General features: G+C 35.4%; 93 protein-coding genes and 1 riboswitch (1 of these 94 cut by a window edge). Of the genes, 36 read left to right on the top strand and 57 right to left on the bottom strand.

Going from position 1 to position 102,090, the window contains the following annotated elements:
- A partial coding sequence (locus O0955_RS17720; RefSeq protein WP_269428899.1) for a collagen-like domain-containing protein occupies positions 1–1,926 on the bottom strand: 1,926 nt, incomplete at its 3' end.
- A gap of 640 nt (positions 1,927–2,566) precedes the next feature.
- Between O0955_RS17720 and O0955_RS17715 the strand changes: the two genes are divergently transcribed.
- A complete protein-coding gene (locus O0955_RS17715; RefSeq protein WP_269428898.1) occupies positions 2,567–4,588 on the top strand; it encodes a tetratricopeptide repeat-containing sensor histidine kinase in 2,022 nt (673 codons plus the stop codon).
- 7 nt (positions 4,589–4,595) lie between these two features.
- Here O0955_RS17715 and O0955_RS17710 read toward each other — a convergent pair whose 3' ends face one another.
- The 11 genes from O0955_RS17710 to O0955_RS17660 all read right to left on the bottom strand — a co-directional run bounded on the left by O0955_RS17710 (position 4,596) and on the right by O0955_RS17660 (position 17,218).
- A complete protein-coding gene (locus O0955_RS17710; protein ID WP_269428897.1) occupies positions 4,596–5,237 on the bottom strand; it encodes a response regulator in 642 nt (213 codons plus the stop codon).
- Positions 5,238–5,608: 371 nt separating this feature from the next.
- Positions 5,609–6,316, bottom strand: a complete 708-nt coding sequence (locus O0955_RS17705; RefSeq protein ID WP_269428896.1) for a LytR/AlgR family response regulator transcription factor — start codon at positions 6,314–6,316, stop codon at positions 5,609–5,611.
- Positions 6,316–7,485, bottom strand: a complete 1,170-nt coding sequence (locus tag O0955_RS17700) for a sensor histidine kinase (RefSeq protein ID WP_269428895.1) — start codon at positions 7,483–7,485, stop codon at positions 6,316–6,318. Before O0955_RS17700 ends, O0955_RS17705 begins: the two co-directional genes overlap by 1 nt.
- 60 nt (positions 7,486–7,545) lie before the next feature.
- Positions 7,546–8,283 carry a CPBP family intramembrane glutamic endopeptidase gene (locus tag O0955_RS17695; protein WP_269428894.1) on the bottom strand — a complete coding sequence of 246 codons (738 nt, stop codon included), beginning with the start codon at positions 8,281–8,283 and terminating at the stop codon, positions 7,546–7,548.
- Between the two features lie 538 nt (positions 8,284–8,821).
- Positions 8,822–8,977 carry a hypothetical protein gene (locus O0955_RS17690; RefSeq protein ID WP_269428893.1) on the bottom strand — a complete coding sequence of 52 codons (156 nt, stop codon included), beginning with the start codon at positions 8,975–8,977 and terminating at the stop codon, positions 8,822–8,824.
- 285 nt (positions 8,978–9,262) lie between these two features.
- Positions 9,263–9,907 (bottom strand): hypothetical protein, encoded by a 645-nt coding sequence (locus tag O0955_RS17685; protein ID WP_269428892.1) that lies wholly within the window; start codon positions 9,905–9,907, stop codon positions 9,263–9,265.
- 1 nt (position 9,908) lies between these two features.
- Positions 9,909–10,466, bottom strand: a complete 558-nt coding sequence (locus O0955_RS17680; protein WP_269428891.1) for a hypothetical protein — start codon at positions 10,464–10,466, stop codon at positions 9,909–9,911.
- Between the two features lie 604 nt (positions 10,467–11,070).
- Complete coding sequence (locus tag O0955_RS17675; RefSeq protein WP_269428890.1) at positions 11,071–12,369, bottom strand: HlyD family secretion protein; 1,299 nt, start codon at positions 12,367–12,369, stop codon at positions 11,071–11,073.
- The gene (locus tag O0955_RS17670; RefSeq protein WP_269428889.1) at positions 12,359–14,560 is read right to left on the bottom strand and encodes a peptidase domain-containing ABC transporter; all 2,202 of its coding nucleotides are present in this window, start codon (positions 14,558–14,560) and stop codon (positions 12,359–12,361) included. Before O0955_RS17670 ends, O0955_RS17675 begins: the two co-directional genes overlap by 11 nt.
- 675 nt (positions 14,561–15,235) lie before the next feature.
- Entirely contained in the window at positions 15,236–15,451 is a 216-nt protein-coding gene (locus O0955_RS17665) for a TIGR04139 family peptide modification target (protein WP_269428888.1), read from the bottom strand.
- A gap of 660 nt (positions 15,452–16,111) precedes the next feature.
- On the bottom strand, positions 16,112–17,218 hold the full coding sequence (locus tag O0955_RS17660; RefSeq protein ID WP_269428887.1) for a Fic family protein: 1,107 nt from the start codon (positions 17,216–17,218) through the stop codon (positions 16,112–16,114).
- Positions 17,219–17,371: 153 nt separating this feature from the next.
- Between O0955_RS17660 and O0955_RS17655 the strand changes: the two genes are divergently transcribed.
- On the top strand, positions 17,372–17,599 hold the full coding sequence (locus tag O0955_RS17655) for a hypothetical protein (protein ID WP_269428886.1): 228 nt from the start codon (positions 17,372–17,374) through the stop codon (positions 17,597–17,599).
- A gap of 88 nt (positions 17,600–17,687) precedes the next feature.
- On the opposite strand, the gene O0955_RS17650 is transcribed toward O0955_RS17655, so the two are convergent.
- From O0955_RS17650 to mnmE, 7 genes are all read right to left on the bottom strand, one after another.
- A complete protein-coding gene (locus O0955_RS17650) occupies positions 17,688–18,314 on the bottom strand; it encodes a DUF4391 domain-containing protein (protein ID WP_269428885.1) in 627 nt (208 codons plus the stop codon).
- Positions 18,315–18,487: 173 nt separating this feature from the next.
- On the bottom strand, positions 18,488–19,708 hold the full coding sequence (locus O0955_RS17645; RefSeq protein WP_269428884.1) for a primase-helicase family protein: 1,221 nt from the start codon (positions 19,706–19,708) through the stop codon (positions 18,488–18,490).
- Positions 19,709–19,870: 162 nt separating this feature from the next.
- Positions 19,871–20,215, bottom strand: coding sequence for a helix-turn-helix domain-containing protein (locus O0955_RS17640; protein ID WP_269428883.1), 345 nt, complete (start codon positions 20,213–20,215; stop codon positions 19,871–19,873).
- A gap of 86 nt (positions 20,216–20,301) precedes the next feature.
- On the bottom strand, positions 20,302–21,237 hold the full coding sequence (locus O0955_RS17635) for a hypothetical protein (RefSeq protein ID WP_269428882.1): 936 nt from the start codon (positions 21,235–21,237) through the stop codon (positions 20,302–20,304).
- 6 nt (positions 21,238–21,243) lie between these two features.
- A complete protein-coding gene (locus tag O0955_RS17630; RefSeq protein WP_269428881.1) occupies positions 21,244–22,371 on the bottom strand; it encodes a site-specific integrase in 1,128 nt (375 codons plus the stop codon).
- Positions 22,368–22,526: a helix-turn-helix domain-containing protein gene (locus O0955_RS18230; RefSeq protein ID WP_428982472.1), complete on the bottom strand. Its 159-nt coding sequence runs from the start codon at positions 22,524–22,526 to the stop codon at positions 22,368–22,370. Before O0955_RS18230 ends, O0955_RS17630 begins: the two co-directional genes overlap by 4 nt.
- A gap of 441 nt (positions 22,527–22,967) precedes the next feature.
- A complete protein-coding gene (gene mnmE / locus O0955_RS17625; protein ID WP_269428880.1) occupies positions 22,968–24,326 on the bottom strand; it encodes a tRNA uridine-5-carboxymethylaminomethyl(34) synthesis GTPase MnmE in 1,359 nt (452 codons plus the stop codon).
- Positions 24,327–24,533: 207 nt separating this feature from the next.
- Here mnmE and O0955_RS17620 point away from each other — a divergent pair, with 207 nt between their 5' ends.
- Complete coding sequence (locus O0955_RS17620; protein WP_269428879.1) at positions 24,534–25,661, top strand: AI-2E family transporter; 1,128 nt, start codon at positions 24,534–24,536, stop codon at positions 25,659–25,661.
- 145 nt (positions 25,662–25,806) lie between these two features.
- Here O0955_RS17620 and argS read toward each other — a convergent pair whose 3' ends face one another.
- Positions 25,807–27,579, bottom strand: a complete 1,773-nt coding sequence (gene argS, locus O0955_RS17615; protein WP_269428878.1) for an arginine--tRNA ligase — start codon at positions 27,577–27,579, stop codon at positions 25,807–25,809.
- Positions 27,580–27,884: 305 nt separating this feature from the next.
- Here argS and O0955_RS17610 point away from each other — a divergent pair, with 305 nt between their 5' ends.
- On the top strand, positions 27,885–29,336 hold the full coding sequence (locus tag O0955_RS17610; protein WP_269428877.1) for an arginine deiminase family protein: 1,452 nt from the start codon (positions 27,885–27,887) through the stop codon (positions 29,334–29,336).
- Between the two features lie 25 nt (positions 29,337–29,361).
- Entirely contained in the window at positions 29,362–30,273 is a 912-nt protein-coding gene (gene ctlX / locus O0955_RS17605; protein WP_269428876.1) for a citrulline utilization hydrolase CtlX, read from the top strand.
- A 197-nt stretch (positions 30,274–30,470) separates the two neighbouring features.
- On the opposite strand, the gene O0955_RS17600 is transcribed toward ctlX, so the two are convergent.
- Positions 30,471–30,704 (bottom strand): hypothetical protein, encoded by a 234-nt coding sequence (locus tag O0955_RS17600; RefSeq protein ID WP_269428875.1) that lies wholly within the window; start codon positions 30,702–30,704, stop codon positions 30,471–30,473.
- Between the two features lie 328 nt (positions 30,705–31,032).
- Here O0955_RS17600 and O0955_RS17595 point away from each other — a divergent pair, with 328 nt between their 5' ends.
- Positions 31,033–32,421, top strand: a complete 1,389-nt coding sequence (locus O0955_RS17595; RefSeq protein WP_269428874.1) for an arginine decarboxylase — start codon at positions 31,033–31,035, stop codon at positions 32,419–32,421.
- 48 nt (positions 32,422–32,469) lie between these two features.
- Here the strand turns inward: O0955_RS17595 and O0955_RS17590 are convergent, their stop codons facing one another.
- From O0955_RS17590 to O0955_RS17580, 3 genes are read right to left on the bottom strand one after another with little or no spacing between them, the layout of a single operon-like run.
- Positions 32,470–33,459, bottom strand: a complete 990-nt coding sequence (locus tag O0955_RS17590; RefSeq protein ID WP_269428873.1) for a TlpA disulfide reductase family protein — start codon at positions 33,457–33,459, stop codon at positions 32,470–32,472.
- A 16-nt stretch (positions 33,460–33,475) separates the two neighbouring features.
- A complete protein-coding gene (locus O0955_RS17585; protein WP_269428872.1) occupies positions 33,476–34,903 on the bottom strand; it encodes a SusD/RagB family nutrient-binding outer membrane lipoprotein in 1,428 nt (475 codons plus the stop codon).
- 10 nt (positions 34,904–34,913) lie between these two features.
- Positions 34,914–38,099, bottom strand: a complete 3,186-nt coding sequence (locus O0955_RS17580) for a SusC/RagA family TonB-linked outer membrane protein (RefSeq protein WP_269428871.1) — start codon at positions 38,097–38,099, stop codon at positions 34,914–34,916.
- Between the two features lie 284 nt (positions 38,100–38,383).
- Positions 38,384–38,483: riboswitch (SAM riboswitch) on the bottom strand.
- A gap of 219 nt (positions 38,484–38,702) precedes the next feature.
- On the opposite strand from O0955_RS17580, the gene O0955_RS17575 reads away from it, so the two are divergent.
- Positions 38,703–39,599: a DUF72 domain-containing protein gene (locus tag O0955_RS17575; protein ID WP_269428870.1), complete on the top strand. Its 897-nt coding sequence runs from the start codon at positions 38,703–38,705 to the stop codon at positions 39,597–39,599.
- Between the two features lie 51 nt (positions 39,600–39,650).
- Here the strand turns inward: O0955_RS17575 and O0955_RS17570 are convergent, their stop codons facing one another.
- Positions 39,651–40,151, bottom strand: coding sequence for a DUF1579 domain-containing protein (locus O0955_RS17570; protein WP_269428869.1), 501 nt, complete (start codon positions 40,149–40,151; stop codon positions 39,651–39,653).
- 81 nt (positions 40,152–40,232) lie between these two features.
- Between O0955_RS17570 and O0955_RS17565 the strand changes: the two genes are divergently transcribed.
- From O0955_RS17565 to O0955_RS17540, 6 genes are all read left to right on the top strand, one after another.
- Positions 40,233–40,946 (top strand): 3'-5' exonuclease, encoded by a 714-nt coding sequence (locus O0955_RS17565; RefSeq protein WP_269428868.1) that lies wholly within the window; start codon positions 40,233–40,235, stop codon positions 40,944–40,946.
- Positions 40,946–42,649 carry an ABC transporter ATP-binding protein gene (locus tag O0955_RS17560; protein WP_269428867.1) on the top strand — a complete coding sequence of 568 codons (1,704 nt, stop codon included), beginning with the start codon at positions 40,946–40,948 and terminating at the stop codon, positions 42,647–42,649. Before O0955_RS17565 ends, O0955_RS17560 begins: the two co-directional genes overlap by 1 nt.
- Before the next feature lie 117 nt (positions 42,650–42,766).
- Entirely contained in the window at positions 42,767–44,899 is a 2,133-nt protein-coding gene (gene rnr / locus O0955_RS17555; RefSeq protein ID WP_269428866.1) for a ribonuclease R, read from the top strand.
- 217 nt (positions 44,900–45,116) lie between these two features.
- Complete coding sequence (locus O0955_RS17550; protein ID WP_269428865.1) at positions 45,117–46,091, top strand: polyprenyl synthetase family protein; 975 nt, start codon at positions 45,117–45,119, stop codon at positions 46,089–46,091.
- A 149-nt stretch (positions 46,092–46,240) separates the two neighbouring features.
- Complete coding sequence (locus tag O0955_RS17545) at positions 46,241–47,020, top strand: hypothetical protein (protein ID WP_269428864.1); 780 nt, start codon at positions 46,241–46,243, stop codon at positions 47,018–47,020.
- A gap of 1 nt (position 47,021) precedes the next feature.
- Positions 47,022–47,741, top strand: a complete 720-nt coding sequence (locus O0955_RS17540) for a hypothetical protein (RefSeq protein WP_269428863.1) — start codon at positions 47,022–47,024, stop codon at positions 47,739–47,741.
- Between the two features lie 402 nt (positions 47,742–48,143).
- Here O0955_RS17540 and rpmA read toward each other — a convergent pair whose 3' ends face one another.
- Entirely contained in the window at positions 48,144–48,548 is a 405-nt protein-coding gene (gene rpmA / locus O0955_RS17535) for a 50S ribosomal protein L27 (protein ID WP_269428862.1), read from the bottom strand.
- 55 nt (positions 48,549–48,603) lie between these two features.
- Complete coding sequence (rplU, locus tag O0955_RS17530; protein ID WP_039476071.1) at positions 48,604–48,915, bottom strand: 50S ribosomal protein L21; 312 nt, start codon at positions 48,913–48,915, stop codon at positions 48,604–48,606.
- 354 nt (positions 48,916–49,269) lie between these two features.
- Here rplU and O0955_RS17525 point away from each other — a divergent pair, with 354 nt between their 5' ends.
- Both O0955_RS17525 and O0955_RS17520 read left to right on the top strand, forming a co-directional pair.
- Positions 49,270–50,193, top strand: coding sequence for a GLPGLI family protein (locus tag O0955_RS17525; protein ID WP_269428861.1), 924 nt, complete (start codon positions 49,270–49,272; stop codon positions 50,191–50,193).
- Complete coding sequence (locus O0955_RS17520; RefSeq protein WP_269428860.1) at positions 50,190–52,853, top strand: TonB-dependent receptor; 2,664 nt, start codon at positions 50,190–50,192, stop codon at positions 52,851–52,853. The genes O0955_RS17525 and O0955_RS17520 overlap by 4 nt, the downstream gene beginning before the upstream one ends.
- Positions 52,854–53,266: 413 nt before the next feature.
- Here O0955_RS17520 and O0955_RS17515 read toward each other — a convergent pair whose 3' ends face one another.
- From O0955_RS17515 to O0955_RS17495, 5 genes are all read right to left on the bottom strand, one after another.
- Complete coding sequence (locus tag O0955_RS17515) at positions 53,267–53,452, bottom strand: VOC family protein (protein WP_269428859.1); 186 nt, start codon at positions 53,450–53,452, stop codon at positions 53,267–53,269.
- A 12-nt stretch (positions 53,453–53,464) separates the two neighbouring features.
- A complete protein-coding gene (locus O0955_RS17510) occupies positions 53,465–54,913 on the bottom strand; it encodes a M56 family metallopeptidase (RefSeq protein WP_269428858.1) in 1,449 nt (482 codons plus the stop codon).
- Positions 54,914–54,917: 4 nt separating this feature from the next.
- Entirely contained in the window at positions 54,918–55,280 is a 363-nt protein-coding gene (locus tag O0955_RS17505) for a BlaI/MecI/CopY family transcriptional regulator (protein ID WP_269428857.1), read from the bottom strand.
- A gap of 120 nt (positions 55,281–55,400) precedes the next feature.
- Complete coding sequence (locus tag O0955_RS17500) at positions 55,401–55,901, bottom strand: hypothetical protein (RefSeq protein ID WP_269428856.1); 501 nt, start codon at positions 55,899–55,901, stop codon at positions 55,401–55,403.
- A gap of 53 nt (positions 55,902–55,954) precedes the next feature.
- Positions 55,955–57,346 (bottom strand): dicarboxylate/amino acid:cation symporter, encoded by a 1,392-nt coding sequence (locus O0955_RS17495; RefSeq protein ID WP_269428855.1) that lies wholly within the window; start codon positions 57,344–57,346, stop codon positions 55,955–55,957.
- A gap of 160 nt (positions 57,347–57,506) precedes the next feature.
- Between O0955_RS17495 and O0955_RS17490 the strand changes: the two genes are divergently transcribed.
- Genes O0955_RS17490 through O0955_RS17480 form a run of 3 tightly spaced genes read left to right on the top strand, consistent with a single transcriptional unit; the run spans position 57,507 to position 59,169 of the window.
- Positions 57,507–58,004, top strand: coding sequence for an RNA polymerase sigma factor (locus O0955_RS17490; protein ID WP_039476083.1), 498 nt, complete (start codon positions 57,507–57,509; stop codon positions 58,002–58,004).
- Positions 57,991–58,590 carry a hypothetical protein gene (locus tag O0955_RS17485; RefSeq protein WP_269428854.1) on the top strand — a complete coding sequence of 200 codons (600 nt, stop codon included), beginning with the start codon at positions 57,991–57,993 and terminating at the stop codon, positions 58,588–58,590. Before O0955_RS17490 ends, O0955_RS17485 begins: the two co-directional genes overlap by 14 nt.
- A 33-nt stretch (positions 58,591–58,623) precedes the next feature.
- The gene (locus tag O0955_RS17480; protein ID WP_269428853.1) at positions 58,624–59,169 is read left to right on the top strand and encodes a DUF922 domain-containing protein; all 546 of its coding nucleotides are present in this window, start codon (positions 58,624–58,626) and stop codon (positions 59,167–59,169) included.
- Positions 59,170–59,174: 5 nt separating this feature from the next.
- Here O0955_RS17480 and O0955_RS17475 read toward each other — a convergent pair whose 3' ends face one another.
- The 8 genes from O0955_RS17475 to O0955_RS17440 form a co-directional block, all read right to left on the bottom strand.
- Entirely contained in the window at positions 59,175–59,543 is a 369-nt protein-coding gene (locus O0955_RS17475) for a diacylglycerol kinase family protein (RefSeq protein WP_269428852.1), read from the bottom strand.
- A 34-nt stretch (positions 59,544–59,577) separates the two neighbouring features.
- Complete coding sequence (locus tag O0955_RS17470; protein ID WP_269428851.1) at positions 59,578–60,183, bottom strand: hypothetical protein; 606 nt, start codon at positions 60,181–60,183, stop codon at positions 59,578–59,580.
- Positions 60,184–60,243: 60 nt separating this feature from the next.
- Entirely contained in the window at positions 60,244–62,154 is a 1,911-nt protein-coding gene (locus tag O0955_RS17465; protein ID WP_269428850.1) for a beta-N-acetylhexosaminidase, read from the bottom strand.
- Positions 62,155–62,283: 129 nt separating this feature from the next.
- Complete coding sequence (locus O0955_RS17460) at positions 62,284–62,850, bottom strand: putative glycolipid-binding domain-containing protein (protein ID WP_269428849.1); 567 nt, start codon at positions 62,848–62,850, stop codon at positions 62,284–62,286.
- A 118-nt stretch (positions 62,851–62,968) separates the two neighbouring features.
- Positions 62,969–63,925, bottom strand: a complete 957-nt coding sequence (gene trxB, locus O0955_RS17455) for a thioredoxin-disulfide reductase (protein ID WP_131537387.1) — start codon at positions 63,923–63,925, stop codon at positions 62,969–62,971.
- Between the two features lie 117 nt (positions 63,926–64,042).
- The gene (locus O0955_RS17450; RefSeq protein WP_269428848.1) at positions 64,043–65,206 is read right to left on the bottom strand and encodes a dipeptidase; all 1,164 of its coding nucleotides are present in this window, start codon (positions 65,204–65,206) and stop codon (positions 64,043–64,045) included.
- Between the two features lie 76 nt (positions 65,207–65,282).
- On the bottom strand, positions 65,283–65,828 hold the full coding sequence (locus O0955_RS17445; protein WP_269428847.1) for a hypothetical protein: 546 nt from the start codon (positions 65,826–65,828) through the stop codon (positions 65,283–65,285).
- Between the two features lie 27 nt (positions 65,829–65,855).
- Positions 65,856–67,484, bottom strand: coding sequence for an acyl-CoA carboxylase subunit beta (locus tag O0955_RS17440; RefSeq protein WP_269428846.1), 1,629 nt, complete (start codon positions 67,482–67,484; stop codon positions 65,856–65,858).
- A gap of 152 nt (positions 67,485–67,636) precedes the next feature.
- On the opposite strand from O0955_RS17440, the gene O0955_RS17435 reads away from it, so the two are divergent.
- The gene (locus tag O0955_RS17435; protein ID WP_269428845.1) at positions 67,637–68,080 is read left to right on the top strand and encodes a DUF2721 domain-containing protein; all 444 of its coding nucleotides are present in this window, start codon (positions 67,637–67,639) and stop codon (positions 68,078–68,080) included.
- 2 nt (positions 68,081–68,082) lie between these two features.
- Complete coding sequence (locus O0955_RS17430) at positions 68,083–68,544, top strand: iron chaperone (RefSeq protein WP_269428844.1); 462 nt, start codon at positions 68,083–68,085, stop codon at positions 68,542–68,544.
- 251 nt (positions 68,545–68,795) lie between these two features.
- Here the strand turns inward: O0955_RS17430 and O0955_RS17425 are convergent, their stop codons facing one another.
- From O0955_RS17425 to guaB, 5 genes are all read right to left on the bottom strand, one after another.
- Positions 68,796–69,353, bottom strand: a complete 558-nt coding sequence (locus O0955_RS17425; RefSeq protein WP_269428843.1) for a hypothetical protein — start codon at positions 69,351–69,353, stop codon at positions 68,796–68,798.
- A 189-nt stretch (positions 69,354–69,542) separates the two neighbouring features.
- On the bottom strand, positions 69,543–70,004 hold the full coding sequence (locus O0955_RS17420) for a MaoC family dehydratase (protein ID WP_269428842.1): 462 nt from the start codon (positions 70,002–70,004) through the stop codon (positions 69,543–69,545).
- Positions 70,005–70,080: 76 nt separating this feature from the next.
- Positions 70,081–70,674, bottom strand: a complete 594-nt coding sequence (locus O0955_RS17415; RefSeq protein ID WP_269428841.1) for an LOG family protein — start codon at positions 70,672–70,674, stop codon at positions 70,081–70,083.
- Between the two features lie 300 nt (positions 70,675–70,974).
- A complete protein-coding gene (locus O0955_RS17410; RefSeq protein WP_269428840.1) occupies positions 70,975–73,554 on the bottom strand; it encodes a TonB-dependent receptor in 2,580 nt (859 codons plus the stop codon).
- Positions 73,555–73,969: 415 nt separating this feature from the next.
- Entirely contained in the window at positions 73,970–75,439 is a 1,470-nt protein-coding gene (guaB, locus tag O0955_RS17405; protein WP_269428839.1) for an IMP dehydrogenase, read from the bottom strand.
- A 199-nt stretch (positions 75,440–75,638) separates the two neighbouring features.
- Here guaB and ppnP point away from each other — a divergent pair, with 199 nt between their 5' ends.
- Positions 75,639–75,923 carry a pyrimidine/purine nucleoside phosphorylase gene (gene ppnP / locus O0955_RS17400; protein ID WP_269428838.1) on the top strand — a complete coding sequence of 95 codons (285 nt, stop codon included), beginning with the start codon at positions 75,639–75,641 and terminating at the stop codon, positions 75,921–75,923.
- 73 nt (positions 75,924–75,996) lie between these two features.
- On the opposite strand, the gene O0955_RS17395 is transcribed toward ppnP, so the two are convergent.
- Together O0955_RS17395 and O0955_RS17390 are read right to left on the bottom strand one after the other, a co-directional pair.
- The gene (locus tag O0955_RS17395; RefSeq protein ID WP_269428837.1) at positions 75,997–77,268 is read right to left on the bottom strand and encodes a M16 family metallopeptidase; all 1,272 of its coding nucleotides are present in this window, start codon (positions 77,266–77,268) and stop codon (positions 75,997–75,999) included.
- Entirely contained in the window at positions 77,261–78,505 is a 1,245-nt protein-coding gene (locus O0955_RS17390; RefSeq protein WP_269428836.1) for a M16 family metallopeptidase, read from the bottom strand. Before O0955_RS17390 ends, O0955_RS17395 begins: the two co-directional genes overlap by 8 nt.
- 177 nt (positions 78,506–78,682) lie before the next feature.
- Between O0955_RS17390 and O0955_RS17385 the strand changes: the two genes are divergently transcribed.
- The 4 genes from O0955_RS17385 to O0955_RS17370 all read left to right on the top strand — a co-directional run bounded on the left by O0955_RS17385 (position 78,683) and on the right by O0955_RS17370 (position 82,798).
- A complete protein-coding gene (locus O0955_RS17385) occupies positions 78,683–79,393 on the top strand; it encodes a hypothetical protein (protein WP_269428835.1) in 711 nt (236 codons plus the stop codon).
- A gap of 23 nt (positions 79,394–79,416) precedes the next feature.
- The gene (locus tag O0955_RS17380) at positions 79,417–80,526 is read left to right on the top strand and encodes a hypothetical protein (protein ID WP_269428834.1); all 1,110 of its coding nucleotides are present in this window, start codon (positions 79,417–79,419) and stop codon (positions 80,524–80,526) included.
- 27 nt (positions 80,527–80,553) lie between these two features.
- Complete coding sequence (locus O0955_RS17375) at positions 80,554–81,549, top strand: hypothetical protein (RefSeq protein ID WP_269428833.1); 996 nt, start codon at positions 80,554–80,556, stop codon at positions 81,547–81,549.
- Positions 81,550–81,673: 124 nt separating this feature from the next.
- Positions 81,674–82,798, top strand: coding sequence for a CofH family radical SAM protein (locus O0955_RS17370; RefSeq protein ID WP_269428832.1), 1,125 nt, complete (start codon positions 81,674–81,676; stop codon positions 82,796–82,798).
- 87 nt (positions 82,799–82,885) lie between these two features.
- Here the strand turns inward: O0955_RS17370 and O0955_RS17365 are convergent, their stop codons facing one another.
- Positions 82,886–83,755 carry a ferritin-like domain-containing protein gene (locus O0955_RS17365; protein ID WP_269428831.1) on the bottom strand — a complete coding sequence of 290 codons (870 nt, stop codon included), beginning with the start codon at positions 83,753–83,755 and terminating at the stop codon, positions 82,886–82,888.
- A 19-nt stretch (positions 83,756–83,774) separates the two neighbouring features.
- The gene (locus O0955_RS17360; RefSeq protein ID WP_269428830.1) at positions 83,775–84,500 is read right to left on the bottom strand and encodes a ferritin-like domain-containing protein; all 726 of its coding nucleotides are present in this window, start codon (positions 84,498–84,500) and stop codon (positions 83,775–83,777) included.
- Positions 84,501–84,703: 203 nt separating this feature from the next.
- Here O0955_RS17360 and O0955_RS17355 point away from each other — a divergent pair, with 203 nt between their 5' ends.
- The 5 genes from O0955_RS17355 to O0955_RS17335 all read left to right on the top strand — a co-directional run bounded on the left by O0955_RS17355 (position 84,704) and on the right by O0955_RS17335 (position 90,774).
- Entirely contained in the window at positions 84,704–85,486 is a 783-nt protein-coding gene (locus tag O0955_RS17355; protein ID WP_269428829.1) for a LytR/AlgR family response regulator transcription factor, read from the top strand.
- 11 nt (positions 85,487–85,497) lie between these two features.
- Positions 85,498–88,482 (top strand): ligand-binding sensor domain-containing protein, encoded by a 2,985-nt coding sequence (locus O0955_RS17350; protein ID WP_269428828.1) that lies wholly within the window; start codon positions 85,498–85,500, stop codon positions 88,480–88,482.
- Positions 88,483–88,733: 251 nt separating this feature from the next.
- Positions 88,734–89,300, top strand: a complete 567-nt coding sequence (gene scpB / locus O0955_RS17345; protein WP_269428827.1) for an SMC-Scp complex subunit ScpB — start codon at positions 88,734–88,736, stop codon at positions 89,298–89,300.
- 88 nt (positions 89,301–89,388) lie between these two features.
- Entirely contained in the window at positions 89,389–89,583 is a 195-nt protein-coding gene (locus O0955_RS17340) for a hypothetical protein (RefSeq protein ID WP_269428826.1), read from the top strand.
- 72 nt (positions 89,584–89,655) lie between these two features.
- Positions 89,656–90,774 carry a GNAT family N-acetyltransferase gene (locus O0955_RS17335; RefSeq protein WP_269428825.1) on the top strand — a complete coding sequence of 373 codons (1,119 nt, stop codon included), beginning with the start codon at positions 89,656–89,658 and terminating at the stop codon, positions 90,772–90,774.
- Positions 90,775–90,847: 73 nt separating this feature from the next.
- On the opposite strand, the gene O0955_RS17330 is transcribed toward O0955_RS17335, so the two are convergent.
- The 6 genes from O0955_RS17330 to O0955_RS17305 all read right to left on the bottom strand — a co-directional run bounded on the left by O0955_RS17330 (position 90,848) and on the right by O0955_RS17305 (position 95,764).
- On the bottom strand, positions 90,848–91,168 hold the full coding sequence (locus O0955_RS17330; protein WP_269428824.1) for a helix-turn-helix domain-containing protein: 321 nt from the start codon (positions 91,166–91,168) through the stop codon (positions 90,848–90,850).
- A 15-nt stretch (positions 91,169–91,183) separates the two neighbouring features.
- A complete protein-coding gene (locus tag O0955_RS17325) occupies positions 91,184–92,536 on the bottom strand; it encodes a UDP-N-acetylmuramate--L-alanine ligase (protein WP_269428823.1) in 1,353 nt (450 codons plus the stop codon).
- 86 nt (positions 92,537–92,622) lie between these two features.
- Positions 92,623–93,462, bottom strand: a complete 840-nt coding sequence (gene prmA / locus O0955_RS17320) for a 50S ribosomal protein L11 methyltransferase (RefSeq protein WP_269428822.1) — start codon at positions 93,460–93,462, stop codon at positions 92,623–92,625.
- Entirely contained in the window at positions 93,462–94,223 is a 762-nt protein-coding gene (gene tpiA / locus O0955_RS17315; RefSeq protein WP_269428821.1) for a triose-phosphate isomerase, read from the bottom strand. Before tpiA ends, prmA begins: the two co-directional genes overlap by 1 nt.
- Positions 94,224–94,267: 44 nt before the next feature.
- Positions 94,268–95,443, bottom strand: a complete 1,176-nt coding sequence (locus tag O0955_RS17310) for a GlmU family protein (protein WP_269428820.1) — start codon at positions 95,441–95,443, stop codon at positions 94,268–94,270.
- A gap of 72 nt (positions 95,444–95,515) precedes the next feature.
- On the bottom strand, positions 95,516–95,764 hold the full coding sequence (locus tag O0955_RS17305) for a type B 50S ribosomal protein L31 (RefSeq protein ID WP_269428819.1): 249 nt from the start codon (positions 95,762–95,764) through the stop codon (positions 95,516–95,518).
- A 251-nt stretch (positions 95,765–96,015) separates the two neighbouring features.
- Between O0955_RS17305 and O0955_RS17300 the strand changes: the two genes are divergently transcribed.
- The gene (locus O0955_RS17300; RefSeq protein WP_269428818.1) at positions 96,016–96,723 is read left to right on the top strand and encodes a DUF4377 domain-containing protein; all 708 of its coding nucleotides are present in this window, start codon (positions 96,016–96,018) and stop codon (positions 96,721–96,723) included.
- Positions 96,724–96,755: 32 nt separating this feature from the next.
- On the opposite strand, the gene O0955_RS17295 is transcribed toward O0955_RS17300, so the two are convergent.
- Together O0955_RS17295 and mce are read right to left on the bottom strand one after the other, a co-directional pair.
- Positions 96,756–97,049 (bottom strand): hypothetical protein, encoded by a 294-nt coding sequence (locus tag O0955_RS17295; RefSeq protein ID WP_269428817.1) that lies wholly within the window; start codon positions 97,047–97,049, stop codon positions 96,756–96,758.
- A 166-nt stretch (positions 97,050–97,215) separates the two neighbouring features.
- Entirely contained in the window at positions 97,216–97,623 is a 408-nt protein-coding gene (mce, locus tag O0955_RS17290; protein WP_269428816.1) for a methylmalonyl-CoA epimerase, read from the bottom strand.
- Positions 97,624–97,742: 119 nt separating this feature from the next.
- Here mce and O0955_RS17285 point away from each other — a divergent pair, with 119 nt between their 5' ends.
- From O0955_RS17285 to O0955_RS17265, 5 genes are all read left to right on the top strand, one after another.
- A complete protein-coding gene (locus O0955_RS17285) occupies positions 97,743–98,954 on the top strand; it encodes an IscS subfamily cysteine desulfurase (RefSeq protein ID WP_269428815.1) in 1,212 nt (403 codons plus the stop codon).
- A gap of 123 nt (positions 98,955–99,077) precedes the next feature.
- On the top strand, positions 99,078–99,491 hold the full coding sequence (iscU, locus tag O0955_RS17280; protein ID WP_131537350.1) for a Fe-S cluster assembly scaffold IscU: 414 nt from the start codon (positions 99,078–99,080) through the stop codon (positions 99,489–99,491).
- A 51-nt stretch (positions 99,492–99,542) separates the two neighbouring features.
- Positions 99,543–99,977: a cupin domain-containing protein gene (locus O0955_RS17275; RefSeq protein WP_269428814.1), complete on the top strand. Its 435-nt coding sequence runs from the start codon at positions 99,543–99,545 to the stop codon at positions 99,975–99,977.
- Between the two features lie 56 nt (positions 99,978–100,033).
- Positions 100,034–100,360, top strand: a complete 327-nt coding sequence (locus O0955_RS17270) for a HesB/IscA family protein (RefSeq protein WP_131537349.1) — start codon at positions 100,034–100,036, stop codon at positions 100,358–100,360.
- 246 nt (positions 100,361–100,606) lie between these two features.
- Positions 100,607–102,090, top strand: partial view of an AMP-dependent synthetase/ligase gene (locus O0955_RS17265; protein ID WP_269428813.1) — the 5' portion only. It continues 433 nt past the right edge of the window; only the first 1,484 of its 1,917 coding nucleotides appear in the window; its start codon is at positions 100,607–100,609; its stop codon lies beyond the right edge, outside the window.

Raw genomic sequence — 102,090 nt, 5'->3', positions numbered from 1 at the left:
ATTCGTCCAGGTATTGGTCGTTGGGTTATAAACCCAGGTACCACTGTCATTCGTTACAATCGTAACCCCTGTGCCAGGTGCACCAGGCGTACCTGATCCCGGAGTACCAGGTGTGCCGCTTGTACCAGGCATACCCTGAACTCCAACTACGCCTGCATCACCTTTATCTCCTTTTGGACCGTTTATATTCGTCCAGGTATTGGTCGTTGGGTTATACACCCAGGTACCACTGTCATTGGTCACAATCGTAACTCCTGTGCCAGGTGCACCAGGCGTACCGGAACCCGGAATACCAGGTGCTCCACTTGTGCCAGGCATTCCCTGAACGCCAACTACGCCTGCATCTCCTTTATCTCCTTTATCTCCTTTTGGACCATTGATGTTGGTCCAGGTATTAGTCGTTGGGTTATACACCCAGGTACCACTGTCATTCGTTACAATCGTAATCCCTGTGCCAGGTGCACCAGGCGTACCTGATCCCGGAGTACCAGGTGCTCCGCTTGTACCAGGCATTCCCTGAACGCCAACTACGCCTGCATCTCCTTTATCTCCTTTTGGACCATTGATATTCGTCCAGGTATTGGTCGTTGGGTTATAAACCCAGGTACCACTGTCATTCGTTACGATGGTAACACCCGTGCCAGGCGCACCAGCTGTACCTGATCCCGGTGTACCAGGTGCTCCGCTTGTGCCAGGCATTCCCTGAACACCAACTACGCCTGCATCACCTTTATCTCCTTTGTCTCCTTTTGGACCATTGATGTTGGTCCAGGTATTGGTGGTTGGGTTATACACCCAGGTACCACTGTCATTCGTTACAATCGTAACCCCTGTCCCAGGTGCTCCAGCTGTGCCGGATCCCGGAGTTCCAGGTGTACCGCTTGTGCCAGGCATACCCTGAACACCAACTATGCCTGCATCTCCTTTATCTCCTTTTGGACCGTTTATGTTTGTCCAGGTATTGGTTGTTGGGTTATAAACCCAGGTACCACTGTCATTCGTCACAATCGTAACCCCTGTCCCAGGTGCACCAGGCGTACCGGATCCCGGAGTACCAGGTGCTCCACTTGTGCCAGGCATTCCCTGAACGCCAACTATGCCTGCATCACCTTTATCTCCTTTTGGACCATTGATGTTCGTCCAGGTATTGGTTGTTGGGTTATACACCCAGGTACCACTGTCATTCGTTACAATCGTAACCCCTGTCCCAGGTGCACCAGGCGTACCTGATCCCGGTGTACCAGGTGCTCCGCTTGTGCCAGGCATACCCTGAACTCCAACTACGCCTGCATCGCCTTTTGGACCTTTGATATTACCACTTAATACCCAAACATTTCCTTCTTTTGTATAAACATCTCCAGTACTGGTATTGATATAAGTATCCCCATCAGAACCTGATCCGTTTCCAGGAGCATTTGGCCCGCCTGTTACAGAAGTACCATTCTTTCCATCGGCTCCCTTTCCTCCGCTAATATTTGTCCAGGTATTGGCCGTTGGGTTATAAACCCAGGTACCACTGTCATTGGTCACAATCGTAACGCCAGATCCTGGACCACCCGGTTGACCAGGGATACCAGGTGTACCTGTTTTACCAGGTTGACTTTCAACCAATATCGAACTGCTGCTTCTTACAAAAACCCATTTAGTACCATCATTGTAATAAATACCCGGCACAACATCGTTTTCCGTCGCTGTATTGTAAACCATCATCCCCGCAACATGTGCGCTCAGCGGAAAGGCATTTGTAGAAGCCTTTAAGGCAACACGGCTATGTAAAAAACCTTTATTGGAACTCTCCAACTCTAAAATTGCATCCTTATTCGGTAAATTACCTCCTGCAACTGTTCCATCTTTTACTTTTTGTTGTGCCATCGCTACAGCTGTACTCAACACAATTGCCAAACTAAAGATTAAGCGTTTATTCATATTATATTCTTATTATAAGTAGTCTTTACATTTATCCATAAAATCTCATAGACTTTTTTAAGTAGCACAATCAACGATCGTCCTACATCAAAATCCTGACATTTAGTTTATTTTAGGTTCTGTTTTTATATCAATTAATCAAAAACATTGTTTAATGGAGGTTTAAGGAAATTAAAAATCTCTTACAGATTTCACCTGATCCTTAAGAATCCACTATGTTTCATTAATCTAAATTCTGGTGATCGATAGGGATGCATCGAAAGGGATGTGGTTTCACCAGTGAAGAACAAATTATGTTCTATCTCTTTTCATTATTAAAAAGCCAGTAAACCTGTTCTGCTCATATAAAAAACAGGCGTTATCAATTTCTTTACACTATATTGTACTTTTAAATTCCGTTCTACTATTTTAATCTGGTTTTTATTGATTCTATCACTGGCTAAATGATTGACAATAATGAACGTGTCTAAAAATCATTTTCTTAAATAAGGGTTTATGATTTTTTGTTGGCAAATATAGATGTTAGCAAAAAGCGATAGTATGAGTACCTACACCTGATTTTTTTTATATGTATACCTTAATTTTTAGGTATCTGAAGTGTAGAATTTAAAATTTATATTCGATTCCTAAGATTATCTATATGAAGAATACTTTACTCCTTATAGTTTTTTGTATCATTTTCCAGGTTAATAAGGGGCTTTGCCAAATCAATAAAGAATTTTACAACGCATTACCGGACAGCTTAAAACCAAAAAATATTGATAAATTATCTGTTTTAGAGGCATCGTCTTTACTAAATCGTGCTTTATCTTTTAGCGAATCAAATTTCGCCCAGCTTGATATCATAGAAGCCGAATTGAGGAAAAATGTTGAACTAGCCCAAAACAGAGGCATTAAAATTAAAGGTTACTATGCCCTTGCCATGTACAATTTCAACATGTTTAAAGGGGATTCGATAAGTGCTGCTTACAATAAAAAACTCATTTCTCTTATTGGTAAAGATTTTACAGGGTTCGAAAAAGAAATTTTTAATGCCCACCTTTTAAACTCAAATTTCTTTATTTCAAGCGATAACTATGAAAGTGCAATTGATGAGATAAATGTTGCGTTAAAAATTGCGCCTAAGGTAAAAGACAAAAAAGTAATCCCCAGCGTATATAAAACGCTCGCTCACGTAAACCAGATTTTACATCTTTATCCTAGTGCAATTGATAACTTAAAGATGGCCGAAAAACTATCCGTGCACTCATCGGATAGCTATCAAAGCTTCGACTTTGCTTACCTACCAATTAGTATAAGTGATAATTATATCAGATTATATTTCCTTGAAAAAAATAAAAAATATCTTGACACGGCCTCTAAAATACTGACCAATTTAAAGAAAACGAAAGTATTAACCGGAAGATGGCTGGCCGATTGGTATGTCATCCAGGGTTATATTCTTTATGCCAATAACCATTACCCGGAGGCACTTGCTTATGCAGATTCAAGTTTAGCCATAAATTTCAAAAAAGAAGATCTGACTCCAATAAAAGCAAAAAAAATAGCCTTAAAGGGATTAATACTAACTAAGTTGGGTAAGAAAAAAGAAGCACTTGTACTTTTAAATGAAAGGAAAAATTTACCTGATAATTTTTTTCTAACGGAGTTAGTTTTAAAAGAACTTTATAATACAAACAAAAGCTTAGGAAATTTTAAAATAGCAAATGAGAATCTGGAAGAGTACCTCGATTTTGTTGATAAACAAAATACCATACATTATCGTGGAATTGTATTTTCTACCAACCAAAAATATAAAGTACAGGAAAATAAAGCCATAATTTCAAAAATGAAATTGGAATCTGAAGAAAAGAGGAGAAAAAACCGGACAATCTTTATTGTTTTAATGTCTGGTTTAACTTTATTTCTCTTATTTATATACTACAGGAATAAGATAAACAAAATAAAATTTGAACTAAAAGAGAAGGCATACAGTCAAAAAATATTTTTAATGAGTGATAAAATTGCTCAGCATGATGAACTCATTAAGACGGAAATTGCGAAGGCTGAACTTAAAGAAAGAATCCTGATTGCTCAGGATTTACACGATGATTTAAGTGGCAGTCTCGTGGCTCTGCAATACCTGATTCAGGATATGTCAGACCGCTCTCCTTCAAGTCATGAAAAAGAAGCGCTTAATATTGTAAGTGATGAAGTAAAAACCATTTACAATGAAACAAAAATTTTTACAAAAACACTATCCAACAATAAAAACACTTCCAATGCATCTCAGTATGACATTGATATCTATTTAAATAAAATCAGTAAATACTTCAATGACCTGGGGCTTATTAAAATTAATACAAGTTATGATCCTGTTCTTATCAAAAAGCACTTTACGCCCATCATATCTGAGAACATTTATTTCATTTTAAAGGAATGCCTGACAAATATTATTAAGCATGCTGCTGCAAGAAATGTATTTTTAAAACTTCGTTTCTTCGACACTTATATGACTCTAACGATCAATGATGATGGAAATGGTTATACTCCTGATAATAAAGAAGGTATGGGAATTAATAACTTGTCATCAAGAATTGCTGACCGATTAAATGGAACCTTAACAATTGCAGGCTCTGATGAGGGAACAGAAGTTAATGTTAATATTCCTTTAGTAAAATAATATCGTATTACAATTTGGCATCTACCAAAGAATATTTAATGGCCTTTAAAATGAGTTCAGGCGTACGGTTAACATTCATTTTTTTCATCAGCTGTCTTAAATAACTGTGTATTGTATTTAGGCTTAACTGCAAATCGTAGGCAATTTCTTTTACCGTATGACCTTTACAAAGTTGTTGTAATAATTGTTTTTCTCTAGGCGATAAATTAAATACTGGCTCAGGCTCTACAAAATAGTCTTTAACTAATATTTCCTTTAAATAAGTACCTAAATATGGTTCTTCATTTACAAAAACATATTTAATTGCATATAAAAGTTCTTTTAAAGAGGAACCTTTAGCTAAATAGGCATTGGCTCCAAGCTTAATGCATGTTTTTATCGTTAGAGCATCAGTGTTTTGAGAAAGCACGATAATCTTCATTTTGTCTTTCTGATATTTTTCTCTGCATTTCTCAATAATTCCAGTGCCTTTAATATCGGGCATAGATATATCCGTAATCAGAACATCTGGTGGGTTTATTGCCAGGCTTTCTAAGAAATCCAGCGACTTAGTATAAATCTTTACTACTTTAAATAGTGAGTCAGAAACGATTGTCGCTTTAAGTAAATCAGCGATCATTCTATGATCATCTAAAATTGCTACATACATTTGATTTCATTTAAACTCTAGCGGTCAAAATTACCATTAATATATCAAATATTTTACACAACAATCTTGTTTATTTCATAAAAACCCAAATTACAATCGTAAATATTTTTGCATCACAGTGAAAGTCCATAAATCATCTTTAAGAATATGAAACTAAAAAGTAAGATGCCAGCTGGAATGGCCCATAAACCACTGTTGTAATTAAGAGGTATAATTACAATCATTTTCTTCGATTTTTTTGTCTTTATCTAAGACTACCAAACATAAGCAACCGGATTTTTGGAGCTAACTGATACAACATCATTACTTAAGATATTTCATCTGATAAAGGCCGTTGTGCAATCAAACAGCCCCTTCATTGTAGAATGTGTTTAATTTATACCTAAAAGATTAAAAAACTCTTCTTTTTTATTTAAAGCAATTGAAATGGATTTTCCGTTAACCAGTTCAACCATATTACCATTAACACTTCTTACCGCTTCGAGGTTTAAAATAAATGAACGCTGAATTCTAAAAAAATTAGGTAATGAAAGCATTTCTTCCATAGATTTAAGTGTGGTTTGCGTTGTATAAGTTGCTGATGGAATAACAATTTTTAAGTAATCGCCCTGTGCTTCAATATATAAAATTTCGTTGAGTAAAATTTTAATCAGTTTTCCTTCTGATTTTATAAAAATTCTATCATTATTTACCTGTTGGATAGATAAAGATTTTTTCAGTTCTAAATAATCTTTAGCTTTATTAACGGCTTTCAAAAAACGATCGAATCTCACGGGTTTAACCAGATAATCCGTTGCCCCGGTCTCAAACCCATCTAATGCAAAATCTCTGTAGGCAGTAATAAAAATAGTAACAACAACATTTCCCAAAGCCCGGACAAACTCCAAACCATTCAGTTTAGGCATTTCTATATCGCTGAAAACAATGTCTACAGAATTATTCCTAATATATAAAAGTGCTTCTACAGGATCTTCAAATGTTGCTGAAATATTTAGGAAAGGAACAGATTTAGCAAAAGATTCTACAACATCTCTAGCCAAAGGTTCATCATCTATAATAACACAATTTAATTTTTCCATTAATTTTCTAAATCTAATTTTAATAATACTTTAAAACGATTTCCCTCCTCCTGAATTTGCAATTCATGTTTATCAGGATATAACAACTGAAGTCTTTTTTTAGAGTTTTCTAAGCCTATTCCTCCAAAATCAGCTTTTTTATAGACTTCGTCTATATCATTTTCAAGATGAAAATAAAAGCACCCTTCTTTAATTTTTACATCTAAAACGAGGAAAGAGTCTTTTTTAGATTTTAAACCGTATTTAAAAGCATTTTCAATAAAAGTAAAGGTTAAAAGTGGGGCAATATAAAATCCCGAACATTCTAATTCTGAAGGAAACTCGAATTGAATATTTTTATCGCCGGAATGTCTCATTTTCTCAAGCTGCACATAATTTTTAATAAATTCCACTTCTTTGTTTAGGGCTACTTTTTCGGTATTAGATTCATAAAGCGTATAACTCATGGTATCCGAAAGATTAAGAATAACCTCTGGTGCCAGATCATCCTTTTTGAGACTTAAGCTATAGAGATTATTTAAAGTGTTAAAAAGAAAATGTGGATTGAGCTGGGCTTTCAAAAAATCTTTTTCAATATTGATATTTTGAATTTCTAAAGTTGTCTTTTGCTTCTGAATATTTAAAGTTCTGTTATAAAGTCTGGATATCTCAAAAAGAATTTTAGCAAAAAAGAAAGGCGATAATATGGAAATAATAATGATGGCCTGCGATATTATTCTTTTTACTGAGATAGCTTCCAAAACCGTTTGGCTTGCACTTCCTTTAATTGCTCCTTTTAATTCTCCACTTAAAATTTCAAAACCCAACGAATAATATATTATGGAAAATGTATAGGTAACCAAAAGCCAGATGATAACAAATACCGGAAACGCAATAATTATATAGAGTATGGCCATTCCCACACTTCCTTTGAAAATTATTGGTAATGCAACATAGAAAAAAGAATAAAAAACAACCATATTAACTACAGCCATCCTTAATGTAAATATAAAACTGTTGAAGTAAGTTAGGTGATAAGCAATTTTATAACTCAAAAATAGAAGTGTTGCAAAGCTAAGCCACATCAGGCCGTGAAGCAAAATCCTTTTCTGTTTGGTATAGAATTTTTCAAAATCAATTTCCGCAATCCTATCCATAAAATAGCTAGAAAAAAGCTGTGTACTCTGCATTTGGTATCTTTTATAAGCGAACCAAAATTAACTTTTTTGGTTCGCCTGAACCTACTTAAATTATAAAATTCGAATGATGGCATTCAATACGTTGATGGTATTGTGGGCGAGAGCAGAATAAATCAGATTTCCAGACAACTTTCTAAGTATACCAACACTTAATGATGAAATTAAGGTTAGGTAAACAATAGTCATTATATCGAATTTAAAGGCATGATTTTCTGTAAGAAATACACCGTGAACAACTCCAAAAAGAAGGGTGACAATAATAAATCCCCAGCCAAATTTTACGCCCTTAAATGTCCATTTCGGGATAAATAATTTATCAAGCAACCATAAACTTATTCCTCTAAAAGCAATTTCCTCGGTTAAACCTGGCATCGTTGCCTGAAAAGTGAAAGTTTCCAAATCAAAATGCCCCCCTTTCGGAAATAAAATCATTTTGAAAATTAAATCGAAAAGTAAAAATCCAAAGAAAAATAAAAGACCAGTTTTTACTTGTTCTTTAGAATTGGTTTTTGTTGTAAAGCCAATTTCCTGACGATCGGATTTTGAAACAGAATAAATAATGATCAGGGATACGGCTAAGCTTAAAATCTTTCCAATCCATGTAAATTTAAGTCCTAAAAAATCCAGACTAAAATATGCTCTTGATAATTGCTGAATATAACAATCTGCTAGAAAATACAGTATAAAGAACGCCAGGTATTTAAGCTTGCCTTTTTCTGATTTGACAAGTGCAATAATGATAATTGGCAGAATAATGAGAATCCAAATAAGTGGTGTTAATAGTGACATATCTTTTATAATTTTTATCAAAACTATATACCACTTAGATGGAATAAAAAAGCTACCGACGAAAATCGGTTTTTTGCCGACGGAAGATTATTATTTAAGGATTAGCACCGTTTTTAAGGAATTTGTAGAAATTATTGAAAAAACTCTCATAGTTATTTGGCTATACTTATGTTTGTACTCTTAATAACTACGCAACGAACTTACCAAATACATAATGGCTCTTCCAGAAGTAATGGGTAACCACAATACTGTAAAAATTTCAGCTGTTTCGGCAAATGAAAAAAGATGGAATAGAAAAAGACAAATATCAAACAGCCGAAATTACTTGTGCAAAAGCGGCTTTTCTTATAGCTTTAGTTGCTTTATGTATTACAATTAATGCCTTAATGATTTATTTTAGATATCTTTTAATGTATAACATATTGTATCGGTTCGTCTTGATGATTTGATTATTACAGTTCCTTTTTCGTCCAAAAACAGTTGGAAAGAACCGCCATAAGTTTCGGGTTACCAACTGGTAACAAAATGCCCTTCTTTGTCATAAACCTGAATAACTTGAGAAGCCATCACCTATAATAATATTGCCCAAATCATCAACCACAAACCACTGAACATCAGACATTTGGTATTCTTTTCCCTGCTTATAAATAATCCCTACTACTACCCAACTTGCAATCTGCCAGATAATTAGCAATATCCCAATGCCTTTTAAGATTTAAATATTACATTTTTCATACGCAATTGCTTATTCTGCTATATCTATACGCTTTTAACAGCAAATATTTACCTTTACAATGACATTTTGCTTGTTTGTTTTCCTATTTTTCTTAGACAATTATTTTGAAAGTCAATCCCTAATTATTAAACTCTTTTAAAAAGGAAATTACATCTAGAAAAATCAATCTCTTTTTTTTCATATAAAAAACTGTTTGACTTATGTCTACATTTCTCTCTCATACAGCCATAAATGTTTCATAATTTATTGCAATTCAAATTCTATATAAACCAGCATTTTTCCGTCTGTAGAAACCATCCTTATTTCTTTGTTTTTTCTGGCTCCAAAACCAGCTCCTATATTCAAGCTTTCTTTTAAAACAAATGGCTTAAAACGGGAAAATACACTGTCTTTGTTCTTTAAAATCAGTTGCATTTTATCATTAATAATATCTCTTGGAAACGGCATTGTAAATTGTCCTGAACCAATAAATGTTGATGATGGTGCTTTGGTAGTAAACGGATTAAAACTCTTATCAATTTCTGCATAAATAATACTGTCTTTTAAGTTTACTATTTGCAGTTTATACTCTTCGTTGGCTTTTTCCAGGTAATAATCTCCAGCACCATTTGGCGAAAGCATATCATTCTTCTCCCTTTCTTTATACCATTTTTTCAATGAACGATTTTCCAAAGTATCGATGTCTGCCTGGTTGAAAAAATCGTTTTTATACAATCGGATGTTGGTTATTTTTGCAGATTGTAAATCTTCTCCTTTTTTATATTCATTCCATTCGTCCCAGATTACGGGCCAAATCTGAACAACGAGAAAAGTAAGTGCAACCAAGCCGAAAAATGCAATACCCGAAAGCAGGAAACCATTCAGTAATTTTTTAGTGAATTTTTCCATTTTAATTATATTCAAAATTTAAAACCAAATACACCATCATTTTACCGTCGGTTGAGATTTGTTTCACTTCAATTTGGTTTGATTTTAAAACATCATTTTTCATTTCTTTCGGAAGATAATCCTTAAATCGAAAAGCTGGAAAACGTGATAATTCTTGCTCAGTATCTTTTAAATAGCCGAGATAAAAAGCACTTTCATATTTTTCTGATGGAATTTTTGGGGTTTCATCCAAACCAAATTTTGATAAAAACGGAGCCGGTAAAATTCCGTTTGCTACGTTGGAACTGGCATAATTAATTTGGTCATCTTCAGCAATAAGCGAAAACCCATATTGATGTGAAACATCAAGATCGTCTTTTAAGAAATGTCCGTTTTTATACACCCTGATTTCTGAAATGCCATATTCCAATTTTCGAATTTCGTATTGTTGCGTTTCATCATTTTTAAATGCCGGAATGACTTCTTTTTTAAGAAGCATAAAGCCAAATCCACAAAAGAACAGAATGGAAAGCCCCAGGAAAATATGAAGAAGTCGTGTGGTAAATTTTGATATTTGCATATGTATGTTTGAGCTACAATAATAATCAAAAACTACATGCAATATAAACTTGTTTTGGTAGCACCACTTGATTTGGTAGATATGCTCTCCTCTTGTGGTTCAAAAATAAAATCAATCACTTCATTTACTTTCCCAATCGTATTTGGTGGAATGACTTAAAATGATTTTCATCATTTATTAAAGCTTTACCTGAATATCCTATGTTGAAAGAATATTGACTTTGTAATTCGAAATTAGTTACATATTTTAGATTCTTTCTTTTTACAAATTGTTTCAACCTTCAATCGCTTCTCTTTGTTTTGAGCCTTCTCTTAGATTTTAATGGTATTGCTTTCATTTTTAGTTCATAATGACAAGCTATAGCAGGACAAGACAGATGTTTGGATTTATGACTATCCTGGGATATACCAATAAATTTGCCCCCTGAAAAACCTGATTAAGTTGGACAGACTGCTGAAATAGAGAAAATCTTCAAAAGGGTAAATGCCAAAAATAAGTAGGTCTTGTTTTTGAAAAAATTAACAAGACTACAGATTCTCGCCCTTTGTAGGCACTATACTTTTTTTTGGGGGATGAATCTTGAGGCTAATTAAAAGTTCTACTCCTAATATCCTAAAAGTTTTCTGATCTGATAAAAAAATCTTTCAATTAATCGTAAATCTTGAGTAACTATCTCGGCATTTCCCTTTAATTCTTTATCAAATGGTAGTGTTTTTTTGTATGAGGTATTCAATCCGTTAGACAATAAAACATCAACATAATAATTGCCTCTATCATCAGGTGTAAAAGATATATTTTGAACTTTACCTGTTACAATACCATACTCCTGAAATCGATAATTATCCAATTTAATCAATACCTTTTCGCCCCGAGTGACTTTGCCTGAATTGGCAGCAGCTACAAACATCCTTCCTATCAATACTTTTTTATCATCAGGTAGAATAGATAATATTGGTTCGCCGTTTTTGACAAATTGATTTTCGCCCCAAAATTGCTGAAAACTAGCCACCCCATTTGTTGATGATATTAGCAAATAATTATGCTCCCATGCTCTTAACGATTTTCTTAATTGCTCAAATAGCTGCAAAGTTTGTGATGCAAAATTAATTTTATCTTTTTCTGTATTTATATTGGTGCCGCTTTTGGTTTTATTAAGATTAAAAATGGCTTCTTCAGTTTGAGATATAGAAATATCCAGGTTTTCTAAACTTTGTTGCGCTTGCAACGATTTAATCTTTTCGTTCTCAAATTCGTAAGTAGAAATTACTTTTTGATTAAAAAGTTGAATTGCTCGTTGATAATTCTTTTTTACCAATTCATACTTCTCAGTCTCTAACTTTTTTTGACTATTTAAGGTAACCATCCTGCTTTTATAAGTTGACAAATTCTGTGCTGTTGCTACATTTTCAGGGGCATATGGCCTAAGTGTTGTAAATAATTTCTCATCTTGAAAAGCCTTGGCAAAATTGTTATAATCGCTTTGCAGTTCTCCTAATTTATACTTTGAAATTTCGTTAACCGGAAAGTTAATCAATTCATCAGATGAAATTGTATCAATTATATTTTTTAGCTTTAAAATATCTATATAATTTGCTGTTGATTGCAGTACCATTAATACCTCATTTTTACTTACTTTTTGATGATCTTTGATGAATATTTTTTCAATTTTTGTTTCGATTCTAGCTTGTAATTTTTCCGGTGGATTTAGAGAAGTTACTATAATGGGTGCAGGTACAAATTCAGGATATTTGATGAAATAACTCATTAATAAAATCATAAAAATAATACCTAAAATAATAACACTTCCCCAACGAAACATCCAATGTGGTGGTTCTGCTAAAACTTCTTGAACAGCTTCTGATCTAAGTTCTATTTCATCTAATATATTACTTTTAGTTTCCAAGTTCTAGCTGATTTTTAATTAGTCTATAATATTCGCCTCTCTTTGCCACCAAATCTATATGAGTACCTTCTTCCACAACTATACCTTTATCTAACACTATAATTTTATCGGCATGTTTTACTGTTGAAAGCCTATGTGCGATTACCACCGCCGTTTTACCTTTAAAAAATTGTTTTAAATTTTCAATAATCACTTTTTCATTATTGGCATCTAAAGCACTTGTTGCCTCATCAAAAAAGATATAATCTGGAGATTTATAAACCGCTCTTGCAATAAACAATCTTTGTTTTTGTCCTCCACTAACCCCAACCCCCTCATTACCAATTTTGGTATTATAACTTAAGGGTAAATCTTCAATAAAGCTTTTTACGTTCGCAATTTCTACTGCTTTTTTTAATTTTTGCTTATCAATTATATCTTCACCAATGCCAATATTATTTGCGATAGTGTCATTAAATACATAGCTCTCTTGCATTACTACACCACAGTTCTCTCGCCAATGCCTAGGAGATATTGTTTTTAAATCTGTATTACCAATTTTTACATCACCTTCAATCGGGTCGTAAAATTTTGTAAGTAGTTTTAGTAAAGTAGTCTTACCGCTGCCGCTTGCTCCAACTATTGCTGTTGTTTTTTGATAAGGGATGGTTAGGTTTAAAGCCTTAAAAACAAAGGCATGAGATCCATTATACCGGTATGAAACATTATCTAAAACAATATCTTTTTTAGGGATATCTGTAGTATATTCTTCATCGTTAACTTCCTCGTTTTCTTTATTGTGTATTTCACCCAATCGCTCTAATGAAATTTTGGCATCTTGTGTTTGTTTAATAAAATCAATCAATTGTATTAAAGGATTATTGAGTTGCCCGATAATGTATTGTACCGATAACATCATACCTAAAGTCAGGTTGCCACTTATCACCAATTTTGCAGCAATAAAACTCACCAAAATATCTTTAACTTGATTAATGAAACCGCCACCTACTGATTGCCATTGCTCTAATGAAAGTGCTTTGATTTTTATTTTAAATAATTTTATTTGTAAAAACTCCCAGCCCCATCTTTTTTGCTTTTCGGCATTGTGCATTTTGATTTCTTGCATGCCGTTGATTAGCTCAATTACTGTACTCTGCTCCTGTGAAACTCGTGAGAACATTTTGTAATTTAAATCTTTCCTTTTTTTAAGGAAGAAGGTTATCCAAGCTATATATAAAATAGCTCCAACCATATACACTACAAATAAACGATAATCGTATAACAACAAAATAATGCTAAAAATGATCAAATTAATCATTGAAAACAGCGTATTAAGAGACGAATTGGTTAATAGTTGCTCAATTGTATGATGGTCGTTAATGCGTTGCATAATGTCACCCGTCATCCTGGTATCAAAAAAGCTTATGGGCAATTTCATTAATTTGATAAAAAAATCAGAAATGATGGAGATATTAATTCGGGCAGATAAATGTAACAAAATCCAGCTCCGGATAATTTCTATTCCCATTTTGCCAGTAAATAGCATTATTTGAGCTAACAAAACCAGATATATAAAGTTAATATCCTGGTTTTGAATACCAACATCTACAATACTTTGTGTCAGCAAGGGAAAAATAAGTGAAAGTAAACTGCCAGCCACTAAGCCAACTGCTAATTGCCAAACTAATGATTTATATTTTTTAAGATATTTGGTAAGAAAAGAAAAACTAGCTCTACTTTCCTTATCATCATATTCATTTTCGTAAAATGTAAGGGTAGTTTCTAAAACTAACGCAATGCCCTCTTCAGTAGTTTCGTTTGCATTTTCACCGATCCAATGTTTAATAAATTCCTCTTTAGTGTAGGTAAGTAAACCATAACTTGGGTCAGAGATATAAACTTTTTCAGCTTTATCAATATGATAAACAACTACATAATGGTTTTTATTCCAATGTACAATGCACGGCAAAGGCGCATCAGTAGCCAACGTATTAAAATCTATTTTTACACCTAATGTTTTAAAGCCTAAATGTTCTGCCGCATTACTAAGCCCCAGTAAACCACTTCCTTCTCTCGTCGTTTCAGATAGTGTTCTGATTTGCTGTAAACTAATATTTTTTTGATAGTGCTTTGCAATAATACGCAAGCAAGTTGGACCACAGTCTTTGGCATCAGGTTGTTTAAAGAAAGGGAAATTTTTAGACTTCTTCATTTTTTGTTATGTGCCGCATATTCTAATTGCAATGTGTAAGTAATGCATCCATCATAGTCTATAAGCATTAAGTGTAATCTTTCCAGTTATGGATTTAATAATTGTTTCATTTAAACCCACTTTCTTGGCTTTATCTAAAACTAATGGTTTATTTACATGTCTTTCTGTTTCCAAAGTTTTTATTACGTATCTGATGTTGGTGCTTTTGTATATGACTTGTTATAAAGAACTTCAAACTGAAATTTTTAAATTTTATACACCCTTATCTATATCATGTATTTTCAATTTCATCAATAAAAAACAATTACAGTGGCTTTAATATAAATTCTCTAATTGTTAAACTTTAATCTATAAAACCCCCTCTTCATTAACACCTATAAACTGTTTATCCATACCTACTAGCCATATAATTAAATCATTAGTGGTTATTTCTCGATTTTTAATAATATTTAATGTCATTTACTGATTTGGATTTTAAATTATTATAGATTTTAAAAAGCCCCATCATCGTGGGGCTTTTTATTTATAAAACTACATGATTTAGGAAAATTAAATCAACTATAGTTCGATGAGATCAATCTTCACCGCTAATAAAATTTAAGTCTGCAAGCTTTTCGTTTTTTAAAAAGAGAAGCTCTCCATTCCACTTAATTTTTTATTACATTGAATTGATTATTAGCAATATTGATTATTACAATCGCTAAATCTAGCGCACCATTTGCCATTATAATAGTAATCGACCAATTGACATCCGTTTTCGTCTCTAAGGTTAGACACGATATACTTAGGCCCCCCAGCTAAACCACCTAATACAGCTTTAGAACTTTCTAAATCTAGCTTCTTGTTTTCCAATGAAGACAGGCTTTTTTGCATCCCTTTTAAATTTATCATTTTTGTTAAAATTTAATATTTGATTGATAAGCGCCAACTTACCCTGGCGTTTGGGTTTTGGTTAAATTGCTATTTATAATAAAATCAGTTATACGTCTACAAAAAATATTAATATAAATTGCTAACTACCGCGGTATAAATTTAATTTGCTAGCACTACCGCCATAATTTATTTTAAAGTTGAGCATAAACACTTGGGGATGCAAAGCTCGTTTTATATTTGTTGGGTTTCAATAAATATTCGTAACGCTTACCAACAAATGTGCTTGCACAAACTAATTTGATTCACTTCATTCCGCCAATTTTAAAGCATAGAAAAATCAATTACAAACCAGTTGTTTGCTAACCACTTGTTTTTGATGAGATGGGTCAATGCTTTGTGGTTTTTAAGCGAAGTTATTTCTCTGAGTTTAAAAAAACTGTAAGAGTTCAGTTTTGAGGGACAAATGGGGGACAAATTTTACCAAAACAAATCAAAACTTGAAAAATAAAAATGAAATTAACTTCAATTAATCAGTTAATTATCAACAATTTAGTTTGTTTTAATTTGTTCTGTTTTGCGAATCTATTTCCAACGATACAGAAAGTGAAGTAGTTATGATTATCAACAAGTTAAATAGCTTAAGATACAAAATCGGTACAAATTTTAAATATTATCTTATTAATACCCATCCACAAGTATATAATTTGTACTCCTTCCACCTGCTAAATCTTTTACTAATATACCCTTATTTACAAGATCTTGAATATCCCTTGCAGCGGTATCTTGGGAACATTTTGCAATTTTTGCCCATTTCGACGAAGTTAATTTCCCTTCAAAACCATCTAAAAATTTGCCAAGCATTAATTTTTGTCTTTCATTAAATGTATCCGCTTCTACTTTTCCTAAAATCTTTGACTTTAGCATCACTGAATTTAGTGTGATAGCAGTTGCATCTATTGCGCTATTTAAACAGTTAAGAAACCAGCTTAACCATAATGTAATGTCTAGATTACCTGATTGGGTTTTCTCAAGTATATCATAATATTTTTTTCGTTCTAACCTAATCTGAGCTGACATACTATAAAACCTTCTGGCTGTCTGATCTGCCCTAGCAAGTTGCATATCGGCTATTGCTCTAGATATCCTTCCGTTTCCATCATCAAAAGGGTGAATTGTTAAAAACCAAAGGTGTGCAATGCCGGCTTTTATAATTGGATCTAAGCTCATTTCATTATTGAACCAATCCATAAATTGCTGCATTTCATTTGCTAATAATACCGAATCTGGTGCTTGGTAATGCACTTTTTCTTTCCCCATTGCACCCGAAATAACTTGCATTGGGTCATTTTTCTCATTTTCTCTCCATCTGCCAACTACAATTTTAACCATACCACTTCTACCTGCCGGGAACAAGGATGAATGCCATCCAAACAATCTATCAGTTGTTAGCTCTGCATTATAATTTTGCGTAGCATCAAGCATCATCTCCACAATACCATCTACATCTCTATCAGATGGTATTGAGCCGCCTATTTCAATTCCCAACCTCCTAGCAATAGAAGATTTCACTTGGTCATTATCTAGCTTTTCCCCTTCAATCTCACTAGTTTTTATTACATCTTTGGTAAGTGTTTGTAATACGGCTTCATTTTGCAGATCGAAACCTAACTTTTCCATTTGCCCCAACAATTTACCTTGTCTAAGATGTACTTCACTAAGTAGCAATGCTAAATTAGAGGCATCCCAAGTAAAATTAGGCCATTGTTTGAGTTGATGTATATACATAAATCAAATTTAAGCTATTCTCCGCAAAAAACAATTTATTCTCCGCATTTTTTTGCGGAGAATAAGAAATTAATCTCCGCATTATTTCGGATAAATCTTTAGAACTATTAATTTTAAAAACTTTATTTCATCTATAACGCACATCCAACCCTCATGGCAAGATCAATAAGAAAAACCAAAATCTTTCCGATTACTACTGCAGAATCAGAGAAACATGATAAGAGACGCTGGAATAAAACGTTTAGGAAAGTATCCAAAAACTTAATAGGTGAAGGAAAAGAAGCACCTCATAAAATTCAAAGCGTTTCCAGTGCTTGGGACGGTGCAAAAGACGGTAAACGATACCGTAAAAATGCGACAGTGAGAGATATGAGAAAGTAAAGCGAGAACGGAAATGTTATTTCATTTAACTGATCACCTTTACTTGAGCGAAGAATTTAATTGAAAGTATAAGATAAGATCATCTCAATTACAACCTATCTTTCAACTCTTTCAGTTTTAAATTTAACTCAACCTTTTTATTAAACTGTTTACTTCTAGCAATAGCCAACTTAACTTTTTCAATCTCTCTGTTCAAGCTATCAATTTCCTTTTGAGTTGCTACCAATTCTTTTAAACCCTTTACAGTAGCCTTGACCTTATAAAATTGTTCACAAAAGGTTTTGTAAACCCAATCGATATCGTTTTTAAGTTCAATTTGAAACTCATTGTCATTCTCAGCAAACCAGTCTGTTGAATAAGTATAATCGATTACTGCTAGATCTTCATTTTTGGGGTTATTATGTTTAGGAGAAGTGGAGAGATATACAGATTTTCCATTTCTCACTATAAATATTATTGGGTATGGAATTGCTTTGTCAATAATGTTTAAAATACTTTTAATTTGTACTTTGTCTTTAAGCTCAATATTAAAGATTTGAATTTCTAATATTTCTTTCGATTGCAGGTTCGTAGTGTCAACCGATAACTTATTTAACCAAGTTATTCTTGAAACGTTATCTGCAAGTTCTCTTTTTTGCTTTGTATTCGTATATGAATCAAAAGCATTTTTTGGAATTAACTTATTTAGTTTCGTAGTTTCTGGGAGATTAAACATATGGAATAGCTACTTTTTTTGTTGTTTTGTTGATAAAACATTTTAATCATTTGAAAAACAAATACTTAAGCCATCAACATTCCGTCAACAATCCATCATTTTTTGTTGATGTTTGTTGACAGTTTGTTGATTATATAAATTATTAAAAATCAAATACATACACCACCACGTCATCAAACCAACAATATTTTTGATATCTCCGAACTATTGATTGAAAAGTACCTTCCCTTTAGTGGCAATTGGAATACTACGCCAGAGCTATCATATTTATATGTTACATAGTTGTAGGCATTGTCTTGTATCCTTAAATTCCAGTTATCAAGCACCCGTTTAATCTCGCCTCGGTTAACTTTAATGTTATTACTCCGCAATAACTCTATCACATCCTTGTTGGTGAAATTGAACTCTTCCAATTCAAATACATCTATGATCTCGCTTATGATTTCGCTTATGATTTCTAAGAGCTCGGTTTCTATCTTATTCCGAAACCTTCTTTTTATGAGTTTCAGCGAATCGGTAGTCAGATCTTCGGGCGAAAACCACATTCTACTTTTCTTTTCACAAGCAATCTTTCTGTTTTTTAAGAAATAAACAAAGGCAGGTACTTCCGCTTTAAGCTTATCGAGCATTACTGGATCAGCATTAGGCAAAGGCTGAACTTTTCTAATCCAATAGCGTGTTTCCAATGGATCGATGAAAATAAAATCCTCTTCATTATTTGAACAGAGTATAAATTTACCAAAGAACTCTACCTCCATCCGGTCAACACCCTTTGATTCCATTTTATAGGATCTGGCAGTAGAAAGGTTCTTAATTTTTTCCGAATCTTCTTTTCGGTCTAACAACACTTCGTCAACGGCGATAATTAATTTGTTTACCCACGAGTCATTAAAATTTGATCTGAAATCTTCGTTGTTGTTGTATGTCATGTTTGCTCCGAAAATCTCTTTCAACAAATTTAAGAAGGTAGTTTTGCCGGTACCTCTCTCTTTACTTACCAAGCATAAAATCGGTAGTCGTTCAGTTGGTTTTTGAAAAAGAATAGTGAGATAGTCGATGGCTATATCTATCTGCTCCAGAAAAATATGTTTCAGAAAAACCATGATAAAATCAAATTTGCCTTCAACTGGAACTATGCTTAATGGCTCATATTGATTATAAAAACCTTTATAGGCTCGCATATAATTCAAATGGTCTGGCATATTGCAGAAACCATCATATTTTGGCATTTTCTCATACAATTCAATCCACTTTTTTCCATAATCTTGCCTTATCACGTCAAGTGACCAGAGAGATAGGCATTCTACAAAATCGCCCGATAATAGAGATTTTTGAATTTTTTTATATAGAACAGTCCTAACCCTTATGTAAGGGAATTCATTATTTTCATTCATAAAATTGGTGTTGTTACTTTTAAGAAATGAAAACCTTATCTTTGAACTTGTAACATCAAGGAAAAGATTTACAAAAGAAATTTAAAAGCAAATACCTGCAAGTATTTGCTTTTTCAGTAAAACGGATTTTGATTTATTAGCATAAAATGATAGTTCAATTGCTTAGACAGCATAAAATCTATTTTTAAGCACATAACTAGCCGCTTCTTCTTCAATCTCCTCTATTGTTTTCTTACGTCCTTTTTTCAACCAGTTCATTAATTCTTGCTTTGTAAAGTACAACCTTTTACCTTTTTTTATAACAGGTATTTTACCAGCTGATGTTAGTGTGTAAACAGTTGCTTTAGCAAGGTTTAAAAATTTTGAAGCTTCATCTATCGTTAGAAAATCAGGAGACGGATTTTCATTTGTAGAAGCAGGATTTTCAGAAAGAACCTTTCTTACACTATTTTCTATTAGTGCAGATAATTCCTCTTTTTTAATTGATGTTAACATTAATTCGTTCATAGGATTATGTTTATGTGATAAATAATAACTAATGATTATTATCGCTAAACTATCCTATAATTATACCCCTAATCGGTTTTCGGGGCTTATTTCTTTTTAACTATGTGATACTTTAAAAATTCTGGAAGTGTTGGCCTTTTCTTTTTAGTTACTACACCCTTACCTTTAAAGACTTCATCTAAAGTAGGCCTTAAAATATCAATCTTACCTTCGGATGCAATCCTAAATCTTGCATTTATCCAATACTTGTAAGTAACTATATTTTTAGCATCAACTTTTTCATTTTTATGTAACTGATAAAAAATATCGGCGATTTGATTTTTTTGTCCTCGTAAAGTTAGATAGTCTAAACGTGGTCTTCCTGAGAATATATTAGCTAGTTCTTCTTTAACTTCTGAATGTTGGCCATATAAAACTAATGTGGAAAAAAAATCTACAATCTGATTAAACTCATTTTCATTTAAATTATACAACTTAACGTCTTCAATTCTATCAGGGTCTTTTAAATGAATAAATTGATCATAACTATCAAGCCGTAAGACTTTTTCATAATACACAATTTTATCATGAAAAAATTTCAAAAAATCATTTAAACAGTCTTGAATAATTGTATTTGCTAAATTTGGATACTTTGTAATTGTTTCCTTTGTAGAAAGTTCGTAAGCATAAAGAAGACGTAAAATCTTGCTAGCTTTCATAAATTCTAAAAAGACATTTATAAAATCCATTAAATTAATTTTCATAACTCTTAAGAATGAAAGCAAATCATCTGCATCTTGAATTACGCCAACAAATTTTAAAGGGCTAATTTCTAAATTGCTAGAAATGAAAGTAATCTCATACTTGACAGCGTTGACACTCATATTCCTTGCATCAAAATATCTCCTTGAAAGCATATGATAGATTATATAAAATCTTTCTGCAATGTCTTTAAATGAATTAGAAAAATGAGCCTTGGCGATAAAACTATCAAGTGAGTTATTTACTTCAATGTAAGCTACGGGACTATTTAAATCTTCCATGTAAATTTATAGAACAATACGTTTAGATGCATCAACTTTCTTTTTATCTATAACCTTTGCATAAACTTCTGTGGTTTTTAAATGCCTATGTCCTAAGAGTTTTGATACTGTATAAATATCTGTCCCCATAGTTAACTGCAAAGTAGCATAAGTATGCCTAAAACAGTGGAAAGTAATCTTCTTAGTTATTCCTGCACTCATTACCCAACGTGCCAATTGAACATTGGTATAAGCAGAATATTTCAAACCTTTAAAAACTCTATCTTCTAAATTACCTCTTTCGCCTAACTGGTCATAAGCTTGGTCAGCAATTGGCAGTGTTTCATTAGAACTTGTTTTTTGCTGTGTAAAACGAATAAAGTATCCGTCTTGCTCGGAATGCTGAACCTCTCTCCAAGTTAGCTTAATCATATCAGACCATCTTAAACCTGTTAAAGCACAAAATATAGATGCTCGTTTCAAAATGTTTGGTTCACAGTCGGTATCAAAAAGTGCTTTCAATTCCTCAATTGTAAGATATTCCCTTTCACTTTCTCCTTGCGGAATACCTTTAACTCGAAGAATTGGATTAATAGAAAACAATCGCTCTTCAAAAGCCTCTTTCACACAAGCTCTAAACTTATTAAAATAACTGTACTGGGAGTTTTGTGCTAATCCAACGGTATCAGATTTGAGGGATTTTACGTTTTTTAAAAATTCCTTAAAACCCTCACAAAATCTTTCATCTACTTCCCCAAACGTACATCTGCCACCTGTAAAAAGCTTTAAATATTTAAATGAGCCAAGCCAGTTATCAGAATTGCCTTTTGAGGAGTTACGTTTCTTAACCTTTTGCTCGAAATAGGCAAGAAAATCCATTTTTGAGGATAAACGGTCTGTAAAATCAAAGCTTTTATTAATGAACTGCAAACTTCTTTCAGCACGAATACTTTCTGCCTTTGTTTTACAGACATGATTATGTTCTTTCTGAATTGCATTTGTAGGTTTTTCAAAAAGATAAATTTTTAAAAACTCCCTACGAGTTTCTTTGCCTGTTTCGGGAATATAAACTGGTGGGTAAAAATCTAAATAAAGGCTTAATCGCCCATCATTCAATTTCTTTTCCCTTAGTTTAACTGTGTGGCTCTGCTTCATTCGTTTACAAATAATTTGTTTAACTCTACTCTTTGAATAATTTTTCGACCTCTTAAATTATGAGACGTTATAACCTTTTGATTTAGCAACCGCCAAAGAGTAGTCCTACTTATATTCAATAATTTACATGTATCTTGAATTGTTAAGTATTGCATTTCGGCAAGCTCTTTCTTAGGTTGTTCTATTCTTTTTTCAGTTTCTTGATTACTAGACTGAATTTTTAAAAGCTTGATTTTGCCCTTAAGATTTTTACCATTACAAGACCTACTACAAAATCGTGTAACTGTAGTCTTTGCAACAAATAATGTGTTACACTCTTCGCAAAATCTATTCAGTCTGATATTCGAACTCATTTAAATTGTTTCTATTTGTTTCTGCGTGTTTCCTGATGTTTCAGAATGTTTCATAATTTCTCCCAACCTTTTCAAAAGCTGTATTTATTTGTACTTTTTTAAAAATATCCTAATAAAGGTACAAATATTAACGAAAGGTACAAAAAAATAAAAAATCATCAAGAAATAAAAAACCTCATAATCATTGATTATAAGGTTTTTAATAGGTTTTAATTAGCGATTATTATCGTTATTTATCGTTTATTACTTTCCGATACAAAACTTCGTAAATATATTTTCCAGTAAATCGTCTGTAGTAACCGTACCTGTTATTTCTCCTAAATAATGTAAAGCTTGCTTAATATCCATAGCCAGAAAGTCAGAAGTAACTGGATTATCAACATTATCTAGCACCCTTTGCAAGGCATTTTCAGTTTGTTTAAGGGCTTCTACATGGCGGATATTGGTTACCAATGTTTCACTGGTATTAATATGATGCAGGTTAACCTGTTCTAATAAGGTTTCTTTTAATTCATCGATACCTGATTTTTCTTTAGCAGAGATGAAGACTACATTGAGTTTTGCAAATGCTTCATGCTGTTGGGGGCTTAATAAATCGGCTTTGTTTAAAAGAATTAAATAAGGAATTTCCAATTTATTTAGGCCCTTGAGCTGTTCTTCTATTTCTGCCGGCGTTTGGGCAACATCGGCCATGTAAATAATGAGCTTAGCCTGTTTCATTTTTTCAAGGGTGCGCTCTACACCTAAGGCTTCAATAATATCAGCCGTATCACGGATTCCGGCCGTATCGATAAAACGGAAAACAATGCCACCAATGGTTAATTCGTCTTCTATGGTATCACGGGTAGTACCGGCAATATCAGACACAATGGCCCTTTCTTCGTTTAATAAAGCATTCAACAAGGTGGATTTACCTACATTGGGTTTACCCGCAATTACAATAGGTACTCCGTTTTTGATTACGTTACCCAATTCAAAAGAAGAGATCAGGCGACGCAAAACGTAATTAATTTTGGTAACTAGGTTACGCAACTGATCGCGGTTGGCAAATTCTACATCTTCTTCGGCAAAATCGAGCTCCAATTCAATCATGGAAGCAAAATGAATCAATTGTTCCCGAAGGGCTTTAAGCTCATTGGCAAAACCACCACGCATTTGCTGCATGGCTACATCATGAGAAGCTTTAGAGTTAGATGCAATTAAATCGGCTACGGCTTCGGCCTGACTTAAATCAAAGGCTCCATTTAAAAAAGCACGTAAAGTAAATTCACCTGGTTTAGCCGCCCTTGCTCCTTTGCTGATTAACAGGCTAATAATTTGCTGAATAATATAGTTTGAACCATGACAAGAAATTTCCACTACGTTTTCTTTGGTATAAGATTTTGGAGCAACGTATAAACCTGCCACTACTTCATCAATAATCTGATCGCCATCTTTAACCAAACCAAAATGTAAAGTATGTGTGGTTTGTTTTTCTAAATCTTTACCTGCAAAAACCGTATTGGTCAGGCTGATGGCTTGGGGGCCTGAAAGACGGATGACGCCAATGGCACCTGAACCCGGAGGTGTTGATAAAGCAATGATAGTATCCTGATGATTCATATTATTCTCTGAAAGCTGCAAAAATAGGGTTTATCTATGGCTTTATCATTTATGATGGCTACTTTTTTATCATTTACCGGTTATAATTTAACAGAAGGAAATTGAAATAAAAGACCTTATTATTTATAAATTGTGGTTTCCATTGTGAATTGGGAAAACATTTTTAAATTAATGGTGTTTAAACCTGAAAATCAAATAAGCGATATTATGACCAACAACTTTCCTTTAACGGTTAAGCGATCGATAGAATTACTTGGCCTGATGGCCGTCGTAGCAGTAATTGTAATTGGCCGCGACATTATAATGCCCATATTAATGGCCTTTTTCGTTAGCATTATGCTGCTACCTGTTTATCGTTTTTTAAGAAGAAAAAAAGTACCCGAAAGTTTATCTATTATTTTACCCATTGTATTGGTTGCCCTTTTTGTTGGCCTTATTGTTTGGTTTTTTTCCAACCAGATTGGCGCTTTGGTGAAAGATTTTCCTCAAATTAAAAAGAATGTTGCTCTGCACTTAAAATCGCTGAGCGAATGGGTGAGCCAGCTTACCCACTACTCTACCACAGAGCAATTAAAATTTATAGATGATAAGAGCAACGACTTGCTGAACATGGGAGGTAAACTTGCTGGTGGGGCTGCATTAACCCTGAGCGGGGTATTTGTTTTTATTGGTTTATTACCGATTTACATCTATTTAATGCTTTTTTATAAAGACATTTTATTGAAATTTATTTTCATGTGGTTTAAAACGGATCATCATCCTAAAGTAAAGGAAGCCATTTATGAAACTGAATCGATTATAAAAAGTTACCTGATTGGTTTATTGATCCAGATTTCTTACATGACCATTTTGCTGGGTGGTATTTTAATGTTGATTGGTATAAAACATGCCTTATTAATTGGGGTAATATTTGCCATGTTAAACCTGATTCCTTATGTGGGTGCTTTAATTGGAAATATTATTGGTGTGCTGCTTACTTTAACTTCTTCGCAAGAGTTATGGCCTGTAGTAACTGTTTTAGGGGTTATTGCTTTTGTTCAGTTTTTGGATAACAATATTTTAATGCCACGAATTGTAGGCTCTAAAGTAAAAATTAATGCTTTATTTGCCATTTTAGGGGTATTTATTGGTGGAAGCATCGCGGGGGTATCAGGCATGTTTCTGGCCCTGCCTATTGTAGCTGTATTGAAAATTATTTTCGATCGTACCGAAATGTTTAAACAATGGGGTGTTTTATTGGGCGATGAACGACCTGCTAAAAGCCCAATGTCTTTCTCTTCATTCAGAAAGAAAAAACCAGTACCTGTTAAACCGGGTATTGAAAAGGAACTTTAAGATTGTAAAACATTTTAAAAGAAAAATCCCCTGTCGCATTGACCGGGGATTTTTTTTATTTTAAAGTTTATTTAATTAACCATGAGATACATACATTTCTGCAGGTACTTGTTAAATTCTTCAAACAAACTAAGCAATAACCAATCTACATACGCTCAGGCGAAGCAATGCCCAAAATTAACATGCCCGATTTAATAATATCGGCTGTTTTTTTACAAAGGTTTAAACGAAATTGTTTCTCCTCTCCTTCTTCTGTTTTCACAATTGGAGGTACGTCATGGTAAAACTTATTAAATAATTTGGCCAGTTCAAAAAGGTAATTAGCCAAGCTTGCCGGGCTATGTGCTTTAGCAGCGGTTTCTAGTTCTTCAGGATATTTAGCCAACTGTATAATCATTTCCAGCTCTACAGGCATTATGTTTCCGAAGTCTTGATTTCCGGTTTTAAACACATAACCTGCTTTACTCAATAAGGATTTAATACGGGCATGGGTATATTGAATAAATGGCCCGGTGTGCCCCTGAAAGTCAATACTTTCATTCGGATCGAAAAGTAAACGTTTTTTAGGTTCTACTTTTAAAAGAAAATATTTTAAAGCACCTAATCCAATATTTTTATATAATTCGTCTTTCTCCACATCTGTAAAATCATTGGTTTTACCCAATTCTTCAGTTTTTTCACGAGCCGTAGTAATCATATCACTGATTAATTCATCGGCATCAACCACCGTTCCTTCACGGCTTTTCATTTTTCCGTTTGGTAAATCAACCATACCGTAAGATAAATGATAGAGACCTTTTGCCCAGGTTTTACCCAGTTTTTCTAAAATGAGGAATAAAACCTTAAAATGGTAATCCTGCTCATTTCCAACAACATAAATGGATTCATCCATACCGAAATCTTCAAATTTCTTTTCGGCAGTACCCAAATCCTGTGTAATGTAAACCGAAGTTCCATCGGCACGTAAAACCAGTTTCTGATCTAAACCATCAGCGGTTAAGTCTATCCATACCGAACCATCCTCTTTTTTAAAGAAAACACCTTTTTCAAGACCTTCGTTAATGGTATCTTTTCCTAACAAATAGGTGTCACTTTCGTAATAAAATTTATCAAAATCAACGCCCAGATTTTTATAAGTTACATCAAAACCCTGATACACCCAACCATTCATTTTTTCCCAAAGTGCAATTACTGCTGCATCACCAGCTTCCCATTGTTGCAACATTTGCTGTGCTTCTTTAATAAGCGGGGCATTCTTTTTGGCATCTTCTTCAGTGCTGCCTTCAGCTTTCAGGGCTTCTATTTCTTTTTTATACTCTTTATCAAAAATCACATAATATTTCCCTACCAAATGATCGCCTTTTAAGCCAGAGCTTTCAGGTGTTTCACCATTGCCCCATTTTTGCCAGGCCAGCATTGATTTACAAATGTGAATTCCTCTGTCGTTAACTAAATTTACCTTTACTACTTCATAACCGTAAGCTTTAAGCAATTCGGCTACCGAATAACCCAATAAATTATTACGTACGTGGCCTAAATGCAAAGGTTTATTGGTATTTGGCGAAGAATACTCAACCATTACTTTTTTACCGTTGGGTTGGTATACACCAAAATCAGGGCTTAAAATTTCCTTGTTAAACAGGTTAAGAAAATAACTTTCGGCTATGCTTAAATTTAGAAATCCTTTAACGACATTAAATTTTGTAACCTCAGCAACATTGGCTACCAAATACTCACCAAGCTCATTTGCAGTTTGCTCAGGCAATTTTTTAGAGTAGCGTATAATTGGAAAAGCAACAATTGTTACCTGCCCTTCAAATTCTTTACGGGTTTCTTGTATGTTGATTACACTTTCAGCTACTTCTTCGTTGTAAAGTTTTTTAATGGCCTGCTGTGCTTCGGAAATAATAAAATTCATGGCCAAAAATAATGAAAAAAGGTGGAAGCAGGAAAGCCTAAAATGGAAAGGTTTTAGGGTCAGTCTGTCAATTTTAACCAAGTATTGGAAAGCTGCCTTTGTGCTTAACAGTTCCCGTAGCCCTTCTTTCCGCTATAGTCCCTAATTCTGATGAAGAATTGGAACGGGAGCTGCCGCTTCTAAAAGGTTTATGTGCTCAGCGCTGTGCAATAAACAAAATTCCTTACATTAAGCTGTTCTCAAATCTTCGATATCAATTCTCATATCTGAATTTTTCTGATAGATTTGTAACAACTAATTTATTTATGAGCGAGCAGAATCAAAATTTTAAAGTAGGTGTTAACACAGAAATCGGCAGGTTACGCAAATTATTAGTCCACAGCCCCGATAGTGGTTTAGGCAAGGTAGTCCCATCAAAAGCGCAAGACTGGCTTTTTGAAGATATTGTACACCTGGATACCATTCGTAAAGATGAATATGATTACTACATCAAATTACTGATGTATTTTCTGGACCCCGAAAAAATTAAAGGAAAGCTGGTTCAAATTGATTCTGAAGAAGCTAACAGGAGTTTTTATAAGCCCAATCACCCTGATTTCCACAATTCTGATGCTGTAATTGAGGTTCAAAATCTTTTGAGCCAGGTGCTGGAAAATGAATCTATCCGGAAAAAATTAGTTGCGGCAGTATCTGCTATTGAAGGTTGCACGTATAAATTACAAATGCAGCTTACAGCAACACCGCCGCAGGAACTGGCCGAAATTTTTATTTCAGGAACATTGGCTGATGATACCATGATTTTTGCGCCAATTCCTAATTTAATCTTTACCAGAGATGTTGGAACGACGATAAACAATCATATTTTACTGAATAAACCTGCAAAAAAAGCACGCGTTCGTGAAACGCTTTTAATGCGTTATATCTTTTTTAACCACCCTATTTTTGAATCTTACCGTAATAATGTGCTGGAAATCCCTGATCCGACACAACACTTTTTAAGACCGGGTGATGAACCAGAGTTCCGCACCACTTTAGAAGGCGGTGATGTGATGATGGTGAGTCCAAACCATGTTTTAATTGGTTGCAGTGAAAGAACATCCGAAGAAGGTGCCAACGAAGCAATTAAATTATTATTTGATAATGACGTGGTAGAAAAGGTAACCGTGGTTAAAATTCCGAGTAAACGCGATTATATGCATTTAGATACCGTTTTTACACAAGTTAAACGGAATACCTGGGTAATTTTAAATTCGATTGCGCATTCTCCAAAATATAATCCGCATGAGCCGATTAACTTTTTAAAAGAACCTGAACGCCTTGAAGCGACTACAGCTATACAGTTTAGCAAAAAAAATCCTGGCGAACCAAAACATTTTGAACATGTGGAAGCTTTATTAAACGACATCAGTCAGAATGATTTAAAAAGTAAAGAACCTACTAAAATTATTTACAGCGGCAACAATCAGTTTCCTTACGACTCGAGAGAGCAATGGACAGATTCATGCAATCTTTTAGCGATAAAAGAAGGTGTTGTATTGGGTTACGATCGTAATGATAAAACAGTTGAAGCATTTAAGGCAAGTGGATTTAATGTGGTTAATGTTAAAGATTTAATCCAGGATTTAGAAAGTGGTAAGGTTGATGCAAATACCATTACGGATACTTTAATTTTAATGCCATCGGCAGAATTATCAAGAGCCAGAGGTGGTTTCCATTGTATGAGTTTACCTATTTTAAGAGATAATTTAGAAAATTAGTCTGATAAGCTACTAAACCAAAAACATGCAAAGTACCAATCATATATTAATGATCCGCCCTGTTGATTTTAAGTTCAATGAGCAAACAGCAGGAAACAATAAATTTCAGGAAGCAACCGCACAGGAAAACGTACAGGCCGAGGCATTAAAAGAATTTGATGGCTTTGTAGAATTACTCCGAAAAAATGAGGTTGATGTTACGGTGGTTAACGACACTTTAGAGCCTGAAAAACCGGATTCTATTTTTCCAAATAATTGGGTTTCTTTTCATGAGGATGGGTCGGTTTATCTATATCCGATGTTTTCCGAAAACCGCAGACTGGAAAGAAGAAAAGAAATACTGGAGCAGTTAAAAGCTAAGTTTGAAGTTAATCACGTTAGCGATTTAAGTTTTTACGAACAACAGCATCTTTTTTTAGAAGGTACCGGAAGCATGGTATTAGACCGGCCAAATAAAATTGCCTATGCCTGTTTAAGTGTGCGTACGGATGAAGAAGTGCTTAATAATTTCTGCATGTTAACAGGTTACCAGCCTGTAGCTTTTCAGGCGGTAGATGCGGAGCGTTTTCCAATTTATCATACCAATGTGATGATGTGTGTAGCTGACGATTTTGCCGTAGTTTGTTTAGAATCTATTCCGGATGTACAGGAAAAAGAAAAAGTTGCAATGCGCCTGATCGACAGTGGTAAAAAAATTATAGAAATCAGTTTGGAGCAAATGAACCACTTTGCGGGTAATATGTTGCAGGTTAAAAACAATAAGGGCGAAAACCTTTTGGTGATGTCTGAGCAGGCATACCTAGCTTTAAATCCAACACAAATCACTCATTTAGAGCAATATAACCAGATTATTTATGCTCCATTGTATACCATTGAAAAGAATGGTGGCGGCAGTGCAAGATGCATGCTTGCAGAAGTACATTTGCCAGCACTTTAACAAGACGAATTTATATGGAATTTGCTGTTAAAATTTAAATAGCAGCACCAAAAACTGCCTAATAAACCTGATGGCAGTGAACACGATTTCCAGTTTTCATCGGAAAAGTAAAACGGACAGCAGAAACAAATTAATAGGTTAATTAAGGGTTTTACTTTCCTAATTAAATACGGCTATTACTCCAATTGAAGTTGCGATTACCAAACTGGCGGTGCATAAAAATTTTGTAAACGTTCACAATTGAACCCTAGTCTGGAAAATAAAGAAACGGTATCGTCACTTTTATCAACAAAAGATTCTACTCTTAAAATTTTATCACAATCTGATAAATCGATACTCCAGGTAGCGCCATCGAGTAAATTGTTTAGATGGTTGGCAATTTTTCCTAGCTCTGCATCTGATTGAATATTGGTTTTAAAGATCGAGATCATAATAACAGCTTTTTATAGTTTGCTAATAATTTTGTTTGGGTTTATTTAATGAAGACGGATGAACTTCAGTATTACTTTAAAAAAATATTTTTTTTATTTCAGCTATATATTATTATTTCTTTCGCCTTCAAATTCCCTAAAGTTTTGCTATAACAAGTGTTTATTTCTTCTTAATCAAACTCCCTAATAATCTGAGTTTTACCCTTTGCCAATCTGCATTGTAAATTTGCAGGTAAATTAAACGTTTCTCCTGCGTAAAAATATTTCCAATAACGTTCAATTCTCAATTTAAAATTACATTTTTGCAAAAATTATTTTAAAACCATAAATGCAGAGTTACTCAGAATTTCTTGATCTAAGTGTTGGTTTTCCGCAAGAAGGCTTTGACGTTATAGACGATGAATTATATTTTCAGGATTTAAACCTGATGGAAATGATTGAAACTTACGGTACTCCCCTACGTTTCACCTACTTGCCTTTGGTGAGTAAGAAAATACAACAGGCAAAAATCCTTTTCCAGACTGCTATTTTAAAGAACAATTACCGTGGCGATTATAAATATTGCTACTGTACCAAAAGTTCGCACTTCAGGCACATTGTAGAAGAAGCCCTGAAGAACAATATTCACTTAGAAACTTCTTCAGCTTTTGATATGCCAATGGTTGATGCCCTGGAGAAAAAAGGACATTTAACTAAGGATACCACCATTATTTGTAATGGTTTTAAAACCTATCAGTACAAGCAGTATATTATTGATATGTTGCATGACGGGTATAAAAACATCATTCCGGTACTGGATAATAAAGAAGAGTTTAATCTTTATGATGACGAGGTAGAAATGGATACACCATGTAATCTGGGTATTCGTATTGCGGCAGAGGAACAACCTGATTCACAATTTTATACTTCACGTTTAGGTGTTAGAATGGAAGATGTAATTGAGTTTTACAACAATAAAATCGTTACCAATCCTAATTTTAAAGTTAAATTATTACACTTTTTTATCAACTCAGGCATTACCGATTCGCCATATTACTGGAATGAGTTGGAGAAATATGTAACCTTATATTGCAAATTCAAAAAAATTAATCCTGAGCTGGATACTTTGGATATTGGTGGCGGTATGCCATTTAAAGATTCATTGGTTTTTGATTTCGATTACGAGTATATGGTAAACGAAATTGTAAAAAGGATAAAAGAAATTTGTGCCATTCATGATGTAATGGAACCAGATATTATTACTGAGTTTGGAAAATATACCGTTGCAGAAGCATCGGGCATTTTATACAAAGTATTGGGCCGTAAACAACAAAATGACCGTGAAAGGTGGTTAATGCTGGATGGTTCTTTTATTACCAACCTGCCTGATGTTTGGGCTTTAAATCAAAAATATATCCTTTTACCAGTAAACAACTGGGATGCAGAATACGAACGTGTAAACTTAGGGGGTATTACCTGCGACGGGCAGGATTATTATAACCAGGAAGCACACATGAACAGTGTGTTTATGCCTAAAACACGTAAAGTACAGTATTTAGGTTTCTTCCACACGGGTGCATATCAGGAGGTTTTAAGTGGTTATGGTGGCATTCACCATTGTTTGCTACCAAGCCCTAAACATGTATTAATTCGAAGAAACCGGGATGAAAGTTTCAACTTTGAGGTTTTTGGAGAAGAACAAAACAGTAAACAGGTATTAAAAATTCTGGGTTACTAAACTCATTAAAATAAAAAACCGGGTGAATCGACCCGGTTTTTTTATGCTTTATTTTGCGCTGAAAATTTCTTCCAGTTTCTTTTCTAAATCTGCACCGTATAAATTTCGGGCTATAATTACACCATTCGGATCTATAAGTACATTAGCCGGAATGGCCATTACTCCATATATTTTTGCTCCGGCACTGTTCCAAAACTGAAGATCAGATACTTGTGTCCAGTCCAAATGATCATCTTTTATTGCTTTTAACCAATTTTCTTTGCTTTTATCCAGTGATACACCAAATACGTCAAAGCCCTTTGATTTATATTTTTGGAAAAGCTTAACCACATTTGGATTTTCTGCACGGCAAGGCGGGCACCAGGACGCCCAAAAATCAACCAGCAGGTATTTACCAAAATGATCGGAAAGTTTAACATTTTTGCCATTTGCATCAGGTAGTTCAAAATCCAGGGCACGGTTTCCGGGTTGAACTGATTTTAAAACAGGAACCAAACCTTTTAATACCTGAACGTAGGGCGTTTTATCCAAAGTTCTATCCAGATTTGCAATGTTTTGTTCAATTTCTGCAGGCGTTAAGCGATATGACCATTCGCGGTACAAAACATAAGCCGAAACAATTGATGAAGGATTTTCTTTTATAAAATCTTCTATTTTAACCGATTTTGTTTTACGGTACTGGTTAAATAAATCCTGTGCAACAGAACCTGAAACGGTACTGCTTCTATAATATTTTACCGAATCGAGATTAACGGTTGTAGCTTTATTATCTAAGAAAACATATAAAGGATTTTTGTTTTGATCAAACGTTAATCCATATAATTCAGGAAGTTCTACAGCGGTGGCAAAGCTAAATTTACCGTTATTAATTTGCGAAGAATCAATTGTGGTAAACATTTTATTGCTGAATTTCTGCAAATACACTTTTCCGGTTTCTGCATGTGCAACGATTCCAGTCAGATTTAATTTAGTTTGAGCTGAAACACTGCTAAGACCTCCAAGGCCGATAGCAGCAATTAATTTTAGGGATAATTTCATTGTTTCAATTTTGATTTTAATTAACATCGAACCATAATTTAGTGGTTAAAAGATCAGGACCTTGTTTGGCAACCGCTTCGGTATAACTGGCTTTATTTACAGATTGCTCTCCTCCGGGATAAATAAAACGGCTCGGAATTTTACCATCCAATACACCTTCTACTGCAGGCTGTAATTGAGGGTAATCCAATCTGCGCCATTCTGCAAAAGCTTCTAATCCCTGACCAAAAAGGGCAATCCATTTTTGCTCTCCAATAGATTTACGAAAATTTGAAGCATTATATTGTACTGCCGGCTGAGCCAGATAAGCTTGGATAGATGCCCCATCAATTCCATAATATTGAAAAGACGTGGTAATGGCTTGTTGATATAAAGCAGCCGCATTTTCGGTTGAGAATCCCCTCGAAGCGGCTTCTGCCCGGTCAAATAAAGATTCCGAATAACTTAAAATAACCGCTGGGGCCGATGCTTTTGTAAAGAAGTTTCCGGGTTTAGAGGTTAAATCAAAGCGGGAGCTGCTGGTTTTGGTTACCCCATTGGGCAAGCCTGCATAAATCTCGGGCGTTGCTGTAGCCGTTTTATTTGCATAAAAAGCCAAACGCGGATCATTTAAACCTATTAATTTATCAACCAGTGTTTTCGAAACACGATAATCATCACGGGTTTCGAAGATTTTAGCAATTGGGTTTTGATTTGGAGAACTTGCATAAACAAATTGCACCGATTCTGATTCTGTACTGATTAATCCAGCTGGATCTGCCAATACTTCAGTAATTGTTTGTTTAGCCAAGTCGGGTTCACGGTCTGCAATTCTTAATGCCAAACGAAAACGAAGCGCATTGGCAAATTTACGCCAGCTGTTAATATTTCCACCAAAAACCGGATCGCCTCCAATGGCATTTCCCGAAGGGTTATAAGTGGTTAAAGCTGTTTTTAAGTCTGCAATTAAACCGATATAAACAGTACGCTGATCATCGTATTTTGGCGTAATCTTAGAAATATCCAATGCTTCTTTGTATGGTATACTTCCATAAGCATCTGTAAGTACTGAAAATATCCAGCTGCGTAAAGTTAGTCCTACTGCGGTATAATTTGGATTATTTTGCTGTTGTCCCTGCTTAATCAGCACATTTAAATCGGCTAAACTCTGCGTGTAAAAACTCTTCCAGCCACTTTCAAAGCTACCGTTGGTAAAAATATAACGGTCCTGATCCGGGTATTGAATTTTAGCCCAATATTGTATAAATAATAAACTTGCATCCATAGTATTTGCCGTACTGTAATAATTATCAGCAGCGCTTTTTATTGCATTGGCTAATAAATAATCAGATTGTGCGGTTTCTGACTCATTTGGATTTTTATTGGTATCGAGCAGGTCTTTTTTGCAGGCGCCCAGGGTTAAAACAATTAAGCTCAGGGCAATGGTATATGTTTTTTTGATCATGATCATAGAATTAAAAAGTAAGATTTAAGCTAAAGCCATAACTTCTGGTTGTTGGCAGCTGTAAAGATTCTAAACCTTGTGCATTGTCTGTTGCAAAAGCGGTTTCAGGATCGATATTTGGAACGTTTTTATGAATAATCCATAAATTTCTGCCGATTAAAGTGAAACGGGCATTGGTTAAACCAACTTTAGAAATTAAATTTTTAGGTAAGTTATAACCCAGACTAACTTCACGTAAACGAATAGCTGTAGCACTAAACACATGTGCTTCATTTACATTGGCAATGGCTTTATAATATTGTTGCGCAGATAAAACGCTGGTGTTTTTTGAACCATCGGCTCTAACCCCATCAAAAATAACCCCATCATGATAAACTGTCGCGGCACCCGGTGCTGTACTGCTGTGCGAGCTTAGCTGTACTGCCGCCAGTGTTTTGTTATTACCCGGATAATAGTAAGGTAAACCGCCGTGTTCTTCATCTCTACCCGGCAAAGTCTCGGCTAAAACGCCGGTAGTAAAACCTGTTGCATGCGTACCTGAATAAATTAAACCTCCAACTTTGGCATCAACTAAAAAGCCGAGGGTAAAGCCTTTATAACTAAAATCGTTATTAATGCTTCCAATCCATTTTGGAGTATAAACACCTAACACATGTTTGGTTGGATCTACCTGCGCATAACCGCTTGAATTTACCAGGATATCACCATTTGCATTTCGCAGGTAAGTAGTTCCAAATAATGTTCCGTAAGGCTGACCAACTGAGGCCAGAACCTGTACACCACCTGAACCTAAAATTACATTCTGGAAATTACCTTCCGGATCCAGTTCTACTACTTTGCTTCTGTTGAGCGAATAATTAACATTTACATCCCACTGTAAGCCACCAGTTTGTTTTACTGGAGTAAGCCCTAATTGTACCTCTACCCCTTTGTTATTAATGCGGCCGGCGTTGATAAGCTTTTGACTAAATCCGGTTCCGGAACTTACATCGGCATTAAAAATCTGGTTGAAACTGTTGGTGTTATAGGCACTCACATCCAGGCGGATTCTACTTTTTAAAAAAGCCAGTTCAAATCCTATTTCGCTCGAATTGGTGTATTCAGGTTTTAAATCCGGATTTAGATAGCGGTCGGTAAGGCTTAATAAAGGATAACTGCCAAAAACAGGGTTGAATGAATAGGTATTAAGTAATTGATAAGGGTCGGTATCTTTACCAACTCTGGACCAACCTCCACGAAGCTTTGCAAAGGTAAGTACATCACTTTTCCAGTCAAATGCCTCGCTCAAAATAAGGCTTCCATTTACTGATGGGTAGAAATATGAATTATTTTTTGCGGGTAAGGTAGATGACCAGTCATTTCTGGCCGTAACATTTAAATAGGCATAATCTCTAAAACCCAGTTGTGCGGAAGAAAACACACTATAAACCTTTAGTTTGCCAAAGGAGTTTGAAGATATTAACGGGTCACGCGAATTTTTTAAAGTATAAATTCCGGCTACTGCCAAATTCTGAGCAGTTTGATTATTTTCTTCGTTAAACTTAGAACGTAAATTTCCTCCGGCTAAAACATCGAGATTGAAATCTTTATTTAAGTGTTTGTTAAAACTTAAACTCGCTTCCGTATTGTTCTCGTTAACCGTATATCCTACTTCCTGATAAGAGCCCAGAGGTGTACCATTAGTACCATAAGCTACCTTTAATTTACGTCTGTCATTGTAATAGTCATTTCCGGTATGAAAATTTGCTTTTAAAGTGCTGTTGATTTGATACGTTAAGCCCACTGTACCAATTAAACGGTCGCGGCGTTGTGCAACCGTATTCTCGTAGGCAATGAAATAAGGATTGCTATAATAACTGTTATTCCAGTTGAAGGGTTGCCCATCGGCACCAATATAATTTTTAAGTGCACCTACATCTACCTGACGGCCAAACCATAAAAACTGCAACATGGTACTGGTTGAACGTTTCCCTCCGGCACCCGGTAAATTATCAGAAGAAGTGCGTACATAATTTGCGCTTAAATCAAGCTTCAATTTTGGCAGCAAGTCAAAACTGGTATTTAATCCAAAACTGTTTTTGTTCAGCTCGGAATTAGGAATTACTCCTTTTTGGGCACTATTGTTATACGAGAAGCGGTAATTGTAAGCATCGCCTCCACCCGTAAATGATACACCGTTGTTTAAAGTATGACCGGTTTCAAAAAAATCACGTACGTTATTTGGATGTGGAACAAATGGAACGGCTACACCATTTGAATTGAACTGTGGAATTAAACGTCCGTCCATTTTAGGGCCCCAGCTTTCATCAACACCATCATTTACCCCTTTATCTTTACCGTTAACATAGCTAAACTCTCCGTTTGATCCCTGCCCAAAGACATCCTGATATTCAGGAAGAACCAACAAATCTTCAAACGTTGTACTTGAGTTTATAGAAATACTGCTTGCCTTACCTCTTTTCCCTGATTTTGTTTTGATGATAATAACCCCATTGGCAGCTCTTGAACCATATAAAGCCGCGGCATTTGGGCCTTTTAAAACGCTGATGGTTTCTATATCTTCCGAGTTAATGTCTGAAATGGCATTGGCAAAATCCCTTGAACCACCGGCGCCCAACTGAGAGTTATCCACGGGAACCCCATCTACCACAAATAAAGGTTGATTATTGCCTGATATTGAAGTTTCGCCACGGATAACAATGCGGGATGACCCCATGTTACCCTGACTATTGGTAATGTTTACACCGGCTACTTTTCCAGCCAGTGCATTAACCAGGTTACTTTCTTTCGCTTCGGCTAAATCTGATCCCTTAACTTCCTGAATGGCATAACCTAAAGATTTTTTCTCTTTGTTAATTCCTAAAGCCGTGATTACAACTTCCTGAAGATTATTTTTAGCCTGCTCTAAAGCAATCTGAATTTTACCGGCATTATTTATTTTAAAAGTTTGAGTTTGATAGCCAATATAACTGATGCTAAGTACATCACCACTGGCTGCCTGAATACTAAACTGACCGTTTGTATCTGTAATGGCACCTGTATTTTTACCTTCAACCCGAATACTAACACCCGGTATCGGCAATCCATCGGCCTTATCTGTTACCGAACCCGATAATTTACCTTGCCCCCGGGCAGAGAGACTAAAAATTGTAAATAGCCAGAAAAGGCCGAAAAGTAGAAGTCTGTTTTGAAACATTTGCGTGTGTGTTTTAATAATTTTTGAAACAATAGAATCCCTGCCCGTAAAAAACAGGTCATCTTTAAATATGAAATTTGGATAAGAAAACTGTAGGCTAGCTACAGCAACAGCACATGATTAAATCGTACTGATTGAAAGTTGAGTCATTAACAAATGACTTTGGGAGAACTCGGATACTTAAGGATAACTTCTTCATAAAAAATAAATAATCAATTAAAATCTGGCTCAATTGATACTTATGTAAATCAGATCATCCTTTAGAATAATTTGTGAAAACAAATTTATTATCTTTCTTCTTTGCAGAAGCAGGATTTAGCACCTACCATTTCTGGGGTTGCTAAGACTTCACAGGGCCTTTCCCTCCGTCTTTCTGGATAAATATCTAAAGAACTACCAATTTTTGGTTTGGCAAATGTAGATAATATCTACCTTTTTAATAGAATTTATTTTAAAATAAATCAATCCTTACATTAAAGTGATGAAATAAAGGTTTAAAATCCCGCTGAGCCGACTTAATGATATTTTATATTTTTAATCGGGTAAATTAGAATAAAGCCTTTTATATTTGAATATATTTCCAATACCTAAAAACTCAGCCACATGAAATTCGGTCAAGTAGAAGATCCTTCCATAATAGATTTTAAACTTCCTGCAGATGCTCCTGAAACATCAGCCATTTTAAAAGCAAATAAATCAAAACAGTCTTTTGAGGCTTATGTTGGCTGCGCTAAATGGAATAAAACGGATTTGAAAGGCTTTTATCCAAAGGGAACAAAAGATGAATTATCTTATTATTCTACCCAATTTAATTCAATTGAACTTAATGCTACTTTCTACGGCATGCCTTCAAGAGAACAAGTAACAACCTGGAAAGAAAAAACACCTGATGGATTTAAATTCTTCCCTAAACTAACCAACACAATCAGTCATTTTAAAAGATTGATTAACGTTAAAGAGCCTGTTGAGCAGTTTTGCGATGCAGTAAGCAATTTCGAGGAGAAATTTGGAATGGCCTTTTTGCAGTTACATGATAATTTTAAACCAAAGGATTTTAGCCGTTTAAAAACTGTTATAGAAGAATTTCCAAAAGTAATTCCTTTAGCTGTTGAAGTCAGAAATGAAGAATGGTTTTCAAACCCTGCCATTGCCAGTGAGTTTGCCCGGCTATTCCAGGATCATGGAGTAGCAAATATTATTGTTGATACTGCCGGAAGAAGAGATATGATGCACATGAGATTAACCTCTCCTACTGCTTTTGTTCGTTTTGTAGGGGCTAATGTAGACGACATTGATAAAAAACGTTTAGACAGCTGGATTGACAGAATTGTAGAATGGAAAAAAGAAGGCTTGCAAAATTTATACTTCTTTGTGCATCAAAATGTTGAACTTTCTTCACCCTTATTTTCTGCTTATTTCACTCAAAAACTAAATGATGCTATTGGAACAGATTTAAAAATTCCTGTAATGGCCAATCAAAGTCAGCCGAATTTATTTTAATTAGATGTCCTGAATATTCTTTCAGTAAAATATTCAGGACAAGACTATTTATTAACCAGCTCTTTTATAAACCGTTTCAGTTGCTTTAGCTTCTTCCCCTTCCGGCGAAACATTGTACGCAGTCAATATAATTTCATCTCCGTTGATGATTTCCAGCGTTGTTCTCCAGCCCCAAAGCTGCTCTCCATATTCTGGGCTGCCATATTCTCCAAAAATCGAAAAACCATTAGCTGTAGCTTTACCACTCGAAAGCATAATTTGTGTACCCATATGAAAGCTGTCTACCCAGCTTGCGGTAAAACGTTGATAAGGAATATCAAAACCAATTATCATTTTGCCCTCAAAGGGTTTACCCTCTAAACTTCCCTGATAATCGTAAGAAATAAATCGGCTGCCTAAAATCACCGTAATTTTAGCCTGCATCGGAGATTCATCTGCCAATACATCTTTTTCAAACCAGGTTTTTGTTGTCCCATGCCACTCACCAGCTAAATCCATCAGCTGTTTGTGCGAACCATTTTCTAAAGATTGTTCAAATTTGCTTGTTGCCATATCCAAACCTAAAAAAATATTCTCACAAATTAGCAGCTTTAAGGCCACCTCATTATTAGATTCTTATTGCTATATTGTTTTATGTTAAAAACGCTCGATCTTAATCAGGTAATGGTCATCGATATCGAAACCGTTCCGCAGTACCAGTCATTTAAAGAACTGCCCGAACATTTCCAGGATTTATGGGAGCAGAAAACCCATTTTCAACGAAAACCAGAACAAAGTGCAGAAGAATTTTATGAACGTGCAGGCATTTTAGCCGAGTTCGGGAAGATTATCTGCATCAGTTTAGGCATATTTAGTCTGCAAAATAAAGTACAATCGCTCCGTATTAAGTCTTTCTCTGGGCACAATGAATCTGAAATTTTGAATCAGTTCGCTGCCCTGCTGGAAAAACAAATTCCCACCCTGGTTTTATGTGCGCATAACGGAAAAGAATTTGATTATCCGTATTTGTGCAGGAGAATGATTGTTAATGGTATTGAAATTCCTAAAATATTACAAATTGCCGGTAAAAAACCATGGGAAGTAAATCATCTGGATACCATGGAACTTTGGAAATTCGGAGATCATAAACATTATACCTCTTTAAACCTCCTAGCAACTATTTTAAATATTCAAACGCCTAAAGATGATATTGACGGAAATATGGTGAGAACCGTTTATTACGAAGAACAAAATTTGGGGCGTATTGTAACCTATTGTCAAAAAGATGTGATTACTACGGCTCAGATCCTGCTAAAATTTAAAGGGATGAAAATAATTTCATCAGAAAACATTACAATTGTATCCTGATGTTAAATGTAGAAAACTTAAGTATCGATTTTTTTAATCAGGAAGAAAAAACCTGGTTCAAAGCTGTAAAACAAATTAACTTTAACGTAAAAAAAGGAACCGTTTTAGGCATTGTCGGCGAATCCGGTTCGGGCAAGTCTGTAACTTCATTTTCCATTATGCGTTTGCATGATGAACGTTCGGCCAAAATTACCGGCGATATCAGTTTTGAACAAATCAGTCTGCTTAATTTAAGTTCAAACGAGATCAGGCAATATCGTGGAAATCAGATTTCAATGATTTTTCAGGAACCCATGACCTCCTTAAATCCGGTTTTTACTTGCGGTTATCAGGTAGCCGAAGCAATTATTCTGCATCAAAAAGTAGATAAAGCCGAGGCCAAAAAACAAACCATTGCTTTATTTAATGAAGTACAATTACCAAGGCCAGAAAAAATATTCGACAGTTATCCACATCAAATTTCGGGTGGACAAAAGCAAAGAGTAATGATTGCAATGGCTTTAAGCTGTAATCCCAAATTGCTGATTGCCGATGAGCCCACAACTGCCTTAGATGTAACGGTTCAGAAAACTATTTTGCAGCTACTCCTTAAATTAAAGGAAGAGCGTAATATGGCTATGATTTTTATTTCGCATGATTTAGGCGTTGTAAATGAAATTGCTGACGAGGTTGCGGTGATGTACAAAGGAGAAATTGTGGAACAAGGCCCTGCCAAATCCATTTTCAGTAATCCACAACATCTTTATACCAAAGGTTTATTAGCTTGCCGGCCCTCACCGGCCTTGCAATTAAAGAAACTTCCAGTGGTTGCCGATTTTTTAACAGGCAAAATAGATGATGCTTCCGCACACCTGCAGGCTTCAAATCAATTAACGAATGCCGAAATTACGTTGAGAAGAGAACAGCTTTATGCTGCGCAGCCCTTATTAAAAGTTGAAAATTTATGTACCTGGTATCCAATCAATAGTGGTTTATTCAGTAAAAAAGTTGATTACGTTAAAGCGGTAGATCAGATTAATTTTGAGGTTTTTCCGGGCGAAACGTTAGGTTTGGTAGGCGAATCCGGTTGTGGCAAAACCACGCTTGGCCGTACCATTCTTCAATTAATTAAGCCAACATCCGGAAAAGTAATTTTTAACGGCCAGGACATTACCGCCATTAGTAAAGCCGAACTTAGAAAACTTAGAAAAGACATTCAGATCATTTTCCAGGATCCTTATGCCTCTCTCAACCCTAAATTAAGTGTGGGTCAGTCTATTTTAGAGCCTTTACAAGTACACAAACTGTACAATAACGAAGCCGAACGAAAACAAAGGGTTTTAGAGTTGATGACCAAAGTTGGTTTAAAGGAAGAGCATTTTAACCGTTATCCGCACGAGTTTAGCGGTGGACAAAGGCAGCGGATTGTAATTGCCCGTGCTTTAGCGCTGGAGCCTAAGTTCATTATTTGTGACGAGTCGGTTTCAGCCCTTGATGTTTCTGTACAGGCACAGGTTTTAAATTTAATTAAAGACCTTCAACGGGAGTTTGGATTAACCTATATTTTCATATCTCATGATTTAGCTGTGGTAAAACATATTTCTGACCGAATTTTGGTTATGAATAAGGGCAAAATTGAAGAGGAAGGTTTCCCTGAACAAATTTTCTATTCGCCAAAGGCAGCCTATACCAAAAAATTGATTGAGGCCATTCCGGGACAATAATTTTCAAAGAACGGTGCTTTCGAAATCCATTTCAAACATCATCTGTTTTACATATTAACTCCCATTTTACCCGCTTTTTCTATCTTTTCTGTATATTCGGTAAATTCAGTTTAGCGTATGGCAAAGAAAAAATCGGCAAATATAAAATTGGTTCTCAATCAGTTAATTAGTGATGTTTTTGAGAAAAATGGAAATCAACTGCTCAATTACAAACAAGTTTCGGCCAAATTAAACCTTACAGATCAGGAATCGAGAGAAACTATCTTAGAAATATTAAAAGAAGGTAAAGGAAACGGCAGCTTTTTAGAACCCGAAAAAGGAAAATATAAACTTAAAGAGCTTCAGAATTTTATTGTTGGTAAAGTAGATATGACCGCGGATGGGTCGGCTTATATTGTGCCTGATGATGAATTTGAGAAAGATGTTTTTGTAGCACCAAGAAAACTAAAAAATGCATTACACGGCGATACCGTTAAAGTATATGTCTTTGCCAAAAAGAATGGCCGCAAAAATGATGGTGAAGTTATTGAAATCATCAAAAGAGCCAAATCAGATTTTACAGGGGTTATAAAAATTTCAGATCGTTTTGCCTTTGTTATTGCCGATGATAAAAAGATGATGCATGATATTTTTGTGCCTCTTGCGGATATTTTGGGTGCAAAAAATGGTCAGCGGGTGTTGGTTTCTTTAACCGATTGGCCCGAAGGCGCTAAAAATCCAATCGGTGTGGTAAAACACGTACTTGGAGATCAGGGCGAAAACAATACAGAAATGAATGCCATACTTGCACAATATGGTTTTCCGCTTTCCTTCCCCCCATCTGTAGAAAAAGAAGCAAATGCAATTCCTGAAGAAATTGCAGCAGATGAAATTGCAAAGAGAAAAGATTTTAGAAAAATATTGACTTTCACCATCGACCCTGCAGATGCAAAGGATTTTGATGACGCCATTTCTTATCAAAAACTACCAAATGGAAACCACGAAATTGGAGTGCATATAGCAGATGTTTCACATTATGTAATTCAGGGAACCGAATTAGATAAGGAAGCTTACAGCAGGGCAACTTCTGTTTACCTGGTCGACCGCGTAATCCCTATGCTACCAGAACGATTGAGCAATGGAGTTTGTTCTTTACGTCCTCACGAAGATAAATTGTGTTTTGCTGCAGTGTTTGAGCTGGATGAACAAGCTAATATTCAGTCTGAGTGGTATGGTAAAACGGTTATTCACTCCGACAGGAGATTTAGTTACGAAGAAGCGCAGGAAGTTATTGAAAGCAAAACCGGAGATTATGCTGCCGAAATTCAAAAACTAAATGAACTGGCCTACATTTTACGCGATCGTAAGTTTAAAAATGGAGCGATTAGTTTCGAAAGTGCTGAAGTTAAGTTTAAACTTGATGAAGCCGGAAAACCGATTGGAGTGTATGTGAAAGAGCGGAAAGATGCCCATAAGCTGATTGAAGATTATATGTTGCTGGCCAACCGGAAAGTAGCTGAGTTTATTGCAAAAAAAGTTAAAGGAAAAGATAAATTAACATTTGTGTATCGTGTCCACGACTCTCCAAATATGGAAACTCTGAATACTTTTGCACAGTTTGCATCGCGATTTGGCTATAAAATCAATACGAAATCAGATAAGGAAATTGCAAAATCTTTAAACTACTTAATGACCGATGTTGAGGGTAAAAAAGAGCAAAATATTTTAACTTCGCTAGCAATCAGATCAATGGCTAAAGCCATTTATTCGACTAAAAAAACAAGTCATTACGGTTTAGCTTTCGATTACTACACACATTTCACTTCACCTATCCGGCGTTACCCTGATGTAATGGTGCACCGTTTATTGCAAAATTACCTGGAGAATGGAAAGTCGGCAGATGCTGAATTCTACGAAGTAGCCAGTGTACATTCTTCTGCGATGGAGAAAAGAGCGGCCGAAGCGGAAAGAGCTTCTATTAAATACAAACAGGCTGAGTATCTGGAAAATAATATAGGTACAGCGTATAAAGGCATCATTTCAGGAGTTACTGAATGGGGTATGTATGTCGAAATTGAAGAAAATAAATGTGAAGGCATGATTCGTTTACGGGATATTTCTGATGATTTTTATGTGCTTGACGAAAAAAATTATTGTATTGTGGGTCAGCGCAAGAAGAAAAAGTATCAGCTCGGTGATGAAGTCATGATTCGTGTTAAAAAAGTTGATCTTTCTAAACGCCAAATCGATTTTACTTTAATTCCTGAATAAAAACACCTTTGTTTTATATATTTTCCTTTTAATATCTTTGCCTGCTTTCCTGTAACAGAAAGCAGGCAAAGGTCAGTTTAAACTGATGATGTTAAAATGACTAAAAGTATCAGTTATAATCCCCAATTTTGGCGGAAGGATTAAACCTGTAAAAGGTATCGCTAAAGAAGAAAAGCGATCAAAATTTTAGAATAAGGCCGCAGGCTAAAAAGTAAAAATGCAAACTACAGAACAATTACAAAATATACTGGATCAAGCCATCCAAAATCTTACCTTTCCTGATCAGCCTAAACACCTTTACGAACCTATAAAATACATTATTAATCTTGGGGGCAAACGCGTACGGCCCCTACTCGTTTTATTGTCTACAGAACTTTTTGGTACCGACGCAAAAGAGGCTATCCACGCCGCCATGGCCATTGAAGTGTTTCATAACTTCACACTGGTACACGATGACATTATGGATAATGCTCCATTACGCAGAGGAAAAGCCACTGTACATGAAAAATGGAGTACCAACACCGCCATTTTAAGCGGTGATGTGATGATGGTTGAAGCCAACAAAAATCTGGCAAAAGTAAATCCTATCTTTTTAAAGGATGTGCTCGACACTTTTAATACAACTGCACAAGGTGTTTGCGAAGGTCAGCAACTGGATATGGAGTTTGAACAACGTGATGATGTGAGCATTGAAGAATACATTAACATGATCAGGTTAAAAACTGCTGTTTTATTAGGTGGAGCTCTAAAATTAGGTGCCATTATAGGTAAGGCAAGCGAAAAAGATGCCGATCTGATTTACCAGTTCGGAGAAAATATCGGTATTGCATTCCAGTTACACGATGATATTTTAGATGTGTATGCAGATCCTGACAAATTTGGAAAACAGGTGGGTGGAGATATCATTGCCAATAAAAAAACCTTTCTTTTACTAAAGGCCTTCGAGCAGGCCAAGGATGAAAACCTGGAGGCCCTGGAAAACTGGACCAGTTATAAAAAATTTGATGTTCGCGAAAAAGTAAATGCAGTTAAGCAGGTTTACGACACCCTGGATATTCAAAATATTGCCAAAGCCAGTATGGACGAATACTTAAATAAGGCGCTTGCCTTGTTTAAACAGATTAATGTAAGTGATGAAGCAAAATTCAATCTGCTTACCTTAACAACCCAGTTAATGGCCCGGGAATATTAAACAACCCTCTGGTTTCCATCCCATATCCGGCTGGGAACCAATTACATTCTTCTTTTCATTAATCAAACAGCGTTTTATTTAAGGCATAGCCCTAAATATTTTTTGATTATCTTCGTGCTTTTTATAATCAAATTAAACGCTACAACTTCATGAAACGCTTTCTATATACGATTTTATTAATCGCTTCTGCTTCAATCCTATTCACAAGTTGTAAAAGCACCTCCAGTAAAATGAACGCTTTTGTGCTTTCGTACAATGCCTCTGCTAAACCAAATGGAATTGTATATTCTACAAATGCCGAGGCACTTTATGATAAAAAAATCATAAAAATAAGGATTGTAACCAACTACGCCCTGGAAGATACAAAAAACGGCATCGTGGATAAATTTCTCCCAACATTATTTGTCCAGTTACTAGCGGGTGAAGACCTGGCCCGGGAATTAATCAATGAGGAGGGTGTTAATTTCGAAGTCACATTTTTTACCATCCGGTTATCCGAATTTTCATCCATCACGATTGATAAAAAGAAGCTTGCAGAACTTGAAAAAGAAGCAAAAGGTAAAATAAATGCGGATGATTTATTAAACAATACGGGCAATTCAAAAATTAAAAACATCTTGTCCATTTTAAATAAAAACCTGCCTGTAAAGGATAAAAACACAGGCTTAACCATTCTAAAAATAGATATTAATGATAAAAATGAGTTATTGTACGATATAAGTGTCCCAAACAGTATTGCAGAAAAAATTAAAGGAAAGGATGCCTCAGAGGTCCTAAAAGATGATATTTTAAGAAATGGCAATTCTAAGCAACTGTTTATGAATGTTAGAAGTCTTGGGATTACAACCTTAAAATACAAATACCGGGATGAAAAGGGGAACTATTTAAACGAGATTACTTTAACCCAGCAGGATTTTAATTTGCCATAATATGAGTGATGAAGAATATAACGAAAGACCTGTCTGGAGAAATGTACTCTCCATTTGCCTTATACTTTTTGCATTAATTAGATTTGGATTTTATTGTTCAAAAATGGACGATAGAAACCGAACCCGCAATATTTCACAGAATGTAAATGACCTGGCTATAGATCAGATTCGAAATCAGGTTACTCAGCAACGATATAATGCGGCTACAGGCATAGCAAACGGCGACATTAATGAAGTATTTTACTTTGGTTATCACTACCTGGATACCATCAGCGAATCGCAAAAACGATTTTATCATATAGTTAAGCTGGATAAAGATTCTTTAGTGAATATTGATTTCACAACTAAATTCAGGGCTTTAAAAGGTGCATATCTTCAAAATACTTATGATAATACCTTAAGATTCGCAATAAAAACACCTCAAAACCTAAGCATCTTCATTCATAGCTTAGAAACAAAAGGTACACTCGATAATAATTTCAAAACTTTAAAAGAAAACGATCACCTAAGCAACCTTCACGATGTCATTAAACTTGGTAAATCCTACAAACTTGTTTCTTATTCTATAAAAAAGAAGGAATCGACCTTTAGAGGTATTGCCTGTTTAATGGGAGATGAAGAATATAAACTATTTATAGAATTTGAAAGCAATAAACTTTCTCAGACAGAATTACAACGAAAAGCTTTGAATTACATGTCCAGTAATCTTGTAATAAAATAAAGCTCAAATAAAAAGCCGGTAGTTTTTATTCATACCGGCTTCAATTGTTAATTAAGGGAAGGGTTAAGATTTTACTAATAAATATTTGATCCAAAAATCTGATTTCTGATCGGTTGCATTTTCAGCATTGGCTCCATTCGTTTGAAATGCCATCTGCCTTAAAAGGCTTTAGCATTCGTATATTACTTTCGGTTTCCTGGGCACTTACACTAAAGCTCCGGATGAGCAGTGCAATGGAAAGAGATATTTTTACGAACTGCATTTTTATTTTGAATACACGAATGTAAAATACAAGCTTGTTAAAAAGTGTTATTTAACAGACTTTAACAATGTAAAATATTTAAAGCAAAAAAAAAGCTCCCGATTAGAACCGGGAGCTTTTGAATATATTTTTTTTACTGATTATTCTGCAGATGCAGCTTCTTCAGATGCTTCTGCTTTTTTAGCAGGTGCTTTTTTTGCTTTAGCCGGAGTAGCTTCAACTTCTTTAGCTACAACTTCTTTTTTAGCTGTTGCTTTTTTAGCTTTAGGCTCAGCAACAACTTCTTTAGCTACAGCAGGAAGAACAGAAACATAAGATTTGTTATCTTGTTTCTTTCTGAAAACTACTGTACCATCAATTAAAGCAAATAAAGTGTGGTCTTTTCCTAAACCAACATTTTTATCTGGATGGTGTTTTGTACCGCGTTGACGTACTAAAATGTTTCCAGCGATAGCTTCCTGACCACCGAAAATTTTAATACCTAAACGCTTACTATGCGATTCACGTCCGTTTTTCGAACTACCGGCTCCTTTTTTGTGTGCCATGATTTTATATTTTTTTCACTCTCCAACAAAAGAGAATGATTGGGTTAACAATTAATTATAGAGTGATGTCAGAGATCTGAATCTTAGTGAAAAACTGGCGGTGACCATTTTTCTTTTTATAACCTTTTCTACGTTTTTTGTGGAAAACGATTACTTTATCACCTTTTAAATGAGATACGATCTTAGCTGAAACTTTAGCACCTTTAACTGCAGGAGCTCCTACAGTGATTGCACCACCATTATCAACCAACAATACATTATCAAATTCAATACTAGCGCCTTCATCTCCTTGCAATCTGTGTACAAAAAGGTGCTGGTCTTTAGCAACTTTAAATTGCTGGCCTGCTATATTTACTATTGCGTACATTGTTTAAATATTTGTTTTTAATTTTTATTTAACGAGGTGCAAATATAGAACAAATACTATTAACACGCAAACAGATATTGAAAATATTTTTAGCTATGGTTTATAGTCTACGTAATTCCAACAAGCTTACAATTTAATTCTTTTAATTCATCTCTAAAATTAGTTACAGATCACCACTTTTCAGTTAAGGAGGCATCTATTTTCAAACCACATATTGAACATTCGCATTACTACTGTTTCACGGTTTAAGTGCACTTCACTCCTCTTTGTTAAAAATTGTTAAATTTTAGCTTTCTTATTACGAATATTTCGTAGTTTTACGAAAACTAAATAGACAACTTAAACTCAATAATTATGAAACGTATTTCTTTAAGCTGCTGCGCAGCAATGATTGCAATATCAACATTTGCACAAAACCCTGATAAAGCCCTGGCCAGGGTGAGGTACACATTTAGTCATATCGAAGACACCACCCAAAGAGATAAGCCCCGCACAGAAAACATGTTATTAATTACCGGAAATAATGCCTCGGTATACACCAGCTACGATAAGATTAACCAAAGTGCCAACATGCAAAAACAAATTCAGGAGCAAGTAAAAGCGCAGGCCGGAAGTGGCATGCAAAACATTAAAATAGAATCCAGATCGACCAAACCTATTTCGCAGGTTGACTACTTCTTTTTTGCCAATGAGCATAAAATGATTACTAAAGAACGTCTTTTCAACAATTATTTAGTAGAAGAACCAGCTGAAACCATAAACTGGAAAATAGCCAAAGATACTATGAGTTTTTCTGGTATACACTGCCAAAAAGCAACTGCATACTTTAAAGGCAGAAACTGGATTGCCTGGTTCGCTACTGAAATTCCTTTTCAAAGCGGTCCGTGGAAACTTAATGGTTTGCCTGGTCTGATTGTAGAAGCTTACGATGAAAAAAAAGAAGTTCAGTTTCAGTTTGCTGGTTTAGATAAAGTAACAGAAGCAGAGACGGTTAAAGATGAAAAGGGAGAACTTTCGGGCATGAGCATAAAAATTGTAGGTCTCGAAACTGATAATTATTTAGGTAGTGAAATTAAGCTCCCGGCTAATGCCATTAAAACCACCCGCAAAGAGCTGGACAAACTAAAAGAAGCCAGAGATAAAGATCCACAAGGTTTTATGCAGGCGCAAATGGCTGCAAACGGCATCAACGGTTCTTTTAAAAGCAGTACAGTAAGGGCTCCCGGTTCTGTTAAAATAGCGATTAACAATCCGATCGAATTACCTGAGAAAAAATGAGAAAGCTATATATTTTAATGGTTTTCTCACTTCTGAGCATGGCTACGGCCTCTGCTCAGAAGCAAATTAAAGGAAAAGTTAAAGATAGCAATGGTAAAGGTATTGAATCTGCGAATGTAAATCTGAAAGATCTTGAAGGCAACCTCATCAATTTTACAAGGAGCAATTCGAAAGGCGAATTTACCATCCAACTGAAAAGTGATGAGGTGATTGGTTATAGTATTGAAGCCTCCAGTATTGGGTATAAAAGATCGGCTTTTAAAATTACTGACCTCAATAACCTTCCTGAAATTGTATTGCAAGGCAGCGAAACCAACCTGGAAACGGTTACCGTCAAAAACAGGCCTTCATTATCCTCCAATGGTGATACTTTAAACTACAGACCTTCGGATTTTGCAGATAAACAAGATCGCAGTATTGGCGATGTGTTAAAGAAAATGCCGGGTGTTGAAGTGGCTGAAGATGGTAAAATAAGCTATAATGGAAAGTCGATTTCATCTTTATATGTAGATGGAGATAATTTGCTTGATGACAAATATAATATTGGCACTAAAAGCATCCCTAAAGACGCGGTAGATAAAGTGCAGGTTATTCAAAATGATCAGCCTGTTAAAATGCTTCGCAAAAACAATACAAGCGATGACGTTGCTTTAAATTTAGTTTTAAAAGATGAAGCTAAACTCAAAGTAATGGGTGATGCAACTGCAGGCGCAGGAACACCTGATCGGTTTGATGAAAATTTAACGGCCATGCTATTCAATAAAAAACTAAAATTCATCAATAATATAAAGGGAAATAATATTGGCGTTGATCCAGGTATTGATTTAACGTCTCATAATTTATCCGATTACCTTAAAAAGCTGGATAACGATAAACCGAATGGATTACTTTCAACCGGAGCAGCAGGCGTTCCTTCTTTACCGCAAAGCAGGTATCTTTTTAATAAAGCAGGGTTAATTAACCTCAATAATCTTTATAAATTTAATGCTGACCTTCAATTAAGGGCAAACCTTTACTATTTGTACGATGAAAGGAAGCAACAGTACAACAAGTTTTCAGAAACTTACCTGCCGGGACAAACGATCAGGTATACAGAATTTCAAAATAATGAAATTAATCCGCAAAAATTACGCGGTCAGTTTAACCTGAATGGTAATGCAGATAAATATTACCTAAATAATAATCTGGTTGTAGATTATATTCCTTTTAAAACCACATCAAGCGTTAACATTAATGGCACTCCAGCGAATCAATTGCTTAAACAACAAACACTGGATCTTTCCAATGAGTTTAATTTCCGCAGAAAGCTGAAGTCTGAAAATATAATCAACTTGTATTCTTATTTAAACAGAACTACGCAACCAGAAGAATTAAACATTATGCCGGGTTTAAATGCCGATATTCTGAATAATGGTATTCCGTATGCAGGATTAAATCAATACCTGAGTTTACCCACCTGGTACACCAACAACTATTTTTCTTTTGCATTGGTTAAAAACAGATTTACACAAACGTATAAGGCGGGTTTTAATGTACAAAGTCAGGAGTTGAATTCATCATTATACCGCATTCAGAACAATCAGGATAGAGAACTGGTTTCTGCAAATGCAGTTAATGACCTGACCTGGTTAAAAACAAAGTTTTATACTGAAGCATCTTATGATTATACAGGAGAGAAAATAAAAGCAGGTGTGAGTTTGCCTTTAAGTTACAACAGGATTAACTATGATGATCCTTCAAATGCCCTGAATAAAAATTTGAACAGGGTATTTCTTAACCCATCTTTTAATTTTAAGTACCAAACCGGAATAGAAAATTATGTGACGGCGAATTATTCTTTTAAAAATGATTTAGGTGGCATTGATGACGTTTACCGGGGTACCGTTTTGAAAAATTACCGTTCACTTTTTGCAAATGATGCCCCTATTTCCGAAAGCAAGTCGCATAGCATTAATGCGGGATTTAACTTCAGAAAAGCAATGCAGATGTTTTTCTTTAATTTAAATGCCAACTACACCAACACACAGCTCAATACCATTTCATCTTATACTTTAAATAATAACATTCAGCAAAGAGTGGTGTTGCCAATGGCTAACCGGATTAAAAGTTTGTTTTTTAATGCCAATGCAAGCAAATATCTTTTTGCTTTAAAAAGTACCGTAACTGCGGGCATCAGTTTTTCACAAAATGATTATCAGCAATTACAAAACAACGATCTTTTGCCCATCACTTCCCAAAGCATTTCTTATAAAGCAGGCATTGAAGCAAGACTGGCCAGTTTTATAACCTGGTCTTACAATGCAAGCTATGCGGTGACCGATAATAAAGCAAAAGTAGAGAACAGTATTAAAACCAATTTTCAGCAATTGAGACAACAGTCTACTTTATCTTTTACTACTTTTAAAAACGTCTTTGTTAATCTGTCAGCCGAACATTTGTTTACACACCAATCGTCACAGCCCAATTTAAAATATTTGTTTGCTGATGCGAATATTAAATACAAGCTGGAAAAAATGAAGACTGATTTAGAATTTGGTTTAACCAATTTAACAAACATCAAAACTTTCGATGCTGTTTACTTATCAGCCAATTCTTTAACTTCAGGAAGCTATTTAATTCCGGGGCGTGTAGCCATGCTGAAAGCAAGGTTTAACTTTTAATAAACCTAAAGCCATTTTAATTAAATCCTTATGTCAGCTTGTCGAAGACCTTTGCTTAAATACTTCGACAAGGATGACAAACTGTTAAACAATAAAATTTATTTGGAAAGCAGGGTTCCGGGCACATCGGTTATGCAAGTCCTGCCATACGCTTTACGCTCCCGGAAATCGGGATCGTGTTCGCTCCTGTCAGGTTTAATTTAATCAGGTTTACCGTTGTAAACTAAACCCGACAGCAACGATTCTGATTTTTCATCAGAAATAGTGAATGGCGGGACTATTTCTGCAAATAACCACCAACATTCATTTCCTGATCATAGTAAAAATAATTTATCTATAGTCCTTCGACAGGGTCAGGACGAAAAAATATTAAAGATTATTTAAATGAAATTTAAACAGTTTCTTAACCAATGTTATCTTTTTTCAAAAATAATCTCATATTTAATCCCTTCTAAATCTTTAAAGAAAAGTGCGTAATAGCTTTCCTTTGATTTACGATTAATATCAAAGCCCAAAATAGGCATAAGTTGATCGTAAAAAAGTTCTGCTATTTTTAAATCCTGTACAGTAATTTGAATATGGTCAATTATTGGAATCATCCTTAATAAGAATTAATTCTGTTTAGTCACAATTTTCACTTCGCCCTTTCCATTAAGAGATATCCCTGAAATTAAATCAGAAGATAATTTTTGCATTTCTTCTTTTGTTAATTTCCTGCCATTTAGAAAATAAGCCACATTTTTCGATGCGCCTAAGCTGTCCACTGAAACTTTAATTTCTCCTGTGGCCGTGTTGGAGAAAGTTTTAAATTCTCTGGACATTTCTTTTTGCTCACCTGTCCCTTTATGTTCTATGATGGTAATGTTTTTAATCTGAGCATTTTTAGTGTTACCATCCGAATCTGTAAAAGTAAAAGAGCTTAAAAAATTTGTTGTTTTAATCTTATTTTGAGGTAATTTTTCTGCTTTGCTACTATCACTTTTTAGAAAAATACGGAGAAATTTATTCGTAGAGTCATTTGTCCTAAAGGTTTGGTGCATCACCATTACGATCTTTTTCAAAGTATCCTTTTCTACCCGATTATTTGCAACAGGTTTCCTTTTTTGTACAGCTGTTCTTTGCGTTAAAACGACTTTCTCATTAGATGGTGTTTTTGTTTCTGGTAAAACCCGGTTAACCAATATGGAAAGTGGAGTTAGTTTCTTTTGAATATCCTTCTTATTTACTGTAAAAGCCAGTGTTATAGCCAGAATAGGTAAAGCAAGCAAATATCTGGTTAAATTTAACGATGAAGACTTTTTAGTGTTCATCATTTTAATTCTTTTTTTAAGATCAGATAGATTAAAGTTATTCACAATAGCTACTGATGGTTCTAAATTACCCACATCAAGTAGACTATACTGATAAGCCTTTTTATCAATTCCTCTTTTTAATATTTTAGCATCGGTTATAAACTCAATATTCTCTCTAACCGCTTTTTTCATTAGCCAAACGCCGGGGTTAAACCAGTAAAAAACCACACAAATTTCGGCTAAAATAATATCCAGCGTGTGCCATTCTTCAACATGCACTTTTTCATGCTCGAGGATATTACGCAGATCTTGTTTTTTATGAATCAGCGGATTAATATAAATCGTTTGCCAAAAACTGAACGGGCTTACCTCATCATTTAAAATCCTCACTTTGTGCTGTTCCAAATTTCCGGGCACTGAATTTTTGTGCATCCTGTGAAGAGATATAAATTGAATGGCGAGTCTTAGGGCCATAAACACAACACCAGCATAAAATAAAACACCTAATATTTGCCAATAAAAAGTCATGCCATCCTGTTGGATAAATTGGTTATTAAGTTTGGGTACAAACGCCTGAACCGATTGATGTCTGTTAAAAAATTCCGTTAAATTTATAAATGGATAAATGGATGAAAACAGGATGCCGAACATCAAAAACATCCGGTTTATAGAATAAAATGTTAAACGCCTTAAAACAAGATAATAGGTTGCTGCAAAAAGAATCAGAACCAGGTTTATTTTAAACAGCAGAATAAAGAAATGTGGCATGGCATTACTTTTCAGGGTTTTCGATCAGGTTAATAATCTCTTTTAATTCTTCGGCACTTATCTTTTTATCTTTCGCAAAAAATGCAACCAGTTCTTTGTAAGAGCTTTGGAAATAATTATTTACAAAACCACTCATAAAGCGTTTTTTATAGTCAACCTCTTTTACTTTGGCACTGTAGCGGTTTGCATTGGCAAACTTTTCACTTGCCAGGTACCCTTTTCGCTCCAGATTCTTTATTGTTGAGGCCAGTGTAGTGTAAGGCGGTTTTGGCTCAGGCAATACGTCCATAAAATCCTTAATAAAGCCCTTACCTATTTGCCAAACGGCAAGCATAGCTTCTTCTTCCTGCAATGTTAATTTCTCCATTTAATTACGAATATATCGTAAATATACGAAATTCCCTTAACAAGAAAAAGACTTTATTAAAATACTATAAGTTAGCATTTTAATAAAGTCTTTTGTATTTAAACAGTAAGTTTTTGGAAACTATTTTCCGCTTCTTTTTTCTGCCTGATTTATGGTTTCTTCTATCACTTTTCGCATTTGCATAGCAGCATCAAGCAATTTTGGATTACCGTTAAAATCACTATAAATAACAACGTGTTTAGACTTTTCTTTATAATTAAATTGCAAATCATAACGGGGTATCGACATTGATTTGGTGCTTTTAACTCCAATGGTATCCGGAAAATTCCAAAGACCTAATTCATTTGCTTTACTGTGAATGTAAAGAATATCATCACTTTTCAGAAAAATGGTCTTTTTAACTAAAGAATCATGATTGTTTACATATTGATAATGACCATCTTTAGAATTGTATTGATTTTCCAAAGTATCTTTAATTCCCCATTGGTATTGCATGGAAACAAAATCGGCCTTACGAAAAGGGGCATTTTGTATAATGGGCTTGTAATAAATATAACAGTAAATAATCATCGGAACGATGATGGAAAGCGCTAAAAATATCTTTTTTCCTTTATTTGACACTGGTTTAAATTATTGAATTTTAACTAATTAATTATTGAATTGTGAAGATCAGTTTAAGCTGCGCTTTCAGCTACCGGTTTAAGTTCTCCCTCCCATTTACTAACTACAGCGGTTGCAATGCTATTACCTACCACATTAGTTGCTGAACGGCCCATATCTAATAAAGGGTCTATACCGATTAACAAGGCCAAACCTGCTTCGGGAATATTAAATGAAGCAATAGTACCGGCAATAACCACTAAAGATGCTCTTGGAACCCCGGCAATACCCTTACTGGTTAACATTAAAATTAACAGCATTGAAATTTGTTGCTCAAAGCTTAAATGAATGCCGTAGGCTTGTGCAATAAACAAAGAAGCAAAGGTCATATACATCATTGAACCATCCAGGTTAAATGAATAACCTAAGGGCAATACAAAACTTACAATTTTATCTTTACAGCCAAAGCGCTCTAAAAGCATCATCGTTTTTGGATATGCGGCCTCGCTGCTTGCAGTACTAAAAGCCAAAATAGCAGGTTCTTTCATATCACTAACCAAGCCGAAAATCCGTTTCTTAAGGACTAAAAAGCCTAAGAAAATTAAGATGGCCCAAAGGATAGCTAGCCCTAAATAAAACTCACCAATAAAAATGGCATAGGTATTTAATACATTTAATCCTTGCTTGGCAATAATGGCTGTCATGGCTCCAAAAACAGCCAATGGAGCAAAATTCATTACATAACCTGTCATTTTTAAAATAACGTGGGCAATGGCATCAAAAGCTTTAATAACAATTGTTCCGGCAGGACCAATAGCAGCTGTAGCTACGCCAAAAAACAGGGAGAACACCACAATTTGCAAAATTTCATTGTTTGCCATCGATTCGGCAATACTTTTTGGAAATACGTGTGCTATAAAGTCTTTAACGCTCACAGCAGCCTTCTGGATTCCTGTATTTACTAAATGATCCGGTAGCGGTAATTTCATGTGTTTTCCCGGCTCAAACCAGTTCACTAAAATCATTCCTAAAACGAGAGACATTAAAGACATAGCCAAAAACCACCCCAGTGTTTTCATCCCGATACGGCCAACCGCTTTTATATCCCCTACTTTAGCCACACCTACAACCAGCGTTGTAAATACCAAAGGTGCAACGATCATTTTAATTAAACGAAGAAAAATATCACTTAAAAGCGTAAAGTATTCCAGCTTTTTTTCACGGATTTCTTCATTATCCTTTTTAATTTTTGCGTTTACTTTTCGTTCGGCTTTCAATTGCGCAAACTGCGTGCTTGTTGTATCGGTTGTTTTAGCGATACTAACTTCTATATTTTTAACTTTTGCATCTGCTGTAAGGATCTTCTGGTTATAAACATCAATAGAATTAACATTTAGAATATAGCCCAGCGCAATACCCGCGATCAATGCAATAAAAATAAATAACGTGAGTTTGTTTTTCTTCATTAATAAAATAGTATTTGGCTTTTTTAATTTGGTAAAACTACGATATTTACGGCGTGTAACAAATTTTGATTTATACAGCAGTTTAAATTGACTTAAATTTTTACGTAAGCTGTAACAAAAAGCCTTACTCAACATCTAAAAAGCAATTATTATCCCTTAAATGGAACAAAAAGACAAGTTATTTAAGCAAATCTTCGATTCGAATTCCAAAAAGATTTTCCATTTATGTTATGGTTACACAGGCGATACAGATGCTGCAAACGATCTCCTTCAAGAAACATTTTTAAAAGTTTGGCAAAATCTGGATAAGTTCAGAAACAAATCTTTAATCTCTACCTGGATTTACCGTATTGCAGTAAACACCTGTTTAACCTACCTCCGCTCGGAAAAAAGACAGGCGAAGGATGAATTAACTGATAATATAATAGAGAATAAAGTAGAAGAATTTTCAGAGAAAAATGAGCAGGTTGCATTACTTTACAAGTGCATTTCTAAACTGGAAGAAAACGATCGTTTAATTATTACCATGGTACTTGATGAGTTACCATACCATGAAATTGCAGACATTTCGGGAATCAGCGAAGGCAATTTAAGGGTTAAAATCCATCGTATTAAACAAAAATTAACAGAACTATATAGCCAGTATGCAAGCGTTTGATCAAATACAGGAGTTGTGGCAGAAGCACGAGGTAGAAGTTAAAGTTTCTGCTGATGAAATGCTGCAACAAGCTAAAAAAGAGGTAAATGGTTTAAAGTTAAAATCTGCTTTAAACATCATAGGAATGCTTGCATCATTTATTGCAATGGCTTCTTTATGGATTTTTATGCATTTCGAATCCTGGACCACACATGTCGGCATCACCATTATCATTTCAATTGTTGGCATTTACACCATGATCCTTTACCGCGATTACCGTTTAATTGCTAAAACTGATTTTACGGCACATCCACAGGAATATTTAAACAATCTAAAAACCTATCAATTAAACAGATACAAGCTTTACAACTCCCTTTATTGGTTCTATACCATTGCTTTATCCCTAGGTATTATATTTTATTTTATAGAAATTCTTAATTATTTAAGCACTTTACAAAAGGCAATGGCTATTCTTTTAACTTTTGGCTGGATTTTGTTTTGCTCAACTATTTTAAGAAAGGCTGTAATTAAAAGAGAAAAGGAAAGGATTTCATTACTGATCGAAAAGTTTGAACGCATCAGCGGACAAATTTCTACACCTGAATAAATTTCGGCATGGTTTTTTCATTGTACAAAATCAATGAAAAAACTACTTATTGCATTTTTTATTTTCGCTTTTCCAATCATTGCACTTTGCCAGAGTTTTACCCAACCTGTTCAACTCAACTGGGAAACTTATTATAAGGGCAAACCAACACCTGGCTCTCCGTTTTATGCCCTTACTGCGATGACCTGGCACTACAGCTACGAATCTACTGTTTACCGCAATAAAGTTGTTATTAAACTTAAAAATGAAGTTAATATTGATAAAGGCAGATCGTGGGTAAGGTGGGACAAAATTCAAAATGAAAGCATCAGAGCCAGTTTGCTTCACCATGAACAGGGCCATGTCAATATCCAGTTTATTTTATTAATGGAGGCTGATCGTGTTTTAAAAAACAGAACTTATTCTGTCCAAAATTATAAAGCCGAAATCGCTGAAATGGCTAACAGCATCAGTGATTTTTATGACACCATGCAAAAAAATTATGATGAAGAAACCGAGCATGGCAGTAATCATAAAATGCAGGCCAGATGGGATGATATTATTCAGGAGAAAATGGAGGAAGCAACGGCAAATCAGTAATACGTTTAAAAAAGCTTCGGAATAAAAATAAAACAACCCACCGCTAAAGCTAAAATTACCGCTATTAGAACAGCTGCTGCTGCTAAATCCTTAACGATTTTAATTTTAGGATGAATATCTGTTGAAACCAGATCTGCCAGTTTCTCAACGGAGGTATTCAGAATTTCGGCAATTAATACCGCAGCAATTACTGATAAAATGGCAATCCATTCAAATGTAGAAAGATGCAGGTAAAAAGATAGTGCTATAGCAACTACCGCAGCAACCAAATGAATACGACCGTTATGTTCTGAAATAAAAAACAGCCTTAAACCATTAAAAGCATAACTAAAGCTTTTGATTCTTTCCCTGATAGAAAAAGGCTTATTTTTCATCTGACAAACATAAGAATTTAGGAACTTAATTAACTTATTCCTTTATTTCAGTTGTAGAAAAACTATTTCCGCTTAATTTATATTGATAGGTTTTCGTAATCTTCTTTGTACTGTCTGCTCCATCAATTACCGGGAAAGACCGGAATAAATCGCCATTTTTGATGAAAAATTTGTCATTCCCCTCATAGCCTTTCTTTTGGTTTGAAGTTAAAGATGGAAAACTTATTTTGTTAAAATCTCCACCGGCGTATTCATAAACATTAAGATCGGAAACTGTTTTTTTGCTTAACAGTTGAACATAAAATTCGGGGTTTCCATCATTATCTAAGTCCATGTTCCAGAAATCCGTGAGTATACCTTTTCTTTCTACAGCAAGCGATTTATAATTATTTTTTACAGAATCCGACATTAAAATCTGATAACCACCAAGCGAGTCTGCTCCTTTCCCCCACGAAACAAGTTCAAAGTTCAGCCCCGGCTTTACCTCAATATCTTTATAAAATGGAAATGGATTTTTAACCGCTTTAGTAATTTCTTGTTTAACTTCTTTTACGGTTTCGTTTTCCTGCGTGCATGCAAAACAAAACAGCACCCCCGCCATAAGCAAAAGATGCTGTAAAGTATATTTTTTATAATTCATTCTTTTAGGGCAATTGTTTACACTAAAATACGAATTTTAGCTTTTTAAAGCAAGATATTTTTATTTCTTAGCTTCTGTTTTTACTTCAGGAGCACCGTTATTAAGTACTGTTTCTGTTACTACACTTCTTCTTCCGCTTGGTACAATAACAATCGTTTTTAACACTCTTTTTTCGCCTTGCGGAACGGTTAATTTAATTGGTGCATTGTAAAGGAGCGCATTCTCTGACGGTCTTGATTCATCAATTGAATAATAAATTTTACCGCCTTGAACAGGCACCTTTAAATCAACCGTAAAATCGCCACCGGTTAAAGTTTTATCACTTTGTCCGATTGGTGTTGGAACCCAGAAATTAACATTCATTTTATCTAAACGAGACAAATGAACAGGCAAACGATCTTCCTGGAAATTTTTTAAATCTTTACGGGCAACTGGTGTCCATGCAATTTCAGCCAAAGCCAATAATCTAGGGAAAGCATGGTTTTCAACTTTAGCTGTGGTTCTGATGTATTCAGACCATAAATTTGCCTGCACGCCTGTTACGAATTTTGCTTGCTCAGGGGTTAAAACCTTAGGAACCGGATCGTAAGCATAAATTTTTGTATAAGGGGCTAAACCACCAATAGTTACAGGCTCATCAGGTGAGTTTGATTGTTTATGATCAATGTATAAACCCATTGAACCCGGTGTCATAATTACATCGTGATTTTGCTGAGCCGCGGCAATACCACCTTCTTCACCTCTCCAGCTCATTACTGTAGCATTTGGAGCCAAACCACCTTCTAAAATTTCGTCCCACCCAATAATCGAACGGCCTTTTCCATTGATGTATTTTTCAATTGTGCTGATGAAATAGCTTTGAAGTTCGTGCTCGTCTTTTAATCCTTTTTCTTTCATTAAAGCCTGGCAGAATGAAGATTCTTTCCAGTAAGTTTTAGGACATTCATCACCACCGATGTGGATATATTTTGAAGGAAAAATAGCGATTACCTCATTCAAAACATTTTCTAAAAAGGTAAAGGTATTTTGATTCGGTACAAAAACGTCATCAAAAACGCCCCACGTTTGTTGTACTTGTTTACCATTTCTGCTACCAGACCACGGCGTATTCTTCGCAACATAAGTATCGCGATCAGGAAAACAGCTTAAATCAGGATAGGCGGCAATTGCTGCAGAGGCATGACCTGGCAATTCAATTTCAGGAATAACAGTAATGTATTTGTCCGCAGCGTATTTAACAACTTCTTTGGCTTCATCCTGAGTATAAAAACCTCTTTCTGTTTTCAGGTCGTTACCAATACCTGGATGGTGCCCGATAATCGTTCCATTTCTGGATGAACCAACTGAAGTTAATTTAGGATATTTCTTAATTTCAATTCTCCAGCCCTGATCATCAGTTAAGTGCCAGTGAAAAGTATTGATTTTATAGTAAGCTAACTGATCGATATATTTTTTAATGAATGATACCGGAAAAAAGTTTCTGGCTACATCCAGCATTGTTCCACGATATTTAAAACGGGGATAATCATTAATATCTACCGCAGGAATGGTTATTTTTTCGGCTACTTTATCAGGCATCATCTGCATAGCAGACTGCACTGCATAAAACAACCCTGCACCCTTACCGGTTAAAATAATCTGGTTAAGTGTAACTTTAATGGTATAACCTTCGGCGGGTAATTTATCAGCTCCTGCTGAAGTTAATAAAATTGATTTTTGCTTAGGCTGTGCTGTTTTAGCATCTCTCAATGAATAACCGGCTTTGGTTACAATAAAAGCATTTAATAAATCAGCCATTTTAGCTCCATCGGGGCCTTCGTTAATCAATACAACTGTTTTATCTAATGTAAAACTGCCGGTGTTTTTAGTAATGGAAACCGGGGCTGGAATAATACCGAAATTGGGATCGTTTTGCGCAAAAACGGACGTGCTGAGTAAGGCACAGAACAGAACTGAAAAAAATTTGTTCATGGTTAGATTTTTGTGTTGTTTTAGGGTTTAAATTGTATCTAAGATAAAGATAAAGCAAACAGCTTAATTACCACATTTTCGTTACACATCTACGCAAACGTTTGCGTAAAGCTCTTTTGCTCATATTGTTTAATCATTCGCTTTTTCCGTGTAAATCCTTTCAAAAAGATCCGGGTAATGAATTACAAAGCCATCATCATCTACTGGTAAATCAGCAGTAAAATCTTTTAATACACCTTCATATTTAAACAATCCAGGTTTTAACAAACTGTAATACTGGATCACTTTTCTGATTTCAAATTCTGGCAGTTTAAAATAAACGACTTCAATACGGGTTCGGTTTTTAAGCTTTTCTCCCAGTCTATTTATGGGCAAAGTATTGGTAAACGGGGTTAAAGAAATATCTATATCATTACAACCATTAAATTCGGGACAATGTTTATTGTTTTCATTGTACCAGTTTCCGTTTAAATCGGTTGACAGGAACACCCGCTTTTTCTCGTCTGTTAAAGACTGAATCTCTATATCCTTAACCTTCCAGTCTTTGCTGATGTTGATTTTATACCGGATGCAAAAAGGTTGATGATCATCCATTCCGTTAACAAATCCAATGGCCGTATATCCATTTTCAGTAGCATTAAACAGGAAATTTTCGATAGAGTCCTGCCCTTTCCAGATGAGTTGAATCTTTTTCATATTACAAAGTAACTTTTAATTGCCTTAAATGGTTTTAACGCTTCGGGTAATATTCGCACCTATAAAAAAGGCTTCCTGAAATTACTCAGAAAGCCTTTTAAATTTTATTAAATCAGAACTAAGCTTCTACCGGATGCTCTTTTGCAGCCAGGAAGCGTTCAGCATCAAGGGCGGCCATACAGCCTGAGCCTGCAGCTGTTACCGCTTGTCTATAGTACATATCCTGTACATCACCACAGGCAAAAACACCTTCTATATTGGTTAAAGTTGATCCCGGTTTAGTTAAAAGATACCCGGTTTCATCCATATCTAGTTGTCCTTTAAAAATATCAGTATTTGGTTTGTGTCCAATTGCAACAAAGAAACCTTCAACAGGAATGTCAGTTTCTACACCTGTTTTATTGTTCAATACTTTAACAGCCGTAACATTTTTACCGTTACCTAAAATTTCCTGTGTTTCGGTATTGTAGTGTACTTCTATGTTTGGCGTAGCCAAAACACGGCTAACCATTGCTTTAGAGGCTCTAAATTCATCTCTGCGAACCAATAAATGAACTTTACTGCAAAGTTTAGCTAAATAAGTAGCTTCTTCTGCAGCCGTATCTCCGGCTCCAACAATAGCAACATCTTGTCCTTTAAAGAAAAAACCATCACAAACTGCACAGGCCGAAACACCAAAACCATTATATTGTTGCTCGCTAGGTAATCCTAACCATTTAGCCGTAGCACCTGTTGCAATAATAACCGTATCTGCAGTAATGGTTTTAATTTCGTCGACGACAACCTTGTGAGGTGTTGATGAAAAATCTACTGAACTCACATAACCAAAACGGATATCCGTACCAAAACGTTCTGCCTGTTTTCTAAAATCTTCCATCATTTCAGGTCCCATAATTCCTTGCGGATAACCCGGAAAATTTTCTACATCTGTAGTTTGCGTTAACTGACCACCGGCTTGCATACCCGTGTACATAATTGGTTTTAAATCTGCCCTCGCTGCATAAATTGCAGCAGTATAACCTGCAGGACCCGAACCTATAATTAAACACTGAACGTGTTCGTTTTCTTGTGACATTATATTTGTGTATTGAAATGTATTACCTGAATACAAAGATAATTCTTTAAACAATTATGGACAAGGCCGCATTGTCAACATAGTTTACTTATTAACATTGTGTAAATCTGCAGCAGCTTATTTTCCTTTACTGGCCTTAATTACCCTGATTACGTTTCCACCAAGAATTTTATCGATGTCCTTTTCGCTGTATCCATTTTTAACCAGTTCTTCGGTAATTTTAGGGTAATCGGCGACGCTGTTTAAGCCCATAGGAAAAGATTCTGCCCCATCAAAATCAGCGCCCAACCCTACGTAATCTATTCCAGCCAGTTTTACGATATAATTAATGTGTTCAATTAATAAAGAAACAGGTGGACGAAGTGTCTCCAATTCAAATTGATGGCTGGCAATTAAAGAATCAACTGCAGCAGCCTTGCCATATTTACCGGCAAGCAATTTTAAGTCGTTTTCATATTTTTTAAAAAAAGCGTTTTGTTTAGTGTTATAAGTAGAATCCAGAAAACCACTGTAAAAATTAAGGCAGATTACACCTTTATTTTTAGCTACTGCTTTAATCTGATCATCTTTTAAATTTCTGGGAACCGGATTTAAGGCATAAGCACAACTGTGTGAAACAATAATTGGTTTCGACGAGGTTTTGATGGCATCATAAAAAGTTTTTTCTCCAACATGAGATAAATCGACCAAAACACCCAATTTATTCAGCCGTTTTACCACTTCGCGACCAAAATCATTCAAACCTGCGTTTTCAGGCTTTACTTTTCCTGACGTCTCTTCGGCGGCAGAACTTGCCCAAGGGGTACTATTATTCCAGGTTAACGTTAGATAAGCCATTCCACGTTTAGCCAAACTATCAATATTATCCAGGCGATTATCAATCATGTGGCCACCTTCTACACCAATCATTGCTGCAAGTTTTTGGTTTTTAACCGCTTGCTCTAATTCTTCTCCCGTCCTAACCAGTTGAATGCGGTTTGGATAACGTTTAATTAAATTATACAAGGTGTCAATTTCCCTGTTGGCAAAGGCAAACCCACCGGTTTCATCACACCAAATCGAGAAAAACTGAACATCCAGTCCACCCTGTTTAGCCCTGACCAAATCAAAATTTCCTTTGGCTTGTAATTTACCAATATCAAAACCAGTTTTAAGTTGAGCATAAAAAACATCTCCGTGGGTATCAATAACGATTGCCTTTTGATGAATATCATTAGTAGATTGTGCGTAAGCACCAATTTTAAGCAGCAGAAGCAGAATAAGGATGTTAAAGTTTTTCATAAAATGAAATTAAGCATTTACCGGTACTTAACAGGAAAACACTTAATTTTTATAAAACTTTATTGAAAATTGTTACTTAATCGAGTTGTTGGTTTACGCCTGCATTTAATAACCAATCGGACTGAGATCTTGCTGCCCCGGTAATTACAGCTTTTTTAGCTATTTTTTCCTGCGCATTTTTAATCGAATTGCTGATCATATTATTTTCAATCATTTCATCCGCTCCCATTCCCATTTTCCTCATCATTTCAACAATGCGTTCGCCACCAAACGATTGAAAAAAAGGTTCTGATAATGAAGACAGAACAACGATTTCATCTTTCCCTAATTCAGTTGCTTTTCTTTGTTCTTCGCTTCCCAAAGGGTGGTGTTCTACAAAAATAAGTGGTCTGTCCGCTTGTGAAAAATTCACATAACCGGCCAGGTAAACTCGCTCTTCCAAATGGTTTGCACGAAAATAAGCCTGAAGTTTGTTTTTAGTTTCTTCAAACCAGGCTATAAACAATACGTTGGGATCAGATTTTTTAAACTCCAGGCAAGCCCGAAATTTAGCTTCATCCGATATCCAAATTTTATCGGCTACTTTTACGCCTTTATTTTTTTTACTGAATAATCCGAACATTGCGATTAAATTATCTAATTAAAAAGATCAGGTTTGAATAACGCCTACACTAAATTGCTTTTTAATCGGCGATTGATTTGCCGCTTCTATACCCATCGAAATAACTTTACGGGTTTCCAAAGGATCAATTATACCATCAACCCAAAGCCTTGATGCTGCGTAATAAGGTGTGGTTTGACTATCGTAACGGTCTGTAATTTCTTTAAGCAATTCATCTTTTTTCTCAGGTGTAATTACTTCGCCCTTTGCTTTTAATGAGGCTTCCTGGATTTGTAAAAGTGTTTTTGCGGCTTGAGCGCCACCCATAACGGCGATTTTTGCAGTTGGCCAGGCATAAATTAAACGAGGATCGTAGGCTTTACCACACATGGCATAATTACCAGCGCCATAAGAATTTCCGATTACAATGGTAAACTTCGGCACTACTGAATTGGCTACGGCATTTACCATTTTAGCACCATCTTTAATAATGCCTCCCTGCTCTGATCTGCTTCCAACCATAAAACCAGTTACATCCTGTAAAAACACCAAAGGAATTTTCTTTTGATTGCAATTCATAATAAAACGGGCTGCTTTATCAGCACTATCTGAATAAATTACACCTCCAAATTGCATTTCACCTTTTTTAGACTTCACAACTTTACGCTGATTGGCCACAATGCCAACGGCCCAACCATCAATGCGGCCTAAACCACAAATAATGCTTTGACCATATCCTTTTTTATATTCTTCAAACTCAGACTGATCTACAATCCTGTTAATAATATCCATCATATCGTATGGCTTCTCTCTGTTCTCTGGAAATAAACCATACAATTCTTCCTCTTTTTCTTTCGGTAGCTCAGGTTTAATGCGATCAAAACCTGCATCCTCAGGTTTCCCCAGCATACTCATGATGTTACGGATGCTGTCCAGACAAGCCTGATCATTAGGCTGCTTGTAATCAGTAACTCCCGAAATTTCGCAATGGGTTGTGGCTCCGCCCAAAGTTTCATTATCTACATCTTCACCAATTGCTGATTTGACCAGGTAAGATCCAGCCAGAAAAACAGAGCCTGTTCCTTCTACAATCATTGCCTCATCACTCATAATGGGTAAATACGCTCCGCCTGCAACACAGGCGCCCATAATGGCTGAGATTTGAACAATACCTTCGGAAGACATGATCGCATTATTTCTAAACATGCGGCCAAAATGTTCTTTATCCGGAAAAATTTCATCCTGCATAGGTAAATATACCCCTGCACTATCAACCAGGTAAATGACCGGCAAACGGTTTTCCATTGCAATTTCCTGCGCACGAAGGTTTTTCTTAGCCGTCATCGGGAACCATGCTCCAGCTTTTACGGTAGCGTCATTGGCTACAATCATACATTGCCTTCCGCTTACATAGCCAATACCGCATACTACCCCAGCTGATGGACAACCACCTTGCGCTGCATACATACCATCAGCTGTAAATGCACCAACTTCTAAAAAATTCGATCCTTTATCAATCAGGTAATCAATACGTTCTCGGGCAAGCAGTTTACCCTTTTCTTTTTGTTTGGCTGCATTTTTTTCGCCTCCGCCTAAATATATTTTCTTAAGCCTGGTTTTAAGTTCATAAACCAATTGCTTATTTACATCTTCATTTTTATTGAATTCGATATTCATGGAGGCAATTTAAATTTAATTTTATAAAAAGTGTATTAACCATTTTGGTTTCCGGTCTACTTACTACCTGATACCCATTTTATCATGATAAAAATGTACTTTCTTTATCGCTATAATCCCGTTTAAAACAATATTTTTGGTAAATATTAAATATGGAATTAACCGTAAACATCCCGGCATTATTATTTCCGGCCATTAGCTTAATTATGCTGGCTTACACCAATCGCTTTTTGGCACTGGCTACGCTGGTAAGAAATTTAAAAACCAAATATGAAGATGGGGATAAAAATGCAGGACTGCACAAACAGATAAAAAACCTGCGCTATCGGCTAAGGTTAATTAAAAATATGCAGGCTTTTGGTGTATTGAGTTTTGCCAGCTGTTTATTTTGTATGTTTTTTATTTATTTGGAGCTGCCCCTTACGGCCGAAATTCTTTTTGCACTGAGCTTGATCTTTTTTATGATTTCCCTTATTATTTCTTTAATTGAAATTCAGATCAGCACTACAGCTTTAGAACTGGAGCTAAGTACGCTTGAGGAATTGGATAATCCCTCGATTGTAAGTAGATTTAAAAAGAAATTTGAAAAAGAATAAGTATGCAGATATTTGTAAATACTGTTGATGAATATATCGCAAGCATTCCTGAAGACCGCAAAGAGGCGGTTTCAAAACTTCGCAAAACTTTATTAGAAAACCTGCCTGAAGGTTTTGAAGAAAGAACATCGTATGGTATGATTGGTTATGTTGTGCCTCACAGCCTGTATCCAAACGGCTATCATTGCACACCAGAGCAACCTTTACCTTTTATGAATGTCGCTTCACAAAAGAATTTTATTGCTTTATACCATATGGGGCTTTATTCTTCTCCGGATTTACTGGAATGGTTTAAAACAGAATATCCTAAACATTGCAAGTATAAATTAGACATGGGGAAAGGGTGTGTAAGATTTAAAAAAACTGATGACATTCCTTATGAGCTAATTGCAGAATTGACAAGAAAAATTAGTTTGCAAGATTGGATAACCCAATATGAAAGTATGATTAAAGGGAGAAAATAATCTCCTTCTATCTATACAGTAAGGTATTAAAGTTTGTTTAACCTTTATGTAAAGCCAAACCACTATTCTACGTTAAGCTTTTAAACCGGCATGGTCAATTTTTCGGTAAGCACTAACCAAGCACCTCAGTTACTTTAATAGAAAAATTGCAAGCCGGCGCTTTTGTTTCTTTTGGTGTCAAAAGAAAATAAGCCCATCTGGAAAAGACAAGAAAGATTAAGCAATTAATTTTCTTAAAAATCTAAATTTCACTATTTATAAACGATGCCATTAATTTTAACCTCTTTCCACTCATCAGCCCAACCTTTTCCTTTAATGTACTTTTCGGTATGCTTACTTCCTTTTAAGTTAGGATGATAAACCATATCAAATTCAAATACCATATCAGAATCTGTTTTGCTAACCACTTTTACCTGATAATCATTTTCTGTTTTATCATTTAAAGTATAAAAGATATCTCCTAATTTTGCATTAAAACTGGCTTTTACATAAACTTTTTTAGGTTCATCAATGTAACCTTCTACCAGTCTGTTTTGCTCATCAATCCGGTAATAGTTGGTACTGGTTGCATCGCCACCAACTAAAGAATAAAATTTATAATAAAGCTTACCATCTATCCGGAGCGTATCCTGTATTTCGGTATAAGATGTAGCCGACATTTTCCAGTAGTTACCTACCTGCATAGGCAAAAAAGAATCGGGAAGGTTTTTATGAGCAGCCATATTTTTGCATGATGCAGACATTAAAAACGTGAATAAAAATGAACCAACAATAAGACTAAGAGCAGTAAGCTTTAAATTATTTTTCATATTGGCAAAGGTTTTAGGTAAAACGCAGCAATATAGGTAAACGCTACAGGATGAACGTTATACCATCAATAAAGTTTTAACTGTATCCCTATTTATAATTGCATAAAAAAGCAGAAAACTAAATTAAAGCCATTGTAAGCCGTTAATTAATTTTCTGCCAAACAATATAATCAGGTTTATAATCCTTATTTAGGAAATAAAGTGATATAAAAATACAACTTCACCCGTAAAGGCGGATTTCTTTTGGTCTTCAATTTCCATCTCAATACCCATATTTACTTTAGTTACGCCCCGTAAGTTAATAATAGAAGCCAGTTTAGCTCTTAACCTAACTTTACTGTTAACGGTTACCGCCTGTGCAAATCTTAAATTTTCTATGCCGTAATTAATTTCCATTTTAAGGTTGCGGATATCTACAATTTCTTTCCATAAAAAAGGAATTAATGATAAAGTTAAATAGCCGTGTGCAATGGTTGATTTAAATGGTCCTTCATTTTGAGCCCGCTCTTCATCAACATGAATCCATTGATGATCTAATGTGGCGTCGGCAAATTTGTTAATTTGTTCCTGCGTAATGGTGTGCCAGGAAGAAAGGCCTAATTCCTTGCCAAGGTATTGTTCAAATTCTGCGTGGTTGGAAATGATTTGCATTGTATAAAGTTAAAGCGGTTTTAAAATTTGTTGCTTTATGTATTGTTAATTGTATAAGTATAGGTTAAAATTCCTGTTAGATCAAATTTCTTTCTCTGAACCAAACTTCATCGGGTGTTGCGGAAAAATTATCCATCTTATCGATCAGTATTTCAGCATCAGCTTCATTAAAAACCAGGTCTCTGTTTGCAGGCTTTAAAAATTTGCTTTGTACCATCATTTCCATTTGCGCAAATAAAGGATCATAAAATCCATTTACATTTAATACACCAATGGGTTTGTTGTGCAGGCCAAGCTGTAGCCAGGTTAACACTTCAAAAAATTCTTCGAGTGTACCGAATCCTCCCGGTAAAATTACGAATCCATCACTCAAATCGGCCATTTTTTGTTTACGCTGATGCATATTTTCGGTAACGATCATCTCTGTTACCTCTTTATGCCCAACTTCCTTATCCATCAAAAATTGTGGAATAACGCCGGTAACCAATCCGTTTAATTCTAAAACGTCGTTTGCTAAAACACCCATTACCCCTACGCTACCACCACCATAAACCAAACGGATATTTTGTTTAACCAGCGTTTGCGCTAATTTTTTGATTGCACTTCTCAGCGTTGCATCGCCATTAAAGTTTGAACCACAATATACACAAACTGATTTAAGCTTATTCATTAAGTCAAAATTTGACCGAAGTTAAGATTTTATTGTCTTTCTATAAATTTTAATTCTGCAAAAAGCAGTTAAAATTCCACTTTTTATGGTTTGGAAAGCAACAGCTTTAATTTTAAAGTTCGTCCTTTTCATTTTTACTCGTCTATTCCCTGCTATGCCGGGATATGAAGCATAACAAGGTTCGAAAAAAGCGCTGAACCCTCTTAATCTAAAAAACAAAAAAGGAGCAGCATTACGCCACTCCTTCTAACCAAATATAAGAGAGAAAAGATTTATATATACGTTGCCATCAAAACGGTTTTAGAAAGTATAACGAAGTGTTGCACCATAAGTTCTTGGATCGCCAAGCACGCCCGCATATAAGCCAGAATTACCTGCTGCAGCCTGCAATTGTTCGTAATAGTTTTTATTTGCAATATTTCTGCTCCAGATAAATGCAGAGAATTTTTCTGATTTAAATCCTAATCTGGCATTCAAAAGCGAATATCCCTTAACATTTAATACACGGGATGGTGTTGGATTTGAAGAATATTCTGAACGGTAACTGGCATCACCAGCAATAAAATATCTGCCAGCCTTAGTTGCTAAACTACCCGGTGTGCTAAATTCGGCACCGCCTGAAATATTCCATTTAGATATTCCCGGTAGTCTGCCACCTGAGGCATCTTTAAAGGCAACTTGTGTAGAAGTACCGTTAATAATTTCTGTATGCCCTGTTTCCTCTAAAGGCAAAGGTGCATTGGTGAATTTCACATATTTACCATCAAGATAAGCCAAAGCTGCATTTAAAGTTAAAAATCTTTCTAACTGATAAGTTCCGTCCACTTCCAGGCCTTTTACATTTACTTTTTCTGCGTTGGCAAGATAACCTCTGTTTACACCTAATTGCGGAGATTGTACATTGGTTTGGTAATCTTTAATATCTGTATTAAAAGCAGTTATATTCAACAGTAAACCTTTGGCAGGCTTTGTTTTAACCCCTAATTCATAATGTTCAACATATTCTGGTTTTACCACCGCTAAAGATAAGTCTGCTTCGCCACTTGATGTGGTTGGTAAACCGCCTACGTTAACTCCAACGGGTTTATAAGCAGTGGAAAAAGTTCCATAAACATTTAATTTAGGGTTTGGCCGGTAAGACAAGGTTATATTTCCAGACAAGTTGTTGTTTTCGGTACTGGTACTGAATTGCTGATTGCTGTAAACAGCCGATTTTAGTGCAAGTAAAGAGGCATCAGTCGTTTGTAAGCCTCCATAAGTTACCCGGTTATAATCGACATCTTTTTTATCGTAAGTAAACCTTAAGCCCGGTAAAACGTGGAAATGTTCTAAAAACTCCCAGTCAACCTGTGCAAATACTGCGGCACTTAAAGATTTGATAGTCGAATTGGTTTTGATACCGAAGCCATCTAATAAGCCAGGTGTTGAATATAATGCCTGAGTGCCGGTATTACCTGTTTGCACAAACCTCCACTGATCTTTACCTACCTCTTCGGTTTGATCTAATCCCTGCAAATTCTGGCCAAGAGCAAATAAACCCACTACTCCGCTTAATTTATCGGTTATATTTCCTGCATATCTAACTTCCTGCGAATATTGATCATGACGGGAGTTACCCTGCGATTTGGTAAGAGCAGATAATTCAGAGAAATCCCGGTCATTTGTAGGATCCCAGTTCCAGAATCTCCAAGCGGTTGTAGAGGTCAGGGTTCCATTGCCAATCTTATAATCCACATTTAAAGATATCCCACCAATTGACTGATTGTGCCTCCAGGGTGTATTGGTATTAATCTCTCTTGAAAAAGGATCAATTTTAGGTTGCTGATAGCCTAGATCGGAAACAATTTTAGCATACTGACGATAAGCACTTCTTTCTGTTGTGGTAACGCCTGCAATAACCAAAGGATAACCCGCAGGGTGTTGAACGCTTACATCGCCACTTAACAATACTTGTAATTTATCCGACGGCGTATAATACAATTGACCCTTAAAACCAATATTATTTTGTCCGCTATATTTACGTTCTTCCCTGGTATTCCAAATTGTACCGTCACGCTGAGTACCTGAGATTGATAATTTTGCTGCAAGATTTTTTGCCACACCTCCCGAAATCGATGTTTTTGCCTGGATGAAGTTATAATTACCTACGCTCAATTCTACTTTTGCACTTGGCGTTTGAGTGGGTTTAGTTGTGGTAATGTTAAATGCACCAGCAGTTGTATTTTTACCAAACAAGGTGCCCTGAGGGCCGCGAATAACCTCTATTTGTTCAATATCCAGAAAATCGGTAGAGGTAGCCGCCGGACGGGCATGATAAACTCCATCTACATAAAAACCTACACCCGGATCAATACCATCATTGGTTAAGCCAAATGTTGAACCCAAACCCCTGATGTTAAGTGTTGTGTTTCTTGCATTTGAAGCATATAATTGTACGGAAGGCACCAATTCTTTTAAACGGTTAACATTAAAGGCACCGGCATTTTCTGCAGCTTGTCCACCAATAACCGTAATTGGAATAGGCACATCCTGCAAAACCTCAGAACGGCGTCTCGAGGTTACCACAATTTCATCCAAAAGTGTATTTTCTACCAGAACCAGTTCAATAGGGCTATTCTGTAGTTTTAAAATCTGAAAATCCTGAGGTTTGTAACCAACAGAACTGACCTGAATATAAAATGGAGGTTCTTGTTTTGCGTCAATACTAAAGGCGCCATTAGCGTCTGCACTTACAAAAATATTAGTGCCCCTGACTTTAATTGTTGCATTTGGTATGGTAATTCCGTTAGCCCCTTTTACTATACCTGTTACAGGATTTTGGGCGAAAGCAAAACCCGTAGAAATTATAAATGAAAAGATAATAAGTAAACTTTTTTTCATGATTAGTTTTATGTGTTTGATTTTATGTTATTGATTAGCTACCCGTTCGTTTGAACATTAATATTGATTTTAGTTGCCTGCAACAACATTTTTGTGTGTTTTGGAAAGTTTTCATAATTATTTATATTAAATCCATAGATTTAGTCGACAAATATATTAAAAAAAAGTACTCGCCAAATTTTATTTTGTGAAAAAATATTTTCCAGCTACAGATCTCTTAATTATTTGCTTAGTAGCCCTGAATTTTGGAAGTATCAAATTAAAAATATTAGATGCAGATTAGGGCTGCCAGGATTTAAAACAAAAAAGCGGAGCTATCGTATCCGATGCTCCGCTATATTTTATTTTCTTGGATAATTTTAAACTTTAATTGACCCTTAAGCTAAATTTATCTTTCTGCTTAGGTCCTGAAGCTTTATCGCGTATAATTTGGCGCTTCTTTAGTAATGGTAATGTCGTGTGGGTGACTTTCACGCATGCCCGCAGCAGTAATTTGTACAAATTGTGCTTCCTGTAAAGCTTCAATATTAGCTGCTCCACAATAACCCATACTTGCACGTAAACCACCAACATATTGGTACATTACTTCAGCCAAAGTACCTTTAAACGGCACGCGTCCCACGATACCTTCTGGCACTAACTTTTTAATATCATCTTCAACGTCCTGAAAGTAACGATCCTTAGATCCTTGTTCCATGGCTTCAATTGAACCCATACCACGGTAAGATTTAAATTTACGCCCTTCATAAATGATGGTTTCGCCTGGCGATTCTTCTACTCCTGCAAATAATGAACCTGCCATAACCGCACTTGCACCGGATGCAATAGCCTTTGCAATATCACCAGTATGTTTAATACCACCATCGGCAATAACCGGAACACCAGTACCTTTAAGTGCTTTAGCGCATTCGAATACTGCGTATAACTGAGGAACGCCAACACCGGCAATGATTCTGGTTGTACAGATAGAGCCCGGACCAATACCAACTTTAACCGCATCTGCACCGGCATCTGCTAAAAATTTTGCAGCTGCACCAGTCGCAATATTACCTACAATAACCTGTAAATCAGGGTATTTAGCTTTAACTTCTTTTAGTTTATCTACAACACCTTTTGAATGACCATGTGCGGTATCAATCGTAATTACATCCACTCCTGCTTTAACCAAAGCATCAACTCGTAAAAGTGTATCTGCGGTAACCCCAACAGCTGCACCCACACGTAAACGACCACGTTCATCTTTACAGGCGGCAGGATAATTTTTAACTTTAGAAATGTCTTTAAAAGTAATTAAGCCACTTAAATAGCCGTCTTTACTAACCACCGGAAGTTTTTCAATTTTATAGTTTTGAAGAATCTCTTCTGCCTGTACCAATGTAGTGCCTTCAGGTGCAATGATTAAATTATCTTTAGTCATCACTTCAGCAATCGGTCTTTGCATATTCTTTTGGAAACGTAAATCGCGGTTGGTAATGATACCTACTAATTTATTATCGCTGCTAACCACCGGAATACCGCCAATTTTATGCTCTTTCATAATTTTGAAAGCATCAGCAACAACTGCAGTTTCCAGCAAAGTAACAGGATCCTGAATCATACCACTTTCTGAGCGCTTAACCTTACGAACCTCTTCAGCTTGTCGGTCAATCGTCATGTTTTTGTGCAACATCCCTAAACCTCCATTTTGCGCAATCGCAATGGCAAGTTCAGCCTCTGTTACTGTATCCATTGCGGCAGAAACCAATGGAACATTAAGTTTTATTTTTTTCGTTAAAAATGACGCTGTATTTACTTCACGGGGTAAAATTTCGGAATATGCGGGTACTAAAAGTACATCATCATATGTTAAACCTGTGGCAATAAATTTTGTGGAATCGAGTTGCATAGCAAATAAATTAGGATTTATTATTTGCCAGACAAAAGTACGGAAAATTCGCCAATTAAAAAACAGAAGTCTGCTTTGTTTTTTAAAAGCAGTAAATATTAGGTTCTTTTGACAAAATACATTAGTACCAGAAATTAATATTACCCACTTTTAATCTTTGTTTTCTATAATTGTAACAAACTAGAGAACCAAAACTATTATGATCACTGAAAATCAATACTTTGACGGAAATGTAAAATCGCTGGGTTACGAAACCCCTGAAGGTAAATCAACAATTGGGGTAATTAACCCCGGAGAATATGAATTTGGCACTGCGCTAAAAGAAATTATGCATGTGATTGAAGGTACTTTGACCGTATTGTTGCCCGAAAAAACAGAGTGGCAAATCATTCCGGCAGGGAATTCTTTTGAAGTATCGGCAAATGCTTCATTTAAAGTAAAAACAGCTGTTCAAACGGCTTATTTATGTCAATATAGAACCTAGTTGCTTAAAATAGCAAGAGATTGTATTCCTAAATATAATTTGGAATACAACCTCTTCGGGTTTATTAAAAAACTTATTTCTTACCAACTACAACTTCAGTAAAATCTTCAGGCGTTAAATACTTATTCGCCATCGCTTTAATTTCTTCTGCTGTAATGCTTTTCACTGTTTGGATGTAATTATCGTAATAATCGTAGTCTAAACCGGAGAAATAGATGTTTTTGAATTTATCAGCGTGAGAAAAAACATTTTCAAGACTGCCAAGCATAGAGCCAAGCATATAATTTCTGACCAAAGCCAGCTCCTCTTCACCTACCAATTCATTTCTGAGTAAATCTATTTCTTTATAAATTTCTATAAGTGCATTGCTGCAAACATCTGCCCCAACTTCGGTAGAAATAAAAAAGTAACCGGCATCCTGTAAAGAAGATATTCCAGAGCCAATACCATACGTATATCCTTTATCTTCCCGGATGTTAGCCATTAAACGCGATCCGAAGTAACCTCCTAAAACACAATTTAAAATCTGTAATCCGGCAAAATCCTTATGCTTACGGTTTACAGCTAATCTACCTATTCTAATGGCTGATTGTATCGCTTCAGGCCTTTCTTTATAAATTGATAACTTTTCGCCAGCAGTAAAATTAAAAACGTTTTTGGTTGAATTACTTTCCTCCCAATCACTACCCACTACGGCATTTAGCAGGTTAAAGCTTTTTTCATCAAATTTACCCGAAACCACTATTGTACAGTTGTTTGGAACATAAGCAGCTTTAAAATAATTTAAAAGATCTTCACGTTTTAAAGCATCATAATGTTGCAGCTGAATATCCACACCATAGGCTGTATCGCCAAATAACGCATGTGCAAATTCCTTTCTGGAAAGAATATCATTCTTTTGCAGATTTACCATCAATTTCTGCTTTTGGTTCTGAATGTATAAATCCAGCTCCTGCTGCGGAAATTCACTATTGGAGAGAATATCTTTTACAATGGGTAAAACCGATGACAAATGTTTATTTAGGGTGTATAAAGTTACTGAAGACTGATCCTGAGCATACTCTGTTTGAAAAAATGCACCATAAAAATCAATCTGCTCTGCAATTTGTTTAGCAGATAATTTTTTAGTTCCGTTATTAAGCAATGTACTGGTAGCAATGGCTTGTAAAGGTTTTTCGGGGTTCCAGTTTACATTATGAAAAATGAATTCAATACGCACTAAATCCTGCTCTCCCGAGTAAATTGTAAAAACCGGAATACCGTTATCAAGTGCTGCTTTTTGGGGTTGTATAAAATTTATAGCGGAAACCTGTTTAAAATCAGGTGCCTGTTGTCTGTTAAGCATTTTCTTCAGTTAAATAATATAAAGTAGATGATAAATTTTTACTGAAAGTTTCGTTAGATATTCTTTTAATATCAGCTGCTGTTACTTTCAAAAATTGCTTTGTTTCCTGGTTCAATAAAGCGGCATCTCCAAGTAATTCGTAATAAGCTAAATTCATAGCCTTATCCAGTAAACTCATTTCAGAAAAAACCAAAACAGATTCTACCTTATTTTTCACTTTAGTTAGTTCATCATCCGAAACCGGCTCGGCCTTAATCTTTTCCAATTCAGTCCAAATTGCTTTTTCGGCAGCCTCCATGGTTACCCCTTCCACTAACTTCCCTTCAACAATAAACAATCCCGGGTCTAAACTACTCGAAATATAAGCATTGATGTCACTAAAAAGTTGTTGTTCTTTTAGTAAACTGTTGTATAAACGTGAAGATTGACCGCGTGATAAAATATCCGATAACAAGTCAAAGGCGTAATAATCTTCGCTTAAACGCCCGGGCATTTTAAAGGCAACATAAATCGCATTTAAAGGCACATTTGCTTTAACGGTTTCCGTACGTGCTTCAGTTTGCTTATCTTCCTGTACTAAACTTCTTTCATATTTATCACCAGCCGGAATGGGCTCAAACCATTTCTCTGCAAGTTTTTTAACCTCTGCGGTTTTTACATTTCCGCCAACCACTAAAATTGCATTTTGCGGTGTATAGTGCTTTTTAAAAAAAGCCTTAACATCCTCCATTGTTGCCTCTTCAATGTGCGCAAGCTCTTTTCCGATGGTAGCCCATTGATAGGCATGTTTTTTATAGGCAAGCGGACGTAATTTTAGCCAAACATCACCATAAGGCTGGTTTAAATAGCGTTGTTTAAATTCCTCACTCACCACATTTCTTTGCGTTTCTAAACTTTTCTCCGAAAAAGCAAGACTAAGCATCCGGTCGCTTTCTAACCAAAATGCTGTTTCTATATTCTCTGCAGGTAACGTAATGTAATAATTGGTGATATCATTACTCGTAAAGGCATTATTTTCGCCCCCTACTCTTTGCAAAGGCTCGTCGTAACTTGGAATGTTAACAGAGCCGCCAAACATTAAATGCTCAAATAAATGTGCAAAACCAGTTTTTTCGGGGTCCTCATCACGGGCACCCACATCATATAAAATATTTAAAACTGCCATTGGAGTCGTTGGGTCTTCATGTACCAAAACCTTTAAACCATTGGCTAGTGTAAAACGATTAAAATCTACCATTATTTATTATTAGTGGGTAAAGATAATTTAATAATTCATTTAGCAGAAAGTGATACAGAATTATGACAACTGCACCATACATTTTTTTGATTCTTATAAATTAATCTGATTAAAACATATTTTTTGACCGTTAACGTATTCATTTTTTATTATTTTAGCAACGGATAATCAAGTAATATGAGTGAGGAAACAGCAAAAAATTCTTCTGGAATTTTAAACAGTCTAAAAAAGTTAATTTTCGAAGATAGTGACGAAGTAGCTGATATAATGCCAGATAAGCCGCAATCTTCGGTACCAGGCAGTACAAAAACAACTGAACCTGTAACTAACCAGCCAAAAGTTAATCTAAACGAAAATATTGCTGCAATTGGAGTGACTGATATTAAGCAAATGAAAGTAAAAGTTTTGGGCATTTTGGAAAAAATGAACGAACCCGGACTTGACTTTTTTGAAGTTTGGAATGCCGCAGCTGAAATGGGAAGCATTGACGCCACAACCATAAAAGCAGCTTTTACTTCTTTGAAATATGTAGAAAAGAGTTTAAATAAAGAAAAACTGTTGACTTCAGGCCGGAATTACGCTGCAGGGCTGAAAAAAGTTATTGATCAGGAAAGCAGTCAAAAGCAACAGCAAAAACAAAATATAGAAAACAGTCTGATAGAAGAAAAAGACAGTTTAGTGAACGAAATTAAGTCAATTGAACAAAATATAACTGATCTTAAAGCAAAACTTCTAATCAAAGAGCAGGATTTAAAGAGCATAAATGCCAAATATGATCCGCAGCTTACAGATATCGATCAAAAAATTGCCCTGGGTAATGCCGCAGTTAGCGAAGTTATAGCCGATATTGAAAAAACATTAAACATTATTGAAACGAACATAAATTAACGATTAAATCTTAAAGAACAACCATGGAAAACCAAAATCAATATGTAAATATTCCGGCTGAACTGAAAAGCCAGCTACCTATATTTCAGGTGCTCGGCGATCACCTGCCCAGTCAGATGCAAACACCCGAAGGCAAAAAAATAATTTCAAGCATCTTTTTTTGGGCGTTAATTTTAGGAGGTGCATTTGCATTTTTTAAATTTTTGCCACTTATGCTCGTGTATGCTGCCAAAAGCATTTTGTTGGTTATTTTTAGTATTATTTTAATTGTATTGCTTTTATTGGCTCCAAAAATTATATCCTTATTAAACAGACTGGGTACAATTTTATTATTTAAAGGCGAAAAAGCCATTATCAGGGCAAATCCTGTTGAAACGCTTCAATTATTATCAAAAGATGCAAAGGATACTTTAAAAAGAGTAAAAGATAAGATAGCAAACGTTGATGGCGTGCGCATTGATATGGTGCAAAGTGGAGAAAATGCTCAAAAAACGGCTGAAGAAAAATATACTTATGCTAAACGTTTTACCGTTGAAGCTGCAAGTTTGGATGAAAAAGCTAAGCAGGAAACAACCAATAACAATATTGAAAAAGCAAACGATCTGAACAGAGATGCTAAAGAAACCCGTACCAAAGCATTCCTTTTAGGTAAAGAAGGCGAATCGGAAGAGCAAAATGCCAGAAGTTATGTTCAGTATGCCAATCAGTTTGCTAAGGTTTTAGAAGTTTTAAAGGACAATGAAAGTGCCGCCCGTATTTATGTAAGCACGCTGGACAGCAGTATTTCAATCATCTCTAAAAAACTGGAAGCAACTCAAAAAATGAAAAATGCAACTGATGGACTTGCGGAAGTATTTAACATTAAAGACGGTTGGGCTTTCCAAGAAGCCATGAATGCGGCTACAGGCGCTATTAGTCAAAATATAGCTTCTATCCGTTCAAACCTTGATTTTCTGGATCAAAATAATAACATTACAGTTGGTGGTGCGCCATCACAAAGTGAACTGGAAGAGTTTATCAAAAAAGTTGACGAACGCAACCTTAAAATGCTTAACGTAAGCAGAATGGCTGATTCATCTTATGAGCTTAAAGCTGAAGAAAAAGTAGATAAAGGATTTTCATTATTAGACTAATTAACTATAAATTAAGAACATACCAAAATGGAAGAAAAATCAATCTGGGCAAGGTTACGCTGGCCGATAAAAGCGGTTATTATTGCAATACCAATTGTAGGTTTAGGTTACTGGGCTTTTGAAACCGGAAAAATTGATGCAATATCAGATGGAAACGGGAGTAAAAAAGACAGTACCGAGCAAACTTCTTCATCTTCACCCACGATCAAAGGTGATGACAAGAGAACTTTTAACTATGTACCTGAAAAACCTGTAAATGGTGAGTATAAAGGTGTTGTAGAGGTTGGTGCTTCTGGTTTCAACTCTTTTGTTGTAAACATCGATAACCAAAAACGTTGGGAAATTATTTCTAAAGACTTTGGAAAATCGTTTGTTTATGAAGGGATAGCGAACACGGCAGACATCAGGACGGGTTTAAAAGACTATATAGGTGCTATGTTTGACAAAGGAGTAAAATCTAAAAACATTCATTTTGTTATAAGTTCAGGTGCGCAAAAAGAGCCTAAAACAGCTGTTATTGTTTCTGAATTAAAGAAAATGGGCTTCGTTGTTAACCTGGTTACAGCAGAGCAGGAAGGTAAATTGGCTTTAAAATGTGTTTTACCAGCCTCTTATTACGATAACTCTTTTGTGGTTGATATTGGTTCTGGTAATACTAAAATTTCATGGATGGATGGAGATGTTAAATCTGCTGAAGCTCCGGGTGCTAAATATTATGAGAAAAACTTAAAAGATGATGCCGTATACAGTGTCGTTAAAACCATTTCTGCAAAAATCCCGGCAGCTAAACGCGAAATTTGTTTTATAATTGGCGGTGTTCCATTCGAACTGGCGAAACAAATCCGTACGGGGGAAGAAAGGTTTACCGTTTTAAGTGATCCGGAAAAATACAATACAGATAAAATTAAAATTAAGAGTGGCGTTAATATATATAAAGCAATTAAAGATGAAACCAAGTGCGATACCTTTGTATTTGACTGGGATGCTAACTTTACTATCGGTTTTTTATTAGCCCTTAAATAAAAACATACATTTTTTTTAAAAGAGTGACTGATTAAACCCCGTCACTCTTTTTTTATGCCAAAAATTTACTTTCCCGCCATAATAACTAAGCCTTGATCTATAAACAATTTAGTATTTTTGCAATATGAATACAGCCGATTTACTGCAACGGGCATTACATTTTGAGTTTTTAAGTCTTGAAGAAGGTGTCCATTTATACCATAACGCTGATACTGCATCACTTATGTTTGTGGCCAACGAACTTAGAAAAATTCAGGTGCCAAGCGGTAAAGTAACCTGGCAAATTGACCGTAACGTAAACACAACAAATGTTTGCATTGCCAACTGTAAATTTTGCAATTTCTTTCGCAGACCGGGCCATGACGAGAGTTATATTACTGATATTGAAACCTATAAAGTAAAAATCGAAGAAACTTTTCGCCTGGGTGGAGATCAGTTATTATTACAAGGTGGCCACCACCCTGATTTAGGACTGGCATTTTATGCTGATCTTTTCAAAAAATTAAAAGAATTATATCCTGATTTAAAATTACATGCTTTAGGTCCGCCAGAAATTGCACATGTGGCAAAACTGGAAGGTATAAGCCATACCGAAGTTTTAAAAACTTTAAAAGAAGCCGGAATGGATTCTTTACCGGGAGCAGGTGCTGAAATTTTGAACGATCGTGTAAGACGTTTAATTTCTAAAGGTAAATGTGGCGGTCAGGAATGGCTTGATGTAATGCGGGCTGCCCACCAATTGGATATTACAACCTCGGCAACTATGATGTTTGGACATGTAGAAACCATAGAAGAACGTTTTGAGCATTTGGTTTGGATCAGACAGGTACAAAGTGAAAAACCTGCCGACGCAAATGGGTTTTTAGCCTTTATTCCATGGCCTTTTCAGGATGACGGTACTTTATTAAAAAGATTAAGAGGAATCAGTAATAATGTAACGGCTGATGAATATATCCGTATGATTGCATTAAGCCGGATTATGCTGCCTAATGTAAAAAATATACAAGCCAGCTGGTTAACGGTAGGTAAAGCAACTGCACAATTATGTTTACATGCAGGTGCTAACGATTTTGGTTCGATCATGATTGAAGAAAATGTAGTTTCGGCTGCTGGTGCACCGCATCGTTTCACGGCAAGAGGAATCCAGGAATCTATAAAACAAGCAGGTTTTGAGCCTCAGTTGCGTGGACAAAAATACAATTACAGAGATTTACCTGAACATTTGGAAGAGCAAGTTATTACTTACTAAACATAAAAAAGGGAAACAGAATCTAAATTCCGCTTCCCTAACTTAAATAAACATTAATAAATCAACTCTTATAAATATTTAGGCTTATCATGATAGTTTGTTACCTGTTTTAAGGAATAAGTTAGCAATTGCCACTACGCTCGCTTTGTCCAAAGCTTCGTCAAAACATTCAACAGCAGCTTTTTTGTCTATTCCCGTCTTACCATTTATTCCAACAATATTTATATTGGCTTGCAAGGTTAAGTCTTCTCCCGCATAAACAGCATCAAGTGCAGCCACACCTGAATCGTTTGCCTGTCCTGAAGCGCCAAGGCTAACCCACGGTTTATATGTTGCTGCACCAGCGGCTTGTGTAGTACGCATTTGACGAATGTGCGCTGCATGACGTGCCTCTACTGAATGAATTTGCAAGGCGGTTTGCAATACTCCGGGGCTCACCATTAAATTACCTGCCTGACCTTTGTATGCTCTAACACCAGTATCTTCAAATCCCTGGGCAACAGCCAAAAAGGTAGCGTAATCATCATAAACCGGGAAGGCTCCATTTACAGTAAAATCAGTCATGGCATAGGTAATTTCAGCTCGTGCTGATGCACCCAAAGCACCTTTTAACAAGTTTACGTGGGCGGCTTCATGATCCCGTATGGTTGTTATTGCTGCTTTAGATGCCGCATTTGGAAAAACCAGGTTTGGTGCCGCCAGTAAAGCATGGTTATAATAATGGAATTCAAGATATTCTAAAGCCAGAGCAAAATTTAATACCTCAATAACTGCCGTTGGCGTAGTTTGACCGTAAGCTTTTTGAAACATAGAGCCTAAAGCTAATGGCATTGCCGCTAAAGATATCTTCTTGCCAATATTGAAAAAGCTCTTCATTGCAGCTCTTCTTGGGTTTAATCTCTCATAGATTTCACCGTCAACTTTTTCTATTTCTTCTAATATATTTACGATATTCATGATTTTCTGATTTTAAAAATTAAAGATTAATTACATTAATTTTGGTTTTAACATACTTTCCGGCAATTCCCAGAACTTTATCCGGTGTTAAAGCCCCGTCTAATCCGTTGGCATTATTAGATCCTAATGCAGCAAGATCATTTAAATCGGCAAATGTTCCGTTTGAAATTAAATCGCGGATGTAGGCAGCATGACGAGCCTCTACAGAAACAATTTTACCCGCTAATAATAAATACGCGGGGGTTTTAATTCTCCCTCCTGCTCCATTATATGCGGCTACACCTAAATCTTCAAATGCTTTGGCTGTTGTTAAAACACTTGTCCGGTCAGAAAACGTAATACTCGAAAAATCAACCTCTAAATTTGCTATCGCGGCACTACCCAAGGCATTTTTAAAAAACTCTCTGTGTGCAATTTCGTGAAACTGAATGTCCTGAAAATAAGCTTTCTCTGCAGCGCTAAAAGCAGATGGCGGATTTGAAGCCACCAGAATATAAAATGCAGCCTCCAGTTGCTCCAATGCATAAGCGTAGTTCAATACGCCAAAATCATCCTTAAAATCTAATGTAACACCCGAACCTGATGGAACATCCATTATTCGGTCTTTTCGGCAACCCGCTGCAACTAAAGCAATACCTGCTGCGCCGGCCCCAGCAAACTGAAGAAATGATCTGCGACCAAGTCTGGCTTTAAATAAACTTTCATCCTGAAGTTCATTCTGTGTTTCTAGTTCATTGTTTTTCATAAGTCTTAATTGTTTTTAGGGCTATGATTTTATAATGAGCAAACAATCCGTTTGATGTAAGATGCTGCATGATAGTTTCATATGCCTTATGTTAGGGATTTTGATTTCGTTTGGTGATATATACGTGACATTTCTACAGGCAGATTTCTATAATTACATTTTTTTTTATAAATCGATTTTAATACATTCACAAACCCTGAATTATGACTGTATTAAAAGCCATTATTGTTGATGACGAGGAATTTGCCCGTTCATCGCTTTTCTTTTTGCTTCAACAAAATTGTCCGGATGTAGAAATCACGGGCATAGCCCGTTCTGTGGCCGAGGCGAAAGAAATTTTGGCCCATCACCCTGTCAATTTAATTTTCCTGGATATTGCGATGCCCGGCGGAAATGGTTTTGAACTTATTCCTGACGCACAAAAACATAACGCAGCGGTTATTTTTACAACCGCATACGATCAATATGCACTTAAAGCCATTAAAGCCAATGCATTGGATTACCTTTTGAAACCAATTGATATTGATGAGCTTAAAATTGCCGTTGATAAGGTAACACAACATATTAAATTACATCAGAATACTGAAACGGACGAGCGGATCAGTAATTTGGCAACCAGCTTAAATAATAAGGCAGAAATAAGGAAACTGACTTTACCACATGGCCAGGGTTTTAAAATGATTGATATAGATGACATTATTTACATCGAGGCAGACAGTAATTATTCTGTCTTTCATTTAAACAATCAGGACAAAATTGCCGTTTCTAAAGTATTGCGTGAGTTTGAAGAATTGCTTCCCTCCGATCAGTTTGTCAGGATTCATAAATCAAGCATTATTAATTTAAATCATTTGAAAGAATACAATTCAAAAAATGGTTTGCAGGCTTTTTTAAAAAACGGAGACAGTATAAATGTTTCCAGAAGAAGAGCGAGTGATTTTTTTGAAAAAATAAAGATGTTCACTAAGTCTAACAACGATCATTAATCCAATAAAAAATGGCTGCTATTTTGCCGTTAAATATTAAAATTAATACGGGTTTCAGAATTGCTGCAATTACTTGCTGGATATTTATTTTTGGCATCTTTTTTTCATTAAAATCCTCTGCACAAACTACTTACCTACCACATTACACTTCTAAAAATGGTTTGGCCAGCAATAACTGTTATTATATTTTACAAGATAAAAAAGGCTTTATCTGGATTGCAACGGATGGTGGTTTGAGCCGTTTTGACGGTACAAATTTTCAGAATTTCACCATTGAAGATGGTTTGCCGGATACGCAGATTCTTCAAATCAGAGAAGATAAAAAAGGGCGGTTGTGGTTTTTAGCATTAAATGGGCAGTTAAGCTATTTTCAGGATGGTAAATTTTACAACCGCGATAACAACAAATTGTTAAAAGAACTTAGTTTTAATACGGTAGTGGTTTCTTTTTTAGAGGATAAACTCGGCAGAATATGGTTGGGTACAAATTCAAACCTGGTTGCGCTTTGGGATGGTAAATCAGTTAAAAAGTTTGTTTCTACACACCCCTATAATCAGTTTACCAATGCATTTATTCACGAAGACGAAAAAGGAAATATTTTTGCTTACAGTGACTCAAGCGTTCAAAAATTTGATGGGAAGCGTTTTAGTTTAATTAAATCCGTTGCTCAGCCACTTTCTTACATGAGCGCTAGCAATACGCCCTCCCGCTCTTTAGTTTATCTGGATCAAAGTGGCTTAAAAGAATATAAAAATGGTGTGGTTCAATCTTTAGTTAGTGTTCCGCAAAACCTGATTAAAAATATGTCGGGTTATTTTTATTACGATCATCTAGCCAAAGAAGTTTGGCTCGCCAATTCAAATGGTGTGCTGGCTTTAAACCAAAGTGGAAAAACCATCCAGTATTTGCAGGATATTCCGGTTAATCAGGCCATAAAAGATAATAACCAGAATATGTGGTTTGCCACCAACCAGGGTATTTACATGTTGCCGAATGTAAATGCACGTTTATCAATTATTGATGCAGAATCTGGTTTAAGCAGCAATGTAATTAAAAGTATTACCAAAGATGCAAAAAACAGGCTTTGGTTAGGTACTGATGATGCCGTGGTTGATGTACTGAACATCGGCAATTACAATGTACAGGAGATTGGATTAAGCGACTTTAAAAAGTACCGTGTTGTTAAGCAAATCACCTATGACCCTAAAAATCAAGCGATTTACTTTGCTTCCGATTATGGCATGGGGGTTTTTAAAAACATTTACAATACCAGCGAAGATGTTAGCTATTTAAGAGAAGCCAATAACTCTATGTTTGTAATCAAACACTTTAGCTTAAGTGGAAACAATAATCACCTGGCCCTGGCATTATCTTCCGGGGTTGTCTTTTTATCAGATCGGGTTAAACAGCTTGAATTTAATTCATTAAAATATAAAGAGAAAGAAGATTTTTTTAAAGACCGTTCTTATCATGCCTTTTACGATAAAACGGGTAATTTATGGTTTTCGAACATCAATGGTTTATCTCAGTTTTCTAATGGAAGATTAATTAAACACTACGAAAACAATCCGCTGCTTACCAAAAGAATAAATGATATTCAGCAGCTTGAAGATGGCACCTTGATTTTAGCAACAGATGGTTATGGATTAATTTTTTATAAAAACAATAAAATCGCACGTCAGATTACTCAAAATGCCGGTTTAACCAGCAATGTTTGCACAAAGGTTTTTATAAAAAATAATGAAATCTGGGTTTTAACCAGTAAAGGGGTTAACAAAATTACCAATTACCCAGCCGAGCCTGCTGTAATAAACTTTGATTATGGTAAAGATTTATTAAGTGATGACATTAACAGCCTGTACATTGATGATAGCACCGCTTATTTTGGCACCAACAGAGGCTTAATTTTATTTAAATACAATAACAGTGGCATTAACCGGAATTTACCGAAGGTATATGTTACTTCCATTATTAAGGATAAAGAACGTTTGCCTTTAAATAAAACCAATTTTACCTTCGAAACCGGAAACAATACCATTCTCTTCACTTTTAGTGCCGTTGATTTTACCACCAGCGATATTACCTATCGCTACAGGTTAAACGAAAATACCAACTGGGTGGAGACCAGAACCAGGCGTCTTGATTTTTCTGCTCTGCAGCCTGGAGATTATGTTTTTGAGGTAAGCGCTAAAAGTCAGAACAGCAACTGGGGGCCGTCTGCGAAAATTGCTTTTACAATTAAAAAGCATTTCTGGCAAAGCCTGTGGTTTTTATCCATCCTGATATTATTGGTGGGTTATATCTTTTATAAAACAGCCGTTTACATTACCCGTAAACAAAAAGATAAAGAGCAGGAACAATTATTATTAAAAAATAAAGTCTTGATGCTGGAACAACAGGCCCTGCAAGCCATGATGAATCCTCATTTTGTATTTAATGTAATGAATTCCATTCAGCACTATATTAATACACAGAATACGGCCTCAGCCAATAAGGTTTTAACTGGTTTTGCACGTTTAATCAGGAAGAACCTGGAGATTTGCACCAAAAGTTATATTTCGCTGGAGGAAGAGCTTGAATACCTGAATCTGTATTTAAAACTGGAAAAAAATCGTTTCGGAGATAAATTAAAATATGTCTTTTCCATAGATCCTGAAATCGAAAAAGAAGAAACTCTTATCCCTTCTATGCTTTTACAGCCCTATGTAGAAAACGCGATATGGCATGGAATTATGCCAAAAGAAACTGGTGGCGAAATTCAGATTAACATGAGACTCGAAAAAGAAACCCATTTAAATATTGAAATTATTGATGATGGAATTGGTATCGACAACTCTTTAAAGAATAAAAAAGAAACACACATTAGTAAAGGCATGCAGCTTACGCAGGAAAGATTAAATCTTTTAGGTCAGATTGAAGCAAAACCTATACACCTTAGTGTAAAACAAAATGCAGTAAATGGTACAACCGTATTCATTTCTATACCGTTAAAATAGATTTTTTACCGTTTACTCAATTATTAATACCACTCACTAAATAGAACCTTAAAGATTGAAGCTTTAGCCTTAAACTTGTCTTAGAAATAAACGATAGTGTTTATCAAAACGTTCTTATAGAATTGATATAGATATTTAACAACCTAACCTAAAACTATATCTTAATTCAGGTTTCATTTGTGTGTTGAAAGCGGTCTTGTTTTTTAAAAAGCGAGACCGCTTTTTTTTGCCCAAAAATTATATTTTTGTATATGCCACAAAACAATATCGCAAGGCACATTGAAGCCCTTATCTTCTCTTCTGTTCAAAGCATTAGCGTACAGGAAATTACAGCTGCCCTGAGTGCAGTATTTAATCAGCCCTACCAGGAAGAACTGATTGAAGAAAATATACAGCTTATAAAAGATCGTTACTTACAGGATGATTATGCTATTGAACTCGTTCACCTTAATAATGGCTATCAGTTTTTAACAAAAAAAACTTATCACGAAACGGTAAATCAATTACAACTACACCGGTCCAAGAAAAAATTAAGCCAGGCGGCAATGGAAACCTTAGCCATAATTGCTTACCGACAGCCCATTACAAAACTGGAAATAGAACAAATAAGAGGCGTAAATTCTGATTACTCGGTACAAAGATTATTAGAGAAGGAATTAATCAGCATTAACGGTAAGGCAGAAACACCTGGCCGGCCCATATTGTACAGCACCAGTCCTTTATTTATGGATTATTTCGGTTTAAACAATTTAACGCAGCTTCCACAACTAAAAGACATCGCAAAAGAGGAAAATACCGTTGGAGAAACCATCGAATAAAATATTTTAATTTGTTTGCATCCAGATTGTTATTAAAAAAAGTTTTTTTGTATTTTTAAACTATAAAAGCAATTTTTATTTTTGTGTAATGAAAGCCCCAAAGAAATCCCCAGCAAAACCAACTACCAAGAAACAGGTAGATGATCAAGATGAATTAGAAGATGATGATGAGGTTCAAACAACAAAAAAGAAGCCTCAGGATGACGACGACGATGACTTTGATCTTCCATTGGATGATCTTGACAACTTCGACAATTTTGATGATGATGACGACGATTATTAATATTTAAAACTTATATATTTGAAAAAGCATCCGCCCGCTTGGTAGGATGCTTTTTAATTTTTAACTCTGCCCATGCAAATTATAGCTGTAAGTACTCCATCTTTAAAAACAGACTTTTTAAACACTGCTAAAACGCTCTACCAAAACGATAAAAACTGGATTTGTCCCTTAGACGCTGAGATTGAAAATGTTTTTAATCCGAACAAAAATCCTTTCTTTAAACACGGTAAATGTACCCGTTGGGTTTTAAAAGACGAGGCCGGAAACTTAATTGGTCGTATTGCAGCATTTATTAACGAGAAAAAAGCATTTAATTATGAGCAGCCAACCGGAGGAATTGGTTTTTTTGAATCTATTGATGATTTAAAAGCCTCTACCCTGCTTTTTGACACCGCAAAAGCCTGGTTAATAGAAAATGGAATGAAGGCCATGGACGGCCCTATTAACTTCGGAGAAAACGATAGTTTTTGGGGTTTATTGGTTGAAGGTTTTACGCCACCATCTTTCGGCATGAACTATAATTTTCCTTACTATCAAAAATTGTTCGAAAATTATGGCTTTAAAACCGAATACGAGCAGTTAACCAACCACATTAACTTAACCATTCCTTTTCCTGAACGTTTTACAAAGATTGCCAATTGGGTGAGAAAAAAACCTGGTTACACCTTTGAATACTTTAATAAAAAGAATGCCGACAAATACATTTCTGATTTAATGGAAATTTACAATGATGGTTGGCAGGATTTTGAAAATTTTGTACCGATTAAAAAGGAAACCCTGCAGGAAAGTTTTAAAAGTATGGAACCCATTATGGATGAACATTTAATCCAGTTTGCTTACTTTAATGGCGAACCGGCTTCATTTGTGGTACTTATTCCGGATGCAAACCAAATGATTAAAGGTTTTAATGGTAAACTTGGCCTTGTTGAAAAATTAAAGTTTGCTTACCGGCGCTGGCTTGGTGTAACCCGTATGAGGGCCATTGTGATGGGTACGAAACCAAAATTCCAGAAACACGGCTTAGAATCTGTACTGTTTATTCAGTTGGGCGAATATGTATTACCAAAAAATCAATATAAAGAGCTTGAATTAAGCTGGGTTGGCGATTTTAATGAACAAATGATTGCCATCCATAAAGCTACGGGTGCTACATTTGGCAAAAAACACTTAACCATGCGAAAATTATTTTAAGTCGTCGGGCTGAATTTATTTCAATAGCTTATTGTCAATAGCATGATGTTAGGCTTGCCAGCAGGTGGAACCCTCACATACCCAATTTATCGTAGAGATCAATAACCTTTTTTCTAAGTTTATTGATCTCTTCTTCTTTTTCAAGAATATCTTGTCTTAAAGTAATAATTTCTTCTGAAGAATTAGATTCTTCCTGTTTACCACAAAGTAATTCCATCACCGGAACTTTAAATGTCTTTGCAATTTGAAGCAATCTGGAAACATTTAAATCAGTTTGTCCGGTTTCAATTTTGCAAAATCCCGGCGTTGAAATATTAAGTTTTTTAGCCGCATCAGCCTGGCTCAATCCAAGGGCGACTCTGCTTTTTTTAATATTTTGACCAATGCTCTTCATGTTCAGAAACAGAAATTATCTTTTCAATTCTGTCGCCAGCTCGGGTAAATCAAAGCCAGCATAATTTCCTGAACTCATCATTAATAAGTTGGCATTTTTATAATTGATACTTAATAAATAAGCTTTCAGCTTTGATGCATCATTAAAGAATTTCAAATCAGGATTTGAAAAAGCCTTTTGTACATCATCTTCCGTAAAAGGTTCCATTCGCTTTTGCTCAAAACTCTTTAAATCTATAAACACGATTGCTTCATCAGCCATGTCCATGCTTCCGGCATATTCCTGCAAAAAATCTTTATTCAAACTACTAAAAGTATGCAGTTCGATACAAGCAACCAATTTACGATCTGTAAACTGAGATTTAACGGCTTCTATCGTTGCTTTAAGCTTTGACGGCGAATGTGCAAAATCTTTATAAACGTTTGTCAGGTCATCTGCAGAAATTACTTCTAAACGTTTAGCTGCACCCTTAAACGAAGAAATAGCTTCATTAAATTCGGTGTCAGTAATGTTAAGTTGTGCACAAACTAATTTAGCTGCATTCAAATTCATCAGGTTATGATCTCCAAAAACCATCAATGCTGTATGTTCAGGCAGTAAATAAGTAATGCCATTTTTAATTTCATGTTCCGGAATTGCGTAACCAATTTTCTGTACCGCCGCTGTTGAATGTTCAACAATTTCATTCAAATCCTGATCTGCCTTACAATAAATCAGTGTGCCATCAGGTTCAATTGTATTTATAAACAAATCAAACTGATTGATATAGTCTGCATAAGTTGGAAACACATTAATATGATCCCAGGCAATACCACTAATTACGGCCACATTGGCTTTATAAAGATGGAATTTTGGTCTTCTGTCTATCGGTGAAGCTAAATATTCATCTCCCTCAATAATCATTACGGGTGCCTCATGCGTAACTTTAACCATCGTTTCAAAACCGGCAAGCTGTGCGCCTACCAGATAATCAAATTCGCGGTTATAAAAATTTAAAACATGCAAAATCATACTGGTAATGGTGGTTTTACCATGACTACCACCAATAACAACCCGTAGTTTATCTTTGCTTTGTTCGTAAATATATTCAGGATAAGAATAGATTTTTAAGCCAAGTTCCTGTGCTTTTAACAGTTCGGGATTATCAATCCGGGCGTGCATACCCAGAATAATTACATCTATATCTTCAGTAATCCGGTTTTCGTCCCAACCAAGTTCCGCCGGGAGAATGCCATATTTATCCAGTCTTGATTTAGCGGGTTCGAAGATTACATCATCCGAACCTGTAACCTGATAGCCTTTTTTATGTAAGGCAATTGCCAAATTGTGCATTGCACTACCTGCAATTGCTATAAAATGTACACGCATTTTTTCTAACTATTGAATGATGGAATGATGAATAAGTGAATTTAAAACGGCAATAAAACCAAACCCACTCCTTCAAAATTTAATAATTACTTTTTCTCAAACTGAGCGGCTACCCAATCCCCGTTTTGCATATGATCCAGGTATTGAATATTAAATTTAGCACATTCATCTTTAATCATTTGTAAATCTGGTTCGAGGTAAAAACCACTGAAAAAAATTTTCCCTTCCACTTTTAAAACCTCAGCATAGCGTTGAATTTGATCTAACAGAATATTGCGGTTAATATTTGCAAAAATCAGATCAAAATGATCATCAGGAATAGCTTCTTTGCTTCCACATAAAGCTGTTAAATTCTCAATGTGGTTTAATGCTGCGTTTTCTACTGTACTTTCGTAACAGATTTCATCATAATCGATTGCAACAAGTCTCTTAGCGCCCAATTTAGCAGCTAAAATGGCCAAAATCCCTGTTCCGCAGCCCATATCAAGAATAACTCTGTTTTTAATATCGGTAGCCAGGATATACTGCATCATCATGGTTGTGGTTTGATGATGCCCGGTGCCAAAAGCCATTTTGGGATCAATTATAATCTCGTAAGGATAAGACGGCTGAGGTGCATGAAAAGTTGCCCTCACATAACATATATCATCAATAATCAAGGGACTAAAATTCTTTTCCCATTCGGCATTCCAGTTTTCATCGGCAACATTTTCCAACGTATACGCTGCCGTAAAATACTCAGCATGAACGGATAAGATATCCTTTAATGCCGATTCTTCAAAATTATCCTTAATTACGAAGGCCGTGAACCCTTTATCACTATCTTCGAAAGTATCAAAACCTAAATCAGCAAGATCTGCAATAAGCAAATCCTGCTGATATTCTTCAATATTATCGAAAGTAAATATTGCTTTAATGTATTGCATTAGCTGTTAAAAGCTTTAATAATGTCTGTAAAATCACGTGATTTCAATGATGCACCACCAATTAAACCACCATCAATATCTTTTTGTGCAAACAAACTAGCTGCGTTTGCCGGATTACAACTTCCACCGTATAAAATTGTGGTGTCATCCGCAATATTAAAACCGTAGTTGGCTTCAATTTCTGAACGGATAAATGCATGAATATCTTGTGCTTGCTCAGGAGAAGCTGTTAAACCGGTTCCAATAGCCCAAACAGGCTCATAAGCAATTACGATTTTAGAAAAATCTGCATCACTTAAGCTGAAAACACCTTCTACCAGTTGTTTTTTAAGCACTTCGTAATAGCTGCCATTGTTACGCTCATCCAGTGTTTCGCCAATACAAAAAATTGGAGTTAAGCCATGAGCTAAAGCAATTTTAGTTTTCGCGGCTAATAACTCATTGCTTTCAGCAAAATATTGTCTGCGTTCTGAGTGACCTAAAATAACATATTCAGCACCAACAGATTTTACCATTTTAGCCGAAATTTCGCCGGTATAAGCACCACTTTCTTTATCGTGAATATTTTGCGCACCGATTTTAACATCGTTACCACCCAATTTCACTAAACTGTTTAAATGAATAAATGGTGAGCAAATAATAGCCAGTTGATCGCCTTTGCGTTCATCTTTAACCATATTTACAATTTCACTGAACAACGAAATGCCTTCGTTATAATCTAAATTCATTTTCCAGTTACCGGCTACTATTTTTTTTCTCATGATTCTGATTTATGGATTGCTTATATTTTTTTATTCTTTATTAATTAAAAGTGACGATGTGTCGAGGTCATTTCAAATACTTTATTTAAAATATCTCTTTCTTTGTCGTCGAATTGCAAATTACGTCTTTCGTAAACCTTTTCTGCAGTTTCAAACATTTTATTCAGACTGTACACTTCGAAACCGTGCACACCGCCCCAGGCAAAATCAGGGATAAAATTGCGTGGAAAACCTGCACCAAAAACATTAGCACTTACCCCTGCAACCGTCCCTGTATTAAACATGGTGTTAATGCCGCATTTAGCATGATCGGCCATAATTAACCCGCAAAATTGCAAACCTGTTTTACGGAAACCCTCTTGTTCATAATCCCAAAGCTTAACTTCTGCATAATTATTTTTGAGGTTCGAATTATTGCTGTCTGCCCCAATATTACACCACTGACCTAATACCGCATTGCCTAAATAACCTTCGTGACCTTTTGAAGAATACCCCCAAATTACCGCATTATTAATTTCGCCACCAACACGGCTAAAAGGTCCGATTGTTGTATTTGGATAAATTTTACCACCCATTTTAACTGAAGAACCTTCGCAAAGGGCAAAAGAACCTCTGATGATACTACCTTCCCAAACCTGGCTGTTTTTTCCAAGATAAATTGGTCCTTGTTTGCTGTTAAAAATAGAGCATTCTGCTTCCGCACCTTCTTCAACAAAAATATTATCTCCTAAAAAAGTATTGGTTGAGCTTAATTTTGCAGACGAACGGCCTTTGGTGAGCAGTGCAAAATCTTTTCTTAATTCTTCACCATTAAAACTGAAAATATTATCCGGATAAACAATGTGAATAAATTTCGAAGTATATGCTATTGGTTTTAACGTTTTGGCAAGTTCTAAACTATGTTTTGATGATGGTTCTGTTTTGTAAGCCAGAATCAAATCATTCTGAATTAAAACTTCACCATTTTTCAAAGCTGTAATAGCCTCTAACAAACCTTCATCAGGGCAAACGGAACCATTTATAAAAATATCAGCAGTTTGCGCTGAAGGATATTTAGCGGTAAGATAATCCTGGGTAACAAAGCCAAAATCGGCATTTAGATATTTGGCCCACTTTTCGGCTATGGTTAAAATACCGATTCGTAGATCGGCTACCGGCCTGGTAAAAGTAAGCGGACGTAATGATTTCCAACTGGAATCATCAAACAGATTGATTGTCATAAGCTACAAAAATAAAAAAAGTCCCGATGCTTTTGGCAAAGGGACTTCAAAAAATACTTTTTGTAGCTAAAATTATTTCTTAGCGTAACGGTTTTTGAATTTATCGATACGTCCTGCAGTATCAACCAATTTCATTTTACCAGTATAAAAAGGGTGTGATGTGTGAGAAATCTCTAATTTATAAAGAGGATACTCGTTACCATCTTCCCATTTGATAGTCTCTTTAGTCTCTACACAAGATTTTGTTAAAAAAGCATATTCGTTAGACATATCTTTGAAAACAACTGGTCTGTAGCTTGTTGGGTGCAAATCTTTTTTCATTTGAAATATTATTTTAGTTATTTATGTGAAAGCATCAAGAACATTCTTGCAATTTGCTGGCAACAACGCTTATGACATTTCCTATTAGTCTTTCTACCTCTATTTTAGAGGATGCAAATGTATTGAAATATTTTATAAAAATCAAACATCAAATACTTTTAATAAAAAATAATTGATGCCCTCTTCTATTGGGCATAAATTATGTTATGGAAAACAAACAAATTTTACATCCTTATAAAAACACAAAGAAAATGAAATCATTATTAAATTTAAAATCAACGTATAAATTAGCCCTCTCCGTTATTGTATTGATCAGCATTTCTATTGGTGCAAAAGCGGATACCATCAGATTGACCGTTAAAGAAGAGCAAGCTGACTGCACCGGCGTAGCACCTCAAACTTGTTTCCAGGTAAAATACAAAAACAGTAAAAATTGGGAATTTTTCTATAGTCAAATTTCAGGCTTTGATTATAAACCGGGCTTTAGGTATGTAATTGATGTAACCAGAACCAAAAGGAAAAATGTTCCGGCTGATGCTTCTGCATATACCTATAAATTGAAAAAAGTAATTACTAAAACACAAATTTTCACAAAAAAACCGGATAGCTGGACTTTTGTAACAAAACACAACTGGAAATTAATCCAAATGAATGGGGTTACCTTAACAAATTCTACTGCTTATTTAACTTTCCAAAGTGATAAAAATACAATGAGTGGTTCAGGCGGTTGTAATCGGATTTTTGGTGGTTTCGAGTTAAAAGATGATCAAATTACCTTTAAAAATATTGCAAGTACCATGATGGCTTGCATAGATGGTGATAAAAGCAAACTGGAAAATGAATTTTTAAAATTATTGTCCAACCATAGCTTTAAATATGATGTAGCCGATCAAACCTTAAATTTTTATCAGGACAATAAACTGGTATTCATGTTTGGTATGGCACCTTTAGATAAATAAAATTAAAGCCTCACTAATAACAAAAATAATTGTTAGTGAGGCTTGCTATACTTTTTCCAGGTTTCAATTTTAGCGAGTTGACGATTAATATAAGCATCTGCAATAATTTCTGCAGAGCTTAAACCTGTACTGTTTTCTAATAATTCTTTTAATTTATACTGATCAACATCTGCTTTATATAAGATTTGGATCAGTTTAGGAAAATCATTATCGACCAGGTAGGCAAAAGCATCAACCATAGCCTCACGCAACTGATTTTCTGAAAGATGTTCTTCTAAATCGAAATCTTTACTGATAATTTTGATTAGCGATTGAATATCACTCATTTTTTTGTTAAAATATTTTTTTACGTCAGAAACAAGTTCTTTGTATTTAAACCCGATAGTATGAATGCCAATTTTTTCATTGGCAGTAAGAGTAGTTTAAAGTATAACAAAAAGAATCACAATCCGTTAACTTCCAAAAAGCAAAAGCTTATTACTGATTTTATAATTATGTCCACTTAATTTCCTGACAAAGTTCAATTAAAACACCATTTGTATTTTTAGGGTGAACGAAACAAACCATTTTATTATCTGCGCCTTTTTTTGGCACTTCATTTAATAAAACAAAGCCATTTGCCTTTAAACGTTCCATTTCAGCAAGAATATCATCTACAGCAAAGGCAATATGATGAATCCCCTCTCCCTTCTTCTCCACAAATTTAGCAATAGCACTTTCTTCAGCGGTAGCCTGAAGCAATTCGATCTTATTTTCACCGGTTTTAAAAAAAGCTGTATTTACATATTCTGAAGCCACCATTTCGGTTTTATAGCAAGAAGTATTCAACAATTGTTCGTAAATGGAAACGGCTTTATCGAGGTCTTTTACAGCAATTCCGATATGTTCTATCTTGTTCATCGTTTTAAAAGGTTTGTTGAATGTAAAAATGCAGGTTTTAACTATAACCTCATAGCTATTATTTATAATTGTTAGAAAAGTTTTTTCGTATCTTTGTATTACAAATAATAGTAACTGAAATGAAACAGCCGATATATTTAGATAATAATGCAACTACCCCACTTGACCCAAGGGTGCTGGAAGCAATGCTACCTTACTTTACCGAGAAATTTGGAAACGCCGCGAGCCGTAATCACGCTTTTGGCTGGGTGGCAGAAGAAGGAGTAGATTATGCCCGTGAGCAGGTGGCCAAATTAATCGGCTGTACTGAAAAAGAAATCATTTTTACATCTGGTGCTACTGAAGCAGATAACCTTGCAATTAAAGGTGTATTTGAGATGTATAAAGAAAAAGGTAATCACATTATTACTGCGGTTACTGAACATAAAGCTGTTTTAGATACTTGTAAACATTTAGAGAAAAATGGTGCAAGAGTAACTTATTTGGGCGTTAAAGAAGATGGTTTAATTGATTTAGCTGAACTTGAAGCTGCTATGACTCCGGAAACGATTTTAGTTTCTATCATGTATGGCAACAATGAAATCGGTGTAATTCAGCCTGTTAAAGAAATTTCAGACATTGCACACAAACATGGCGCATTGTTTATGACGGATGCAACGCAGGCAGTTGGAAAAATTCCTGTTGATGTAAATGCAGACGGAATTGATTTAATGGCTTTTTCAGCACATAAAATGTACGGCCCGAAAGGTGTTGGTGTGCTTTACGTTCGCCGTAAAAACCCTAGGGTTAAAGTTACAGCACAAATGGATGGCGGTGGTCATGAACGTGGAATGCGTTCTGGTACATTAAACGTTCCTGGTATTGTAGGTTTAGGTAAAGCTTGTGAGCTTTGCCGTTTAGAAATGGAAAGCGAAGCCGCCCGTTTAGCTGCATTACGTGATAAATTAGAGTCTACTTTAAACAAAATGGAAGAAAGTTATGTTAATGGTAATACACAACACCGTTTACCACACGTAGCAAATATTTCTTTCAAATATGTAGAAGGTGAAGGTTTAATGATGGCCATGAGCGATTTAGCGGTATCTTCGGGTTCTGCTTGTACTTCAGCATCTTTAGAGCCCTCTTATGTATTAAAGAGTTTAGGTTTATCAGATGATTTAGCACACTCTTCTATCCGTTACGGTTTAGGTCGTTTTACAACTGAAGAAGATATAGATCACGCTATTGAAATTACTCAAAAAGCGGTAAATCACTTAAGAGAACTTTCTCCGCTTTGGGAAATGTTTAAAGAAGGAATTGATTTGAGCAAAATTGAGTGGGCTGAACACTAGATTAAATTACAATTGTAGATTAACGAATTACGATTTGCTGTCTGCGATTAAATAAAGTATAAAAATTAATAATTTGCGATTTGGGTTTCAATCTAAAATCGCAAATCAAAAATCTTAAATATTATGGCATACTCAGAAAAAGTAATCGATCATTATAATAATCCTCGTAACGTTGGTACATTAAACAAAGACGAGAAAAATGTAGGTACAGGCTTAGTTGGTGCACCAGAGTGCGGCGACGTAATGCGCTTACAAATTGAAGTTGGAGCAGATAACGTAATCACCGATGCTAAATTTAAAACATTTGGCTGTGGTTCTGCAATTGCATCATCATCTTTAGCTACTGAATGGTTAAAAGGAAAAACCATTGATGAAGCTTTAGCAATTGACAATATGGATATTGTGGAAGAACTGGCTTTACCTCCTGTTAAAATTCACTGTTCTGTATTAGCTGAAGATGCAATTAAATCTGCTATTAACGATTACCGCGTTAAAAATGGTTTAGATGCATTGGTATTAGAAAAATCGCATCACTAGAAATTTTACAATAAGAATTAATAGTGCTAGACATTTTTAAATAAATTTATTATGGCTAAGCAGATTAAAGAAAATAGTGATGGCAACCTTTGTTTAAGGTTAATTGGAATAGTGTGTTTGTTGCTGGTTTCTATAAATTCTATTGCGCAAGACAAAATAGTAAGAAAAGCGCTTTTGACTGCGGACATTGGAAACCGGGTAATAAAAAAAGTAGACGTTAAGGAGATAAAATTTAAACCAGGACAACAATCAGGTTTTCATAAACATCCCTGTCCGGTTGTAAGTTATATTGTGTCTGGAACTGTTCTTTTTCAAATAGAAGGTGGTGTATCTAAGACATTAAAAGCCGGAGATGTCGCTTTTGAACCTGCAGGTAAGCCGGTAATACATTTTGATAATGCTTCAAAAACAAAGCCTTTAATTTTTATTCCTTATTATCTTATTAATGATGAAAAGGAATTAATAGAAATGTTACCTGCTAAATAATAGATTAACAGAGAAGGTTTACAGCCACAATTCGTAATACATAATATATTAAAGAAATGATAACAATAACCGATAAAGCAAAAGATAAAATAGATCACCTGATGCAGGATTCTGAATTGGGTTCTGATTATTTCTTACGTGTTTCTGTAAAAGGAGGAGGCTGTTCAGGTTTATCGTACAATTTAGATTTCGATAATGAATCTAAAACAGGAGATCAGTTTTTTGAAGACAGAGGCATTAAAATTGCGCTTGACATGAAATCTTTTCTTTATTTAGCCGGAACAGAATTAGATTTTTCTGATGGATTAAATGGAAAAGGATTTAACTTCATCAACCCTAATGCAAGTCGCAGTTGTGGTTGTGGAGAAAGCTTCTCTGTATAAAATATTTTACAAAATACAAAAAGGTTCCATTTATGGGGCCTTTTTGCGTTTAAAAGAGGTTCTAAACAACAGATTATCACCCCTGGCTCATCAAAGGATATATTCAAATACGTTTAAAGTATTTCTATAATCTCAGTGTGATAGAAATTGTAAAAAATAAATTAATTTTATGATACTCCCTCCTTTGCATTATTAAACCAAAAAGCATTATAATTGTTAATTATAACGAATACACCAAATACGAGCATGCCATTAATAAATGAGTTTTCAACTGTCCCTACCCTTTTACGTAATGTGGTAAAAAACATTCATAAACCGGAGGAAACCTTCTTAATACATAAACAAGGTGCCGAATGGGCTGAAATTTCTTATGAAGACACTTTAAAAAGAGCAGACGCAGTTTCTGCATTTTTTCTTGAAAAAGGAATCAGTAAAGGCGATAGATTGGGCTTAATGATTGAAAACTCTCCCGAATATGTTTATTATGATCAGGGAATTCAGCAAATTGGTGCCATTAATGTTTCTATTTATCCCACACTTTCTGAACAGGAAGTTGCCTATATTATCAATGACTCGGGAATTAAATCCATTTTAGTTGGCAATAATTTCCTGTACCGCAAGGTATTAAAGGTAGCGGCAAACTGTAAAGAATTAAAATATATTATTCCTGCATTTAAAGATTACGAAAAAGTAGTTGTTCCTGAAGATGTAAAAGTTGAAGTAATTAGCTTTTCGGATATTTTAGCCTTAAAACATCAGGTTACAGCCGCCGAAAAAGCAGCAATAGATGAAGCCAGAAACCTCGTTTTGCCAACAGATGTTTCTTCACTAATTTATACATCGGGTACTACGGGCACGCCAAAAGGTGTAATGCTTACGCATAGCAATTTTGTAGAAAACGTAAAAGTTTGTCTGCAGCAAATTCCGGTAATTGATCAGACAGAAACCTTTTTATCTTTTTTACCCTTATCACATGTGTTTGAGCGGACTGCCACTTACCATGTTTGTTGTGCGCAGGGTTGTAAAATTGCCTTTGCTCAAAGCTTAGAGTTATTGGCTAAAAACATGGGCGAAGTTCGTCCTACGGTAATGAGCTGTGTACCCCGTTTATTGGAACGCATTCATGATAAAGCCATAAAATCAGGTACAGCTGCAGGGGGCGCTAAAGCTAAAATATTTACATGGGCGTTAGAAACGGGTAAAAATTACCGGGTATTAAAAGAAGCCGGTAAAAATCCAGGATTGATTTTATCAGCAAAAAAAGGAATTGCCGAAAAATTGGTTTTCAGTAAAATAAAGGAAAAAACAGGCGGTCGCTTAAAATTTATGATTTCAGGTGGTGCTGCCCTTCCTAAAAATGTAGGAGAGTTTTTTGGCGATTTAGGCATTAAAATATTAGAAGGATTTGGTTTAACCGAAACTTCGCCGGTAATGTCGGTAACAGAATACCACAGACAGGTTTATGGAACTGTTGGCCGTGTGATTCCGGGAATAGAAGTTGGCATTCAGGATGTGGAAACTAAGGCTATAATTAACATACAAACACACGAAACTTTTAATGAAGACTTTGAATGCCCTGAAGGCGAAGTAATTGTTCGCGGGCATTGTGTAATGAAAGGTTACTTTAATAAACCTGCAGAAACTGCCGAGGCCATTGATAAAGACCTGTGGTTCCATACCGGAGATATTGGTCGTTTTTACAAGGGCAACCTGCAAATTACTGATCGTTT

Source organism: Pedobacter punctiformis (genome assembly GCF_027213715.1).
GTDB classification, from domain to species: domain Bacteria; phylum Bacteroidota; class Bacteroidia; order Sphingobacteriales; family Sphingobacteriaceae; genus Pedobacter; species Pedobacter punctiformis.
The sequence above is the reverse complement of the archived record's forward strand: the minus strand, read 5'-3'. Positions and strand labels throughout refer to the sequence as shown.

Excerpts from the sequence above, each read along its gene's own strand:
- iscU (WP_131537350.1), top strand. The coding sequence starts at position 99,078 with ATGGCATACTCAGAAAAAGTAATCGATCATTATAATAATCCTCGTAAC.
- O0955_RS17395 (WP_269428837.1), bottom strand. The coding sequence starts at position 77,268 with ATGCTTAACAGACAACAGGCACCTGATTTTAAACAGGTTTCCGCTATA.
- argS (WP_269428878.1), bottom strand. The coding sequence starts at position 27,579 with ATGAATTTTATTATTTCCGAAGCACAGCAGGCCATTAAAAAACTTTAC.
- mce (WP_269428816.1), bottom strand. The coding sequence starts at position 97,623 with ATGAACAAGATAGAACATATCGGAATTGCTGTAAAAGACCTCGATAAA.
- O0955_RS17275 (WP_269428814.1), top strand. The coding sequence starts at position 99,543 with ATGGCTAAGCAGATTAAAGAAAATAGTGATGGCAACCTTTGTTTAAGG.
- O0955_RS17380 (WP_269428834.1), top strand. The coding sequence starts at position 79,417 with ATGGAAAACCAAAATCAATATGTAAATATTCCGGCTGAACTGAAAAGC.
- rpmA (WP_269428862.1), bottom strand. The coding sequence starts at position 48,548 with ATGGCACACAAAAAAGGAGCCGGTAGTTCGAAAAACGGACGTGAATCG.
- O0955_RS17495 (WP_269428855.1), bottom strand. The coding sequence starts at position 57,346 with ATGAAGAAAAACAAACTCACGTTATTTATTTTTATTGCATTGATCGCG.
- O0955_RS17475 (WP_269428852.1), bottom strand. The coding sequence starts at position 59,543 with ATGAAAAATAAGCCTTTTTCTATCAGGGAAAGAATCAAAAGCTTTAGT.
- O0955_RS17485 (WP_269428854.1), top strand. The coding sequence starts at position 57,991 with ATGCAAGCGTTTGATCAAATACAGGAGTTGTGGCAGAAGCACGAGGTA.
- ctlX (WP_269428876.1), top strand. The coding sequence starts at position 29,362 with ATGCAAAGTACCAATCATATATTAATGATCCGCCCTGTTGATTTTAAG.
- O0955_RS17305 (WP_269428819.1), bottom strand. The coding sequence starts at position 95,764 with ATGAAAAAAGATTTGCACCCAACAAGCTACAGACCAGTTGTTTTCAAA.
- O0955_RS17310 (WP_269428820.1), bottom strand. The coding sequence starts at position 95,443 with ATGACAATCAATCTGTTTGATGATTCCAGTTGGAAATCATTACGTCCG.
- O0955_RS17350 (WP_269428828.1), top strand. The coding sequence starts at position 85,498 with ATGGCTGCTATTTTGCCGTTAAATATTAAAATTAATACGGGTTTCAGA.
- O0955_RS17715 (WP_269428898.1), top strand. The coding sequence starts at position 2,567 with ATGAAGAATACTTTACTCCTTATAGTTTTTTGTATCATTTTCCAGGTT.
- O0955_RS17700 (WP_269428895.1), bottom strand. The coding sequence starts at position 7,485 with ATGCAGAGTACACAGCTTTTTTCTAGCTATTTTATGGATAGGATTGCG.
- O0955_RS17430 (WP_269428844.1), top strand. The coding sequence starts at position 68,083 with ATGCAGATATTTGTAAATACTGTTGATGAATATATCGCAAGCATTCCT.
- O0955_RS17575 (WP_269428870.1), top strand. The coding sequence starts at position 38,703 with ATGAAATTCGGTCAAGTAGAAGATCCTTCCATAATAGATTTTAAACTT.
- O0955_RS17520 (WP_269428860.1), top strand. The coding sequence starts at position 50,190 with ATGAGAAAGCTATATATTTTAATGGTTTTCTCACTTCTGAGCATGGCT.
- O0955_RS17640 (WP_269428883.1), bottom strand. The coding sequence starts at position 20,215 with ATGAACGAATTAATGTTAACATCAATTAAAAAAGAGGAATTATCTGCA.
- O0955_RS17445 (WP_269428847.1), bottom strand. The coding sequence starts at position 65,828 with ATGTTCGGATTATTCAGTAAAAAAAATAAAGGCGTAAAAGTAGCCGAT.
- O0955_RS17490 (WP_039476083.1), top strand. The coding sequence starts at position 57,507 with ATGGAACAAAAAGACAAGTTATTTAAGCAAATCTTCGATTCGAATTCC.
- prmA (WP_269428822.1), bottom strand. The coding sequence starts at position 93,462 with ATGCAATACATTAAAGCAATATTTACTTTCGATAATATTGAAGAATAT.
- O0955_RS17415 (WP_269428841.1), bottom strand. The coding sequence starts at position 70,674 with ATGAATAAGCTTAAATCAGTTTGTGTATATTGTGGTTCAAACTTTAAT.
- O0955_RS17670 (WP_269428889.1), bottom strand. The coding sequence starts at position 14,560 with ATGAAGAAGTCTAAAAATTTCCCTTTCTTTAAACAACCTGATGCCAAA.
- O0955_RS17705 (WP_269428896.1), bottom strand. The coding sequence starts at position 6,316 with ATGGAAAAATTAAATTGTGTTATTATAGATGATGAACCTTTGGCTAGA.
- O0955_RS17645 (WP_269428884.1), bottom strand. The coding sequence starts at position 19,708 with ATGAATGAAAATAATGAATTCCCTTACATAAGGGTTAGGACTGTTCTA.
- O0955_RS17480 (WP_269428853.1), top strand. The coding sequence starts at position 58,624 with ATGAAAAAACTACTTATTGCATTTTTTATTTTCGCTTTTCCAATCATT.
- O0955_RS17620 (WP_269428879.1), top strand. The coding sequence starts at position 24,534 with ATGACCAACAACTTTCCTTTAACGGTTAAGCGATCGATAGAATTACTT.
- O0955_RS17410 (WP_269428840.1), bottom strand. The coding sequence starts at position 73,554 with ATGAAAAAAAGTTTACTTATTATCTTTTCATTTATAATTTCTACGGGT.
- O0955_RS17425 (WP_269428843.1), bottom strand. The coding sequence starts at position 69,353 with ATGAAAAATAATTTAAAGCTTACTGCTCTTAGTCTTATTGTTGGTTCA.
- O0955_RS17570 (WP_269428869.1), bottom strand. The coding sequence starts at position 40,151 with ATGGCAACAAGCAAATTTGAACAATCTTTAGAAAATGGTTCGCACAAA.
- ppnP (WP_269428838.1), top strand. The coding sequence starts at position 75,639 with ATGATCACTGAAAATCAATACTTTGACGGAAATGTAAAATCGCTGGGT.
- mnmE (WP_269428880.1), bottom strand. The coding sequence starts at position 24,326 with ATGAATCATCAGGATACTATCATTGCTTTATCAACACCTCCGGGTTCA.
- O0955_RS17680 (WP_269428891.1), bottom strand. The coding sequence starts at position 10,466 with ATGCAAATATCAAAATTTACCACACGACTTCTTCATATTTTCCTGGGG.
- O0955_RS17295 (WP_269428817.1), bottom strand. The coding sequence starts at position 97,049 with ATGAGTGATATTCAATCGCTAATCAAAATTATCAGTAAAGATTTCGAT.
- O0955_RS17650 (WP_269428885.1), bottom strand. The coding sequence starts at position 18,314 with ATGTTTAATCTCCCAGAAACTACGAAACTAAATAAGTTAATTCCAAAA.
- O0955_RS17585 (WP_269428872.1), bottom strand. The coding sequence starts at position 34,903 with ATGATCAAAAAAACATATACCATTGCCCTGAGCTTAATTGTTTTAACC.
- O0955_RS17580 (WP_269428871.1), bottom strand. The coding sequence starts at position 38,099 with ATGTTTCAAAACAGACTTCTACTTTTCGGCCTTTTCTGGCTATTTACA.
- O0955_RS18230 (WP_428982472.1), bottom strand. The coding sequence starts at position 22,526 with ATGCAATACTTAACAATTCAAGATACATGTAAATTATTGAATATAAGT.
- O0955_RS17330 (WP_269428824.1), bottom strand. The coding sequence starts at position 91,168 with ATGAAGAGCATTGGTCAAAATATTAAAAAAAGCAGAGTCGCCCTTGGA.
- O0955_RS17655 (WP_269428886.1), top strand. The coding sequence starts at position 17,372 with ATGGCAAGATCAATAAGAAAAACCAAAATCTTTCCGATTACTACTGCA.
- O0955_RS17465 (WP_269428850.1), bottom strand. The coding sequence starts at position 62,154 with ATGAACAAATTTTTTTCAGTTCTGTTCTGTGCCTTACTCAGCACGTCC.
- O0955_RS17595 (WP_269428874.1), top strand. The coding sequence starts at position 31,033 with ATGCAGAGTTACTCAGAATTTCTTGATCTAAGTGTTGGTTTTCCGCAA.
- O0955_RS17355 (WP_269428829.1), top strand. The coding sequence starts at position 84,704 with ATGACTGTATTAAAAGCCATTATTGTTGATGACGAGGAATTTGCCCGT.
- O0955_RS17510 (WP_269428858.1), bottom strand. The coding sequence starts at position 54,913 with ATGCCACATTTCTTTATTCTGCTGTTTAAAATAAACCTGGTTCTGATT.
- O0955_RS17375 (WP_269428833.1), top strand. The coding sequence starts at position 80,554 with ATGGAAGAAAAATCAATCTGGGCAAGGTTACGCTGGCCGATAAAAGCG.
- O0955_RS17540 (WP_269428863.1), top strand. The coding sequence starts at position 47,022 with ATGAGTGATGAAGAATATAACGAAAGACCTGTCTGGAGAAATGTACTC.
- O0955_RS17360 (WP_269428830.1), bottom strand. The coding sequence starts at position 84,500 with ATGAAAAACAATGAACTAGAAACACAGAATGAACTTCAGGATGAAAGT.
- O0955_RS17505 (WP_269428857.1), bottom strand. The coding sequence starts at position 55,280 with ATGGAGAAATTAACATTGCAGGAAGAAGAAGCTATGCTTGCCGTTTGG.
- O0955_RS17270 (WP_131537349.1), top strand. The coding sequence starts at position 100,034 with ATGATAACAATAACCGATAAAGCAAAAGATAAAATAGATCACCTGATG.
- O0955_RS17560 (WP_269428867.1), top strand. The coding sequence starts at position 40,946 with ATGTTAAATGTAGAAAACTTAAGTATCGATTTTTTTAATCAGGAAGAA.
- rplU (WP_039476071.1), bottom strand. The coding sequence starts at position 48,915 with ATGTACGCAATAGTAAATATAGCAGGCCAGCAATTTAAAGTTGCTAAA.
- O0955_RS17335 (WP_269428825.1), top strand. The coding sequence starts at position 89,656 with ATGCAAATTATAGCTGTAAGTACTCCATCTTTAAAAACAGACTTTTTA.
- O0955_RS17365 (WP_269428831.1), bottom strand. The coding sequence starts at position 83,755 with ATGAATATCGTAAATATATTAGAAGAAATAGAAAAAGTTGACGGTGAA.
- O0955_RS17565 (WP_269428868.1), top strand. The coding sequence starts at position 40,233 with ATGTTAAAAACGCTCGATCTTAATCAGGTAATGGTCATCGATATCGAA.
- O0955_RS17630 (WP_269428881.1), bottom strand. The coding sequence starts at position 22,371 with ATGAAGCAGAGCCACACAGTTAAACTAAGGGAAAAGAAATTGAATGAT.
- guaB (WP_269428839.1), bottom strand. The coding sequence starts at position 75,439 with ATGCAACTCGATTCCACAAAATTTATTGCCACAGGTTTAACATATGAT.
- O0955_RS17665 (WP_269428888.1), bottom strand. The coding sequence starts at position 15,451 with ATGATAAATTTAAAAGGGATGCAAAAAAGCCTGTCTTCATTGGAAAAC.
- rnr (WP_269428866.1), top strand. The coding sequence starts at position 42,767 with ATGGCAAAGAAAAAATCGGCAAATATAAAATTGGTTCTCAATCAGTTA.
- O0955_RS17435 (WP_269428845.1), top strand. The coding sequence starts at position 67,637 with ATGGAATTAACCGTAAACATCCCGGCATTATTATTTCCGGCCATTAGC.
- O0955_RS17590 (WP_269428873.1), bottom strand. The coding sequence starts at position 33,459 with ATGAAATTATCCCTAAAATTAATTGCTGCTATCGGCCTTGGAGGTCTT.
- O0955_RS17470 (WP_269428851.1), bottom strand. The coding sequence starts at position 60,183 with ATGAATTATAAAAAATATACTTTACAGCATCTTTTGCTTATGGCGGGG.
- O0955_RS17460 (WP_269428849.1), bottom strand. The coding sequence starts at position 62,850 with ATGAAAAAGATTCAACTCATCTGGAAAGGGCAGGACTCTATCGAAAAT.
- O0955_RS17285 (WP_269428815.1), top strand. The coding sequence starts at position 97,743 with ATGAAACAGCCGATATATTTAGATAATAATGCAACTACCCCACTTGAC.
- O0955_RS17710 (WP_269428897.1), bottom strand. The coding sequence starts at position 5,237 with ATGTATGTAGCAATTTTAGATGATCATAGAATGATCGCTGATTTACTT.
- O0955_RS17300 (WP_269428818.1), top strand. The coding sequence starts at position 96,016 with ATGAAATCATTATTAAATTTAAAATCAACGTATAAATTAGCCCTCTCC.
- O0955_RS17525 (WP_269428861.1), top strand. The coding sequence starts at position 49,270 with ATGAAACGTATTTCTTTAAGCTGCTGCGCAGCAATGATTGCAATATCA.
- O0955_RS17685 (WP_269428892.1), bottom strand. The coding sequence starts at position 9,907 with ATGGAAAAATTCACTAAAAAATTACTGAATGGTTTCCTGCTTTCGGGT.
- O0955_RS17385 (WP_269428835.1), top strand. The coding sequence starts at position 78,683 with ATGAGTGAGGAAACAGCAAAAAATTCTTCTGGAATTTTAAACAGTCTA.
- O0955_RS17340 (WP_269428826.1), top strand. The coding sequence starts at position 89,389 with ATGAAAGCCCCAAAGAAATCCCCAGCAAAACCAACTACCAAGAAACAG.
- O0955_RS17545 (WP_269428864.1), top strand. The coding sequence starts at position 46,241 with ATGAAACGCTTTCTATATACGATTTTATTAATCGCTTCTGCTTCAATC.
- O0955_RS17325 (WP_269428823.1), bottom strand. The coding sequence starts at position 92,536 with ATGCGTGTACATTTTATAGCAATTGCAGGTAGTGCAATGCACAATTTG.
- O0955_RS17695 (WP_269428894.1), bottom strand. The coding sequence starts at position 8,283 with ATGTCACTATTAACACCACTTATTTGGATTCTCATTATTCTGCCAATT.
- O0955_RS17440 (WP_269428846.1), bottom strand. The coding sequence starts at position 67,484 with ATGAATATCGAATTCAATAAAAATGAAGATGTAAATAAGCAATTGGTT.
- trxB (WP_131537387.1), bottom strand. The coding sequence starts at position 63,925 with ATGTCACAAGAAAACGAACACGTTCAGTGTTTAATTATAGGTTCGGGT.
- O0955_RS17515 (WP_269428859.1), bottom strand. The coding sequence starts at position 53,452 with ATGATTCCAATAATTGACCATATTCAAATTACTGTACAGGATTTAAAA.
- O0955_RS17610 (WP_269428877.1), top strand. The coding sequence starts at position 27,885 with ATGAGCGAGCAGAATCAAAATTTTAAAGTAGGTGTTAACACAGAAATC.
- O0955_RS17370 (WP_269428832.1), top strand. The coding sequence starts at position 81,674 with ATGAATACAGCCGATTTACTGCAACGGGCATTACATTTTGAGTTTTTA.
- tpiA (WP_269428821.1), bottom strand. The coding sequence starts at position 94,223 with ATGAGAAAAAAAATAGTAGCCGGTAACTGGAAAATGAATTTAGATTAT.
- O0955_RS17660 (WP_269428887.1), bottom strand. The coding sequence starts at position 17,218 with ATGTATATACATCAACTCAAACAATGGCCTAATTTTACTTGGGATGCC.
- O0955_RS17450 (WP_269428848.1), bottom strand. The coding sequence starts at position 65,206 with ATGAAAAACTTTAACATCCTTATTCTGCTTCTGCTGCTTAAAATTGGT.
- O0955_RS17420 (WP_269428842.1), bottom strand. The coding sequence starts at position 70,004 with ATGCAAATCATTTCCAACCACGCAGAATTTGAACAATACCTTGGCAAG.
- O0955_RS17600 (WP_269428875.1), bottom strand. The coding sequence starts at position 30,704 with ATGATCTCGATCTTTAAAACCAATATTCAATCAGATGCAGAGCTAGGA.
- O0955_RS17390 (WP_269428836.1), bottom strand. The coding sequence starts at position 78,505 with ATGGTAGATTTTAATCGTTTTACACTAGCCAATGGTTTAAAGGTTTTG.
- O0955_RS17550 (WP_269428865.1), top strand. The coding sequence starts at position 45,117 with ATGCAAACTACAGAACAATTACAAAATATACTGGATCAAGCCATCCAA.
- scpB (WP_269428827.1), top strand. The coding sequence starts at position 88,734 with ATGCCACAAAACAATATCGCAAGGCACATTGAAGCCCTTATCTTCTCT.
- O0955_RS17635 (WP_269428882.1), bottom strand. The coding sequence starts at position 21,237 with ATGGAAGATTTAAATAGTCCCGTAGCTTACATTGAAGTAAATAACTCA.